Source organism: Gemmata palustris, from assembly GCF_017939745.1.
Classification (GTDB): domain Bacteria; phylum Planctomycetota; class Planctomycetia; order Gemmatales; family Gemmataceae; genus Gemmata; species Gemmata palustris.
The window spans coordinates 288,356-403,698 of sequence record NZ_JAGKQQ010000002.1 but is presented as its reverse complement, the minus strand read 5'-3'; the positions used below and the strand labels follow the sequence as shown (position 1 = coordinate 403,698).

Sequence of the window (115,343 nt, the reverse complement as noted above, 5' to 3'; positions counted from 1 at the left end):
TTGATGACATCCGGCGTCGGTTCGATGCCGACGTGGAGCGCTTCTCGAACCTCGAAACCGGTCAGTCGGCTACGGTCGACGCCCCCCTAGCAATGGCCCTCGTTGCTCGGGCCGCAGCCGCCGCGACCCCGCACGCCAAGCACGTTCTTGATGTCGGGTGCGGGGCCGGCAACTACACCCTCAAGCTCCTCGAATCTCTCCCCAATTTGGATGTGACGCTGATCGATCTGAGTCGCCCGATGCTCGATCGGGCGACCGAGCGGGTGGGCCGGTCCACCACCGGAACGGTCGCGGCAATTCAGGGCGACGTGCGGGAAGTCGAGTTGGGGGAGGGGAGGTTCGATATCGTGGTCGCGGCTGCGGTTCTGCACCACCTCCGTACCGACGAAGAATGGCGCGCGGTGTTTACTGCGTTCCACCGGGCGCTGCGGCCGGGCGGGTCGGTGTGGGTGTTCGATCTGGTCGAAAGTTCGATCCCGGCGATCCAGCAGCTCATGTGGGCGCGGTACGGTGAATACCTCGCGGGAATGAAGGACGCCGTCTACCGCGACCACGTGTTCGCCTACGTCGAGCAGGAAGACACTCCGCGCCCGCTGACCTTCCAGCTCGATCTGCTCCGAGAGGTCGGGTTCGGGCACGTCGATGTCTTGCACAAGAACGTTTGCTTCGCGGCATTCGGGGCCGTGAAGCCCGGCTGATTGCGCCCGATGTGCATTACGAGTTCGCCCAGTCCGCGTTCTGAAGGACGACCCGGTAGCCGTCCGGGTCGGCGAACGTTTTGCCCATTTTGTCCCAGTACGGGTTGAACGACTTCACCGGCGCGTGCCCGGCGCCCTCCAGTCGAGCGACCGCGCGGAGCCATTCGTCCCGATCGGGCAGGTAGAAGACGAGCAAGTTGTCTTCGGTCGGTGCCTTGCCCGCCGCGTGCCCCTTCTTGTGTGTGAACTCCAGATGGTACGCGGCCCCTTTGTGGCCGAGCATGATCCCATCAAACCCGTCGTGGTCGCGGAACGCACCGAGCACCTCGAACCCCAACCCGTCCCGATAAAACTGAACGACCGCCTCCAAATGATCTGTGGGGCGCGCGACTCGCAAATGAGCGGTCGCGATCGTTTTGATTGGACCCATCGGTTCAACTCACCCTTTCCTGTGGTGCGGGTGCATTTGAGGCCCGCGCGCCAAGTTCTAAATTGAAGGGGCCGAGTCGCGCCCGCCCGTTTGGAACTGGAACCCGAACTTGGAACTTCAGTCCCACGATCAGTTGTGTTCCTGGCTCGGACTGGCGCCCGGGGTGTGGCCGCCGGACCACTACACCCTGCTCGGGCTCGCGCTGGGAGCGGGAGATTTTACCGACATCGAATCCCGCGTACTCGATCGCATGGAGCAACTCCGCCGGTACCAACTCCTCCACCCCGACGCTGTAACGGGCGGCATGAACCGGCTCGCGCAGGCGCTCGTGTGCCTCACCGATCCGATCGCGCGCGCGGCCTATGATCGCGGGTTGGGGATCGCGCCCGCTCCGTTCGAGGTGGGCGAAGACGAACCGCTCGTTGCGCCGGAACTCGGAGCGCCGCGCCCGGCCGAGGTACCGTTCGAGCAGGGGTTGCGTCCGCCGGGCGAAGGCCCGAGCCGGGCTTATGAGGTGATCGAGCCGGACCCGCTGCCCTACGAGGTGGTACCGGACGAACCGACCGCGGAGGAGTTGCCGGAGCCAGAAGTTGTTCTCGATGCGCTGGTCGAAGCAGAACCGGTGTTGGCCCCGATCGCGATCTCGGCTCCGGCCCAGTACCTGAGCCAGCTCAAACCGCGCACGGTTTATCGGAGGCTCGCCGCGCTGCGCCGCGCGATCCGGGCGTGGGAAGAGCTCCGTTCCGTTATGGGCAACTCGACCGAAGCGCTCGCGACCCCGATCGCGGTGCTGCTGTTTCTCCGGGCCGTCGCCGGTGCCCGTGACGTCCTGCCTCGCGTCGCGTTCGTGTTAAACGAGCCGGGTGCGTCGGGCACGTTGGTCGCCGCGCTCGCGGCGTCTCCACACGCGCTTCACACCGTGCGCACATTGCTCCCGTCCCAGCGCCAGGCGGTCGCGCTCGATTGGCGCCGCGGGTATGATGCACTGCGGCGCGAGCGCGACCAACTGCGCGCCCTCGCGCTCGGGCGCCGGGCGCGGCGCCGGACGAATTCGGGGGCCGATTTTCTGCTCGCGTTCCGCCGCACGCCGGAACTGGCGCTCGTGGCGCTGGCGCTCGTGGCGCTCCTCGTCAGTCTGATTCGCCGCAACTCCTGACATCGTATTTGCTTGACGCGACTCGGTACGCTGTCTAGACTTAGGACAGTTCCCGGATGACGAAACGGGCCGACTCAACCGAGGGACCACGCTCGTGACCAAGAAAGAAATCGTCAAGACGATCTGTGACCGGGCTAACAAAGAAAAGCTCATTCCGAAGCACAGCCTCACGCAGCTCGCCACGAAAGAAATCGTGCAGTGGACCTTCGAGGCGATCATCGCCACGCTGGTCCGGGAGGGGCGCATCGAATTGCGCAACTTCGGCGTGTTTGAAGTGAAACAGCGCAGGCCGCGCAAAGCGCGGAACCCGCGCACGGGTGACCCCGTGAACGTCGAGGCTAAGAACGTGGTGACGTTCCAGCCGGGCAAAATGATGGAGGAACAGGTCAAGAAGTCCGTAAAAATTGCGGAAGTCAAGAAGAAGAAGCCGCGCAAGTCGAAGGCGGATAAGGCCGCGAAGAGCGCCGAGAAGGCGCCCGAACCGATCGCGGTCGGTCCCGCTCCTTCGACAAACGGCACCCCTCCGACGGAAACCGCGAGCGTGCCCGCGGTCGTCAGCGCCGCCGCGAAGTCCGTGGCCGAACCGGTTACTTCGGACGCGACCTGATTCGTGCTCCAAGTGTCTTGAAACAGAAACCGCCGGGGTGAAAACCCCGGCGGTTTCTGTTTCGTGAAAAGGCCAGGCCACAGGGCTTCCGCCCTGTGCTACGAACGCCGGCCCCTCCGGGGCGAAGACCAATACCTTCTAGCGCGGAGTGGTCGGCGTTTGTTACTTCATTTCTTTCTTGGCGCGGCGAAAACCAATGTCTTTCCGCCCCGGAGGGGCCGGCGTTCGTAGCACAGGGCGGAAGCCCTGTGGTCTGTGACTAACTGCGTGATTGCCGCTTGCGGTCGCCTTCCTTCAGGTACAGCTTCCGCATCCGCACCGCGGCCGGCGTGATTTCGACCAGTTCGTCGTCCTCGATGAACTCCAGCGCCATTTCCATCGAGAACACGGTCGGCGGTTTCAGCACGGCGGCCTTGTCGCTGCCGGACGCCCGCATGTTGGTCAGCGGTTTCGCCCGGGTCACGTTCACCACCATGTCGTTGTCGCGGCCGTGCTCGCCGACGATCTGCCCTTCGTACACGGCGTCCTGGGGGGCGACGAACAGGTTGCCCGACAGGTCCTCGGCCGAGTACGCGGTCACTTTGCCGGTGTCCTTCGAGATGAACACGCCGGTGGGGCGCCCGGCCTGCGCGCCCCGCACCGGCCGGTAGGCGAGGAAGTTATGGTGCATGATCGCGGTGCCCTGGGTGCCCGTCAGCATCCGCGTGCGGAGCCCGATCAGGGACCGGGCCGGGATGTGGAACTCGACCTGCGTGCTCCCGCGGTGGCTCTCCATCCGCTGGAACTCGCCCTGCCGCTCCAACACCAGCCGCATCACCGTGTTCTGGTGCTCGTTCGGTACCTCGACCACGAGGTGCTCGTAAGGTTCCTGCTTCTGACCGTCGATCTCCTTCACGATCACCTGGGGCTTGCCGACTGCGAGCTCGCCCCCCTCGCGGCGGATCGTCTCGAGCAGCACCCCGAGGTGCAACAGCCCGCGCCCGCTGACGATGAACTCGCTCTCGCGGGCGCCCGGCTTGACGCGCAGCGCGACGTTGTGCTGCAGCTCCTTTTGGAGCCGGTCGCGCAACTCGCGGCTCGTCAGCGGCTTCCCGTCCTGGCCCGCGAACGGCGAGTCGTTCACCCGGAACACCATGTCGAGCGTCGGCTCGTCGATGGTCAGCGGGGGCAGCGCGTGCGGCTTGTCGAGCTCGCAGATCGTGTCGCCGATGTCCGCGTCGTCGATGCCGACGATCGCGCACACGTCGCCGGCCTTGAGCTCCTCGACTTCCCGCTTCGCGAGCCGGTCGAACTCCAGGACCTGCACCACGGTGTCCGGGAACACGGTGCCGTCCTTCTGTTTGACGACGGACACCTTCTGGTTCTTGCGGATCTTCCCGGCGAAGATCTTCCCGATGGCGATCTTCCCGACGAACTCGCTGTACTGGAGCGCCATCACCTGCATCTGGAGCGGGGCGCTCTCGTCCACGTCGGGGGCCGGCACCTTTTCCAGGATCGCGTCGAACAGCGGGCTGAGGTCCTTCGGCTCGACGTCCAGGTCGGTGGTGGCGATACCGGCGCGGCCGCTCGCGTAGATGATCGGGAACACGGCGGTATCGTCGTCGGCCCCGAGCTCGATGAACAGATCGAACATGAGCGCGTGGACGTCCGCGATGCGGGCGTCCGGGCGGTCGATCTTGTTGATGATGACGATCGGGCGCAGCCCGGCGGCGAACGCCTTCTTGAGCACGAACCGGGTCTGCGGGAGCGGCCCCTCGGCCGCGTCCACGAGGACGAACGCGCCGTCGGCCATCTTCAGGATGCGCTCGACTTCGCCGCCAAAGTCGGCGTGGCCCGGCGTGTCGATCAGGTTGACCTTCACGTCGCCGATGCGGATGCCGCAGTTCTTGGCCAGGATCGTGATGCCGCGCTCGCGCTCCTGGTCGTTGGAGTCCATGATGAGCCCGTGCTGGCCCCCCACCAGCTTGTCCAGTTCCTCCGTGCGGAACTGACCGGACTGCCGGAGCATCTGGTCCACAAGGGTGGTTTTGCCGTGGTCGACGTGTGCGATCACGGCCACGTTCCGAATGTCGTTCCGCTTCATGGAGTCGTTGCGAGTTTCGAGTTTTGGGTTCGAGCGCCGAGCGAAGGGCCCGCGCCAACGGACCGGGTCCGGTTTTTGGAGCGGCGCCTTTATCTCGGTGCCCGCGACCCAGAACCAGGAACTTCCCTCTGGTCTGGTGGAGTCAAGCGCTTCCTGTAATGTAGAAGTTACGCGGGCCGCGCGGAAGGGCAGATGCCGTGTGGATTCAGTGAACGTCACCGCGCCGGCGTTGGAGAGGGGTAGCCGCGATGCTTTTATATCTAATTCGGCACGCCGAGGCAGTGGAACTCGGATCGCCCGGCGCGGCCCGCGATTTCGATCGCGCCCTGACGCCCCACGGCCACGCCCAAACCCTTGCGATCGCAGAAGCTTTCGCCCGGCGCCAGCTCGCCGTCGATGCGGTCGTCGCCAGCCCGCTCGTCCGCGCGCACCAGACCGCCGCGGGCCTGCTGAACGTGTGGCAACCCGGTACGCGCCCGGTCACCCACGACGCCCTCGGGCCGGAGCGATTAAAACCCGGCAAACTTTCCGAATTTCTGGCAGGTGTCCCCGGGGATCGCATCGCCGCGGTGGGTCACATGCCGGATCTGGGGGCCTACGCCGAATGGCTCCTCGGCGCGCCGGACGGCAGCATTCAGCTCGCGAAGGGGGCTGTGGTGTGCATCGAATTTAAGGGCGATCCCTCGAAGGCCGGCGGAAAGCTCCACTGGCTCGTCACGCCGGAATGGTTCTTGTGATTTCTGAAGGGGATTGGAAGGGAAGGGGCGAAAAGGCCACGAGCGGGCGCGGTTTTCCGGGGGCGCCGTTTGTTTTGTTCCGGGGTGCGACCGCGGATTGACCCCAGATGGCGCCCGTTTGTTCCCAGGGTGCGCTCGCTGTGCGATCGACCCTGGGCTGAGCAATCTAACCCCTTCGGGGTACAGAACACGCACAGGGAATGTGCCGGGAAGAATGGTGCCGACACCGGCGCGGGTGAACCCCGCCCACAAGGGCGGTGGGTGGCGACAAAATGCCGTTGGTCGTGCGCGCGTGCGGTGAGCCTACCCCGAAGGGGTTAGATTCCCCAGCCCAGGGTCGACCGCAACGCGGGCGCACCCTGGGAGCAAACAGAGGCGCTCACTTTCCTGCCGAAATCCACCTTCTCCACGCCAGATCGAGTGCGGGCATGTCTTTCTCTTTCCACCCGGCGGCGTCCAAGCCTTGCGTGACGGTCGGGGCCGCAACGTTCTCGCTCGGCTTCAGGCCGTCGAGGAACTTCGGGAACTTCGAGGCACCGGGGCCGTAGGCGAGGTACTCCGCGAAACTCGTCGCGAGCACTTCGCCGTTCGCGGACTTGGCGTCGCCCCAGATGTCGGCGAGCGTTGGCGGTTGGCCGCCCTTCGTTAACGCGGCTTTTGCTTGTGATTTGTACGCCGTGTAGCGCTTCGAGGTGGTACCCTCGGCCCGCATCGCGGTGACGCGGCCGAACCCGTCGCGCAGCCAGTCCGGGATCACCTGCGCGCCCGTGCCCTTCGCCTTCAGGTGCTCGCCCGAAACGCGCGCCGCGGTGCTCGTGTACAGGTCCGCGTCGGTCGGCTTGCCCGGCACTTCGGCCGGGTCGACGATGAACGGCACTTCGGCGCGGAGGTCCGCGAACGCGCCCTCGGGCGGTTGCTGGAACGCGCGCCGCATCAGGGCTTTGTACTCCGCGTTGTCGGGCACGAAGTACACCGTGAGTTTGCCCTTCCAGGAGGCTTCCTTTTCGTCGTACTTGAGCGTCTTGCGGGTTAGCGTCGTGGTCTTTTCGAGCACTTCGCCGAGGGTTTTCGCTTTCTCCTGGCTCAGCGATCCCACGATGATGAAGTTGCCGGTCTCCACGACCGTCGGTTTGTCGAGGCCGGCCTTCTTCAAGTTCGCGAGCGCGGTGTCTTTGGCCTGCTTCACCAGGGCCTTGTCTTTGTCCTTGTCCTGAGCCGGTGCGGAACTTGGCGCGGTGAGCGCGACCGTGAACGCAGTGACCAGTGCCGCACCGATTGCGGGCCGAACGCGGAGCAACATAGGCTGGGTCTCGAAGTACGGGGCCGGGTAGTGGAAGTGATTATAACCGAAGTGCGGGCGCGAATGCTCGCCGGAACCGTTGCTTCAAAAGCGGCCGTTGATACGCGCGCCTTTGAAGCAACGGGCCGTCCGAACGCGACTCACAAACCGAGTACGTCGTTCATCGTGTAGCGCCCGGCGGGGCGGTTCGCCATGTACTTCGCGGCCAACAGCGCGCCGCGGGCATAGCTATCGCGGTTGTGGCCCTTGTGGACCAGTTCCAACGTTTCGCCGATCGTGGTGAAGATGATCGTGTGTTCGCCCACGTTGTCGCCCCCGCGCACCGCGTGGACGCCGATCTCCTCGGGCTTGCGCTCCCCGATGATGCCCTCGCGCCCGTGAACGAACGAGCCGCCTTGCACTTCCTTGATGATCTCCGCGAACCGCATCGCGGTGCCGCTGGGCGAGTCCTTCTTGAACCGGTGGTGCCGTTCGACGATCTCCGGATCGAAGCCCTTGCCGTTGAGGGCTTCCGCGGTGAGTTTCACGAGCTTGAACAGCAAGTTAACGACGAGGCTCATGTTCGGCGCGAACAGCACGGCCGTCATGTGCGCGGCGGCCTCGATTTCGGCCTTTTGCGCATCGGTGTGACCGGTGGTGGCGACGACGATGGGGATCTGCCGGTCCACGCACACGGGGAGAACCGCCATCGTGCCGACGGGCGCGGAGAAATCGATGAGCGAATCCACCCGGAGCCCGAGCGGGATGTCGTAGCGGATCGGTACGCCGATCGCGCCGATGCCCGCGACCTCGCCCGCGTCTTTGCCCTGGAGCGCGTTCGTCGCCGAATCAATGGCCGCGACGACTTCTAGTTCCGGGTCATCTTTCGCCAGCGCCACGAGTCGCTGACCCATCCGCCCGCACGCCCCGTTGATCGCAATATGAGTCTTCATGTGTGCCTCGCGTCGAGCGGGCGGCACTTCATTCAGGAAGCCGCGCGCTCGTGGGGTCGTTGTACACCGCGCGACGGGCACCGGCCGTTCGAGTGGCACGGTTACTGACCGTAGGGCACGCTACCGTCGTAGTAGAGTTGATTCGCTTTATCCATGTGGCGCTTCGGGGCGTGTCGCGCGGCTCGGGTTTCGGGGTCCGCTGACCACATCGTGAAGTGATCGACCGTGCCGCGACAGGACGGTAGGTCGTCGTGCTCGAACACGAGTAACCCGCCCCCGACCTCGGTCAACTTCTTCCCGCCCACGTCCGGGTTGATCGCGTAGCAGATCTGAAACGATCCGCCAGATGTCGGGCTGCCGAAGTTTCGGTCGGCCGCGTCCGGGCAGCGGAAGACGCGGAGCGAGTTCTCGACGAACGGCGTGACCGAACCGGCGGGCGTGTACCCGGGAAGGGCGGCCGTTACGGTCGCGCCCGTGCGGTTGTCGTAGGGGCACCACCACGTTTCGGTCGCGCCAGTGTAAGTGTTGGCCGGGTTGCACGTGAGGCACCGCGGGTCTTTACCGTCCTTCCACGGCGCCGGGCACAGGCGCCCGAACGGGAGCGTTTTGTGGGCGTCGTGGTACATGTGAAGCCCGAGTCCGATTTGCCGGAGGTTGTTCCGGCACACGGTGTTGTTCGCCGCCGCGCGCACTTTCTGCACAGCCGGGAGCATCAGGCCGATGAGGATCGCGATGATGGCAATGACGACCAGCAATTCGATCAGCGAAGCCCCGCGGCGCATGGTACACCCGGCAATGTGGCCGACCGTGTCCCGGTCGGGGCCGGGGACGATCAGGCGTGGGATTCGATGGCCCGGACGATCGCGGCGAGGTCGTTCGGCACCTGCACGGCGCGGTTCGCGAACGCGACTTGCTTCACCCCGCGCTTGCCGAGCTTCGCGTCGAAGGTGGCTTTGTCCGCCGAGTGGTACGCGACCGTTTCGTCCGAGTCCTTCAGCACGTGTCCCGTCAAGACACAGACGACGGAGTCGGACGGCGAAATCACCTTTTCTTGAACAAGTTGCCGCAAACCCGCGACGCTCGCGGCGCTGGCCGGCTCGCACCCGAGTCCGCCGGCGCCGATCTTCGCCTTCGCGTCCAGGATCTCCGTGTCGGGGACCGCGCGCACCACGCCGTTGCAGCGATCGATCGCGCGCAGGGCTTTGGGTAGGTTCACCGGGCGGTTGATCTCGATCGCGCTCGCGAGCGTATCGGCCTTGCGGTTGTTCGCGTCGAGTCCGGCGTAGTAGTCGTCGATCTTCGACTGATCGAACTGCCCGCCGTTCCACCGCAGCCCGTTCTTCTCGTAGAGCTGGTAGAACGTGTCCGCCCCGGCCGCGTTGATGACGGCCAGACGCGGGACGCGGGAGATCAGCCCGAGGTCCACGAGTTCGCCGAACGCCTTCGCGAAGCTCGACACGTTACCGAGGTTCCCACCCGGCACCACGATCCAGTCCGGCACTTCCCAGTTCAGCGCTTCCAGTACGCGGAACATGATGGTTTTCTGCCCTTCCAGGCGGAAGGGGTTCACGCTGTTCACGAGGTAGATGCCGAGTTGCCGACTCACCTCCTGTACGCGGCGCAGCGCGTCATCGAAGTCGCCCTCGATCTGCACCGTGAGCGCGCCGTGCTCGAGCGCCTGCGACAGTTTCCCGTAACTGATCTTCCCGCTGCCAATGAAGATGACGCCGCGCATCAATTGCGTGGCCGCGCAATAGATGGCGAGGCTCGCGCTGGTGTTCCCGGTGCTGGCGCACGCGGCCCGCGTCGCGCCGGTCATGCGGGCGTGCGTGAACGCCGCGCTCATGCCGTTATCTTTGAAGCTGCCGCTCGGGTTCATGCCCTCATACTGAAGGAACAACCGCCCCGCGTTCAGCCCGGTGTAGGCGGCCACCGCGTCGGTGCGCTGGCACAGCGTCTGGCCCTCGCCGATGGTGACGATGGCTTCGTCCGGCGCGAACGGGAAGAGTTCGCGGAAGCGCCACACACCGGAGAAATCGAGCGGGTTCGTGCGGTTGGCCCACTTGCCCTCGAAGTGCTTGAGCGACTTGGGAACGGGGAGCTTGTTCCAGTCGTAAGCGACATCGAGCAGGCCGCCGCACTGCGGGCACCGAAATGAGGTGTCCGCGCGGTCGGCGGTGCCGCCACAGGTCGGGTTGATGCAGCGCTGGAAGACGGCGTCGGACATTCTGGGATCTCGTGGCTCGGGGCGCGTGTTTTGTAACACATTTGCGCCGACTCGGGGAGATTTCGAGACACTACGGTATAGGTTCTTATCAACACAACGCACAGCACAATTCTAAAGGATACCGCGCTGCGACGATTGTGGCGCGCCACAATCGTGAGGCCGTCACGCTCGGGCGCACGCGGCCCGATGCACGCGGGCGCGCGGCATGGTATATAGAGAGTGCCCATCCCGGAGCGAGCCAATGCCCGCGCACCTGCTCTCACTCGCCGACGGCCCGAGTATTCTTCTCGACAAGCCGATCCTGTTGTTCGGCCGGCACGAGGAGTGTGACGTCCAGTTGAACTCGAAGAAGGTGTCGCGCCGGCACTGCGTGCTCGCGCAGGTGAACGACTACCTCGTGATCCGCGACCTCGGCAGCACCAACGGCGTGCGCATCAACGGCGAGCGCGTCGCGGAGGGGAAACTGCGCCCCGGCGACGAGCTGCAAATCGGGAACTTCAAGTATCAGGTGTGCGGCGATTTGCTCGGCCGGTCGAAGGAGCACCCGTCGGCCGGGGATTACAAGAGTGTGCCGCCGGGACAGCCGGGCGCGGAAGAGATCCCGCCCGAGGAGAGCGGACCCGCGTCGGATTAGGGGCGCAGATTCTCAGTGGCGATCGCGAATTGTTCCCAGGGTCGCGGCGCAGACGCACACCCTGGGGGAACAGCTCTTCTCAATCACTCTCGGAACAGCACATCCACGCCCGCGGCGTCGGCGGGCACCGTTTCCTTCGCGGCCGGCTTGTCGCCCTGCTTCCAGGTGAACGTCGTCGGCAGTTGCGCGTGCAGGAACGTCTTCGCGGGAAGCGTTACCGTTTTGCCCTCAATCGTTAGCGCCAGGTCGCGCCCGGTGTGGTTGTAGAACCCGACCTTGCGCAGCCCGTTTGTGGCCGCGTTGCCGGAGGCCGGGAACACGGTTACCTTCGGATCGCGCGTGCCGCCCGTGAGCGGGCTGGACTTCGATTCTGACGGCTTGCCCTCGGGGAAGATCGGCGATTCGGGCGGTACCGTGAGTGGCGGCAACCCTTCCGGGGCCTTCGGTACGGGCAACGTGGACGGCGGAATCAGCGCGTCCGGGGCCGGCGCGGGGACCGGCACCGCGGGCGCACCACTGGGGAGCTCCAGTGGGGGCAGCTTCGGCTCCTTGTCGGGCTTTGGCAGCGTGGGGGCCAGCGGATCGTTCACTTTCGGTAGCTCGAGCGCCGGGAGCTTCGGTGCCTTGTCCTCTTTCGGCAAATCGAGCGACGGTACCTTGATCCCCGGCACGTCTTTCGGGAGGTCGAGCGAGGGCAACTTTGGGGTCTTGTCGTCCTTCGGCAAGTCGAGCGGCGGGAGCTTGAGTTCCCCCTCGTCTTTCGGGAGATCGAGCGCCGGCGGTTTCACACCCGCTGCGCCCGGTTTCGGATCCAGGGAAGGGAAATCGAGCGCCGGCTTCTTGGGTTCGGGTGTGGGCGCTTTCCGCGAATCCGGGTCCGTGCCGCGTGGAACTTCGATCAAACTGGGAGCCGGTGGTTTCGGGGCCGGTTCCGGTACGGCCGGCTTCGGCGTCATCGGCGGAAGCGGTTCGGGTGAACCGGTTCGCGGGGCTTCCGTGCCCCCAATCGGGCGCACGACCGGCTCGCTGCCCAGTCCCGATCCGGGCGGGTTCGTCTGCGTGGTCGGGCGCGGCGCGCTCGGCGGGTTGTTGGGGCGCGAGGGGGGAGCGGACTCGACACGCGGCGGGTGCAACGGAGCGGCCGCTGGTACGCAAGGTTGCACGTAAACGGGCTGGTAATACACCGGCGGGGTGTAGTAAATCGGGGTGTGGGTCGGGTAGTAGACCGGCTCGTAAACCGGCCCGCCCCAGCGCGGCCAGCACGCCGAAGCCCAGTCCGGGACCAGCACCAGCGCGAACAGAACGCACAAGCAGAGTTGACGCTTCACGGTGGATTCCTTTCCGTTGTCGCTGCTCCCCCACCGTCAAAATCGGGCGGGCACAATTTTGCGGCACTGTGGGGGAACACAAGTTGTAACTTTTTCAGTGGGAGCGATTCAACCCGACTTCTGAGGGACGCGAAATGCGGCAGTTCGGCACGTCGGTCGCGGTAACTCTCCTTCTGGCAAGCACATCTGCGGCCGAGCCGCCGAAAGCGGCCGAAGTGCTCGCACAGCGGTACGAACTCGGCCAGCGCCTCAAGCGATTCGAGCAGGAGTGGGAGAGGCACGAAAACCCGGCGGCCCGCAAGCGCGCACTCGCACACATTCAGAAGCTCACGGAGCAGTTCTTCGCCTTCCGGTTCGGCGACGCCGGGCACGCGCTCGATTTGGCCGGGTTCGCACTCACTTCGGACGAAGGGCCGAGCGCCACCCGTCAGTGGGCGTGGAGCCTCTACGCGGTGCCCGAACTGCGCGTCGTGGACGGCAAAGCCCAGGAGTTGACCGTCACGATTCACCAGCTTTACGTGCCGAAGGGTGATGTGCCGAAGAGCCCGGAAGTGCAACTCTGGTTCACCGACAAGCAGATCACCACGATCAAGCCCGACAAGTTCCCGCACACACTCAAGGTGCCGCTCCCGCCGCTCGGCGAGTTTGCGGGGCTGGACCGTAAGCTGTACTTCATGGTGGAAAGTGGGCGGGAGATTCGCCGCACCGCGATCGGCATCTCGCAGATCGCGGATCTCGACGCGCGTCTCGCCGCGCTCAAGAAGGCCGTCGCGTCATGGGACGCGGTTGACACGATCGAGAAAGCCACCGCACGCGACCGGGCGGAACTGTTGACGGAACTGGTCGGCGGCACGGTGCCCGAAACGGATCTGCCGGCTGCGGACCTGCTCAAGAACGCGGAAACGATGCTCGATGGGAAGCCCTTCTTCACGGCCGCGAAGTCGGGGCAGTTTTGGCTCTCAGTGCCGACGGATGCGAAGAAATCGGTCCCGACGCGGATCTTCGTTCCGAGAGGGCTGGACCCCAAGAAGCCCGCTCCGGTGGTGGTCGCGCTACACGGCGCCGGCGGGTCGGAGAACCTGTTCTTCGAGGGTTACGGCGCCGGGCAGATCGTGACCGAGTGCCGCAAACGCGGGTGGGTACTCGTCGCTACCCGCAGCGGACTGAATTTCGGTAGCGCGCCACCCGTACCGGCGGTTCTCGACCAACTCGCGAAGCGGTACGACCTCGACCCGAATCGCACGTTCGTGATCGGCCACTCGATGGGCGCGATGCAAACCATCGATTTGGTGCAGAAGTACCCCGGCCGGTTCGCGGCCGCCGCCGCGCTCGGTGGAGGTGGTGCCGTGAAGGACGTGAAGGCGTTTACGGAGCTGCCGCTCTTCATTGGCGTCGGCGAAAAAGACTTCGCGCTGACCGGCGCCCGCACTTTGAACAAGACGCTCACTGCGGGCGGCGCGAAGAGCTTCATTTACAAGGAATACCCCCACATCGAGCACATGGTGATTGTGCGCGAAGCGCTCGCGGACGTGTTCAAGGTGTTCGATGAGCGGGCGAAGTAAAGGCGTTCTCGAAGGCGCCGCCCGTATCTCACGGGCGGCGCGCCGGGATCAGACGAGTTCCTTGATCGGCTGGGCGCTTCCTTCGACGAGGTACTGCGGGCGGCCGGTGAGGTCCGCGAGTGTGGCCTTGTCCGCGTCGATGCCGAGGTTGTGGTAGAGCGTCGCGAACAGTTCGCCGAACGTAACCGGGCGCGACGCCGCTTCGCCCGCGATCTTGTCCGAGCTGCCGATGACCTGACCCGTTTTCATCCCCCCGCCGGCCAGCAGCGCGCAGTTCAGTTGTGGCCAGTGGTCGCGCCCGACTTGAGCGCTGATCTTCGGCGTGCGCCCGAACTCACCCATCACGACGACGGTGCAGTCCTTGTCCAGTCCGCGGTCGTGTAGATCCTCGATTAGCGCGCTCACGCACTTGTCGAACGGCGGGAAGTCTTCTTGTTCTCGGAGGAAGATCGAGTTGTTCGCCCGGCCCTCGGCGTTCAGCCCGCCGTGCCAGTCCCACTTGCTGTAGTTCAGCGTGACCACGCGGGCGCCGGCTTCGATGAGCCGCCGGGCCATGAGCAGGCTCTGCGGCACGCGGGGCGCGCCGTTCGCGTCCATGAAGACTTTCGGGTCCCCGGTGCCGTACCGCTCGATTACGCGGAGCGGTTCCTTCGAGAGGTCGAGCGCTTCCGCCATGCGGGACGAAGTGAGCAGCCCGAACGCCTGTTCGGTGAACGAGTCCATTGCCTTCAGCGCGCCGGACGAGTCCTTATCGCGGCGCATGTCGTCGAAGCGCTTGAGGAGCGTCTTGCGGTCCGCGAGTTGGTTCACGTTCACACCGCGGAGGACCATGTCATCGCGGGTCGGTCCCATCGCGCGGAACGGCGTGAGGGCCGGCCCGAGGAAGCCCGGCCCCGGCTCGTTGTACGGCCCGTGCGTGCAGGTGTAACACAGGCTCACGAACGGCGGTACCGCGGGGTCCGCCGGTCCCTGTAACTTCGCGACCGCGGAGCCGAACTGCGGCCACCCGCCGGCGGGCGTCGGCTTCTTCGGGTCGAACCCGTTGTAAACCTGAATGGCGTCGTGATCGGCTTGGTTGCCGACGAGCGAGCGCACGATCGCGAGCTTGTCCATGATCTTCGCGAGGTGCGGGAGCGCCTCGCAAATCTGGATGCCGTTCACATTGGTCGGGATGGGCTTCCACGGCCCCGCGATCTCCTTCGGCGCGTTCGGCTTCAGGTCGAACATGTCCTGGTGCGGCGGCCCGCCGACGAGGTAAATGAGGATCACTGACTTGTGCGGCGAGCGAACCCCGGCCGCGGCCTCCGCGCGGAGCAAGTTCGGGAGCGTGAGCCCGCCCAACCCCAGTGCGCCGATCTTCAGGAACCCGCGCCGCGGGATGCGGTGGGGCACGGGGGACGAGGGACGTGCGGACATGGTTCGGCTCGCGTTGGGTGGAGCGCGTGGCGGGTCGCAAACAGAAGGCGGGAGTGAAACACAGTCTCCACTAGCACGAACGGGGAGTCAACGGCTTTTCCACGCTTCACACAGAACCCGGGGTTGAAACCCCGGGCTATTCCCGGTGACCCCCATTCGGGGTCCAGGAGACAATGAACGTATCGCGTCTTTGCGGCCCCAACGGGGCCACCGGGAATAGCCCGGGGTTTCAACCCCGGGGTGTAGTTACAAGCGCGTTCGCGGCCCCGACCGTGCCCACCAGAACGCGGAGTTCTGGTGGGCACGGTCGGGGGTCGTACAACAGCAAACATGACAACACCTGCGATCATCTGGGACGTGGACGGCACGCTCGTCGATACCGCCGAGCAGCACTTCCGGGCGTGGAGTCGGCTCGCGTCCGAAATCGGCAAGCCGTTCACGCGCGCGGATTTCGCAGCGACGTTCGGGATGCGGAACCCGGAGATTCTGCGAAAACTGTTCTACCCCGACGCCGACGATCAACTGTGTCGCGACCTCGGCGAGCGCAAAGAAGACCTGTACCGCGCATCGGTGCGCGACGAGGGCACACAACTGCTCCCCGGCGTGGCCGCACTCGTGTCGGCGTTCGCGGACGCGGGGTGGCCGCAAGCCGTCGGTTCGTCCGCGCCGACCGGGAATCTCGACCTGTTGCTCGGGTTGACCGACACGCGCCGGTATTTCTCTGCGGTCGTCACGGGGGATGATGTGCGCCGCGGGAAACCGGACCCGGAAGTGTTCCTCACGGCCGCCGAAAAGCTGAACGCGGCCCCGAGCCGGTGTGTCGTATTCGAGGACGCGGTGGCCGGCGTGGAAGCCGCCAAAGCGGGCGGAATGAAGTGTGTCGCGGTCACGTTCGTCGGGCACCACCCGGCCGACAAACTACGCGCGGCGGGCGCGGACATCGTCGTCGCGTCGCTGGCCGAAGTGACCGTCGCGCAAGTTGCCGCGCTGGTCGGTTGAACGAACGGAGTTGCTGCCAAAACTCGAAACCGTGTCGCCACTTCGCGTACCAATTGCTTCAGAAGCGTCTCAGCTCGCCCCACAACCGAAGCGAATCCGTTCAACATTACGGGCGCCGGGCGCAACGGTGCCCCGATGCGATCCTTCGTGGGCGCCCGTAGCACAGGCCAACCCACCGGGGTGGAAAGCCGGGCGCCGGTGCGTAAGGTTGATGGCACCTTAAAGGAGGTGCGCTGTGGGTGCTTCGCCGTGGGTCGTTGAAGGGACGATGGAGAACTTCCAGCAAGTCGTCGTGGACGGGTCGCGCGAGCGCCCGGTCGTGATCGACTTCTGGGCGCCCTGGTGCGGACCGTGTCGGGCACTCGCGCCGCTGCTGGAAAAGCTGGCCGACGAGAAGGCCGGCGTGTTCATGCTCGTGAAGGTCAACACCGACGAGAACCCGGACATCGCCCAGATGTTTCAGGTCGAAGGCATCCCGGCCGTGTTCGCGGTGCGCGACGGCCAAATGGTCAACAGTTTCACCGGGCTGCTGCCGGAAGATCAACTGCGCGCGTTCATTGATGACTTGGGCACTGGAACATCCGAACCCAAAGAGCCGACGCCGTTGGAACAGGCGCTCGAACTGGAAGTACACGACCGAGGCGCAGCGGGCAATGCGTACCGCGCGATGCTCGCGACCGCGCCAGACGACCCGGCCGCCCGCGTCGGGCTGGCGCGCGTGCTGCTCGCGGCCCCGGGCAACGAGCCGCAAGCGATTCCGCTACTCACCGGGGTCGACTTTGGCGACTTCGCGACCGAGGCCCAGCGCTTAAAAGCAATCCTCCACCTGCGCGAAGTACCGCACGCCGACGCCGATCTCGCTGCGGCCCAATCTGCTCCCACGGCGGAAGCGAAGGTCGCACTCGCGCGAATCCTGGCGGCACGCGGCGACTACCCCGCCGCGATGGACGAACTGCTCGCCGCCGCGGACGACGACCGGCAACTCGGACGCACCGCGGTCCGCGATCTGATGCTGAAGGTGTTCGAGGTGATCGGCCCGCGCAGCCCGCAAGCCGACGACTACCGCAAGCGGCTCCAGAGCCGACTCTACTAAGATGTGCAGCCGCAGCGCTCGCACATACCGTCGGTAATCGAATTCGTGAAAGACACAAGCCCCGGCTCACACCGGGGCTTGTGCTGTTGATCGGGCTCCAGTCTACTTCTCGACCTGGGGTGTGGAAGGCTCACGGCACCGCCGACCCCTGGGGCCACCCGGGGTGGAATTAAACCGCGATTCGCGAGGTTGGCCCAGCAATTCCACCCCGGGTGGCCCCAGGGGTCGAAAGCGGTGCTGGAACAGCCTTCCTCGCGCGGAACGGCACGGTAACAGCTCGGCTGACGCAACATCAGCCTGGTGCAGGGCACCGAGCTAAACACGAGCACGATCAACGGAGGATGTTCTACCCGACGCGCGGAGCGCCCGCAAGCGCGGTAAGTGGTAACCGGTCTGTTGCGGCGCTGCGGGATTCGCAATAATGCCCTCACCGCCCGTAATTTTCCGAGAACGGACTCCCAATGCCGCCCGCACCGACGCCGACCGTCTGGACGATCAAAGCGCTCCTCGCGTGGACGACGGACTTCCTCAAGGCGAAGAACGTTGACGGCGCCAAGTTGGAAGCCGAGATCCTCCTCGCGCACGTCCTCAACTGCACGCGCATGGACCTGTTCGTGCGGTTCGACGACCAGCCCACGGACGCGGAGCGCAGCAAGTACCGCGAACTGATCCAGCGCCGGGTGGCCGGGTGGCCGGCCGCGTACCTCGTCGGCTCGCGCGAGTTTTACCTCCTCACGTTCGAGGTGGACCCGGCGGTACTGATCCCGCGCTCGGACACCGAGACCCTGGTCGGCGAAGCGTTCAAGCGCCTCAAACCCATGACCGCGCCCGCCGTACTCGACCTCGGTACCGGGTCCGGGTGCATCGCCGTGAGCCTCGCGCACCAGAAGAAGGACGCCCGCGTGACCGCGGTCGATGTCTCCCCGGACGCACTCGAAGTTGCGACGCGCAACGCTACCAAGCACGGTGTCGCGGACCGCGTCACGTTACTTCAAGGCGACCTGTTCGCGCCGCTCGCGCCGGGTAGCGCGTTCGATATGGTGGTGAGTAACCCGCCGTACATCGCGCAGTCCGAGTTCGCCGAACTGAGCGCCGAAGTCCGCGACCACGAACCGCGCCTCGCGCTCGACGGCGGACCGGACGGGCTCGCGTTCTACCGGCGCATCGCGGCCGGCATCGGCCCGTTCCTGAAGCCGAACGGCTCGCTTTTGTTGGAAATCGGCTGGAAACAAGAGGACGCGGTGCGGAGTATCCTGGCCGACCGGCCCGAACTGGAACTCGGCCCGACGCTGAAGGACATGGGCAAGAACCCGCGCGTCGTCACTGCGAAGAAGAAGTGAGGGGTGGGTAGTTACAAAAAAAGACAAAAGAGCCGCGGATCAACACAGAGAACACGGATCAGACAAGAAAAGCAAAGACCGATTGGCCACAAAAAGACACAAAGGGCACAAAAAAGAAGAAATCAGAAGGCAGAGGACAGAGACCAGAAGGCGCGGGAGCGGACGTGTGTGGCTTTTGTAGCCCGGATGGGGCGACCGATCGTAGCCAGGGGTGAAGCGAGCAACGCGAGCGCAACCCCTGGTAGACCAGCACAAGATGAGCCAGCCCCGTTAGGGCGGCGAGTCCTCTGATTGGCCTGTCGCCCCTAGCGGGGCTGGCTCATTTTTGCATTCGTTCGTTGGGGGATTGTGGGAGCCCGCCAGGAGTTGCGCTGTACCCCTGGCTACGATCGGTCGCCCCATCTGGGGCTTCAAAACGACGCTTCTGTCTTCTGATCTCGGACCTCTGCTCTCTGTCTTCTTTTTTGTGCCCTTTGTGCCTTTTTGTGGCCAATCCGTCTTCAATCTTACTTTTGAAGAATCAGTTTCCCGCGCCGGGTGATGCGCAGCCGGTAACGCACCCCGTCGAGGTCGATCCACACTTCGCGCTTACCCGCGAACAACTCGTCCGCCCGAATGGTCCGGTCCGATTCGGAGCCGTCCGGGGTTTCGTGGCGATCATCTTCTTCCAGTTCCGTGTCGCTCATGGCGGCGTCTTTCAATTGCGGTACTGAGACGCAATTTCAGCGTAACTATCCGCACAGAATTCGCAACCGCGAGCGATCCCGCAGTGATTCAGTGCGATCTTTTTTGCTTCGGATGTTGACAGTATCCGATCCGGCCGTAATGTAAAGTCATCTTGTTGAGAATTTGTCTCAATAAGATTTGCAGTGGGAATTGCCGTGGTCTCCACGGACGATTCCCGCCTCGAGCTTGCTCCGCCACCGCTCGGAACGCGCCCGGCCCTCCCTCTGCGCCGCGCTCACCGGCCCTCCGCAATGCAGCTCTTCTCAACCTCCCCTCCCGGAGCACACCGTGAGCCCGAACCGCATGCGCCGCGCGTTTACACTGATCGAGTTGCTGGTGGTGATCGCGATCATCGCGATCCTCATCGGGTTGCTACTTCCCGCGGTGCAGAAGGTCCGCGAGGCCGCCGCCCGGATGAAGTGCGCCAATAACCTGAAACAGGTCGGGCTCGCCGTTCACAACTACCACGGGGCGGTGGAGAAACTGCCCCCGTTCAGCTACGCCCCGAACGGGCACGACGAGGGCGGTTCGACGTCCAACGCCTTACCGCCCGAAGCCCCGTCCAAGCACCACAGCGGGTTCCTGTACCTGCTCCCGTACCTGGAGCAGGACAACATCGCCAAGCAGTACAACCCGGCCAAGGGAGCCACCGACAAGACGACTCCGCTCGTCGTCGGCGGGCCGACCAACTTTGAACTCACGAAGAACCCGATCCCGACGTACCTGTGCCCGTCGATGGCGAAGCCCGACGCGGTCGGATACGGCGCGTACTGCAGTTACGCCGCGTCCCGTGGAAACTTCCAGTACGCCACCGACGCCAGTGGGACCGTGGTCACTTCGCCGAAGCTCCGCTGGACCGCGGACGACGGCATGATGGCTTCCGCCTTCCAACCGCCCCCGGTGGGATCGCCGACGACCGTCCTGGGGACCGTGACGAAAATCAGTCTGGCGAGCGTAACGGACGGGCTGTCCAACACGCTCCTGGTGGGCGAGAAGCACTACCGGGTGCTCGGGAGCACGTGGGCGAGCGGGACGAGCAACTTCGACGGCTCGGACCTGACTGGCCGGCCGTACACCGGGAACACGAACTACGCGTTCCCGCACCCCGGGGCCGACACCAGCGACGGCGTCACGATGACTCCGATGAACACCCGGACCCTCGTCGGCAAGAGCGCCACGGTGAACGCCAAGGCGGGCACCGCGTCCGCGACCGCGGGCGGGTTGAGCACCAATGACGCGACCGCGTGGTACCGGAACACGGCGCTCTCGGCCTTTAACAGCCCACACACTGGCGGGTGCAATTTCGTGTTCGGGGACGGGTCGGTCAAGTTCGTCCGCGACTCCATCGACATGGCCACGTACCGCGCGCTCGGGAGCCGGAACGGTGGCGAAGTGATCGGTGGCGACTACTAAATTCGGGGAACCCAGGGAGACGACGATGAGCGTTGCTGAACCGACCGCGCAGTTGGCCCCGGCCCCCGCTCCGGTCCCGCGAGTGGCCCGACGCCCGATGCGCAAACGGGCCATGCACTTGGTGCGCCGGGGGCACCTGTATTTCGGGCTGTTCCTGCTGCCTTGGGTGATCCTGTACGGGGCCACCGGGTTCCTATTCAACCACCCCACGGCGTTCAGCGACGCGCCATTCGTCTCGTTCGGCGCGAGTGAGACGAACGGCACGCCGATGGAATCACTGCCCGCCCCGAGCGCGATCGCCGAACAGGTGGTCCAGGCGCTCAACGAGCGGGCAAAAGAGGGCAAACCGTACACGCTCGTGGAACCGGAGAAGGCGAAGTACACCCGCGACTTCGCGTTCGCCACGGTGAAAGTCGACGACCGGGAAGTGAGCGTACTCTTCGACGTGGTCAACTCCGGCGGTACCGTGCGCTCGCGGCCGGCCCCGGCCGTAACGAAGGTCGAAGAGAAGGCGCCCTTTGCGGTTACTGGGGCGAAGGGCGGCGCACCTAAAGGCGGCGCTCCCAAGGGTGGCGGGCGAGGAGAACGGGGCGCCCCGAAGGGGGCGGAGAAGACCGATGCCCCCACGCTCGCGGGGGCCACGACCGGACCGCTCGTGCTCCCGGAGCCGATGCACGAGCGCGTGAAGGCGGCCGTGCCCGTCGTTCTGGAACGTACCGGTTTTCAAGGCGGTGAAGTTAAGGTGAGCAGCGTACCGGATCTCAGCTTCCTGATGTCCGATGGCACAAAAACCTGGCGCGTGACCTACAACGCAATGGACGGCACCGTGGGCGGCGCGTCGACCGATTCGGCCACTCCGCCCGACGAACTCTCGACGCGCCGGTTCCTCACTCGCTTGCACCTCACGCACGGGTTCCCGGGGGGCCAGAACGCGAAGTGGTTCTGGGCGGTCATCGTCGATGCGATGGCCTTCGTTATGGTGTTCTGGGGCGTGTCCGGTATCTTCATGTGGTGGCAGCTCAAGGCGACGCGCCGGATCGGGGGCGTGGTTCTGCTGTTCAGTGTCGCGGTCGCCGCCGTACTCGGACTCGGAATGCACGACCTCCTTTCACCCCGCTAACGAAGCTCCCCGAGGAAACAATGCGAACGATTCTCGCGCTCCTGGTTTTAACGGCCGCGGGTACACCGGCGCCCGCGGCCGATGCGTGGCCGAGCTTCCGCGGCACGGGCGACGGTGCGGCTAAAGGTGATTACCCGACCAAGTGGTCGCCGAAGGACGGCGTCGCGTGGAAGATCGACCTGCCGGGGTACGGGCAGTCGTCACCGGTGGTGTGGGACGGAACCGTGTACCTCACCGCGGTGGAGGGCGCGCAGCGCGAAAAGGGTTTCGTCGTCGCCATTGACGCGAAGACCGGCAAGGAGAAGTGGCGCCACACGTTCGAGCCGACGCAGAAGGCGAAGTGGGGTTTCACCATTAGCCGCGCGGCCCCGACCCCGTGTGTCGACGCGGACGGCCTGTACTGCTTCTTCGAGGGCGGCAACCTGATCGCCCTTACGCACGCCGGCAAGGTGCGCTGGGAGCGGTCGCTGTCGAAGGAATATGGCGAGTTCCAGGGCGGTCACGGAGTCGGTAGCTCGCCGGCCCAGACTGCCGACGCACTCTACGTCCTGATCGACCACCGCGGGCCGTCGTACTTGCTCGCGGTCGATAAAGCGACCGGCAAGAACAAGTGGAAGACGGAACGCGAGCAGAAGGGCGCGTGGACCTCGCCCGTGATCGCCACGCGCGCCGGCAAGGAAGAAGTGATCGCTAGCAGCGCCGGTACCGTAATCGGCTACGCCGCCGATACGGGCAAGGAGTTGTGGAAGCTCGACAACGTAATCGGGAACACGCTCCCGTCGGCGTCGGTGGTCGGGGACCGCGTGCTGTTCGGTGGTGGTACCAGTCGCTCCAAGGACGACCCGCCCGCGGGTGCGAAGGGGAACGGGTGCCTGAAACTCGTCGCGAAGGACGGCAAGCCCGGGTTCGAGACCGCGTGGACCGCGAAGGTGGGGATCTCCAACTACGCCACCCCGCTCGGCTACGAGGGCGTCGCGTACTTCGTGAACCAGGTGGGCGTGGTGTACGGGCACGATCTCGCGAGCGGTAAGGAGTTGTTCTCCGAGCGCATCGACAGCGCGTGCTGGGCGTCGCCATTGGGCGCGGGCAAACACGTCTACTTCTTCGGCAAGGACGGCACAACCAGCGTGCTCAAGGCGGGCCAGGAGTTCGAGCTGGTTTCGTCGAACAAACTGTGGGAACCGAAGGCGAAGCCCGCCGCGGGCGCCCCGGACAAGAAGGACGCCCCGGCCGAGTACCTGGACCCCATTGTGTACGGGGTCGCGGCGGTCGACGGCGCGTTCTTCGTCCGCACCGGCACGCAGTTGTTCCGCGTCGGCAAGTAGCCCCTCCAGCCCCTCCGCCTGAAAGCTCTGACCCGCGGACCGGTATCTAGTGGTGTCACCGATGGACACGCGGTGGCACCACTGGACGTACCAATGCTCACCATTCGCAAGGGCACCGATCGCGGCGTAACGAAGTACGGCGGCTGGCTCGACAGCCGGCACACCTTCTCGTTCGGCGACTACCAGGACCGGATGCACCACCAGTTCCGCGCGCTGCGGGTCATTAACGACGACCGCGTCGCGCCGGGCGGCGGGTTCCCCACGCACCCGCACCGGGACATGGAGATCCTCACCTGCGTGCTCACCGGGGCGCTGGAACACGCCGACAGCATGGGCAACGGCGAGGTGATCCGGGCCGGCGAGTGGCAGGCGATGACGGCCGGCACGGGGATCACGCACAGCGAGTTCAACCCGTCCGACGAGGCGCCGGTTCACCTGCTGCAGATCTGGCTGCTCCCCGACAAGCGCGGGCACACGCCGGGCTACCAGCAGAAGGTGTTCACCGACGCGGACAAGGGCGGGAAGTGGGCGCTGATCGCGTCGCCCGCCGGGGAGAACGGGTCACTCGTCATCCACCAGGACGTGCGAGTGTACCAGACGAAGCTCGCGACGGGCGACACCGTCCGCCACGAACTGCGATCCGGGCGCGCCGCGTTCCTGCACGTGGCCACCGGCGCCGCGACCGTGAACGGCACGAAGCTCGTAGCCGGTGACGCGGTCGCAGTGGAAGACGAGACGGAACTGACCGTGACCGGCGACGGCGAAGTGCTGCTGTTCGATCTGGCGTAGAATTGGTCGAATCAATGCGCCGCGGATGAACGCAGATAACACGGATCAGATACGAAACCGTGTTTTAAGCCCCGGATGGGGCGACCGATCGTAGCCAGGGGTGAAGCGCTAGCGCAACCCCTGGCGGGCTTCCACGAACACCGACGAACGAATGCAAAGATGAGCCGGCCCCGTGAGGGGCGACAGCGCCTCGGATTGGCTGTCGCCCCTCACGGGGCCGGCTCATCTTGTGCTGGTCTACCAGGGGTTGCGCTGCGCTTCACCCCTGGCTACACTCGGTCGCCCCATCCGGGGCTACACAAACAACACACCCGTCCTTGAGCCTCCAGCCCGTGCGACGCACAACACCGCAATCGGCCTCAAAAGGACGCGCACTCACTTCACAACGGGCACGAACTTCACGCAGACGCACTTGTTCAGCTTCACTGTGGTGCCGGTCTCCTTGGCGCCGCCGGTCTTCGCATCAAGTTCCCACACGCCCACTTTCCCGCCGTCCTGACTGGCAATCAGCATCCACTTGCCCGACGGGTCGATGTTGAAGTTGCGCGGGATCTGGATGTCCCCCGTGATATGCCCGGCCGCGGTCAGCTTGTGGTCCTCGTTCACCTTGAACACCGCGATGCTGTTGTGCCCGCGGTTCGAGACGTACACGAACTTGCCGTCCGGCGAGAGGATGCACTCGGCGGTGGAGTTGCCCGGTGTCGGTTTCGGCAGCGTCGAGAGCGACTGCACCACCTTGCCCTCCTTGACCACGTTCACGGTCGAATCGAGTTCCCCGCACACGTAGGCGAAGGGGGAACCGGACACGAGGGCGATGTGGCGCGGGCCGCTCCCGGCGGGCGTAACGATGTCTTCCTTTTCGAGCTCGATCAGCCCCTTCGCCGGGTCGATCTGGAACGCCTTGACGCGGTCCAGACCGAGGTCCACCGTGACGAGATGGCCGCCAACGAACGCACAGCAGTGCGCGTGCGGTTCGCCCTGGCGCCCCTTGTCGACGCTGCTCCCCTTGTGCTGCACGAACCCGATCCGCTTGCCGAGTTTGCCGTCCTCACCCACCGCGAACACGCAGGTGCTCCCGCCGCCGTAGTTCGCGACCGCGGCGTAATCCCCGTTCGGGCTGACGACGACGTGGCACGGGCCGCTCCCGCCGCTCTTGTCCTCGTTCAGCTTCTTGAGCGCCCCGGTCCCGGTGTCGATTGCGAATGCGACGACCGGTCCGCCGTCCTTCCCGCCGCCCTCACCGACCGCGTAGAGGAACTTCTTGTTGGGGTGGATCGTCACGAAGGACGGGCTGCCCATTTCGGCCGCGAGTTCCGGCTCGGTCAGTTTGCCGGTCGCGTCGTTGAACCGGGACCGGTAGATGCCCTTGCTGTCCTTTTCACCTTTGCCCGTGTACACGCCGAAGTACACCCAGTGGTCGGCGGCCGACGCCACGGACCCGACCGCGAGGAACGCGGCCACGAGTGCGATGCGCGCGAGTGACATGGAGAGTCTCCTTGAGCCAGCGAGAAACCAGTTCCCCGACCGGGGAAGCGGGTTGATGATAATGGCCCGAGGTGCGATCGGGTACCGAAAACCGCGTACTCCACCTCATCGAAGTGGAGTACGCGGCTTTCGGTACCCGATCGCGATGGCGAAGATTGGCCGAGCCCGTTATCCGCGCTATCGGTGGTCATCCGCGGCCGATTTCCGGCTTCCCAGCTTCACCGGTTGCGGGAAGTTCGGTGCTCGTGGCGCGGGCGTGCCACACTTCCAAAAGCGCGACCGTTACCGCAAGGATCGCGGGGCCGAGGATCACGCCCGATGCGCCGAATAAGGCCAATCCGCCGAGGAACGCGATCAGCGCGGGGACCTCGTGCAGGTGCATCCGCTGGCCCGCCACCCGGACGTACACGAAGTTGTCCACCACGACCCAGGACGCGACCCCGAACGCCACCATCGCCACCGCGCCGCCCCAGTTCCCGCTCAGGGCGAGGTACGCTGCGGCCGGCATCCACACGATGTACGTGCCGAGGATCGGGACGAAACTGAGGACGAACGTCACCACGCCCCAGGTGACCGGAGCCGGTAACCCGACGGCACAGAACATCAGCCCGGTACCGATCCCATCAATGGCACTGGTGACGAGCGTGGCGTACAGGTTCGCGAAGACCGAATCGTTCGCGCCGTCGAAGAGGCGCTCCGCCTCCGGCTTGCGTAGCGGGAGAAGCCTGCGCACGGCCGCCAGCAGCTCGGTCCGATCGCGGAGCGCGTAGAAGAGAATGAACAGCGCGATCACGGCTTGAAACACTGCCATCAGAGATCCCTCTGCCAGTGCCAACCCGTTGCCCAGAGACGCGCGCACGATCCGTTGGGCTTCCGCATTCAGATCGATCTCCGCACGGTCCACCCACTCCAGAACGCCACTCATCCCGGGCACGGCCGCGACTCGGGCGCTCAGCGTTCCCTTCGCTTGGTCCTCGCGCACCTGGTCGGCCGCGGACGCGGCTTCGCGCGCGACCTGATTGGCGACGAAGACGCTCGGCAAGACGATAGCGGCCGTTACCACCACGGACGTGAGGAGCGCGGCCCCGGTGCGGTGGGCAAAGAGCCGCTTCCGAACCCAGGTGTGCAGCGGCCACGCGAGAACGGCCAGGGCGATCCCCCAGGTGATCGCGGGCAGGAGCGGGAGCGCCAGGACCACGCACAGCGCAACGAGAGCGACGGTGATCGCGGCCAGCGCGAACGGGCGGAACCGTTCCCCGGTGGCGAGCGGCCCTTCTTCGTGCGCGATGGGCGGGGCGGGATCGGGAAGACGTGTGGGAGGTGTTTCGGGCAGCCCGTTGCGGATCATGAATTCTCCTCGCATCGATTCGATGCAGACGGGGAGAATCAACGCAAATCGGGTGCCGCTCAGCGCGGCCACGGCCCCCAAAAACACGAGGCCCGGCCAATTGGCCGGGCCTCGCGTGGGAGCACAGAAAGAGTTAGTTCTTCCCGCCGCGGCCCTTCCAGGTCGCTTCGGTCAGTTCTTCCTTCTCGGTCTTGATGTCGAGCTTCACGCCGCCCTTGCCGCCCTTACCGGAGGCGCGCTTCTCGAAGTCTTCGTACTTGGCTTCCTTCGAGTTGCCGTCCTTGTCGGTCACGCTGAACTTGGCCTTGTCGGAGATCTTGTAGGTCTTCTCCTTGTCGCCTTCCTTGACCGTGATTTCCTTCTTGTCCTTATCGAACTTCACGACGGTCACTTCGACCGCGACCACGAGGCCGGCCATCGCGAACAGTGCGACGAGAGCCAACAGCATCTTACGCATGCAAGAACTCCGAGGGGGGTGTGAAACCGTTCCGGCGCGAGTCGCCGGGTGCGGCAGCGATTGGGCTTACCCTTCCGGGGCAATCGTAAGTATCCCAACACCGGACCGCAAGCAGCGGCCCGGCAATTCATAAGTTTCTCATCGACTTTCGCCTGTTCTCGCTGCGATTTTCGGCCCGCGCGGGCGTTGGCCGCCCGCAGTGACGTCACCGCGTAACTCGCTTTGCAGTTTCGCCGGGTGTGCCCTGTGAGCGGATCATCGGTCGCCGTTGAAGCGAACCGGGAAAACCAGTGGTTCGTGATCGACGTCGTCGCTGTGGCACCCGTGTGCGAATAGCGGGAGCGCGAGTGCCGCTGTGAGGAGCGCGAAGAGGGCGTAGCGCACAAGGGTGCGAGGGAAGTTTGGTGCTTGGGTGAAGTTTCGGTTATGTGCGCGTCGCCCGCGCTCCAAACCCGAGACACGAGCCACCAGAGACGAAACGCCAAACTCGGAGCGGGTCTTCACTTCTTGTCCTTCCCCTTCAGGTGGGTGTCGAGGAACGCGAGTGCGGTGTTGACGCTCTTCGTGAACGCGCGCCCGTTCCACCCGTGGCCCTCGGCGAACACGGTGACGAGCTCGGACGTCGCGCCGGCGTCCTGGAGTTTCTTGTGAAGCGTCTCCGAATGGACCACCGGCACGACGAGGTCGAACGTCCCGTGAAACATCAGGACCGGGGGCGCGGTCTTCGAGACGTAAGTGATCGGGGACGCCTTCTTGAAAACTTCTTTGTCGGTCTTCGCGCTCTTCCCGAACACCGGTACGAGGTACGCATCCCGGATCGACTCGGTGTTGTACAGCGACAGGTCCGTGGGGCCGAAGAAGTCCACCACGCACTGCACGCGCGAACTCTGTTCGGTGTTCCCGCCCGCGTCCCAGCCGTCTACCTTGTCCGCGAGCCCGAGCAAGAGCGCGAGGTGCCCGCCGGCCGAGAACCCGGCCGCGGCGAACTTGTCCGGGTCGATGCGGTAGGTCTTCGCGCCGGCGCGCAGGAACCGCACCGCGGCGCGCGCGTCCTGAATTTGGGCCGGGAACTGGTGCTTGGGCGCGAGCCGGTAGCCGACCGATGCGACCACGTACCCGCGCGCCGCGACCTCTTCGATCAGGCTCGGGCCGACCGTCCCGTCCTTACCCTTGTCGCCGACCGACAGGTCTTTCCGGCTCCCGCCGACCCACGCGCCGCCGTGCAGGAGCACGATGCACGGGTACGGCCCGCCCTCTTTGGGGGCCGAGACGTCGAGGTACAGGCGCTCCTTCTCGATGGTGTCGTACACCACGTTTTTCTCGGTGGTCACGGCCCGCGGCGCGGGGACCGACTTCGGCAGGGGAGGAGAGGGGACAACGGGCGGCTGGTCCGTGCCGGGTGCGGTCGCCAGCACCAGTAGCCCGACCGCAACTGCGAGAACGGGTCGCGTCATGGGGTCCTCCGCGTCGGTTCGAGTGCGACAATATTCTACGCGCCCGCTTCGCGATTCCGACGCGACATTAGAAACTGGCGTCCGGGTTCGGTGTAAGCTAGAATCTCAAAACCGGCGGGCCCGGCCCGCACAATGAGTACGACGCCATGTTCTGAGACGCGATAGATCGTCCCGGCGTGGCGCCGAATTACCCGTCGCCCGGCTCGATTCGCGCCATGAATTTGATCGTGAACTGCCCCGGTTGTGGGTTCCGCGGCCGTCTCCCCGACGGCCTGGGCGACCTGCAGACCGTGATCTGCCCGAGTTGCCAGACCGTTGTGTCGCTCGACGAGATCCGGGACCGCCCGGCCCCGTCCCCGGTTCAGGACGACTCGTTCCCGATCTGGGTCGACAGCGGCGCGGCCGCGCCTCCGGAACCCGGCGCCACGGTCCCGCCCCCGGCCCCGGTCGCCCCGCCCCCGCGCGAAGAGCCGATTTACACCGGCGACTATATGGCAGCGGAGGCCGAGCACTTCTCACAGTACGTCGCGGCCCGGCTCACCGAGCTCCACCAACGGCGCCACGAACTGACCGAAGCGGAGTCGCGCTTCGAGGTGGTGACGATGCAGCGCAAGCAGGAACTGCACCGGCAGCAAGGCGCGCTCGCCCGGGCCGCCGACGAACTCGCCCGCCGCGAAGCGGAAGTGGCCACGAAAGAGGCCGCGTTCCTCACGCGCGAAGCGGAGCAGGCGGCGCGCGAAGCAGAGCAGACGGCGCGCGAGGGGCGCGCGAGCCGGTCCGAGGCCCGCGCCGCGGATATTGACCGGCGCACGGCGGAACTGCGCGCGACCATCGACCAAATCGAATCGCGGCGGGCGGCGCTGGCCGAAGAGCGGATCGAACTGGACCGCCGGGCGGCCGAACTCGACCGGGCCGAACTCGCGATGCACCGGCGCACCGCCGAACTCGACGAGATGGACGAGCGCCTGCGCCTCGAGCAAGAGGAGTGGGAGCAGGCCCACGACCGCACGCCGAAGTAACTGGCGCTCTTGCCCACCTGTGAGCAACGACGAGGTGCTAGTGGAGCCCGAGAGCGCCGCCCCTCGGTGCGACTGTTCAAGAACACCGCGTTGAACTGGTGCTCGAATATTACGTGCCCGCAAGAACTCCCGTCCGTAGAACCCCTAACGAGCTTACGATCGAACCATCCACGAGAGTGATTTTCGTGCGATATTGAAATAATACCCGAAAAGTACCGCGCGGGCGCCTTGTGAACCACCTCATCGCGACCTAGATTCGCACAGTCCCCGTTTGCCACCGGAACCTCTAACGAACCACCACGGGGTGGGGCGTCGCCCGCTCTCCGCACTGACGAAAATAAATACGTTGTTCGCCAGATCGTCGGGCTTCAGAGCCGAGCACTTCCATTACACCGGCACCGGGTCGCGCCCAACTTCGGAGCCACGATCGTGAATCGAACGCCCCGCCCCCAATTCCCGCGCGCCGCGCGCCGGGGCTTCACGCTGATCGAGTTGCTCGTCGTCACCGCCATCATCGCGGTCCTGATCGGGCTGCTCCTCCCGGCCGTTCAGAAGGTTCGAGCCGCTGCCGCGCGGATCAAGTGCGGGAACCACCTGAAACAGATCGGCCTGGGCTCCCAGATGGCGCACGATACCCACCGGGCGCTGCCGCCGGGGTTGGGGTACTGGCCCGCGGACAGCAACTACGGTACGTACCACTTTCACCTGCTGCCGTTCATCGAAGAAGAGGCCCTGTACGAGCGGTCCTACGCCCTCGGGTGCCACTTCGCGGCCAACAACCAGGTCTATTCGCAACCGGTCAAGACGTACCTGTGCCCCTCGGACCCGAGCGTGCCCGCCGACGGGCGCGCCAGCGACCTGGCCGGGAACTTCTGGGGCGTCGCGAGCTACGCGGTGAACGTGCAGGTGGTGGCGCGGGTCAGCCCCGAGGGGCGGATCAACGCGCCCGACAACCGGGCGCTGCTCCTCGCGACGTTCCCGGACGGGGCGTCGAACACGATCCTGATGGCCGAAAAGTACGCGCAGTGCTTCAACGGGAGCTACCCGGCCGGGGGCAACTTGTGGGCCTACTACTTCACCGGTTCGGGGCTCCAGCCGTACCACCCGGGGTTCGGGGTCTCGTGGAACGGGTACAGCTACGGCCCGGCGTCGAAGTTCGTCGCCCAACCGCAGCCGTACAACGGCGGGTGCGACCCGACGATGGCCTCGTCGCCGCACCCGGGCGGCATCCAGACCGCGTTCGCGGACGGGAGCGTGCGGTTCCTCTCGTCCGGAATCACCCCTTACACTTGGTGGTACCTGTGTACCCCCGCCGGCGGCGAGGTCATCGCCCCCGATTCGTACTGACCCCGGAGGCCTCTCGTGCGCCGCCCCGTTCGTTCGTTCGTTGTCCCGTGGGGGGCCGTCGCCCTCGGGTGCCTGCTGGCGGCCGGGTGCGGGGCTAAAACCGCGACCGTTACCGGACACGTGACCTACAAGGGCAAACCGGTCACCGGCGGGTCGGTGGTCTTCTACTGCGCCGACAAGCAGATCGTCCGCGGGCTGATCGGGACCGACGGGAAGTACACGATCCCGAACGTCCCCACCGGAACCGGGACCGCGGTCGTCACGGTCCAGTCGCACATGAAGGTGCCCGAGGGGTTCCGCATGAAGCAACAGTTGCCGCCCTCGACCGGCGGCCCGGTCCCCCCGGCCGCCGACCCCACCGACGCCCCCAAGGTCGCGCTGCCGCCGCGGTACGCGCTGCCCGAAGAATCCGGACTCGCCGTGGTCGTCGACCGCGATCACGTGACCTATGACATCGATCTGAAACAATGATCAGTGAACGCGCAGCCACCGCCGCGAACGCGCCGACCGCGGGAACCGGGGAGCGGGACACGCCCCCCGAATCGCGCGCCTGGCGGTGCGCTCTCACCGCCGGCGGGTGGCTCCTCAGCGCCCTCGGTGCCCTGGGCCTGTTCGCCTGGGCACTGGGGGAGCAAGACTACCTCCAGATCGAACCGGGCCGGCCCCCGCTGCACTACAACGGCACGCTCGGGTTCGTGTTGTGGGGCGCGGGGTACCTGGCCCTGGTGCGGGGCCGGAACCGGGTCGCGCGCGGGTGCGCGGGCGGGCTGTTCCTGATCGGGGCGCTCGTGCTCCTCGCGTCCGTTCCGGGCGCGGGCCTCCCCCTCGACCGCTGGGCGTTCACCCCGTCGCGGTACGCGGTCCCGGCCGGACCGGGCGGGTCGGCCCCGAGCACCGGGGCCGGGTTCTGCCTCGCCGCGCTCGCGATCGGTCTCGGTACGCTGCGCGGGCGGGCGCTGCTCCAGGCGATCGGTGGCACCCTGATCGGCGCGGTACTGGTACTCGGCGCACCGGCCCTTCTGGTAACGGTCCGCGCGGGCGGGTTCGTGGTCCTCCCGTCGGGGCCGTCGGTACTGGGGATCGTCGGGGTCTGGGTCGGCGGGCTGGCGCTGCTCGCCTCCGGCGTCCGCAGGGGCACCCCGGCGGTCGTGCTCGGGCACGCGGTCCCGCTCGCGTTCGGGGGCGCCGGGGCCGCGCTCACCGTCGCGCTGTGGCTGGTCCTCGACGCGGAGCAGGACGAGCGCATGCACCGCCAGGTCCAGTTCGAGACCGCGCACATCCAGCGCCTCGTGATGGAGCGCGTCCCGACGGAAATGACCCTGCTCGTCGAACTGGCCGAGCGCTGGCCCGACGCGCCCGCGGACGGGCCGGTCCCGGAGCCGATGAAGTTGGACGCGGGCAACTACCTGGGGCAGATCCCCGGGTGCCTCGGGGTCGCGTGCCTCGACGCCCAGCGCCGGCTCGTCTGGATCGAGTCGGGCGCGCCGCACCCGGCGACGTTCGCGGACCTGGGCGGGGGCGAGGCGCTGGCCGGGGCCGTGGCGACCGGGCAGTTCGCGCTGGTCCGGCCCCCGCGCTCGTGCTGGCGCGGCCAGCGCGTGATGCTCCTGTTCGCGCCCGGCCGGGCGAAGGGGGCGGGCGGCGGGATGGTGAGCGCGATCTCCGTGCAGCAGTTCTACGCCAACGTCCTCAACGCCAATGCCGCGGCCGGCTACGGGGTGACCATCTCCGAGGGCGACGAGGAGGTCTTCACCCGCTACGGCGCGCAGCCGGGGGCCGGGGGCCGGTGGAGCCAGAGCCTCCCGATCACCTTCCGCGGGCGCGAGTGGCGCCTCACGGTGTGGCCCACGCCGGACGCGCTCGCCCGGGAGAACCTGGCGCTGCCCAAACTGGCGCTCCTGGTCGGGCTCCTCACGACCGGGCTCCTGGCGCTGGCCGCGCACCTCGCGCAAACGGCCCGGCGCCGCACGTTCGCGCTGGAGAACGAGGTGCGCGAGCGCCAGCTCGCGGAGCGCGCGATGCGCCAGAGCGAGGAGAAGTACCGGACCCTGATCGAGAACCTGGGCCAGGGGATCTTCCTCCAGGACCACGAGCACCGCTACGTCGCGGCCAACGCACAGTTCTGTAAGAGCGTCGGGCGCGCGGAGGCCGAAGTCATCGGGGCCACCGAACTCGACTTGTACGACCCCGACCCCGCGCGCGCGCACACCGAAGAGGTGCGGACCGTGCTCGCCGACGGCCGGAGCGTCGAGAGCGAGTCCGAGGTGCTCGTGGGCGAGCGCCGGACGTGCGTGCGCCGCGTCCTGACCCCGGTCCGCGACGCGACCGGGCGCACCACCGGCGTGCTCGGCATCTGCTGGGACGTGACCGAGCAGCGCAAGCTCGAGGCCCACGTCCACCAGGCCAGCAAGATGGACGCGATCGGCCAGTTGGCCGGCGGGATCGCGCACGACTTCAACAACCTGCTCACGGTCATCCTCGGTAACCTCGAGATGATGCTCGCGGACCTCGCGCCCGGGCACCCGGACCACGGGCTGGTGGTCTCCGCCCAGAGCGCCGCGGTGCGGGCCGCGGCCCTGACCCAGCGGCTCCTCGGGTTCTCGCGCCGGCACCAACTGGACTGGCGCCCCACCAACCTCAACGGGATCATCACCGAGGTCGTCGCGCTGCTCCAGCGCACCATCGACCCGCTCACCCGGATCGAGACGCACCTGGGGGCCGACCTGTGGGCGGTGCAGGCGGACCCGACGCAGCTCAACCAGGTGCTGATGAACCTGTGCATCAACGCCCGCGACGCGATCGGCGGCGCCGGGCGGATCGCCATCGAAACGTCGTGCGCCGCGGTCGCCGACGGGCCGGCCGCGAAGCGCGGCGACTTCGTGCGCCTGCGGGTGACCGACACCGGCGCCGGGATGGCTCCGGAGGTGAAGGCCCGCATCTACGAGCCGTTCTTCACCACCAAGGACGTGGGCAAGGGGACCGGGCTCGGGCTCGCGATGGTGTTCGCGATCGTGCGCCAGCACAAGGGCTGGATCGACTGCCATTCCGAAGTGGGCACGGGGACGCGGTTCGACATTTACCTCCCGCGGGGCGAGGCGGTGAAGGCGCACGCCCCCCCCGCGACCCCGGCCCCCTCGAACCGGGCCGGCAAGGAAACGGTGCTCGTCGTGGACGACGAGGAACTCATTCGCAAACTCGCCGTTATGACCCTCCAGAGCCGCGGGTACTGCGTGCTCCAGGCGGCCGACGGCCGGGAGGCGGTCGAACTGTACGCGAAGGAGCGGGACCGAATCGACCTCGTGCTGCTCGACCTGACCATGCCCGTACTTTCCGGGCACGAGGCGTTCCGGCAGCTCCTCGGGATGAACCCGCGCGTGAAAGTGCTCTTCGCCAGCGGGTACGCGGTCGAGCAGCTCTCCGACCTGGAAAAGGAGCGGATGGCCGGGTTCGTGAAGAAGCCGTACCGCCCGAACGAACTGGTCCTGGCCGTGGAGGACGCGCTCCCGCGGCGCGGCGGGTCGCGGCCGGACACGGCGCCGACCGAACCGGACGTGTGCGCTCAACCCGTCGGCGCCGTGGCCTGACCGCCCCGCGCATCGCCGAGCTGATAAGATGCGAGGGGGCGCGACCGCGGAGGGGGCATGAAACTGGAGCGCGTGATTTCCGGCGGGCAGACCGGGGCGGATCGCGCCGGTTTGGTGGCGGCGCGGGCCGCCGGGATCGCGACCGGGGGGTGGATGCCGAAGGGGTTTCGCGCGCTGGACGGCGCGCGCCCGGAGTTCGCCGGTCTCTACGGTGTGCGCGAGCACGCGAGCGACCGGTACCCGCCTCGCACGGCACTCAACGTGAAGGAATCGGACGCCACGCTCCGGTTCGCGACCGACTGGGATTCGCCCGGCGAAAAACTCACCCGAGAATTGTGCGAGCGCTACGGGCGCCCGCACTTCGCGGTCGCCCCGGATGCTTCGATCGCGCCTGCGGACGTGGTCGATTGGCTCGCGCGAAACAACGTCCGCGTGCTGAACGTGGCCGGGAACTCCGAGCGCACTGCGCCCGGCATCGAAGCGTTCGTGACCGCATTTCTCGCCGAAGTTTTCCGGCTGCTTCGCGCCCCGGACTGAGTGCCCGTTCGAGAACCAACCGGGCGCGGTGGCACCGGGCCGCTTCCGCGCTGCACCTCTGTGCGAACGCGGGACCGGCCCGGCGCCACCGCGCGTCGCTCAGTCCCGCTTCGGGATCGGCATCGCGATGATATCGTCGAACAGCGCGGGGGCGTTCATCGCCGGGCGCGACCCGTGCTGGTCCTCGGTCACCTTCACCGTCATCGCAACGAGTACCCGCTTGACGGCGACCAGGGCGGGGTCGTCCGGCCCGTCGAACTGACCGACCGTAACGAGGCTCGCGCTGCGGGTGTGTAACACGAACGCTTCGAGGTTGAGCGGCTGCCCGCCGCGCCCGTCGACCCCGGCCGGCCCCTTCATGGAGCGCAGCGCCTTCGCCATCGATTCGGCCTGCTCCGCCCCGGCCGCGAGCACGTCCGTGCCCTTGCTGAACCCCATTTTCCGCATCACGCTCGGGTCGGAGTTCTTGTTCACGATCTCCACCGGCGAGGTGAACGACTTCACCGCGAGCGTCCACCCCTTCGTCGCCTTCAGCAGGTTGTACGGCTGCCCCTCGTTGAGTTTCACGATGAACGGGTCGAGCTTTCTCGGCCCCTGCGGGCCGGCGGCCCGCGGAACCGACGGGTTGGGTACTACGAACGCCGTCGCGTAGGGGTTGATGGCCGCGGACTCGGCCACCTGTTTGCCCTCAACGGTACTCAGGATCAGCCCCTTATCGAGCAGCACTTCGTTTTTCGGGGTCGGCCACGTCTTCAGTTTCACGAGCGCCTTCAGTGCGTCCGCTTCGGTCTGGAACCCGCCGACCAGCACGCCGATCTGGTCGCGGTGGTTGTGCGTCATGATGTGGAGCTTGTTGTCCGGGGCCAGGAACTCCATGTTTTGGACCTGGCTCTTCTGCTGAAAGACCTTGAGCTGTTCGGCGTAGATCGCGGCCTTCTGTCGGGCGGCCGCGATCTGCCGCATCTCGGCCTTCCGCTCTTCCGAAACGTACTCGAACAGCCACGCCCCCACCTTGTACTGCTCGCGGATTTCGCCGGCCAAGCCCTCGGCGAGTTCGCGCGCGCTCAGCCCCTTGTCTTCGACCGCGTCCTTCGAGCCCTTCGCGGGCCGCACGTAGCTCTTCACCATGATGAAGAACGCCCCGTGCTCCGGCTTGATGCGCCACTCGTGATTGGGCTCGAGCGCGGTCTTGATTTCCAGGTTCGTCGGGAGCGGCTCCGGGCGCGGGATCGTGTTGTACGTGGCCGGTTGGACCCCGCTCGTCGGGGGCACGTAGGCACCGCCGGCCGGGACCACGGGTGCGGGCGCGAACGGGCTGCGGCCGGGTTGCGGGGCGGCGCTCCCGGGTCCGACCGGCGATAGACCGGGCGGAAGGGTCGCGGGCTGCGCCCTGGGTGCAGCGGCCGGTAACCCCGCCGGTGCCCCGACGGGGCGCTCCGACGCGAACTGCGCCGTCCCCGCGCTCCCCGTGAACAACGCCAGACCGACCCCCAACAGCGCCTTCTTGCGCATGGACTTCCCCCGTGCGTGTGGACCGGTGCGAACTGTTTTGCGTTTGTGTGTGGGGAAATACCGTTGCGCCGCGGCGGACGCCAGAGGAAAACCGCCGAAATCTCTCAAGTATTGGGGTACGGCAACGAATGCAGTACACCCGCTCCGTGCCGGTCACGGGCTGGCCGGACACTTCCCGACACACCGCGGCGACCACGGGGCGGGGGACAGTTCCACCAACCCGGCAAGGTGCGTAGAATTGGGAACGCTCCCTTACCGCTCGCGAGGTCGCCAATGCGCCGAACCCTATGCGCTCTGTTGCTGCTCACGCTGTTCGCGCCGACCGCGCTGGGCCAGCCGAAGACCGAACCCGCGCCGCAAACGGTGGACGCGGGCTCGTCGGTGTACCAGAAAGTGGTGCGCTCGACGGTGTGGGTCCACTCCGATCGGGGCGGCGGTAAGCTCGCGACCGGTACCGGGTCGCTCGTGGATAAGGGGCGGCGGCTCGTCCTCACCAACTACCACGTGGTGGGCGACGTGAAGGCCGCGACCGTGTACTTCCCGGAATTCGAGGGGCGCGAGGGGAAGAAGACGATCTCGGAGCGGAAGTATTACACCGACCGGGCCGGTAAGCTCGGTATTACGGGCGAGGTGCTCGAACTGGACAAGCAGGCCGATCTCGCGCTGATCCGCATCGACCGCGTTCCGGACGGGGCAACGGAGCTGCCGCTCGCGCCCGAGAGCCCGGACCCGGGTCAGTCGGTCCACTCCATCGGCAACCCGGGCAAGAGTGGCGCGCTGTGGGTGTACACGCCGGGCAAGGTGCGCCAGGTGTACAGCAAGAAGTGGAAGGTGAAGCTCGACGAGCGGACCACGGTGTCCTTCGAGGCAAAGGTGATCGAGACCGATTCGCCCACCAATCCGGGCGACAGCGGCGGACCGCTCGTGAACGATAAGGGCGAACTGGTCGGGGTCACGCAGGGCGGTGCGCTCGATGCGCAATCGATCAGCATCTTCGTCGATCTCTCCGAAGTGAAGCGGCTCGTGAACCGGCGCTCGGTTCAGTTGCTCCGCGCGGGCGCGGCCCCGGCCACTCAGCCCAAAGATCCGCCCAAAGCGCCACGCGAGAAGGCACTCGAGAGCAAGGACGACGGCAAGTTCTTCGGTGAGACCGCGTGGAAGCGAGTCGCGCCCACCGCGGAGAAGTTGCTCAAGGAGAAGAACACCGATTTCGTCGTCGAGACGTTCATGACCCCGCCGAAGGGCGACGCGGACAAAATCGCCGCGCTGAAACCGGCCGAGCGCGAGAAGTTCTTCAAGGAGATGGTGGACGCGCGGGCCAAGGAACTCAAACTGCACGGCGTGTACGTCCTGGTGAGCAAGAAGCCCGCAACCCTGTACATCGAAGTCTCGAAGGATCTCCCGGCCGACCTCGGACCCAAGCTCAAGTCCGCGCTGCTCGCGAGTTTCAAGGAGAACAAGTTCGATGAGGGCCTTGCGAAAGTGATCGACATGACCCTCGAAGCGAAGGGATTGGGGGAGAAAAAGTGACCGCGAGTGCCGGACCGCACGGGTTGATGCTGTGCGACGACCTGATTTTCTTCAGCCGCGTATCGGGCGCCGCACGCGCGGCCGGGTTGACCGTGCGCATGGTCCGCACGCAGACCGATCTTCTCGTCGCGGCTCGCTCTGCCGCGCCCGGTGGGATCATTCTGGACGTTCACAACCCGGGCCTCGATCTCCCGGGGCTGCTAGCGGAACTGAAAACGGTGTGCGAGGTCGTGCCGCGTGTGACCGCTTACGGGTCGCACGTCGAGGCGGATGTGCTGCGTGCCGCCCGACAAGCCGGGTGCGATCGCGTGCTCCCGCGGAGTCAGTTCGTGAAGGATTTGGAGGCGAAGATCGGGGCGTGGTTGGGCTCGTGAGGCGGATCGTAGCCCCACGAACTGGGATTGATGCAAGCGGGTGGCTCGATCGAGAGCCACCCGTCGCCATTTCTTTTGAGCGTTTGCCACGCCCCGTTCGCGGGGTTCTCATGACCGCGTCCCCACGGGCCTCCCCGGACGCAGCGGCACTTTCGTCTTTTCTCCGGATTTGCGCGACGCGCGGCCGCCCGGGGTGCAGATAACAGAGTGACCGATCTGAGGGCACCAGCGCATGTCGCTCCCCATCCTAACGAACTTCGTTCGCCGCCTCTCCGCCCGCGACGAGGCGGACGGGGATTTGGTGCGCCGGTACACGGCCGAGCGGAGCGAAGCGGCGTTCGAGGAGCTGGCGCGGCGGTACGGGCCGGCCGTGTTCGGGGTGTGCCGGCGGGCGCTCGGCGACCACCACCTGGCCGAGGACGCGTTCCAGGCGGTGTTCGTGGTGCTCGCCCGCAAGGCGCACACCGTCCGCCCGCCGGGGGCGGTCGGCGGGTGGCTGTTCGGGGTGGCCCGGAAGGCGGCGGCGGAGGCGGCAGCCATGCGGCGACGGAAGCACCGCGAATTGCTCCCCGGCTCGCTCCCGGACCGCTCGGCTCCGGGTGCCGAACCCGATGACACCGCCGCGGCGGTAGACGCCGAAGTCGCCGCGCTGCCGCCGGCCCTCCGCGCGGCGGTGCTGCTGTGCGAGATCGAGGGGCTACCGCGGGCCGAGGCCGCGGCACGGTTGGGGATCGCCGAGGGGACGCTCAGCAGCCGGCTGGCGAAGGCCCGGAAGGTGCTGGCCGAGCGGTTGCGGCGGCGCGGGCTGGCCCCGGCGGTCGGCGGGGTGGCGGCCGTCCCGGTCGCCCTGGCGGGGGCCGCGTCGGCCCGGGCCGACGGACGCGCGTCCGGGACGGTTCTGGAACTCGCGAACGGGGTACTGCGAACAATGCTTGCTTCGAACTTGCGTCTCGTGCCTGTGGCGGTTCTGGCTCTGACCGTCGCGGTGGTCGGGTGGGCGGGCGACTCCGACCTGCCGGCTGCGGCGCGGGTCGGGCCGCCCGCGGTCGCGGTACGGGCAGCCGCCCCGGTGCCGGCGCGGAAGGTCGAGTGGGTCGAGGAGTTCGCCCTGGAGCACACGTCCGCGGTGTCGGCGGTCGCGTTCGGGGAGAAGGCACTCGCGACCTTCGAAGTCGAGTGCGCCCAGCCCCGTGCGCGGGTGTGGAACGCGATCGACGGGAAGCCGTTACCGCTGGAAGTTCGGGGCGCGTGGTTCCCGAAATCCCCCGCCCGCGCACTGCGGTTTACCAAGGGCGACGAACACCTGCTCATGACCTTCCCGGAGACGTTCTTCGATCAGCCGTCCGGCGGAACGGTTCGGTACCGGCGGATCCCGGAAGCGTTGGTCGGTGACACCATGAGTGGATTCGACGCCGTAGCCTTCTCGGCTGACCTGACCACGTTCGTGAATCGGAAATTGCCGATGCCCAATCAGCCGGTCCGAAAGGATCAGCTCCACCTGCACGGGAATCCGTGGACCGACCAGAAGAACCACCTCAACCACCGGGCGGTGTTCGAGTACCCGGGCGGCGCCGCGGTGCTGCACGCCGACCTGTCCGCGGACGGGAAGCGGCTCGCGGTCGCGGGGGACGACGCGGCCGTCCGCGTGTTCGATGCGGCCACGCTGAAGGAGTTGCACGCGATCAAGTTGAAGAAGGAGGCGACCGTAACCGGGGTGCGACTGACCGACGACGGCGGGCGGTTGGCGGTGGTCGGCGCGGGTGGGTTCGCCCGGGTGTACGACTGCGCCGGGGCCGAGCTGTGCGCGCTGAAGGGCCACGACGGTACTGTCGTCGCGGTGGCGTTCTCATCCGACGGCAAGCGGGTGGCGACGGCGTGCGGCCGCGTGGTGCGGGTGTTCGACGCCACAGCTGGGAAGCCGAATGGCGAGGTCGCCGGGCACGCCGACAAGGTGACCGCGCTGGCGTTCGGGCCGGCCGGCCGGCGGCTGATCTCCGGGTCGGTGGACAAGACGGCGAAGGTGTGGAAGCTGAGCGACTGACGGCCCCCACTTCCGCCGGCGCCTGCCGCGTCGCCATCACCGGGGGCGAAGCGGATCACCGCGTCGCCCATCGCGACGGTCGAGGTGGACGTGCTGCGCGCCGACCGGCACGCGGGGTGCGATCGCGTGCTTCCGCGGAGCCAGTTCGTGAAGGATTTGGAGGCGAAGATCGGGGCGTGGTTGGGCTCGTGAGGCGGATCGTAGCCCCACGAACTGGGATTGATGCAAGCGGGTGGCTCGATCGAGAGCCACTCGCCGTCATTTCCTTACCCCTCGAAGTCCTTCGCGAACGCGGCCGGGCTCAGCTCCGCGCCGGTCGCGAACTTGGTCAGTTCCTTCCACGTCTTCGTGCGGCCCGGCTCGAACACCTTCTCCTTCATAAACGCGCCCACCTTCTTCTCGCCGATGTAGATGGTTGTCTTGGGGTCCGCGTTGAACACGGCTTTCGAGAGCGCGTGGTGGACCTGCGAGGCGAACAACTGGCCCATCATGTAGTTGTGGTAGTACACCGGGGCGCTGCAAATGTGGATCTTGCTCGCGTAGTCCGGGGCGTTGCGGTCCTTCGGCTTCTTCACCTGCTGGTACTGCTCCACCAGATCCCACCAGAGCTTGTTGAGGTTCTGCTTGGGGTCTTCGTACATGGCCTTCTCGAACCGCAGCATCACTTGGCACCACCGGCTGAAGATGAGCAGTTGGTTCCGCTGCACCTTCTTGGCGGCTTCATCGAACTCGGCCGGCGCTTCGACTTTCGCGCCCATCTTTTCGAGCCACGGGCGCGACTTGCTGAACCGCTCGAACTGCATCGCGACGCCCTCGGTCGTGAGGATGTGCGCTTCGGCCCGGAGCAGGTACGGCACCGTCTGGGGGATGTTCTTCGACGAGTACACCGAGTGCCCCAGTTCGTGGAGCATCGTGCCCATCCAGTATTCATTGGGCACGATGTTCGCGAGCACGCGCACGTCGCCCTCGCGGTCGATGTCGGTGCAGAAGGCGTGCGGCGACTTGCCCTTCTTCTCGTACAGGTCGCTCCGCGCGATCACGTCATCAATGGGGAGCCCGATGCCCGCGTAGAAGTCGCGGCACAGCTTGAGCAGATCGGCCTTCGTGTACGGCGCGTCGAGGTTCGCATCAAAGACCGCGGGGGATTCTTGAAAGAACGGATCGAAGTAGTGCCACGCTTGCAGGTCCGCGACCCCGACCTTGAGCTTCTTCGCGAGCCGCTCGTCGATTTCCGCCTTCGACTTCGTGAACGGCTCCTTCGTGAGCTTGTCGAGGTCGTCGAACAGCTTGATGAGTTCGGGGCCGTCCTGTTCGTTGAGCGTGAGTTGCAGCGCGTGGAAGTTCTTGAACCCGAGCTGCGTGGCGGCCTCGTTGCGGAGCTTCACCAGTTCGGCCAAGTCCGCTTCGACCGCGGCCCCGACGCCCTTGCTCGCTTCCCACACCTTCTGCCGCAGTGCCGAATCGGTGGACTCCTTGAGCGTGCTGCGCACCTTGCTGTCCGGGATCTCCTGCCCGTCCACTTTCGCGCGGAACACGTTGAACGCCTGTTCGACGGCGTTCGCCTTCGAGGTGATCTTCTTGAGCAGTTCCGGCGCGACCTGCTTTTCGAGGTACTGCAGGTACAGCAGTTGGATCTGGCGCGCGACCAGTGCGTCCTTGATGGCGCCCTTATCGGCCGCGGCTTTCAGCGCCTTCACGCGGTCGAACATCTTCTTGTCGGATAGCGCCGCGTCGATCTTGTTCTGCGCCTCTTCCTTCTTCTGGAAGTCCTCGTCCTTGCCGGTGGTGTTCGCGGTCCACCACGCGATCCCGCTCGCGACCTCCAGGGGCTGCAACTTCGTGACGTGGGCCTTGATAACGGCCGCGGCTTCGTCGTTGCCGTCCGCGCCCGAGAGCGCGTCGGGGATCAGTGTAGCGGCCACGGTAGCGCCTCCGGTGAGCAGGAACGTGCGACGGTCGTGCATGGTGGTGTTTAGGTTTGAGGTTGAGCGAAGAAGAACCGCAGATCACGCAGAGAACGCCGATCAAATACTGCGAGGCATTGGATCATGGTGCGGGCGAACGGCGCGGCGTCAACCCGCCGATGGTTTTCGGCCAGTGCCGGCGGGCTGACGCCGCGCCGTTCGCTGCTTTTTGCATTGATCTGCGTTCTCTGCGTGATCCGCGGTTCTTCTTCTTCCGGCATTTGACTCAAGTCGAGTAGACCCATTTTCCGAGCCAGAGCGCGGGGGGCAACAACAAAAGCACGAGCAACCCGGGCAAGCCGATGAACATCGTCGCGAGCACCGCGTCGAGAAACACGAGCCCGAGCACGCACCGCTTCACGGCCGCTTGCACGTTGCGCGAGCCCGGGTCGGCGATCGCACGCGAGATGGGCAGGCCCACCAGGAACCCGAACCCGACCAACAGGTACGGGAACGCGAACGTGCCCAAACTGCTCCCGAGTTTCACCCGGAGCAGCAGCGCGAGTAAGAGCGCCAGCCCGATGACACCGGCCGCGAGCGCGAGGTCGCGCTGCCGGCTCTTGCCCTCTTCGGTGCGGGCGAACCACGTCACGCCCACGATGTACACGCCCACGACGCCCGCGAGGTGGATGCGCTTTTCCATCTCGAGCACGTCATCGGGAACGAGCGACAGCGCGAACAGCACGTTCAGGAACCGGCACGCGGCCATCGCGATCGGGCCGAAGGGCGTGCGCTTCGCCCCACCGTCGTAAATGAGCACCGCCGCGATCAGGCCCAGTGCGAACACCAGCGGCTCGTGGGTCCATTCGGCTTGCGCCACGAACCCGGCTGTCCCAGCGAGTGCGATCCCGGCCGCGAACAGCAGCACGCCGAGCACGACCGCAGTTCCCCGACTCACGCGCCCCGACGGGAGCGGTCGGAACGCGCGATTCTTCTTGTCCTCGGCGAAATCGAAGAAGTCGTTCCAGACCATACCCGCGAGGTACAGGCACCCCGACGCGAGTGCGAGGATGAGGTACGCGCCCCAAAACTGGGCCGGCGCCGAAGGGAGCAGTGCCGCGCCCACGCACGCGCCGAGCGCGATATCGGCGAACGCGGTGAACACGTTCGGGATGCGGAGGAGCTGAGCAAAGGCGAGCAGTCGGTCGCGGTTCATGAAAGTGGTATATCGACCGTATACGCCGCCGGACTGTAGGCGGTCGTGTTCGCGCCGAGGTTGGCCAGTTCTTCCACGGTGTTCGCGTACCGGATGTCGCGAATCGTTTCGGCGAGCAGGCGCCCGTGCGCTTCGAGCTTGTGGTTCTCGTCGAGGCCGATGAGGATCACGCTCACCGCGAACCCCTGTCTGCGCAGCGTACCGAGGGCGATGGCCGTTTCGACCGGCACTCGTGGGAGTACGGCAATCACCGTCGCGTCGCGCGGCATGCGCGCGGCCATCTCGAGTGCGAGTTGCGCGAAGGTGAAGGCGTCCGTGAATTCGAGCCGCGCGAGTGCCTCGCGGATCTGCTGGAACTGATCGAACCCGCGCCGCGTGTCCACCACGACCGGTCGCATACGGTTGCTCTCGTCGTTCATCTCGAACCGGTCGCGGGCCTCGTCGCGTGTCGCGTGTCCCTCGACTTGGGCCTCGGGCGATTCCGCCGCGAGCGATTCTTCGCGAATGCGGTCGGCGGCGTCGCGCCCGTTGCTCGCGAACCCGACCTGCACGTTCAGTACGGACACCGCGTAGGCAATGCTCACGGCGGTGGTGACTGCGAGTTCCGAGCGGTGCGGTTCGCCGCGCTTGTGGTAGCCGTCCTGGTGGAAGTCCACGAGGATCGTTGCGCCGGCGAGCGTCGTGGGCTCGTAAATGCGGCAGTGGAGTTGGCCCGTGCGCGCCGTCACCTTCCAGTGAACGCGCTGGAGTGGGTCGCCCATGACGTATTGCCGCACGCCCGCGGTCCGCGTCGGGTCTTCAAAGAGCCGGTTCTGGAGTCGCACTTCCCCAATTGGCCGCTCCGACGCGAAGTTGTATTTGGGTAGGTCCACGACCTTGGGGTACACCATCACGTAAATCGGCTTCCCGATCACGCGGTGGCGCCGGTGCAGCCCGAACACGTCGCCCGTTTCGAGCAGTGTCGGCCCGAGCGGGTAGTACCCGCGCAGCGCGAACGTGACCTTGTACTTGATCGTCTTCGTTTGCTTTCCGCGAAGGGTCACGACGTGAACGCGCTTGCCTTTGACCGTGATGCGCGGGGTGCGCGCCTTCACCGCGAAGTCCGGCAGCAGATCCTCGACCAGCACCCACGCGATCGGAATCGCCCCGGTGTTCGTGAGCGTCACGGTGACTTCGGTCGTTTCGCCCACTTCGCGCGGGGCCGAATCGCACGCGCGCGTCGCGCTGAGGTCGCGCACCCATCTGCGCGCTAAATAACGCGACAGCAGGTACACGCCGAGCAGCACGTACCCCGCGAACGCGACCAACCCCGCCTGGAGCGCGATCGCGGCGCCGATGAGTGCGACGATTACGAGAAACCAACGCACGGGAGCCTTTCCTGGGACCGCGGGCGTCTCGCCCGCTCGGGCTGGGTACACGAACGTCACAAACGAATCACAGACCCGGGAAGGTGCGGGCGGGACGCTCCAAGGCCGTTGAATTCTCGCGGTTGCGTCACTCCACCCGCTCGTTAACACTCGCGGTTCGCCTGAGCCTTTTGGCGAACCGCGAGTGTTAACGAGCGGGTGGGTGCCCGTACCTGTTCACTTCCACACATTAAACAGCCCTGCGGGACGCCCGCGGTCCCAGGAAGGTCAATCGTCGAAGTAATCTTGCTGGGTCGCTTTCATCTTGTCGGTGATGGGTACCTTCGCGTCATCAACCAAGTCTTTTACTACGGCCGCTGCGGTCCGCTTGCGGAGCCGGCTTTCGGGCTTCAGGATCAGCCGGTGTGCGAGAACCGGCTGTGCCATGCGCTTCACATCGTCGGGGAGCGCGAAGTCGCGCCCGGTGACCGCGGCGAGTGCCTGGGCCGTGCGGAACAGCGCGATTGATGCACGCGGGCTACCACCCAGGAGCACGTCCTCGTTGTCGCGGCTCGCGTGGACCACTTCGAGGATGTACCGCTTCACCTTGTCGTCCACGTGAACGCCGCGAACCGCTTCCTGGCACGCGATCACGTCCTCGGCTGTCACGACCGTCTTCAGGTCGTCGATGGGGTGGCCCATTTGCAAGCGCGAGAGCATCTTGCCCTCTTCTTCCATGCTCGGGTAACCGAGACTCAGCCGAATCAGGAAGCGGTCGAGTTGGGCCTCCGGGAGCGGGAACGTGCCCTCCTGGTCCACCGGGTTCTGCGTCGCGATCACGAGGAACGGCGGCTTCAGCACGTAGGTCTGGCCGTCCACGCTCACCCGGCGCTCGCCCATCGCCTCGAGCAGCGCGGCCTGGGTGCGCGGGGTCGCGCGGTTGATTTCGTCGGCCAGGAGCGTTTGCGCGAACACCGGTCCGGCGCGGAACTCGAACTCGGCCGTTTTCTGGTTGAACACGCTCACGCCGGTCACGTCGGTGGGGAGCAGGTCCGGCGTACACTGGAGGCGCTTGAAGGTGCAGCCGACGCTCCGCGCGAGCGCCCGGGCCAGCATCGTCTTCGCGACGCCGGGCACGTCTTCGAGCAGAATGTGCCCCTCCGAGAAGTACGCCGCGACCGCGAGCGTGAGCTGCGGGCGCTTGCCGATGATGACCTTCTCGATGTTGGCAATGATGCGGTTGGCGATGCCCGCCACGTCGGTAGACATAAGGCTTTCCGAAATAGATGCGGGTCCGAGTGTTCAGCTTACGCCCAGAATCGAGCCACCCAACCCCCTTCCTCAAAAAGGGCGGGCACCCACGAAAGACGCCGCTCGCGGTAACTGATTCCGGTTTCGCGGCGCTGGGGGCGCACGATTTCTCGCGGGTCGGGTGGGCGCGGCCCGGGTTGTGCCCGGCGCGCGGGTAAACTGCAGCGAGATTCGGGCGGGAGTTGTTCGGCGTATCGAAGTGAGAGTGGAGCGCGATGCCCTTACACCTGACCGAAGCCCAACTGAACGAGCCGGTGACCACGTACATGCGCGCCGACTTCGCCACGCTGGACCCGGAGTGGACCGTGGGCGAGGCTCTGGCGCACATGCGCAAGTACCCGCCGCCCGGCCGGATCATCTACTTTTACGTCGTCGATTCCGCGCTCCGGCTCGTCGGCGTCGTCCCCACGCGCCGGCTCCTGCTGGCCGCCCTCGAGACGCGCGTCAAGGATGTCATGATCGCGTCCGTGATCGCGATCCCGTCTTCGGCCACGCTCCTCGATGCGTGCGAGTTCTTCACCATGCACCGGCTGCTCGCGTTCCCGGTGGTGGACGAAATGCGCCGGCTGATCGGCGTCATCGACATCGAGGCCTACGCGGAAGAGCTGGCCGAAACCGGTGATTCCAACCCGGCCCCGGTCGCCCCCGGCCCGCGCGACGACGTGTTCCAGTTAATCGGTGTGCGCCTCACGCGGTCGCAACAGGCGCGCCCGTTGGTCGCGTTCCGCGGGCGGTTCCCGTGGCTGCTGTGTAACGTCGCGGGCGGCACGCTCGCGGCCGTTCTCGTGGAAATCTACCACGCCGAGTTGAACTGGCAGCACGCGGTCCTCGCGCTCTTCATCCCGGTCGTGCTCGCGCTCGCGGAGAGCGTCGCGATTCAGTCCGTCACGCTCGCGCTCGAAGCGTTCCGCGAGGCCGGCCCCTCCTGGCGCGAGCTCTTCCGCCGGCTGCGCCCCGAAGCGCTGACCGGACTGCTGCTCGGTCTCGCCACGGGCCTTCTGGTGGGGGTGATTGCCGCCATCTGGCAGAACCTCGCGGTGCTGTTTCTGATCGTGCTGGGTGGAATCGGGATCGGAGTCACGTGTGCTGCGGTCGCGGGAATGGCGGTGCCGCACGTCCTCCGGCTACTGAAGCGCGACCCGCAAGTCGCCGCAGGACCGATCGCCCTGACCTGCGCGGACGTGGCCGCGTTGCTCGCGTACTTCAACCTCGCTCGTTTGCTCACGTAACCCAGTCCCCCGGACTTGAATCAAACCCGTGCGATTCGTGTGGTTTGGTTCACGAACGGTTCCGGCCGCGCCGATAACACAAGCGATACCGGCGGTTGCCGGGGAGCGTTTCGTGCGGGGGAGCGGTTATGACAGCGGCGCGTCGGTGCAAGCTCTTGTTCGTCGTCGCCGGACTCGCAATGGTCGCCACCGGCTGCATGCACGGGTCGCACGCGGGCTACTTCGGAACGCCCCCGATGCCCAATGACGCGAACGCGCACATCCAGGTGCCGCCGGAAGACGCCGTTCCGCGTGAAATGAAGAAGATCACGCTCCCGCCCTACGTCATCGAAGCGCCGGACCAACTGCTCATCGAAGTCGTGCAGCGGACCAAGGTGCCGGACTTTGATCCGGTAAGCGGCAAAGTGATCACTGGCATTGACGGGAAGGACCGCATGAAGGACGTGACCATCCCGCTCACGGTCCAGCCGGTCTCGGGGCCGTTCCAGGTTCGGCTCGACGGGTCCGTCGGCCTCGGGTTCTGGGGCGCGGTGCCGGTCGCGGGTCTGACGCTCGATCAAGCGGCCGAAGCGATCCGCACGCACCTCGCTCAGCAATTCACGCTGAGCAAGTTCGAGACGCAGCCGGAGAGCATCATCGTGATCGTGGACGTGATCGCGTACAACAGCAAACGGTATTACATCATTGTCGACGGCGGAGGTCAGGGCGCCGGGGAGCAGGTCGTGTCGTTCCCCATCACCGGCAGCGAAACCGTGCTGGACGCGATTTCCAATATCGGGGGCCTGTCCGACGTGTCTAGCCGCCGGAACATCTGGATCGCACGCCGCACGCCGCACGCCGGGCAGCCGTGGCAGATTCTACCCGTGGACTGGGTCGGGATGAGTCAACACGGCATCACGTACACGAACTACCAGGTGATGCCGGGGGACCGCATCTACGTGAAGGCCCAGCGCCTCGTGACCATCGACCGCACGCTCGCACGCCTCATCGCGCCCGTCGAGCGGGTGTTCGGGATCACGCTCCTCGGGTCGAGCACTGTGAACCAGATCGCCGGGCGCGGCAACGGGTTCGGGAACAACAACTGATCTGACGCGGATTTCGGAACGCGAAATGCGGCGATGTGAAGGTTAGGCTGTAGGTGGGCACTCAACACGGAGGATTCACGACATGACGCGCTTCTTGTTGATGGTGGTTGCGGTCCTCGGCACCGCCGGGGCCGCGACAGCCCAGTACCCGACGCAACAGTACCAACAGCAACAGCAGTACCCGCCGGGGGGTGTGATGCCGAACATCTACAACCCGCAGAACCAGCCGCTCAGCCCGTACTTGAATTTGTTGCGGGGCGGCAACCCGGGCGTGAACTACTACTACGGCGTGCGCCCGGGAACCGTGGGCGGGATGATGAACCAGGGCTCGGGGGCGCCGTTTACGGCGCCGGGCGGGAACCGGACGCTGTTCTTCCCGCAACTGGCGAACGCTGCGGACCCGTTGCAGCCGTATGAGGTCGGCCCCGGCTCCGTGCTCCCCCCGGCCGGGCACGCGGTCGTGTTCGGGAACACGCTGGGTTACTTCCCGTCGCCGTTCGGCAACCGCGGTGGTACCCGGTCCGGGCTGGCCGGAGTCGGGACGTCGCGCCCGCCGGCGCCGGCGCAAAAGAAATGAGTTCCGAGTGCCGGGTTCTCGCGCAAGAACGGATTCTTAACGCGGTCCCCGGCACGTTCTCCGCAGCACTATCGAAGCTCTCAAGGACGAGGCCATGCGGACATTTGTGGGCGTGATCGCGGTGCTGGGGTTGGCCGTCACGGTGGCGGTGGCGCAACCACCGCGCGAGCGCGGCGCGACCTTCCGACCACCCGAAGCGCTGAAACCCGGTGAGGCTCCGGTCGCGCGGGGCGCTGCGGACGATTTCCCGCCGTCGTCGTTCCCGACTACACCGGTAACGCGGTCGGGTACGGGAACCGGCTCCGGGCGCCCGGGCGTGGCCGGCCCCGCGTGGCTCTCCGGGCCAGGAACGGACCCGGGCGTCGTTCCCGCGGCCGGGAGTTTGACGCGCGGCCGCGGGGACGTGCGCCAGCTCACGCCACAACCGAAGGACGATCCGGCACTTTCGTCGAAGGGCTTTGAAAGGCCGAAAGGCTCTTCGGCCCCCCAACAGCAACAACCCGAACCGACGGCCTCGACCCCGTTCCGCGGGACGAGCGCGAGTGGATCGCCGGTGTTCGCCGGGCCGCCCGCGTACCGCTGGTACGGGTGGGGGACTGTGACCCCGGGCGCGAACCCGTTCGCCCCGACGGGCCAGTACCCGAAGGCGTCCGCGAACTGGTACTCGATTACCGGTGCGACGCCCGGCGCGTTCCCCGTGCCCGTGATGAACCCGCTCCGCACGCCGCCCGGCACGGAACCGCCGAGCTACGGCACGAGCCGCGCCGCGGCCCCTCCGCAATCCGTCGTACCGGTCGCAACGCAGTCGCAGCCGCAACTGCAACCACAATTACCGCCGGCCCCGCAATTCCAGCCGCGGCTGCAACCGCAGACGCCGCAACCGAACACGCCGGGCGCGGATCGCCCCGAGCCGCCGAAGTTCAACCCGACGGGCGAATCGAAGTTCTCGCCCGGCCCGGACGTTGGCAGCCCGCCCAGCCCGCCCGCGCCCGTTCAGAAGCCGTCCGTACCGGTGAACATCCCGCGAATCACCGCGCCGCCGATCGTACCTCCGGTCGCGATCGCGCCGCCCGTTGTTCCCGAGCCGACCGCGGTCGCGGTCAAGGAACCGGCCCCGATCCCGTTCCCGCCCGCAATGAAGCCGGAACCGGCCGCTGAACTGCCGCCGGTTGGTCCGCGGATCTCGGCCCCGTCCATTCTCCCGGCGATGGAACCCACGAAGCCGGTCGCGACCCCGCAGCCCCCCCCCGGCGCGCTCCCGATCTCTGTGACGGAAGAGCCCAAGCCGGAAGAACCCGCGCGCGTCGAAGTCAAGGACGTGAAGCCGCCGGAAGCGCCGAAGCGCGAGGAGTACCACTGGCAGACGGCCCCCGCGTCCACACAACCCGCGCCCGGAACGTGGGCACCGGCGAGCAGCACGCCACCCGCGCCGGCCGCAGCCCCGGCTCCGCCCGCGAACGATGTGCCGGCGTGGAAGTCGGGTGCGGCGAACGCCAAGCTCATCGTGGCCCGGGCACAAATGAACGACAACACCCCGGACCCGATCGCGACTCTCATTCGCGAGGTGTGCCAGGGGCGGGCCACTTTTGTGGAGGTCCGCTGGACCGGTACGAAGAAGCTGATCGTGAGTTTCGAGGTGCGGACCGCGCCCGAGGCCCAAAAACTCGTCACCGACATCAGCCGCCAAAAGGAACTGGCCCCGTACCAGATCGACTTCTGCGCCATCGTGAAGTGAAAATGCGAACGCCCCGTGTGAGCCGGAAGTTTGGCGAACGGCCGGTGTAAGCCGGCCGGTGTGGAACGTGACGCTCTGTGACCCTCGGGATTTGCCCGAAGGTCACAGAGCGTTCCTTGTTTCATCGGCTCGCGTGTTGCGGCTTCGCGTTCCCGGCCGGCCGCGCGCCTCTTAGAATCTCCGCATGCCTCTCACCAAGCTAGCCGGCGGAACCGTCTACGATCCCGCGAACGGCGTTTACGGCGAAGTTCGCGACCTGTGGATCGCCGACGGGAAGATCGTCGATCCGCCCGCCGACGCAGCGCTCCCCGCGCGCACGTTCGACCTTTCGGGCCTCGTCGTGATGCCCGGCGGCGTGGACATGCACGCGCACATTGCCGGTCCGAAGGTGAACGTCGCGCGCAAGCTCCGGCCCGAGGACCGGCGCGACAACCCGCCCTTCTTCCGCACCGATCTCCTGCGATCGGGCACACGCGGCAGCACGCCGACCACGTTCACGACCGGCTACCTCTACGCGGGCCTCGGCTACACGACCGTGTTCGACGCCGCGATCCCCCCACTGGGCGCGCGCCACACCCACGAAGAGTTCCACGACACCCCGGTCATCGACAAAGGGTTCTTCGTCCTCGTCGGCAACAACCACTACCTGATGGACCAGCTCGGGCGCGGCGAATCCGAGCGCGTGCGGGCGTTCTGCGGGTGGCTCCTCAACGCGACCCGCGGGTACGCACTGAAAGTGGTGAACCCCGGCGGCGTCGAAGTGTGGAAGCAGGGCCGCAGCGGAATGGCGGGGCTCGACGACGTCGTTCCCGGGTTCGGGGTGTCGCCGCGCGCGATTGTCGCTGCGGTCGCGCGCACCGCGGACGAGTTGAAGTTGCCGCACCCGGCACACATTCACTGCAACCAACTCGGGATGCCGGGCAACTGGCAGACGACGCTCGACACCATGAAGGCCGTGGACGGCCACCGCGCGCACTTCACGCACATTCAGTTCCACAGCTACGGTGGCGGTCCCGACGACCAGGGGACGTTCTGTTCCAAGGTGCCCGCGCTCGCGGAGTGGGTGAACGACCACCCGAACCTGACCGTCGATGTGGGCCAAGTGATGTTCGGCGACACGACTTCAATGACCGGCGACGGACCGCTCGGCCACTTCCTGCACAAAGTGACGGGCCGGAAGTGGTTCAACGGGGAGACCGAGTGCGAGGGCGGGTGCGGGATCGTGCCCATCGAGTACAAGGAAAAGAGCTTCGTTCACGCGCTCCAGTGGGCCATCGGGCTCGAATGGTACCTGCTCGTGAACGACCCGTGGCGGGTGGCGATGAGCACCGACCACCCGAACGGCGGGTCGTTCCTCGCGTACCCGGAAATTTGTGCGCTGCTCTTGAGCCGCGACTACCGGCGCGAGGTGCTGAAGCGCCTGCCCGAGCGCCTGCGCACGGTCTGCACGCTCCCGGACCTCGAGCGCGAGTACACGCTCTCGGAGATCGCGATCGTGACACGCGCCGGCCCCGCGCGGATGCTGGGCCTACCGCATAAAGGGCACCTCGGACCCGGCGCCGATGCGGACGTCACTGTGTACACCCCGGGCAGCGACTTCAAGCTAATGTTCGAGCTGCCGCGGTACGTGTTCAAGGCGGGGGAACTGGTGGTCGAACAGGGCGAAATCCGCGTCGTCCCTTTTGGCCCGTCGCTCGCGGTCCGGCCGGCGTTCGACGAGGCCGCAATCCCGCACATCCGCGAGTGGTTCGAGGGTGCGTACTCGCTCGCGTTCGACAACTACGCGGTCGGCCCGGAGTACGCTTCGCACGGCGAAATTGTCGTGCCGTGCCGGGAGTGAACGCCGTGCGAATCGGCATCGTCACCGATATTCACGATCAGGTGAAGATCCTCGCGGAAGTGCTTGCGATACTGCGCGCCGAAGCCGTTGACGCGATCGTCACGCTCGGCGACAACACGGACCTGTTCGGGAAGTGGAACAAGGCCGATGGGGTCGCGGATTTGTTGCGCGGGGCCGGCGCGGTCGGTGTGTGGGGCAACCACGATTTCGGTTTGTGCCGCAACGTACCGGAAGAAACCCAGTTCCGGTTCCTGCGCAAGACCCTCGATTACTTCGCGACGCTCCAACCGCGTCTCGAACTCGGTGGCTGTCACTTCAGTCACATCGAGCCGTTTCTCGACCCCGAACGAACGGATGACTTGTGGACGTTCGAGGGGCGCCCGGAAGACGAGGAACGCACGGCCAAGAGTTTCGCGGCGGTCCCGCATCGCGCCGCGATCCTGGGGCACTTTCACCGGTGGCTCGCGCTCTCGGATACAGGCCGCGTCGCGTGGGACGGCGCTGTCCCGCTGCACTTCGAGCCGGACAAACGGTATCTTGTGTTAGTGGCCCCGCTGTTCAGGGGGGCGTTCGCGGTCCTGGACACCGACCGCGGGATCATCGAACCGCGCAACCTGCCCCGGCGCGAGGAACCGACATAATGAAGCTGATTCTCGCGATCATTCAGCCCTCGAAGCTCGACGCCGTCAAGGAAGCGCTGAATAAGGTGGAGGTGTTCCGGCTCACGATCGTGGACGTACTCGGGTTCGGCCGACAGAAGGGCCACACGGAGGTGTACCGCGGTCACGAACTGACGGTGAACATGCTGCGGAAGGTCCAGTTACAGATCGCGGTGAACGAGGACTTCGTGGAACCGACCGTGAACGCGATCATGGACGCGGCTCGCACCGGACCGGAGGGGCGCATCGGCGACGGCAAGATTTTTATTCTACCACTGGAAGATTGCATTCGCATCCGAACCGGCGAGCGCGGTCCCGAAGCAATATGAGCGCACTCGTGTGATGCGGGACCGAATTTTTCGTCTCTCGCCCGACGAAAAAGCTCCCGAGATACTCGGCGAAGCGCACCGCCCCAATCGGGTGCCGAGTGTGTTTCAAGAACTGTATTTTAATGTAGCACACACATCGAATCTGCGGGCGAACCGCCGCCATTACAAATTCGTCAGCGCGCTCCGCGCGCGGCGCATCTCCTGATCCGGCTCGAACACGTCTACAAACGCGAAGAGCCAATTTTGTTGGCAAAACCGCGTTAAGCGGCCCGCGCAAAATTTGACTTCACCCGGCCCGCGTTCTGAAGTTAGGAGCGCACTGTGGGCTCGCCATAACAGGTGTGTTTACAGATTAGCTCGTTAACCCACTTTAACACTAACCGCCTCTCCGCACCGGGCACCGATTGACTGCGCGATCCGCGGCGCAGGGTATCTGGTCATTATCAGGCAAATATTTGTGGGTTGCCTCGATAAGAGAAGAGGTCGTTTGAGACGCGGCAAGAAACACTGAGATAGGGGCGCGGCGAATGGTCAGTGACGAACCGATTCACGTGACTGTTGACCCGGAGACGGGTACGTCGAACCTCGTTCTCAAGGGGCGCATCACCGTCGAATGTGCCCGCACGTTCCACACGGTCGCTCGCGACCTGGTGGCCGGCACAACTAACGTCCGGGTGTCCTGCGAAGGGGCGGAGTTCTTCGACGTGTCCGCCATCCAAATCTTCTTGGCACTCGGCCGGGAGCTCATGAAGCAGCGCCGGCGGTGCGACATCGTTGGCGTCACCGGACCCCTGGCGGCGGACTTCCGCCTCGTGGGGCTGGGCGGCGCTCCGGCGTAGTTTTGTTTTTAAACAGACCGCACTTGTCCAAGTCCAGTGTCGGACCGGGTTGCGAACTCGGGAAGGGGAACCGATGACGAAGACCGTCCTGATCGTGGACGACTCGCCCACGATGCGGCAAATGGTGGGCGACACGCTCCGCGGCGCCGGGTACGCGGTGGTCGAAGGGATCAACGGCGAGGACGCCCTGCGCAAGGTCGCCAACCGGACCGTCCAATTAGTGATTACTGATTTTAACATGCCGATCATGGGCGGGATCGTCCTGATCGAGCGCCTGCGCGCGAAGCCCGAGTTCCGGTTCACACCGATCCTGGTGCTGACCACGGAAACCGAGATGGCGCGCAAGAACCAGGGGCGCGCCGCGGGCGCGACCGGCTGGGTGACCAAACCCTTCGACCCGACGCGACTCGTCCAGGTCGTGAAACGACTCGTGCCCTGACCATTCACCTTCTCCCGGCGCCCGTACCCACAGCGCGCCCCGGACCAGAAGCGGAGCGGAAATGCGGATCGACCCTACAGCATACCGAAAAACGTTCTTCGACGAGGCGATCGACCACCTCGCGGCCCTCGAGGGCGCCCTCCTCCGGCTGGAGAAGGGCGCCGATTCCACCGCGGTGGACGAGGCGTTCCGGGCGGCCCACTCCGTCAAGGGCGGCGCGGACGCGGTCGGGTTCCCGCACATCGCGAAATTCACGCACTCCGTCGAGGGGTTCCTCGAGCGGTTCCGCGCCGGCGGGCAGATCCCGCGCCGGGGCCTGGACCTCTTGCTCGAGGCGACGGACGTGCTCGCCCGACTGGTGAGCGCGGCCCGCCACGACGAGCCGCCGCCCGAGGGCACCGAAGAACTGGTCGCCCGGCTCGCGGCCGAGGCCGCAGCCGAGACCGAGACCGCGCCCGAGGCCACAAGTGCCGGGGCGGGGGCGCGCGCGTCGAAATCGTGGTGGGAATCCCCGAAAGAACTGGACCTCCTCAAACCGGAACCGGCGGAACCCCGCGTGGCTGCATACACCGTCACCGTTACGCCCCACCCCGAAGCGCTCCGCTCGGGCCTCGACCCGCTCCCGCTGCTCCGCGAGCTGGCCCAACTCGGCACCCTCGGGCGCGTCGAGCTCAACCTCTCCGAGCTCCCGGCGCTCGCCGACCTGGACCCGGAGCGGTGCTACCTCTCCTGGAAGGTCCACCTCGAAACCGCACAACCGCTCAGCGCGCTCGCCGACGTGTTTGCGTTTTCCCCGGACATGATTTCGGCGACCGTTGCGCCCGCGGCCCCGGCCCCCGTGCCGGCATCGGCCGCGGCGCCCCCTCCGGCACCGGCGGCCCCACCGCCCCCCGCACCCGAGCGCCCGGCACCGACGCCCCCGCCACCGTCTCAACACTCGGCCCCGATGCCGCCCCGGATCGAGAACCCCGGGGCCTCACTGTTCGGGTCGTTCGAGCGCCGGCTCCCGGTGCCCGACCCCGTGCGGTTCGCCTCGTTCCTCGCGAAGCGCGGCGCGATCACGGCGGACCAGGGCCTCGACGCGCTCGTCCGCCAGCGCGACGGGCGCCCGACGACCGCCGCCGTCGCGGTGCAAACCGGGCACATGACGGTCGAACAGTTGAAGAACATGGTGGAGTGGATGGGGCCGGACGAGGGGTTCGGCGAGGCCGCGGTCCGGCTCGAGTACCTGACCGCCGACGACCTCGGGCGCATCCTCCTGCGGCAGGAGCAAACCGCCCCGCCCCTGAGCGAGTGCCTGACCGCGAGCGGCGCACTGAGCGGGGACGCACTGGCGCGCGAGCTCGCGGCGTACCACACGCAGGCCGCGACCACCCCGACCCCCGCGGCGAGCTTCAGCGAGCTGCCCCCGGTGGAGATGCCGCGCACGCCCGGGGAATCGCTCCTCGACGAGAACGGCGCGATGATCGGCGACTTCTGCGCCGAGGCCAGCGAGCACCTGGAGACCGCCGACCGGCACCTGCTGACGATCGACGGCGACCCGACCAACGCGTCCGCGCTCAACGCCGTGTACCGCGGGTTCCACACGATCAAGGGCGTGTCCAGCATGCTCGGCCTGAGCGCCGTTCAAATGCTGGCCCACGAAGCCGAGAACCTGCTGAACCTGGCCCGCGAGGGCAAAGTGGTGCTGCAGGGCAAGCCGATGGACCTGGTGTTCGCCAGTACCGACGGGCTCAAGCGCCAGGTGCAGTTCATTCGCCAGTGGGCGATCGAGCGGGGCAAACTCACAGAGGACCCGGCCCTGCCGAAGCTCCTCTCCGAGTTGCGGGCCTCGGTGGGCGGACAGCCGGCCGCGTCGGCACACGCCCCGCGCTCCGTAGCCCCGGCGCCCCCGGCCCCGGCCGCAGCGGCCCCGACGGCCCCGGCCCCCGCGCCGAAGGCCACCGACGCCCACCCCGAACCCGCCGAACGCGCCCCGGCCCCGGCGCCCGCGCCAAAAGCCGACGCCCACCCCGAGCCCGCCGCCCGCCGCGCCCCGGACAAGGAAACGGTGCGCGTGGACAAGGACCGGCTCGACAAGCTCATCAACACCATCGGCGAACTGGTCATCGCCCAGTCGATGGCCCAGCAGGAGTTCGACGAGCTCAACGCCGGGGAGGGCGTGCTCTCGCTCGCGCTCCCCGAACTGTCGAAGATCTCCCGCGACCTCCAGGAGCTGAGCCTGTCGCTGCGGATGGTCCCGATGCAGGGCACGTTCCAGAAGATGGCCCGGCTGGTCCGCGACCTGTCGCGGAAGATGGACAAGCCGGTCGAGCTCGAGCTGCACGGCGAGGAGACCGAACTCGACAAGACGGTGGTGGACCAGCTCGGCGACCCGCTCATGCACATGGTCCGCAACGCGATCGACCACGGGCTCGAGGACACGACCGAGCGGGCCGCGGCCGGCAAGCCGACCGCGGGGCGCGTCACCCTCCGCGCGTACCACCAGGGCGGGAGCGTGTTCATCGAGCTGACCGACGACGGCAAGGGCCTGGACCGCGAGCGCATCCTGCGCAAGGCGGTGGAAAAGGGCATCATCGCCGAGGGCCAGCGCCTCATGGACTCCGAGATCTACGCGCTGATCTTCGAGGCCGGGTTCTCGACCGCGAAGGCCGTGACCGACGTGTCCGGGCGCGGCGTCGGGATGGACGTGGTCCGGCGGAACGTCGAGGCGCTCCAGGGGAACATCCTGATCCGCACCCAGTTGGGCCACGGGACCACGTTCACCATCCGCCTGCCGCTCACGCTGGCGATCATGGACGGGCTGGTGGTCGGGCTCGGGGGCGAGGTGTACGTGCTCCCGCTCCTGTCGGTCGTCGAGTCGTTCCGCCCGCGCCCGACCGACGTCCACCGGGTCGCCGGGCGCGGCGAGGCGGTCACGGTCCGCGGCGAGGTGGTCCCGCTCCTGCGCCTCCACGAGATCCTCGGGCGCCCGAGCGAGATCACCGACCCGTGCCGCGGGCTGGTCGTGCTGGTCGAGGACCAGGGCAAGAAGCACGCGGTCCTGGTGGACGAGCTGCTCGGCCAGATGCAGGCGGTGGTCAAGAGCCTCGACGCGAACTACCGGCGCGTCGAGGGGCTCGCGGGTGCGACCATCCTCGGCGACGGGCGCGTGGCCATGATCCTCGACATCCACGGGCTCGCTCAGTTGCACACCCAGTTCGGCAGGGGCGCGCCGGAACCGGCCCTCGCCTCCGTCGGTTCCGACAACTTCTTTGGAGCATGAGCATGAACGCACCCGACAAGAGCGACCTGACCGGCTCCCCCGACGGGAGCCAGTTCCTGACCTTCCTGCTGCAGGACGAAGAGTACGGGCTGGAGATCCTGCGGGTCCAGGAGATCAAGGGGTACTCGAAGATCACCCCGTTGCCCAACACGCCGCGCGAGATCAAGGGCGTCATGAACCTGCGCGGGACCGTGGTCCCGATCATCGACCTGCGCACCCGGTTCGGGCTCCGCGAGGCCGAGTACACGCCGTTCACCGTCATTATCGTGGTCACCGTGGGCGCCAAGATCGTCGGGCTCGTCGTGGACGCGGTGTCCGACGTGCTCAACGTCGAGGCCAAAGAAATGGTCCCGACACCCGACCTCGGCGCGGGCGTGGACACCTCGTTCCTCACCGGCATCGCCCGCACCGGCGAGCGCCTCGTGTCCCTCCTCAACGTCGATCGGCTGGTCGGGAACACCCCCGGCCCGGCCCTCACCGCATAACCCCAACCGAATTCTCCCGCTTCACCAGCATTGAGAGACGCGCCCATGAACTGGTTACGCAACCGCCAAACGATGACCAAGTTGCTGTTTGGCTTCTCGGTCCTCTCGGCCCTGATGGCCGGTATGGGGTACATGGCGCTCTCCAGCATGGGAACGCTCCAGGACAACACGGAAACGCTCTACGAGAAGCACCTCAAGGGGATGCACGCGGTCGACGAGACCTGCACCTCGGTCGCGCTCTCGGGGCGGGGCGTGCGGATGACGATCCTGTCACCGACCCCGGACGAGCGCAGGAAGAACGCGGACCAAACGCGCCAGTACCTCAAAGACGTCCAGGCCAACATGGACAACGTGGAAAAAACGCTCGTCACCCCCGAGGCGAAGCAGAAGCTGGCGGAGGTCAAGCCCCTTCTCGCGCCGTGGATCGAGCGCCTGGGCCGGGCCAACACCCTGGCCGAGGCCGGGCGCGACAAAGAGGCCCTCGAGGTGCTCCAAAGTTCGGTCGCGGGGGCCGGTCAACTCGTCGCGGGCATGGCGGCTCTGAGGGACGCAAAATTCAAGGTCAGTCAGCAATCGTTCGAGAGCGCGACGGAAACGTACCGCGCGGCGCGGAGCACGACGATCGGCATGGTCATCGGGGGCATCGCGGGCGGGCTGGTTTTGGGGTACGTGATCGCCCAACTCATTACCAGCCCATTGACCCGCTGCGTGGCCGTTCTGGAAGGGGTGGCGAAAGGCGACCTGGCTCAGCGGGCGGAGATCGATACCCGGGACGAAATCGGGCGCCTCGCGGCGGCGCTGAACACGGCAATCGGCAACATGCAGACCAACGTCACGGCCATGGCCCGAACCCAATCGATGCTCGACTCGGCCCCGATCAACGTGATGTTCGCGGACCGGGAGTTCAAGATCCGCTACGCCAACAACGCGACGCTCAAGACACTTAAAGCCGTGGAGCACCTGATCCCCATTAAGGCGGACCAGCTCATCGGCCAGTCCATCGACATCTTCCACAAGCGCCCGGAGCACCAACGGCGCCTCCTGGGCGACCCGAAGAACCTGCCCCACTCGGCCAACATCCCCCTCGGGCCGGAAACGCTGGAACTGAACATCAACCCGGTGCTCGATCAGAACCGGACCTACATCGGGGCGATGGTCACCTGGTCGATCGTCACCGAGCGCCTCGCCCTCGAGAAGAAGGTCAAGGACGGCGCCGAACGCGACGCGGCTCAGGCGGCCGAACTGCAGCACAAGATCGCGGCCATCACCGCCTCGGTGGGCGCACTGGCGGCGGGGGACTTCACGCAACAAGTACCCGACCTGGGCACCGACAATGTCGGTCAGATGGCGGGTTCGCTGAACAAGGCGATCGTCTCGGTTCGGACCGCGCTCGAGGGCGTGCGGGAGGTGTCGGAGCAACTGGCGGACGCCTCGGGTCAACTGTCGGCGGCGAGCGACGAGATCTCGACGGGCGCTCAGGAGCAGGCCTCGAGCCTCGAAGAGACGGCCAGTACCTTGGAAGAGATCACGGCGACGGTGAAGCAGAACTCGGACAGCGCGCAGCAGGCGCGCCAGTTGGCGAGCAGCTCGAAGGAAGTGGCGGAGAAGGGCGGTGAGGTAGTCGGCAACGCGGTCGACGCAATGGGCGAGATCAACCAGTCGTCGAAGAAGATCGCGGACATTATTACGACGATTGATGAGATCGCGTTCCAGACGAACCTGCTGGCGCTGAACGCGGCGGTGGAGGCGGCTCGTGCGGGCGAGCAGGGTCGGGGTTTCGCGGTGGTGGCTTCGGAGGTCCGCAATTTGGCCCAGCGGAGTGCAAGCGCCGCGAAGGAGATCAAGTCCCTCATCCAAGACTCGGTGAAGAAGGTGGACGCGGGCACGGAGCTGGTGAACCGCTCGGGTTCGACGCTGGGTGAGATCGTGACGAGCGTGAAGCGGGTGACGGACATCATCACGGAGATCGCGGCGGCGAGCAAGGAGCAGTCGACGGGCATCGATCAGGTGAACAAGGCGGTGTCGCAGATGGACACGGTGACGCAGCGCAATGCGTCCCAGACCGAAGAAATGTCGGCGACGGCCCAGACGCTGACGGACCAGGCGGCCCAGTTGCGCGACCTCGTGGCCCGGTTCAAGCTCACACAGGGCGAAGGGCACGCCGTTCCGAAGTCGGCCCGGGACCGCGCCCCGGCGCCCAAGTCCCCGGCGCCCAAGCCCCGGCCCGCGGTCGCCCGCGCACTAAAGAACGGGCACACCCACGAGCTCGACCGGCTCGGTGGTGGGGATGGGGCCGGCGGGTTCACCGAGTTCTAAATGCTACCAACGCGAGCCGCCGGTGCGACAGGGCGCATAACGCGGTTCGCTGCACAAACATAGCAAGCGATGCGAGATAGAATGCCTAATCAAAGTGCTTTGCCACGGGTCCGCAACCTGGGAAGAGCGACGAAAGTGCTCGCCCCCGTGGTGCTCGTCGTGTGTGCGACTACGGCCGTGGTCGTCTACCAGACGTGGCAGGGCACCCGGGACGAAACTATCACGAACAGTATCGCGAACGCGCGGAACAACATCGAGCAGTTCAAAGCGCTCCGGTCTTACTACACGAATAACGTGGTCCAGAAGGTCAGCGCCGGGTCCAAGCTCCGCGTGTCCTACGACCACAAGGATAAGGCCGATACGATTCCGCTTCCCGCCACTTTCATCCACGATATGGGAGCGGAACTTTCCCAGCGAGAGAGCGGTTTAAAGCTGCGCCTGTACAGCGCGCACCCGTTCCCCAACCGGAACGGTCGCGTCCTCGATCCGTTCGGTAAGGACGCCCTGGCGCACTTCAACGCGAACCCGCAAGCCGAGACGTTCACCCGGGTCGAGCAGGTGAACGGCGAAGAAACGGTCCGGGTCGCGATCCCCGATCGCATGACCAGCCAGGCGTGTGTGACCTGCCACAATCAGCACCCGGAGAGCCCCAAAAAGGACTGGCAACTCGGTGAGGTGCGGGGCGTCCTGGAAACGGACGTTCCGATCGGGAAGCAACTGGCTCATTCGGCCCAGCTCTCCAAGCAGATTAGCGGCGTCGTTATCGGTGGCAGTCTGGTAATTTTGGGGGTGATTGTGTTCTGTCTGTGGGGCGTCCGCCAGGGGTTGGCACGCACCGCACTCGTCCTGGACGCGGTCCGCGCCGGGGACCTGTCGAAGCGCGTCGAAATCACGAGCGGCGACGAAGTCGGGCGGCTCGCGGCGGCGCTGAACACGGCGATCGGCAACATGCAGACCAACGTCACGGACATGGCCCGGGTACAAGCCATGCTCGACTCGGCCCCGATCAACGTGATGTTCGCGGACCGGGAGTTCAAGATCCGGTACGCCAACGGATCGACACTGAAAACCCTCAAGACCGTGGAGCACCTGTTGCCCATCAAGGCGGACCAGCTCATCGGCCAGTCCATCGACATCTTTCACAAGCGCCCGGAGCACCCGCGGCGCTTGGTAGGTGACCCGAAGAACCTGCCCCACAAGGCGAACATCCTCCTCGGAGCGGAAACCCTGGAACTGAACCTTAGCCCGGTGTTCGACCAGAACCGGACCTACATCGGGGCGATGGTCACCTGGGCCGTCATCACCGAGCGCCTGGCTCTCGAGAAGAAACTCAACGATAGTGCCGAGCACGACGCGGCGCAAGCGGCCGAACTGCACCAGAAGATCACCACCATCACCACCTCGGTGGGCGCGATGGCGGCCGGGGATTTCACGCAACAAGTACCGGACCTCGGGACGGACGTGGTCGGTCAGATGGCGGGTTCGCTGAACAAGGCGATCGTCTCGGTTCGGACCGCGCTCGAGGGCGTGCGGGAGGTGTCGGAGCAGTTGGCGGATGCGTCGAACCAACTGTCGGCGGCGAGCGACGAGATCTCGACGGGCGCTCAGGAGCAGGCCTCGAGCCTCGAAGAGACGGCCAGTACCTTGCAGCAGATCACGAGTACGGTGAAGCAGAACTCGGACAGCGCGCAGCAGGCGCGCCAGTTGGCGAGCAGCTCGAAGGAAGTGGCGGAGAAGGGCGGTCAGGTGGTGGGCAGCGCGGTGGGCGCGATGAGCGAGATCAATCAGTCGTCGAAGAAGATCGCGGACATTATTACGACGATTGATGAGATCGCGTTCCAGACGAACCTGCTGGCGCTGAACGCGGCGGTGGAGGCGGCTCGTGCGGGCGAGCAGGGTCGGGGTTTCGCGGTGGTGGCTTCGGAGGTCCGCAATTTGGCACAGCGTAGCGCGACGGCGGCGAAGGAGATCAAGGGGTTAATCGAGGACTCGGTGAAGAAGGTGGACGCGGGCACGGAGCTGGTGAACCGCTCGGGTTCGACGCTGGGTGAGATCGTGACGAGCGTGAAGCGCGTGACGGACATCATCACGGAGATCGCGGCGGCGAGCAAGGAGCAGTCGACGGGTATCGATCAGGTGAACAAGGCGGTGTCGCAGATGGACACGGTGACGCAGCGCAACGCGGCCCAGACCGAGGAGATGTCGGCGACGGCCCAGACGCTGACGAGCCAAGCGGATCAGTTGCGCGACCTGGTGGCCCGATTCAAACTCACACAAGGTGAGGGAACTCCCGCGCCCCACAAGCTCGCGCCCAAGTCGGCCCGGAGCAAGGGGGCGCCTGCCAAGCCCCGACCCGCGGTCACGCGCGCGATGAAGAACGGCCACACCAACGGCAACGGGCACAAGCACGAGCTCGACCGGCTCGGTGGCAACGACGGGTTCACCGAGTTCTAATCGGCAATTGCGAGCGTATCAACGATTCGAGCGGCGGGGTAAGAAACCCCCGCCGCTCGCCGTGTTTACATCCTGTGTTGCGCCGCGCTTACCACTTCAGGCTGTACTGAGCGTAAAAGAGCTCGACGTTGTTCGGGTTCCCGGTCCGCTTCCAGAACGTGCCGCCGAAGAACTTCGAGTACCCGATCATGAAGTCCTGGTGCGCCGTCAAATGGAAGAGAGCGAGTAGGTCGAGTTCCTCGCCCACGGCGTTCCCCGACCGCCCGGTCCGGTCCTGTCGGATCGCTTGCCCGCGCGCGTTGTAGAGGGCGTCGCGGGTCGAATCCAGGTTGAAGGAGTGGTACTGCATCGACAGGTTCATCCACGGTTGCGGGGTGACGCTGACCTGGAGGTTCAGGTCGTGAATGTTCTGCCGAGCCACCAAGTCAAGATAACCAAAGTAGTTGTGCCCCTGGGGGAACAACTGATTGAAGGTGCGGTTGCTCCCCGCCCGCCCGGTCGGATCCTTGTCACCGGAGGCGTAATCGTAGTACACCCACACGTGCGGGGTCCACGGCACCTCGGTGAACCGCCAGCCCAGGCCGGCCACCATCATTTTCGCCAAGTTGTGCCGCGTCCCGCGCTCGCCGAACTGCACCGCCCCTTCAAAGTCGTAGAGGAAGTGCTTGTCCACGTCCCCGGTGTACCGGCTCCCGAACGTGTGGATATCCCCGTTATTGGTCGTGGTGTTCCCCTGCGCCAGTCCGAGGTAGTACAGGTCGAAGAACGTCCCGGCTTTCGGGCGGTACGTGGTCCACAGCCCGAAGAGGTTCCGGTTGTTGTCCACCGAGTCGAACTTGTCCAGATTTTGAACCACCGGCTGGACCCAGAACGCATCGACGCTCCACTGCTCGGTCGACCAGAACGCCTTCGCCCCCTGGAACGTGCGCCGCGTGTTCGCCCAGTCGGGCGGGGAGATGAGCCGCTGCGAGCCGTAGAGCAGTTCCTGGCGGCCGACCCGAACCGACAGAGGACCCCCGAACGGGTCACCGACTTTCGCCTCGACGAACGCGTTCTGGAGTTCCGGCCCGCTGGCGTCGTTCGGGTTCGGGGGCAGGCTGTTACCGAAGATCTCGGTGTCCATGAAATCCACGAACACCCGGAACTGGTCCTTGTACCACAGGTCGCCGTAGGCCCGGACCCGGAAGTTGTTGTAGAAATTGTTCGTCCCGCTGCCCCGGCTGCTGAGCTCGTTCATGTACCGGTCGCGCACCTCACCGCCGGTGGAGAACAGCCAGTTGCCCTCCGGGCCGAAGTGTAGGCGCTTGTAGCAGTCGGACCATTCGTGCTGGGTGTTCTTGGGGTCCTCCAGGTACCGATAGTCGTAGTCGAAGTACGGGGTCGAGTTCAGGCTGAACTGACCGCGCGGGAACTTCGGCGGCGCGTCCCGGTAGTTCCCCTGCACGGCGTCGCACAGCGAATAGTACCCCGGGCCGGACTGCGGCACCGACCACCACCCGGTCGGCGGGCGCTTGGCGACGACCGGAACCTTTTTCCAGTCCACTTTCTTCTCTTCTGACGCTTTGCTCGCCGGGTTCGCCGAGCCCCCGGGGGCGTCTGCTTTTGGCGTGCCGGGGGCGGCACCGGCGGGCGGCGCGCCCATCGGGTCCAGCCCCCCGGCACTCGGATCGGCTGGCAGTTCCCCGGGTAACGGCGGTCCGATGCGTTGCTGCTCCGGGGGCAACGGCCCCCCGATGGGTTGCTCCGCATTGGCGCGCGCGAATGTTAAAAGGGCACACCCGAGAATAATTGCCCCGATCCGTCGCGATGGAGAGCGGGGGGCGAGCGCGTCAAAAAATGGAAGCGTGGGCATATTGGAAACACCTTTGCGAGTGCTGAACATCTCAAATCACATGTACATGGTCGTTTTCTTCCGATCGTTCCCCGGATCGAATTCGTGGACCGACTTTTAGGAGCCCGAACCTCGATCGTCCGCAGCTTTAAACGAAAACTGAGAACCGAGCATAATTCGGATTCTTCCGCGCGAAGATAAAAACCGGAACGAGGATTAAAATCGGCACGCCGCGTCTCCCGCTCTAGACTTTTTTGCGCAGGGGTGCAGGGTTACCCAGAAACGGCACGTTCTCCAAAGTTTCGGTGACCGTTGAGCAATTATTGCGAAACTCGTGCGATAAATATCTTGATTGGCTGGAATTCCCAGCTCGATTGAGCCCGGCCGAGCGAGGATCTGATGTTGCGGTTCGTTTCCCGAGTGAACATCGGCCCCCGACTGATCGCGGGGTTCCTGATCGTTACCATCGCCTGTTTTATGGTCGGGCTGCGCGGGCTGGCGGCCAACGCCGAGACGAACGCGGCCCTCGACAACACCTCCGGGAACCTGCTCCCGTCCGTCATCAACCTGGACACGATCCGGACCGCAGCGGTCGCGGCGCAGCGGTCCGAGCGCACGCTGGTCCTGGCCCTTTTGCGCAAAGACGCGAAGCGGTGCCAGGACCTGTACGGCCGGATCGACGAGGGGTGGCACGACATCGACAAGGGCATGGCCGCGTACATGGCGCTACCGATGGAAGACGAAGAGGCGAAACTCTACCAGGAGCTCGTTGCCGCGCTCGCGGCGTGGAAGGTCGACAGCGATACGATCGTGCGCCACGCGAAGGCGGGCGACGCGAAAGCGGCCGAGGAAGCGTGCTTGCGCGAGTGGGCCAGTTCCGCCGGGAAGCTGAACAGCACGCTGACCCAGATGATGAACGTTCAACAAAAGATGGCCGAGCGCGAGCGGACGACGTCCCGCGAGCGCTACGTCGCGCTGCGGGCGGAAATGTGGACCGTGCTGGGCGTGGTGACGGTCGCGGCCATCGGGCTCGGGTTCCTGCTGTCCGCGTCGGTCACGCGCCCGCTCGGCGACACGGTTCGGGTGCTGGAAACGGTGGCCCACGGGGACCTCACCCCGACGGCCGAGGTGACGACGCGGGACGAGGTGGGGCGCATGGCGGTGGCCCTGAACACCGCGATCGGCTCCCTGCGTGCGGCCGAGGTCCACAAGCGCGAGCAGGCCGAGAAGGAGTTCCGCGAGACCGCGGCGCGCGAGCACGAAAAAGCCGAGCAGCTCCGGCGCGAAACCGAAAAAGAGCACGAGGAAGCGGCCCGGCGCGAGCAGGCCGCGGAGGAACTGCGCCGCAAGGTGGACCAGATGCTCGTCGGCGTCAACGCGCTGGCCGCCGGTGACTTCACCCAGCAAGTACCCGACCTGGGCACCGACGCGGTGGGCCAGATGGCCCGCTCACTGAACAAGGCGATCCTCTCGGTGCGGACCGCACTCGAGGGCGTGCGCGAGGTGTCGGTGCAGTTGGCGGATGCGTCGGGTCAGTTGTCGAGCGCGACCGAGGAGATCTCGATGGGCGCCCAGGACCAGGCGAGCAGTTTGGAGGAGACGGCGAGCAGTTTGGAAGAGATCACGGCGACGGTGAAGCAGAACTCGGACAGCGCGCAGCAGGCGCGTCAGTTGGCGAGCAGCTCGAAGGAAGTGGCGGAGAAGGGCGGGTCGGTGGTGGGCAACGCGGTCGAAGCCATGAGTGAGATCAACGGCGCCTCGAAGAAGATCGCGGACATTATTACGACGATTGATGAGATCGCGTTCCAGACGAACCTGCTGGCCCTGAACGCGGCGGTGGAGGCGGCTCGTGCGGGCGAACAGGGTCGTGGTTTCGCGGTGGTGGCTTCGGAGGTTCGTAACCTGGCCCAGCGTAGCGCGACGGCGGCGAAGGAGATCAAGGGTCTGATCGAGGACTCGGTGAAGAAGGTGGACGCGGGTACGGAGCTGGTGAACCGCTCGGGTTCGACGCTGGGCGAGATCGTGACGAGCGTGAAGCGCGTGACGGACATCATCACGGAGATCGCGTCGGCGAGCAAGGAGCAGTCGACGGGCATCGACCAGGTGAACAAAGCGGTGTCGCAGATGGACACGGTGACGCAGCGCAACGCGGCCCAGACCGAGGAACTGTCGGCGACCGCTCAGACCCTCACCGATCAGGCGGGTCAGCTCCGCGACCTGGTGGCCCGGTTCAAGCTCAGCGACGAACACGCTGTACCGAAATCGACCCGGAGCCGCGGTTCGGCTCCCAAATCTCGTCCGGTGAGCGCGCGCGCGGCGGTCGATTCTAGCGACGACGGGTTTACGGATTTTTGATCGCAGTTCTCCCGGCCGCGCGCCCCGATCGGGGAACCCGCGGTCGGCTCTTGTGGCGCGAACGACGGTTCATCTTCCCTTTCGATTGTGAGTACGCCCGTGGCTCAACGACACGACTCCGACGGCCCCGCGAACGGCCCCGCGATCCGCGACGACGAGTTCGCGGCGCTCCGCAAGTACCTCTACGATGAAGCGGGGATCTCCCTGAGCGACGGGAAGCGGGACATGGTGTGCTCCCGGCTCGCGAAGCGCCTGCGGCACCTCGGGCTGAGCTCCTACGGCGAGTACCTGCGGCGCGTCCAGGCGGGCGACCCGCCCACCGAGCGCCAGGAGTTCATCAACTGCCTGACGACCAACAAGACCGACTTCTTCCGCGAGCCGCACCACTTCGACTTCCTCCGCGACACGGTGATCCCGCAGATCCGCGCGACCGGGCGCAAGCGCCTGCGGCTCTGGTGCGCGGCGAGCTCGACCGGCGAGGAGCCGTACACGCTGGCCATGACCCTGCGCGAGCACTGCCCGGCCTCCGAGGGCTGGGACGTGCGCATCCTCGCGTCGGACATCGACACCACCGTCCTCGCGCACGCGGAGCGCGGCGTGTACGACGCGGACCGGGCCGGGGACATCCCGCCCGAGTTCCTGCGGAAGTACTTCCTCCGCGGCACCGGCGCGAAGGCCGGCAAGATCTCGGCCCGCCCCGAGCTGCGCGAGCTGCTCACGTTCCGCCAGATCAACTTGATCAAGGAGCCGTGGCCGATCCGCGCCCAGTTCGACGTGATCTTCTGCCGCAACGTGGTGATCTACTTCGACCGCGACACCCAGCACAAGCTCCTGACGCGGTTCGCCGCCCAACTCGACCCCAACGGGTTCCTGTTCCTGGGCCACTCCGAGAACATCCACTGGCTGGCCGACACGTTCGCGCCGCTCGGGTCCACCGTGTACAAGATCCGCGGCTCGACCGACACGCCCCCGCCGCGGGGCGCGCTGCCCCGGACCGCCGCGCGCCCCGCGGCCCCGGCCCCGGTCCCCGCGGTCCCGGCCGCCGCGGCCCCGGCGGGTAAGGAAGAAGAGCACAACATCATCCTGGGCGACGTCCAGGCGACGCGCGGCCCGGCCGTCATCAAGACGCTGCTCGGCTCGTGCGTGGCCGCGTGCCTCTACGACCCCGAAACGGGCGTCGGCGGGATGAACCACTTCTCGCTCCCGGGCTCGTCGGACGAGGGCACGAGCGCCCGGTACGGCGCGCACGCGATGGAGCTGCTGGTCACCGCGATCATGAAGAAGGGCGGGGACCGGAACCGGCTCCGCGCGAAGGTGTTCGGGGGCGGGAAGGTGCTCGACGTGGCCTCCGAGCACCTGAACGTGGGCGCGCGGAACGCCGAGTTCGTGCTCAAGTACCTGGAGGCCGAGGGCATCCCGGTGGTCGGGCAGTCGCTCGGCGGCAACCGCGGGCGCCTGGTCCGGTTCCGCCCGCACACCGGGCAGGCGCTGGCGAAGCACCTCGCCGGGCGCGAGCAGACCCAGGTGGTGGAGAGCGAGACGAAGTTCGGGCGCGAGCTCGACCAGCGGGCCGAGGCCCCACCGGCGGACGACGGGATCACCCTCTTTTAAAAGCAAGGTGGCGCTGTGGCAAGGACAAAAGTGCTCGTGGTCGACGACTCGGCCCTCATGCGGCAACTGCTCACCGACATCCTGCGCACCGACCCCGACCTCGAGGTCGTGGGCTCGGCCGGGGACCCGTATGCCGCGTGGGACAAGATCAAACAGGTCTCCCCCGACGTGCTGACCCTCGACGTGGAAATGCCGCGCATGGACGGCCTCACGTTCCTGGAGCGCATCATGGGGCACCGGCCGATCCCGGTGGTCATGGTGTCGTCGCTCACCGAGCGCAACTGCGACACCACGTTCCGGGCCCTCGAGCTGGGCGCGGTGGACTTCGTCACCAAACCGAAGCTCGACGTCGCGACCAAGACCGTCGCGCTGGCGAGCGAGCTGGTCGCGAAGGTGAAGGCCGCGAGCCGGGCGCGGGTGCGCCCCGGCGCCCCGCGCCCGGCCGCGAACCCGGCGGTGCGCCCCGCGGCCGGCGGGGGCGGGCTCCGGACCACGCACAAGGTGATCGCGATCGGGGCCTCGACCGGCGGGTGCGAGGCGATCGCGAACGTGCTCGGCGCGCTGCCCGCGGACGCGCCCGGCATCGTGGCCGTGATCCACATGCCCGAGGGGTTCACCAAGTCCTTCGCGGCGCGGCTCGACAAGAGCTGCGCGGTCCGCGTGTCCGAGGCCCGGGACGGGGACCGGGTCGTTCCCGGGCACGCCCTGATCGCGCCGGGGGGCCTCCACCTGGAGGTGGCCCGGAGCGGGGCCATGACGACGGTCCGGGTGCGCCCGGGGGATCCGGTGAACCGGCACCGCCCGTCGGTGGACGTGATGTTCCACTCGTGCGCCCGCGAACTCGGCCCCAACGTGACCGGGGCCATCCTGACGGGGATGGGCGACGACGGCGCCCGCGGGCTGGTCGCCATGCGCCGCGCCGGGGCGCGCACCTACGCCCAGGACGAGGCCACCTGTGTCGTGTTCGGGATGCCCAAAGAGGCCATCGCGATGGGCGGGGCCGACGAGGTGCTCCCGCTCCACCGGATCCCGGACCAACTGCTCCGCAGCGCGGCCATGATTAGCTGACGCGGCCCCACAAAAAGCGGTCCGGCGCGCCCCCGGGCGGCCCGCCCGGGGACCCGAAAACGGGTTCCGAAAAACTTGGGAACCGAGGCAAAAACCGAGGAACCCGTTCGATGATAGACGGAGGGTTTGAAGTGCCCACTCGCACGGCCCTTCGCGCGACCCCTGTAGCTCTTGGACCCGAGCCCACGCAACGAGGAGAAACTCATGTCGACGTTACGCGCCCTGGTGGTTGACGACTCCCGCATCATGCGGAACATGGTGATGAACGCGCTCAAGCAGTCCCGCTTGGCCACGTTCGAGTTCACCGAAGCGGTGGACGGGGCCGACGCCCTGACCAAGTTCGACCCCACGAAGTTCGACATGTGCTTCGTGGACTGGAACATGCCCAACATGAACGGGGTCGAGTTCGTCAAGAAGGCCCGGGCCGGCGGGACCGCGTTCCACATCCCGATGGTCATGGTGACCAGCGAACAGACGATGGCGAAGATCGAAGAGGCCCTCAACCAGGCCGGCGCCGACTCCTTCATCTGCAAGCCGTTCACGCCCGACGACATGCGCGTCAAGCTCGAGAAGCTCGTGAACAAGGTGCTGAAAACCAAAACGCCGGCGGAGCAGCAGTCCGCCGGGTTCTTCGGGGGCCTGTTTAGCTAAGCCCGCGCCCGCGCCCGCCGCGGGCTTTTCTGCCTCAACCCGGAGACGACTACATGGCACAGATTCTCGCTCCCACAATTGCGTTCCCGCCCGCCGTGAGTAAAGCCGTCGAAGAGGCCGCGACCGCGTTCTTCAAGACGTCGTGCAACATGACGCACGTTCCCAACGGGAAGGTTGATGAGGACGCCCCGAGCGCGGGCATCATGAGCACCATTTCGTTCATGGGCGACCCGCCGTGGGCCTTCGCACTGGCGTTCCCGGAGGAGTCGGCGGTGACGGTCGCGAAAGTGTTCGCCGGGTTCGAGATCGAGTTCGAGAGCCCCGACATGGGCGACCTGGTCGGCGAGATCGCCAACGTGATCGCCGGCGACATCAGCGCCCGCCTCGCGAAAAAGGGGATCAAGGCCGTGATGTCGCTGCCCACGGTGGTGCGCGGGGGCAGCGTCTCGCTGCTCGTGCCCTCCGGGGTCTCCACGACCCGGCTCGTGTTCTCGGGGCCGGGCGGCTCGTGCTGGTTCAACCTCGTGGGCACCCGCACCGACGGCCTCAACTTCCGGCGCCCCGGCGCCTGATCGAACGGGGCCGCGAACGAACTCTGTGATCGAAGACCCTCGACAACCCCAAGTGCGCGCCCCCGGGCGCGACCCGCCGGAGATCGTGACCACGAGCGGGCACCGCGCGATGGTCTCGGGAACGAGATCGGACCGCGGTGCGAGCGCCTACCCATCTGCCGAGCCGCGATACTTCGCCTCACCCGCCGGGACCGGCGGTACGCGGCCAGATTCACCGAGCACCGGAACCGGTGCGCGCCTCCCGACCCATCTGAACGCGCCCGCGCTAACACCTGCTAACATTTTTGGCCCCGAACGCTCCCGCGCAGCGCGAGTAACGCGCCCGTTACAGGGCTTCGGATTTTGGCGTTCGCCCCTCAGCCCGGGCGTCGCCCGGTGGCAGTCACCGCGAAAAGCGTGAAACGGGAACACGAGTACGACGTTTTCATGGCACCGGTTCCTTCCCTTCTGGAGCTGACGGCCATGCTGCGCGCACTCGCGATTGCTCTGGTGGTAGCGCTTGCCCCGAGCGCTGCGCTCGCGGAAGAACCCAAGCCAAAAGCGGCGGCCAACCCCACCGAACAGCTTCAAGGCACGTGGTTGTTCGATGAGGCGATGCACAAGAAGCGCAGCGAACTCGGGCGCGTGTGGGACTCGGTCGTCACGGTGAAGGGGGATGCGTTCACGCTCTCGCAGTTGATGGGTTGTAAGGCCGATCTGAAGGGGGCGCTGGTCTTCGACCCCGCGGACCCGAAGGCCGTAGACCTGAAGATCGCGGCCCTCGATCTCTCCGAATTGCTCCCGGACTACAAACTCTCCGCGGGCACGCTCCCGGCGATTTACAAACTCGATGGCGACCGACTCACGCTCTGTTTCCCCCGCGATTATAGGGGGAAGCGGCCGACCGCGTTCGCGTCGTCGGCCGAAACGTTCCTTGCCACACTCCGTCGCGCCCCGGTCGGATTCAAAGAGTTCCCGAAAGAATTGGTGCTGACCGTAACCCGACCGGACGGGACGCCCGCCGCGGGCGCGACGGTCGGCGGGTTCATGTACCAGCGCAACACCCCGGAACAGAAAAACGCGGCGCCGGTGTGGGAGTATTCCAACCCGGTTAAAACGGGGGCCGATGGCTCGATCACGATCAAAGCCGAGACCGTTCAAGGCGCACAGTTGGTTGTCCGCGATGCCGCGAACGGGACGATGGCGTTCGTGCCCGTGTCGCCGGCCAAGCGCGCGAACGGACAGTTCCGCGCGGCGCTCGCACGCGAGTGCAAAATTACCGGTACGCTCACCTGTGCCGAGTTGACAAAAGCCGGCCAACCGATCGGCCCGACGAACGTGTACCTGATGGCCGGTGGCACGCCGGTCGCGAGTTGGGGGTCGAAGGACGGCAAGTTCGAGTTCGTGGCCCCGCCGGGAAAGTACGTCCTGAACCCTTACGGGTCCGAGGTCGGGAGCGAATTCGTAGACGTCACCGTACCCGCGGATCGCACCGAACTCGCGCTCGATCCGATTCCGCTTTCGGCCCGCGCGTTCGCGCTCCTCAAGGGGCGCCCCGCGCCGGAACTGGAAGGCGTGGTGGCCTGGAGCGGTGAAAAGGTGACGTTCGCCGATCTGAAGGGCAAGTACGTCCTCCTGGAGTTCTGGGGCTACTGGTGCGGCCCGTGCGTCGGGTCGATGCCGGTGCTGATCGAGTTGCACGAGAAGTTCGCGGGCAAGGGGCTGGCGATCGTCGGCGTTCACATGGACATTGATGGCGAAGTGGACACGGTCGCCAAACTGGACGCGAGGCTCGCCGGGTACGTGAAGGACGAATGGAAGGGGAAGAAGATCCCGTTCCCCAACGCCCTGGTACCCGGAACGCGGGTCGGCACGGGCGACGACGAGAAGCGGGGCGGACCGATCGCGCAGTACGGCATTCAGAGCTACCCGACATGCCTTTTGATCGACCGCGAGGGCAAGGTCGTTGGCAAGTTCGGCGCTCGCGACATCAAACAAGCCAGCGCGGAAATCGAAAAGCTACTCAACCCGAAGAAGTAGCCCACCAGCGCAGCGCCGATAATGTGCCGGCCAGGGTCGTTGAGTTCTGGTAATTGCGTTTGCTCCACCCGCTCGTTAACACTCGCGGTTCGCCAAGAGATTCCCGGCGAACCGCGAGTGTTAACGAGCGGGTGGTACTTCCGCACACGAAAAGGCCCTGCGCGGCTGGCCAGATGAACTTGCGGCGCAGGTGCCCCGCCGTATAGCTTCCGCGGTCGTTCCATTCGTGACGCGGAGGTGTGCGATGGCTCTACGATCATGGGCGCTGGTAGCGGCGGTGGGTGGGCTCTTCGTCGGATCGGGGCGCGCTTCAGCAGATGATGCGCCGGCGCCGGACCTGAAGCCGCTCTCCGAAGCGGTCCGCAAGGTGGTCGAGAAGCACTACCCGAAGTGCAAAGTCACTCTGAAAGATCAGGCCATTTCCTTCGAGTTCAATACCCGCAAGTTCATGATCCACGAGCCACTACTGACCGGTGAGTGGCAGGATGCGTTCGAGGAAGTGGGGCCGCAAAAGGGCGGAGTCATGGGCGGTATCGTGCTGTGCTCCGGTAAGTACGGTGGCCAAGCGGCTGTACCACAGGCATTCGACAAGCGGTACTTCGTAACGCTCGTCCTTGCGCCTTACTCCAAGAAACTGGACGCTCACCTGTACACTCACATCAAGTACCCACCCGGAGCCCCCAAGGAGTTCGTCAAGGAGTTGAATGAACTCATCGACAACTTCGAGAAGCACGTTCCGGCGAAGGGCAAGTAGCCGCACATCCGCGAAGAAGAAGTCGAACAGGATCAGCCGCTCTGGGCGAACGGCCGGTGTGAGCCGGCCGGTGGAGTGCCCCAATCTGTCTGCTCACAACACGGCCAGGGAAGCAAATACAACTAGCCGGCTCACGCCGGCCGTTCGCCTGCTGTCACTTCACGTCCATCAGCACCCCGCCGGCGCGGGCCGAAGCGAGGCACGTGTCCATCACCGTCTGCGTCTTCAGCGCGACGTCGGGCCACATCGGGTCGACCTTACCCGACAGCACCAGCCCGCTGAACGTGCGGACCATGTTCGTTTCCTGGGCGTCCGGCGCGCCGTCACTGTACTCGGTCACCGCGAACCGGCGCGGGTGGCTCTCCCAGTGGTAGCTCGTGCCCTTCACGTTGAACACCGGGCGGTCGGCCACGAACTCGGCTTCGCACCCGTAGTAGGGCAGCACGAAGTCGCGCACCGCGATGCTGCCCTTCGTGCCACTCACGTGTGCCCACTGCTGCAGTTCGGTGTTGAACGAGCAATAGAAGGACGCCGAGACACCGTTATCCCAAAACAGTTCGCCGGAGAACTCCAGCGGCACCGTGGCACCGGCGGGGCCGTGTTCGGTGAGCATCCGGCCGCTCACCTTCGTGGGGAGTTGGTACTTCATCACGAACAGCGAGAAGCGGATGTTGTACCAGCCGAGGTCGCCAAGCGCGCCGAGCGGTTCGAGTGCGTTGCTGACGCGGATGTTACCCTTCAGGAAGTCGTCACCGGCCGCGAAGCTGAATTGAGTCGCGATGCGCCGGAGTTCCCCCACCGTTTCGCCGTCGTCGATCGTCGAGCGCAGCAGCGGCAGGCGCTTGCCGTGCATGAACATCACGCCGTCCATGAACTGCACTTTGCTCGCGTTGCAGGCGTCGATCATCGCCCGCAGTTCGCCCGCGTCCGGGCCGCACGGCTTCTCGCACAGGACGTGCTTCCCGGCGTTCGCGGCCTTCACCACCCACTCGCGCCGAATTCCGGTCGGGAGCGGGATGTAGACCGCGTCCACGTCCGCGCGCTTCAGCAGTTCGTCATAAGTACACGCGGTCGGCACGGTCGCGAAGGGGCACTCGGCCTGGTTCGCGTCGAGCCACTCTTTCGCGCGCGACGGTTCGCGGCTCGCCACCGCGGTGAGAGTCGCGTTCTCCGCGAACCGGATCGCCTTCCAGTTCTTGCGCGCGATGTTCGCCGCGCCCATGATGCCCCACCGACAAATAGACGACGCCATGTGCCAAACTCCGAATTGCGGTTACCGTAGTGAACAATCTACTGAGAAGGGCGTAGGCTTGGGGCCTACTTGCGGCTAGAGTGCGCGGGGGAAGTGACCCTTCGAGCTTGTGCGGAGCGGAAATGATTTTCCGCGGAAATCCGCAGCGCGTCCTCGAAATCGCTTGTGATCCTGTGTTCACTATGATATAATTCTGCGAGTAGCCGCGTGATGAGTGGAGCGGTGTGTGGTTGTAAGTTGGTGTCGCGCTACTGCAACACCCCATAAAGAAGCTCGGGGACCGCCAAAAATGGAGACATGTTAGCCTTTGTGGGTAACAGACGCAGACTTAGAACGCGCCTGATATTGTCTAAAGCCCAGAAATACCAGCAGTTGGCGCGTGCCGTGTCCGATCACTGACCCCACAGCCCCAAAATGTTAGCAATTGTTAGCCGACGGGTGTGCGATTACTGTAGCCTGCGTCCGGGTATCGAGATCATCGTTCCAACAATGCCCGTTTGTGAGGGGCGTCATGAGCGACGCGCGCGATTACTTGGCCGAGCACGATGCCCTCACGCGGCGCTTCTTCCTTCAGCGCGGGGCCACACTCGCGGTGGGTTCCGCGGTCGCGACGAACGCACGCGCGGCCGATCCGCTCCCCGCGGAACTCGCACCGATACTGGAGAAGCTCGAAAGTTACTTCACCGCGCCGTCCAAGTTTGAGGACGTTTCACGCGGGCGCCCGATTCCGCACACGCTGCCGCTCGACAAAAAGAAGGAAGTGGGGCTCACGCGCGAAACTTGGAGCCTCGAAATCATCGCCGACCCGGAGAACCCGGCCAAGCTCGGCAAGCAGTTCACGAAGAAGGACAATACCGCGCTCGACTTCGCCGCGCTCGTGAAACTCGGCGAGAAGCACGCGGTGCGGTTCCCCAAGATCATGACGTGCTTGAACCTCGGGTGCCCGCTCGGGATGGGCATCTGGGAGGGCGTTCCGCTGCGCACACTGGTGTGGCTCACGCAACCGAAAGAGAACCTGCGCCGCGTGTTCTACTACGGCTACCACAACGACGACCCGAAGCAGCAGTTCCGCAGTTCGCTCCCCGTTGGTCGCGTCCTCGAAGACTACGACGACCTGCCACCTGTCATCGCGTGCTACAAGCTCAACGGCGCGTGGCTCACCCCCGAGCGCGGCGCCCCGGTGCGGATTGTGGTACCCGAGCACTACGGCTACAAGTCGGTGAAGTGGCTCACGCACCTTGTGTTGAGCAACCTGTACCACGCGAACGACACCTACGGCACGCAGAACAACGACGTCGATAGTCCGATGAAGACGTTCGCCGCGACGCTGCACGTTCCCGCCAACGCGAAGGCGAACGCGCCACTGCCGATTACGGGTTACGCTCAGGCCGGCATTTCCGGGCTCTCGAAAGTTCAGGTGTGGGTGGCGCCGGTGGGGAAGGGGTGGAGCGCGGACGACCCGTACTTCACCACCGCGCCGTGGAGTGATGCGACTGTTCTTGCACCACCGAAGACGTGGGGCGGCGACCTACCCAACGACGCGATCCCGAAAGACACGATCGGTTTCGACGCGGCCGGCAAACCGAAGGCGTGGCCGATGCGCCTCGCGAAATCGCACTGGGCCGCACTGTTGCCGGGCTTACCCGCGGGAGAGTACACGCTCCGTTGCCGCACCATTGATGTGAAAGGCCAAGCACAGCCGATGCCGCGCCCGTTCAAGAAATCCGGTCGCTGCGACATCGAAGCCGTGAACTTCAGCGTTATCGCGTGAGTGGTCGTTGCGCGATTGGCGCGGGCGGCACTTCTCCTCGCCGCGCTTCGCCGTACCATTCACCGGGACGCCCGCTTTCTACCCCGCGCGTGACTTGCGGTGAACGATTCCCGTCCGTGGTGGCTGTGGCCGAACGTGCTGTCGCTCGACGCGCCCGCGGTCGCGGTTACGTGGCAAGTGTTCCTCGCGTCCGTCGCCGGGATCGCGGTGCCGCTCGCGGCGTCGGTCGTGTTGGCGCTGGTCGTTTGGGGCGCGTACCTCATCGATCGCGGACTCGATGCCCATCGGGGCGCGGACGGTTCGGACCGGCACCGCGCTGCGGGCCGGAACCCGATCGCGTGGATGCTGGGTGCGGTCGCGGCGCTGATTTCCGCGTTCGTAGTGGCGTTCACGGTTCTTCCGCGTGCGCACTTGACGGTGGGGTTCGTTGTTCTTGGCGCGACCATCGGCTATTTCGCCGCGGTCCACCTCAGTGGCGCCAAGAAGATACTCGGACGCGGGTTGAAAGAAGCATCGGTCGGTGTCGTGTTCGCCGCGGGGGTGGCGATTCCGCTCATTGCCGATGCAGAACCTTATGTGAACTGGCTGCCGGGCGTGGTCGCGTTTGCCGGATTGTGTTGGCTCAACTGTGCCCTCATTAGCCGGTGGGAAGACGGCGCGGATCGCGGGCACCCGTTGTGGCTCGCGGTCCTCGTTGGTGGACTCGCGGCCGGTGTTGCGCTCGGTGCGCCGATGCCGGTAGCGGTCGCAATTATTGCCAGCACTGTGGCGCTCGCGGTACTTCACTTACTGCGAGCACGATTCTCCGACCGGGCGAAGCGCGTACTGGTCGATGCCGTCCTGCTCACACCGATTCTCGTGGCGGTGGGACTGTGACCCCGCGCCCGTCGTTCGACCGGCTCGCGCCGGTCTACCGGACCCTCGAACGGCTCACGTTCGGCGGGCTGCTGCACTGGTGCCGAACGGCTCACCTGGACCACCTCCGCGGGTGCCGCCGGGCACTGATTTTGGGCGACGGCGACGGTCGGTTCCTCGCCGATCTCTTGCGCGCGAACCCGAACGTTGATGTGGACAGCCTCGATATCAGCCCGGGAATGATCGCGCTCGCGCGCCGCAGAATCGCGACGATTCCGGGGGCTGCGGCCCGTGTGCGATTCGTGGCGGCCGACGCCCGCACGGACGCGCTCCCCGCGATCGGGTACGATCTCGTCGTCACCAACTTCGTTCTCGATTGCTTCCGCCGGGCGGAACTCGCTGCTGTGGTGCGTCGCGTTGCGGCTTCGTGTGCAGCCGACGCGGTGTGGATCGACGGTGACTTCCGCGTTCCGCGAACGGGGTGGGCGCGACCCGTTGCGCGCCTGGCGCTCGCCGGGATGTACGCCTTTTTTCGGCTGGCCACGCGGCTACCCGCGGGCGCGCTCATCGATCCGGCCCCGCTCCTCGCCGCCGAGGGCTTCGGGTGCGTGAGTGAGGTGGAGCGGTTGAGCGGGTTCCTCTCCGCGCGCCTGTGGACCCGCGGTGGGCCGGTACCCGCTTTCGATCTTCCCCGGGTTCTCGCTTAATGTACACTTACTCGTGTCCCTCTCCCGATTTACATCACAAGGGGTGTCATCGTGCGTAAACTGTTCGCTCTTGCCGCGATCGCGGGGCTGGTTGCTCCCGTTTCGGGACAGGACACGAAGCCGAAGGCCGATCCGCCGAAGAAGCCGGAAGCGGTGCTCAAGGTCGGTGACAAGGCCCCGACGATCAAGGCCACCAAGTGGCTCCAGGGCGCCGAGGTGAAGGAGTTCGCCGCGGGCAAGACTTACGTGATGGAGTTCTGGGCCACGTGGTGCGGGCCGTGCATCGTCATGATGCCGCACATGGGCGAACTGCAAACGCAGTACAAGGACAAGGGCGTCACGTTCATCGGATTCAGCGCGAAGGACGCCAACAACCCGCTCGAAAAGGTGCAGGCGCTCGTCGAGAAGCGCGGCCCGAAGTTGGGCTACACCTTTGCCTTCGCGGATAACCGCGAGACCTACGATGCGTGGATGACGGCCGCCGGGCAGAGCGGCATCCCGTGCTGCTTCGTCGTCGACAAGGCCGGCAAGATCGCGTACATCGGGCACCCGATGTACTTGGACGTGGTTCTGCCGAAGGTCGTCGCCGGCACGTGGGCCGCGGCCGATCTCGAGGGCATCAAGGCCATCGAGGAGGATGTCAACGCGGTGTTCAAGGCGACCGGCGATAAAGACCCCGAGGCGTTCCTCAAGGCGCTAGGCGCGTTCGAGAAGAAGCACCCGGCGCTGTCCGCGATCCCGTACTTCCACAGCGCGCGACTCGGCTCGCTGGTGAAGTCGAAGAAGACCGAAGACGTGAAGAAGGTCTCCGAGGAGCTGATCGCGAAGGCGATCAAGGCCGACGACACCGGGCTGGTCAACACCGTGACCCGCACGCTGGTGCTATTCCCGGACGCGACCGCCAACAAGGATCTGCACCCGACCGCGCTGAAGGCGGCCGAGGCCGGACTGAAACTGGCCGGCGATAAAGATCCGGTCGCGCTGTTCTTCCTGGCCGAAGCCCATTTCCTCAACGGCGATAAGGCGAAGGCGAAGGATTTCGGTGCGAAAGCCGTGGCCAGCGCTGACGGGCCGTTGAAGCAAGACATCGAAACGCGCGTCAAGCGGTACGATGAAGAGAAGAAGGAAGAAAAAAAGGATAAGTAAAGAGAAGAAGAATAGGTAAGTTGTTGCGCAGTACCCCGTTGCGTGCTATAAACAACGGGGTTACTATTTACTCAGTTCTTGAGGAGCGCACATGGCCAGGCTCCGACCCGTTTGCGTACTCCTTCCCACTCTTCTGGCCTTTGTGCCGGCTTGTGCCAAGCAATCTCCCACGACAGCGTCAGCACCAATCTCGACGTCGGGGTTCGTCATTCCCCCGTCGTCGGGTCCGATGACGTTCGTTGAAATCGCCACCGATACCGCCCCCGCGCCGCGGGCCGTTCTACCGGCCGCGGAACCCATCGACGCGGGCGCCCCGAACGCGCTCAATGTACTCGCAATTGCCGGCGCGAACGAGGCGTGGACGTTCCAGCACCCGAGCGGCCGGCGCGAGCGCAACGAGCTCCACTTGCCCGTCGGCCGAGCGGTAAAGTTCTCCCTCGCGCGCGAAGGGGAAGAGGGCTTATCCGTTGGGGGAAACCAACTCGCAATACCGGCGTTCCCGTTCACGGTCGGGGACGGCCGCGACAAGACCGCCGCAATCAAGCCGATGCGCGCGGGTGCCTTCGGGCTGTGGAACTCGCGCGAGCGCATCGGCACCGCGTTCGTGACGGCCGCGGCCGAGTACGAGCGGTTCGCGAAGGACGGGGCCGCGAGCCCAGTCGTTCCAGTTCCAGTTCCCGCTCCCGTTGACGGAACGCTCGCTCTCAAGGGGCGGCAGCTTTTCCTGAAGTTTCAGTGCGTGAACTGCCATAGTGCAACGGCGACGGCCAAAGCGCCGCTACTCGAAGGTCTGTATGAAACGAAAGTGGCGATCAAGGGCGGCGGGACGCAACTCGTGGATGAAACGTACATCGTCGAGTCGATCCGCAAGCCGCGCGCGAAGGTGGTGGAGGGCTGGGACGCGGTCATGCCCGCTTACGATGCGGAACTGTTGAGCGACGCGGATCTGAACGCAATGGTCGCGTACATTAAATCGTTGAAGCGCGGTACGCAGCCGAAGGAACCGCCGGTTCCAGTTCCGGCGCCCGTGCCGGTCGGCTCGCCGGCCGATCCGCGCCGGGGGCCAGAAGAAGTAGTCGGCCGGCGCGAGTCGGCGGGCGAGAACGGCATTCGCCGGGCGCCCAAGTGACGGGTCGCGCACATCGAATTATTTAGCCATTTGCGCCGCGGATCGGTCCGCGGCGCGAACGTGTTCCGCACCTGATGGCTCACGCCTTTCGCGCAGTAATCACGTCCTTACCGACCCACGGGCGGAGCGCTTCGGGGATCACCACCGAGCCGTCGGCCTGCTGGTAGTTCTCCAGAATCGCGACCAGTGCCCGCGTACACGCGACGGCGGTGCCGTTCAGCGTGTGAACGAAGCGCGTGCCCTTGAAGCCCTTCCCCTTGTACCGGATGTTCAGTCGGCGCGCCTGGAAGTCAGTGCAGTTCGACGTGCTGGTGATCTCGCCGTAAGCCCCGCCCTCGCCGCGCCCCGGCATCCACGCTTCGAGGTCGTACTTGCGGTACGCCGGTCCGCCGAGGTCGCCGGTTGCGGTGTCGATCACGTGGAACGCCAGCCCCAAACCGTTGAAGATCTGCTCTTCGAGTGCGCGGATCTCTTGGTGGATCGCGTCGCTGTTCTCAGGTGTGCAGAACGCGAACATTTCCACCTTCGTGAACTGGTGGACGCGGTACAGTCCGCGGGTGTCGCGCCCGGCAGCCCCGGCCTCGGTGCGGAAGCAGTGCGACAGCCCGACGTAGCGCTTCGGCAACTCGGACTCGTCGAAGACCTTGCCCATGTGCATCCCGCCGAGCGTGATCTCGGCCGTCCCCACGAGGCACAGGTCCGTATCAGCGACGGTGTAGACTTGGCGCGTTTCCGGGTTCGGGTCGCGCGGCATGAAGCCGATGCCTTCCAGCACGGCGACGCGCGCGAGGTCCGGGGTGATGACGGGCGTGTACCCGGCCTTCACCGCGGTCTGCATCGCGTACTGCACGAGAGCGATTTCGAGTAGCGCGGCTTCGTTCTTGAGGAAGTAGAACTTCTGCCCCGCGACGATGGTTCCGGCTTCAAAATCGGCGAGGTCGAGTGATTCGCAGAGCGCGACGTGATCTTTGGCTTTGAAGTCGAACGTGCGCGGTTCGCCGGATTGGGTGACGACTTTGTTCGCGGCCTCGCCCCCGATCGGTGCATCCGGGTGCGTCATGTTCGGGATCTGGTACAGGTTCAGCAGCAGGTCGCCTTCGATGATCTTCAACTCGTCGTCGATGACGCCCACTTCCTTATCGATGGCTGCAGCCTGGTCCTTGAGGGCTTGCTTCGCTTCGGGCGTCTTGGCGTGAACGAACTGTGCGCTAATTGCGTTTTTCTTCGCCGCCGTTTCGCCGCGCTTCTGGGCGAGTTCCTTGCGCTTCGTCTCGAACGCGACCACGCGGTCAACGGGAACCTCGGACACGCCGCGGTTCTTACAGTTGGCTTTGACCGCGTCGGCGTTATCGCGAATGAATCCGGCGTCGAGCATGGTAGGGTTCCGTAAGGTGGGCGCGGCCCACCAGAAACGAAAAACGGTGGACCGTGCCCACCTTACAAGATATGCGGGGATCGCTCCGGGTTCACCAGATGGGCGCTTGGCCGAGCATCCGGCGAATCATCGCGATCTGCCCGCAGTGGATCATCTCGTGCAGCGGGGCGTAGCGCAGTGCCGCGATCCGCGTGTGGAACAGCGGGTGCGGTTTCAGCGGCGGCAAATCGAGGTCCGCGTCCGGGTAGCCCGCCAACTCTTCCAGCACGCGGGCATGAACGCGATCGTAGACGGCGCGGATCTCTTCAGCGGTGTAGCCGGTCACGGCTGCGGGCAGTGATTCCCGACTGAATACCTTGAGAAACCCGTCGGGGATCAGCACCTCATCGCCTGTCGTGCGCACGCGGAGCCGCTCGAGGCAGAGCCGGTACTCGGACGACGCCGTGTGCCCGACCTGCCACGCCATGTGCGAAACGCCACCGGGCGGGACCGTGAACCAGTCCGCGAGCGGAACCGTATCGACGCGCTCGCGCGTGTAGCGCCGGGCGAAATCGATCTGTTCGAGCGCTTCTGACAGACGAGACATGGCTCGGAATCCTGCGAGCGCCCCGGCGAAACGCGATCGGGGCGAATTCCTTCGTGAATGAACCCCGCCCGCAAGAGCGGTGGGTTAGTCTGGCCACGACCCGCCGCCCTTGCGGGCGGGGTTCACTGGATCATCACGCGCGCTGTTCGAGCGGGACGTACTTCACGTCCGTCTTGCCGATGGAAATCTGTTCCGGGCGGAAGATGCGGTTGCCGACGAGCTGTTCCGTCCAGTGCGCGAGCCACCCCGCGACGCGGGCGATGGCGAAGATCGGCGTGAACACGTCGGTCGGGATGCCGAGCGCCTGGTACACCACGCCGGAGTAGTAGTCCACGTTCGGGTAGATGCCCTTCGGCCCGTAGATGCCGGCGCAGATGCGCTCCAGTTCGAGGGCCGTTTCGTAGGCCTTCGGCCGGCTCGTTTCGGCGAACACGTGCTCCGCGATCTCCTGCAGCACGGTCGCGCGGGCGTCCTTCACCTTGTACACCCGGTGCCCGAGCCCCATCACCTTGTACTTCGGGTCCACGGCGCGCTTGGCCTCGATCCACGGCTTCGCTTTTTCGGGGCCGCCGATCTCCTCGAACTGCCGCAATGCCTCCTCGTTCGCGCCGCCGTGGAGCGGGCCGGACAGCGACCCGATCGCGGACGCGATCGTCTGGTACGGCGTCGCCAGGGTGGACCCGGTGACGCGCGCGGTGAACGTGCTCGCGTTCATCTGGTGCTCGGCGTGCAGGATCAGGCACGCATCGAGCACCTTGCGGGTGGCGGGCGACGGCTCCTTGCCGAAGAGCATGTAGTAGAAGTTGCCGGCGTGGTCGAGGTCGCTCCGCGGGTCGATGATTTCTTCGCCCCGGCGCGTGCGGGCGAACGCCGCGACGAGCGTCGGCATGGCCGCGATCAGCCGGCACGACGCTTCCCAGTTCTTGGCCGGGTCGCCCACGGTGTGCGACGGGTAGAACATGCCCAGCGCGGCGACGGTCGCGTGCAGCGCGTCCATCGGGTGCCCGTCGGCCGGCATGCACTTGATGAGGTCTTTGAGTCGGAAGTGAATGGCCCGGCGCTGGCGCAGGTCGTGATCGAACTCGGCGAGTTGCTTTTGCGTGGGCAGATCGCCCTTGATGAGCAACCACGAGACTTCCTCGAAGCTGCTCTCCTTCGCGAGCACCTCGACCGGGATGCCGCGGTACTCCAGCACCGCTTTCTTGCCGTCGAGGAAACTGACCGCGGATTTCGCGGCCGGAACGTCCTCAAGGCCCGGTTTGTATTCGACTTCGGTGCTCATGACGGTCTCGATTGGCGGCGGGTGGGATGCGTACTGGAAATGTATGGCGGGCGGGGGTCAGGGGTCAGGGGCGAGGGCGGATGGAAAAAGTCGGGCCGATCCGAGGGTTTTCCCCCGATCGGCCCGATCTCCCATCTCTCGTACCTTACTTCTTCGGGGTAATTTTGATGTTGCGGAACGCGACGGGGCCGTGGTCGCCCTGGAACATCAGCGGGCCGGTTGCGTGTTCTTTACCGGTCAAACCGCCGGGCGTCTGCTGCTTCATCTCGACGTTTTCGTGAAGGACCGTGCCGTTGAGCGTGACTTTGACGAACTTCGCGTTCGCGGTCTTCTTGTCGCCCTCGAACTTGGGCGCCTGGAACTCGATGACGAACTTCTGCCACTCGCCCGGCTTCTTGCTCACGTTCTTCTTCGGCGCTGCCGCACTATAGAGCGCGCCCAAATCGCCCTGCGTGAGTTTGTCGTCCGGCTTGCCGTAGCTGTCGAGCACCTGCACCTCGTACTCGCCCATCAGGTAGATGCCCGAGTTCGACCCCTTCGGCACCATGAACTCGAGTTCGAGCGTGAGGTCGCCGAACTTCGCTTCGGTGTAAATGTCGCAGCCGCCCTTCATGTTTACCAGCACTGTGTCTTTGGTGACCGTGTTGGACACACCTGTGTGAGCGAGTTGCGACGGGTTCTTCGGGTCGAGGTCCACAGCACCGAGCGCGAGCGCCTCCCACTTGTTGCTCTTTTCGTCCTTGAGTTTCCAGCCCTTCAAATCCTTACCGTTAAACGGTTCGATGGGCTTGGGGTCGGCCGCGCGCGAACCCGGGAGCAGCGCCAGTACGACCGCGAGGGCGGTTACGAACGAACGGACCATGAGGCACCTTGCGAGAAAGGCGGATGAGGCGGGAGGAGACGTGAGGGAGATGGTACACCAGCGCGCGGAAACGGACCAGGGGTTGAAACCCCTGGCTATTACCGGTGACCCCTTCGGGGTCAGCAAGAAAACGTCACGTGCGTTGTCTTCGGACCCCAACGGGGTCACCGGTAATAGCCAGGGGTTTCAACCCCTGGTGTTTGTTGGGCTTGGCATTTCGCCAAGCATCATCCCGCCCGGCGGACCGGGAGCGGGTACTCCAGGATTTCCTGGAGCAGTTCCAGCTTGCTCGGGCGGGCGAGCAGCGGGACCAAGTTCGGCAGCGCGTAGTAGTCCCCGTTGAACTGGTAGGCGTCCACCGCGATCCCCGCCTTCTTGCACTCGTCTTCCAGTTGCGTGGTCGCCCCCGAAACTTTCACGAAGCAAATAGTGGGATCGGTCTTCAGTTCCTCGCGGTACTTCAACAGCGCTGGCACGAACCGCGGCTCCGCGTTCTCGCCCTCGTCCGTGACGACGACGATCTGCTCGACCCGCTGCTTCTTCCGGCGCAGCTGGTCGATGCCCACCCCGACCGAGGTGTTACCCCCCGCCGTGATGCCCGTCAGTGCCCGCTCCCACGCGGACAGTTCCGGCCCGGCCGATTCGACCGGGTACGCGATCGAGTCGAAGGCGTACACGAACAGCTCCTTGTCCGCGACCGCCGCCAACAGCGACCCGAGCCGCTTACCGATCTCGATGGCCTGGCTCATCGAACCGGACTTGTCGATCAGCAGCGCCGTCGGCCGCGCGATCCGCCCGCGCGCCTTCACCTGCGAGTCCGCGACCGCTTCGAGCTTCTGCCGAACCGCCGCGCTCACGGGGACCGACTCCAGCGCTTTCTCGGCCTTGAACGCGCTGACCCGGGTCGCCGTCTTCGCGGACTCCAGCTTCGACTCGATGAGTGCCTTCACGCCGGTGTCCTCGAACGCGCCGCGCTTGCGGAGCATGTCGAGGTTGTTGATGACCTCCTGCGGTGACATCCGGCCCACGAGCGCCGTCAGCACCTTCGGGTTGACCGCCTTCACCAGCCCGATCGCCACCCGGAACGGGATGTTGTGGATCGCGATGAGTTTGGCCTGCTCGTCCGCGGTCTCGGCCTTCGCCAGATCCTTCAGGCCCGCGAGCTTCGACCCCTCCGGCGGGCGCTCGTCGAACAACACGGCCTGCGCACGCGGACCCGGCTTGACGTGCAGAAGCGCGTAGAGCCGCTTCAGCGTCTTGCGCGCGGTGATCGCGGTGGAATCGAACCAGTCGGCGTCCGCCTCCCGCTCGCGCAGGTAGCGCACGACCTCCGTCTTCAGCGACCGCGGCACGTTGCGGAACAGCCCGAAGGTGTCCGTGAGCGTAACCGTTCCGCCTTCGGCGAGCTTCGGCTTGCCCGGCTTCTTGCCGCGCGACGCCTTCCGGTCGATCTTCGGGCGGAACGCGGTCGCCGGCACGTCGTCTGGCTTGCGGTCCACTTCGATCGCGACGTCTTCCTTGCGACCGTGGATGAAGTCGATGACGCGGCCGACCTGGTACGGCGGCAGCTCACGCAGCATCGCCAGACCGGTGTCGCGGTGGCCCGGGAAGTCGCTCAACGCGAGCGTGACGATGAACATTTCCTTGTGGTCGCGCACGTCGCCGTGGTCCGCGTACCACGCCGCGAGGCGCACGTAGAACCGCGGGTCCTGCTTCACGAGTTCCGCGTGCAGCGGGTGAACCAAGCCCAACCGCCGGTGCGGGCAGGTGAGGAGGCTGTTCAGCATCGACAGCCGCAAATCCGCCTCGGTCTTCGTCATCGTCATGTGAGAGCCTCCTTCTAACTCGCTGCGTGTCAACGAAAACGGCCGCTGACGCGGCCGTAAGAGATCCACCCGTACAAGTTCCACCGGCGAGTCCCGTGAGGGACACTTTGCTCCTCGCGGAGCGGCTGCCTTCGACCACTCGGCCACTCCACCGTCAGAGGTGGAGGTGGGATTCGAACCCACGAATCGGTTGCCCGATTGCCGGTTCAAGACCGGAAAAGTGTGTACGCCGTTTGAGATCGGATACGGGTTGGTTTCAGTGATCGAAAAATATCGTCCGTACAAGTTCGGGAAGCGGTTCAACTTTTTATTCAGTGCGTTTGCCATTTCGCCACATCGCCCGTGCCCGGGCGACGGCGGGACTCGAACCCGCATACGCTTTCGCGTGCTGAAACTTAGGGTTTGTACGCTTTCCTTGTGGGGTACGGACAATCTCTGAAGTAATCACAAAATAAGCCCGCACGAGTTCGTGAAGCGGTGAAAACTTGATCCGAAGCTCCACCCACTGAGCTACCTCACGCTTTTGAGGGCGTGGGGGCAGGAGTCGAACCTGCGACCGTCGGGTTAACTGTTTGTACGCTTCCACAGTGGGGTACGGGCTGTACCCGAATAAGTGCAAGTGAACACCGCGATCGCGCCGCACGAGTTGTGCGAGCAATTGGCACTGAGCGCTCTACCACTGAGCTACCCGCCCGTAAGTGGACGGAACAGGAGTCGAACCTGTGACCTCTCCCTGAGCAAGGGATTGTGTTTGTAAGCTCGTCGCGTTGGGTGCGACCCGCTCGTGGCGTTCGGGATAATGGACAGGGAAGGGCGGGGGAGGTTCGCGAAATTCTTGGCGGTGGCGTTTCGTCGCGGTGGAAGTCAATCGGCTTGCGACGTGCCGTTCGCAAAATCAACTGAGCGACGGTGCCTCAGTCGCTCTCAATGTAAACGATCGAGCTTTCGGTCAGCCGCGCGCAAATGAATTCCTGAATAGTCCAGGCACAAGCCAAACACTCCTCAATCGTCGAGCCCGTGACGTGTTGTGCGAGGTCCGACTCGCTCACGGTCGTAAATGCCCGAGCAATATCTTCTGCATCCACGGATTGAAGGGGGACAACGCCCGCTCCGAGATTTGCCCAACCGGTTAACGTGTTCCACTCGGATGCCACGCGCGGGACGGATTCTCCGCCGCTTTCCCGCCACGCACGATCAAGAACTGCGTGGAATAGCGGGGAGATGTAACAGTCACTCACCGCGAGTCGGTCCACCCAAAAACCGTTCGTGGGTGGACCGTAGAAGATCACGCCGGAGTAATCACCGTAGTGGTAGCCGTGAGCGAACGTGGTGACTTCGGCCATGCGCGTTCCTATGCGTCGCCGAGGTATTCCGGTACCTTCGTGCGCAGGTGCTCGATTTCCTGGTGCGTTTCGCCGAGGTAGGCGAGCAGGCGCAGGTCATCTTTCGTTACCGCGCCGCCGCTGAACAGCCACGACCGCACGCGGAACAGTTTGTAGAGCTTCACCAGTTTGCGGTCGCTGATGAAGATCTTGTCCTCGCGCACGAGCGTCTTCACGAGGCGCTGGAACTCCTTGAACACGTCCGCCGGGAAGAACCGGTGCCGGTCGTTCTCCTCCTCCCCGCGCCCGTCGCCGGTCTTGCGCGAGAACAGGTGCGTCATGTACCGGTTCGCCTTCAGGAAGTCGTCGAGCGTCGCGTGTCCCTCGACCCACGGCTTCTGGTTCAGCCCCTTGTACGCTTCGCCCTGCAGACCCGCGTCAATGAGTTCGGAGAAGTATTCCTCCTGCACGCTGCGGCTCTGCACTTTCAGCACGAAGCGGTCCTTGAGGGCCGCGAGTTCGCCCTGTTCGGGGATCTCGTTGGTCGCCGCGAACATGATCCGCAGCGGCACCGGTTCGGGCTTGCCCTCCTGGTAGAACTTCCGCTCGTTGATGATCGTGAGCAGGATGTTCAGGATGGCGGAGTTCGACTTGAAGATTTCGTCGAGGAACACGAGCTTCGCGGTGGGCAGCTTGCCGTCCTTGCGGCGGATGTACTTCCCGTCGCGCAGTTCCTTGATGTCGATGGCGCCGATGATTTCGCTCGGCTCGGTGAACCGCGTGAGCATGTACTCGAAGTAGTCGCCCTGCTCGATGCCGAGCGCGTCCTTGAACTTCACCACGATGTCGGACTTCGCGGTCCCCGGCGGGCCGATGAGCAGGAGCGGCTCCTGCGCGACACCGGCCACGCACATCAGGTCGATGATCTCTTGCTTGTTCACGAAGAACCGGCCGAGCGACTCGCGGAACCGGTTGATCCGCTTGCGGATCGTTTCGGCTTCGGCTTGCAGGTCGCCCAGCGAGAGTTCTTCGGGGTTCACGGACGGAGCTTTTGTGGCAGGCGGCATAACGGGGTCGGCTTCCTGAAATAAATGAGGTGAATTAACAGTGCCCGCGGGCACTGGCTCGGTTCGCACGGGTTCGTGATTCTAGTGGAATGATAAGTGGTTTCGCGCGCGGTGGGAAGCTCGGAGGGCGGCGCGATTCGGGTTGACGGTTTCGGCCCCAGGGTTTATCGACTTCGGTTCCGAGCGCAGTTGCAACAATGGGGCCGTGCCGATGGTGCCAAGTCTGAACCCGATCGCCGTGCGGGTGCCCGCCGGGGCGACGGATTCGTTCGCGGGGAAACTTACCGACCGCGCCTGTAAACGGATCGCGCTCGGCTTGATCCTCGCGTCGGTCGTGTTCCACCTCGTGTACCTGGCCTTCAACTGTCCGCTCGATCTATCGCCCGACGAGGCCCACTACTGGCAGTGGTCGCGCCACCTCGCGTGGAGCTACTACAGCAAGGGGCCGCTGGTCGCGTGGCTGATCCGGGCTTCGTGTGAACTGTTCGGCCCCGCGAGTGAGGCGCTCACCGGGTCTCTGATGCTCGCCGTGCGCCTGCCCGCGATCGCGTGTCACGCGGCGCTCCTCGCGGGGTGGTACGTCCTGACTGCTTCGACGCTCAAGAGCCACCGCGCCGCACTCGCTACGGTCGCACTCGCAATGACGCTCCCGCCCGTGATCGCGGGCGCGGTGCTAATGACCATCGACCCGCCGTTCCTGGCGTGCTGGTGCTGGGCCGCGATCGGCGTATGGAAGGGGTTGGAGAGGGGGGAACTTACCCCCCCCGCCCCCCTCCCTGAAGGGAAGGGGGAGAAGGAATTATCGACTGACGTAGCCGCACGCACAGAGAAATCGCGCGCCTGCTCCCCCTTCCCTTCAGGGAGGGGGGCCGGGGGGGTAGGTTTCCCCCTCCCCTGGTGGTTGCTCGCCGCGGTCTGTTCGGCACTCGGGGTGCTCGCGAAGTACCCGATGGTACTGCTCCCGTGCGGGGTGTTCGGTTACTTGTTGTTCACGCGGCGCGACGAGTTGAAGCACCCCGGTTTTTGGGTGTTCGCGCTCGGGTCCGCTGCGGGGTTGGTACCGGTCCTGTTGTGGAACTGGGCGAACGACTGGGTGACGTTCCGGCACGTCGGCACGCAAGCCGCGGGGACCGGCGGGAGCGGCATCCGCTGGTTCGGTCCACTCACGTTCGCGGTCGGTCAAGCGGGTTTCTTAATTGGCGTGTGGTTCACAGTGTGGGTCGCGGCCGCGTGGCGCGCCCGGCGCGCGGCGGACCCGGCGGTCGCGTTCCTGTGGTGGACGTCGGTGCCGGTGTGGTGCGTGTTCGCCGTCGCGAGCTTCAAAGCGTCCGGGCAGATCAACTGGCCCGCCGCCGCTTACGTCACCGGGTTCGTGCTGTGCGTCGCGTGGGTGCGCGACCAGCTCGGGGGGCGGAATCACAAGTTCGTTGCGCGCTTCGTGAGTGGTGGGGTCGCGGTCGGCCTCGCGCTCTCGACCCTCGTGCATTACCCGGGGCTGATGCGCTCCGCGCTCGCTTCGGCTGCGGGGCCGCCGACGGAAAAAGACCCGACGCCGATCCGCAAACTCGACCCGACCGCGCGCCTCCGCGGGTGGAAAACGCTCGCACGCGAGGTGGACACGATCCGCGCGCGCATTCAGGCGGAAACGGGCGAGGAGCCGCTCGTGGCCGGCACCGTGTGGAACGTGCCCGGGGCACTCGGGGTGTACTGCACGGGGCACCCGGAGACGTACTCGTTCGGGCTGGCAATGGCCGACCGGCACAGTCAGTACGACGTGTGGCACCCGAACCCGCTGGCCGACGCGCAAGCCTTCCGCGGGCGCACGTTCGTGTTCGTGGGGGACGGACTCCCCGCCGACGCCGGGGTCTTCGGGCGGGTGGAACTACCAACTTTAGTAGTTCACCGCGAAGAGGGCGTTCCGGTGGCGGTCTGGTGGGTGTGGGTCGGGCACGATTTTCGGGGTTTTCCCGATAAACCGCTCTGGCCCGGGCGCCCACGCTATTAACCCGCGCACGCGGATAACAATAAAGCGGTGATTGCCGTGGGCACTGTGGGAAACTGGGTTGTTTCGTGCGGATCTTGCACCCTGACGTGGAAACGAACGGGACACCTGACGGACTACGAACGCCAGGCACTCGAATCCCGGCCGTGTCCGATGTGCGGGGCGTATACCCTCAGTTGCTCCGAACCGCGTCCCAACCCGACCCGGCGCAAGAAACGGGATGCCGTCCTGTTGCGCCGGGCCGCTTGAATCACTTTTTGGTTTCGCGAACGGTTCGCGCTCCTGGCTCTTCTCTTCGTCAGGTTCAACAGTTCCGCTGTGTCGCCGCACGGTACGAGGAACACGAGATCACGTACCGCGGGCCACTCCACCTGACACGCGGGTTCATCCGACCCGGCAACAGAACACCCGTCCGCACGCCTTAATTCTCCCGGGTCTCGTCCCGCGCCCCCGATTCTGCGTGCGGCGCAGCGCCCCCAATCTCCGGCAGGAACTCCATCCCGCCGGTGGCGACGTCGTACAGCACCCCGACGACCGCGATCCGCCCCTGCTTCACGAGCTCGGCCAGCGTCGCACTCTGGTCGAGTAGTTCCGCGGCCGCCCGGAGCACGTTCCGCCGGGCCACCGCGTCGACGAACGCCCGCTTCTCGGCCGGCGCCAGGCGCTCGACGCCCCGACAGGTGTGCGGGTCGATCGACCGCTGGATGTCGGTGATGACGTGGTCCAGGTGCTGGCACCCGGTGGCTTCGGCGGCGGTCTGAGCCGAACAGATGAGGTCCACGGCCGCGCCCACCGCCCCGCACCGCGTGTGCCCCATCACCACGACCAGTTTCGCCCCGGCCACCGCGCACCCGTACTCGATGCTCCCCAGAACCTTCCGACTGGTCACGTTACCGGCGACGCGGACGCTGAACACGTCGCCCACCCCCAGGTCGAAAATCAGCTCGGCGGGGGTGCGCGAGTCGATGCAACTGAGGACCACGGCGAGCGGGTGCTGCCCGGCGGCGGTCGCCTCCACCTGGCGCCCCAGGTCCCGGGTCAGCCGGCGCCCGGTGTGGAACCGCTCGTGCCCGTCCTTGAGGATCTGCACCACCTGTGCGGGGGTCACCGCGGTCTGCAACTCGCGGGTCGAATAGTCGACGTACTGGGTCTGGTCGGCGAGCCGGTAGCGGCTGCGGAACCCGACCCGGCTGACCGACACGCCCCGGGCCGGCCCCGTTTGCTCGGCGAAGTCGCGGAGCAGTTCGAGGACGTCCGGGTCGATGTAATCGGTGCCGGTCGCGTCCAGCAGGACCTGCCCGCCGGCCGGCACCGCGTCGAGGACGTCCGCCAGCGCCGAGCGGTTCAGGAAGCTCACCTGGTTCGCCAGTTCGACGCGGACCACGTCGCCGCTCAGGTGCCGCTCCACGATGACGCGGATCGGGCGCCGCGCGTTGCTCCACAGGATGAAGGCGGCGCTGACGCCCAGCCCGATCACGACGCCGACGAGCAGGTCGGTGAGGACGATGGCGACCACCGTTGTCGCGAACGGGAGGAACTGTGCCCGGCCCTCCGCCCACATCTGGCGCACGAGTGCCGGGCTCGCGAGCTTGATCCCGGTGACCAGCAGGATCGCCGCCAGGCACGACAGCGGGATCAGGTTCAACCACGCCCCCAGGAGCGCGACGCTGCCCAGGAGCAGAACCCCGTGGACCACCGTCGCCAGCTTCGTGCGCCCGCCGGCATGGATGTTGACCGAGCTGCGGACGATGACCGAGGTGACCGGCAGCCCGCCGAACAGCCCGCACACCACGTTCCCGGCGCCCTGGGCGATCAGTTCCCGGTTCGGCGGCGAGGCCCGCCGGCGCGGGTCGAGCTTGTCCACCGCTTCCAGGTTCAGGAGCGTTTCCAGTGACGCGACGGCGGCCAGCGTGAGGGCGGCCATGTAAACAGCCGGGCGCGCCAACTGCGAGAGGTCCGGGAACTGGAGGAACCCGAAGAACTCGGCGGCGCTGCCCGCCACCGGCACCTGAACGAGGTGGCTCGATTCGATCACCCACGAGCCGCCCAGTTCGCGGAACACGAGGCTCAGACCCACACCGAGGAGGACCACGATCAGCGGCGCGGGCACCGGCGATTTCTTGAGCACCTTCCACCGGCCCCAAATCACCAACAGGGCGATTGAAAGAAGGCCGATGACGGCCGCCCCGGGGTGCAGGTCGCTGACGATCTCGGCCAGTTCGGAGAACGTGCTCTGCTGGTCCGGCTGCTGGAACGCCATGTCCCCTTCCGGGTCCGCGTCGTGGCCCACGACGTGCGGGATCTGCTTCAGAATGAGGATGACGCCGATCGCGGCCAGCAGGCCCTTGATGACGCTCGACGGGAAGAACGCGGCGATGAACCCGCCGCGGGCGATTCCCAGAACGACCTGGATCAGCCCCGCGAGAACCAGGGCCATCAGGAACGCCGGGAACGACCCCAGCCCGGCGATCTGCGCCGCGACCACGGCGGTCAGTCCGGCGGCCGGGCCGCTCACGCTCGTGTTCGACCCGCTCAACAGGCCGACCAGAATCCCGCCGACGACGCCCGCCACCACGCCCGCAAAGAGCGGCGCGTTGGACGCCAGCGCGACCCCCAGACACAGGGGGAGCGCGACCAGGAACACGACCAACCCGGCCGCCAGGTCGCGCGGCAATGTGGCCCCGCCCGAGGAGAGCGGCGGGGCGCCCGTCGGCTCGTTCGTCGATGTCATACGCGGTTCCCTGGAGAGTATCGGTGCTTAGAACGTTTTACAGTGCCCGCGTGCCCGGGCCGTCACGATCCGCTCCGGCGGGTGTGCCCGGATCGGCGGCCGAGGCGCAGGCGGGGCGTCGGTCGGTCGTGTTCGTCTTCGATCTGTCCCACGATCTGCTCTAACACGTCTTCCATTGTAATGAGGCCGAGAACCTTACCGGCGCCGTCCCGCACCACGGCCAGCGGCCGGCGCTCCTTGCGGAACAGTTCCAGCGCGTCGGCCACGGTACCGTCCGGCTCCAGGAACAGCGGCGGGTACAGCGCGTCCTCGAGCACTACCAGCCCCTTGAGGCTGAACAGGTAAAACAGGTCCTTCGTGTTCACCACCCCGATCACCCGGTCCAGGTCACCGTCGTACACCGGCATCCGCGTGTGCGCGCCCGCCCGCACCACGTCCAGCACCCGTTCGGGCGGGGTGCCGAGGGCCAGCGCCACCATCTTCTCGCGCGGCACCATGCAGTCGCGCACGCGCCGCCCGGACAGGGTGAACACCTTGCGCACGAACTCGGCCTGCTGCGCCGACAGCGCGCCCGCCTCGCGCGTCTCCTCGATCAGCAGCGCCAGTTCCTCGACCGAGTGAACGTTCCCCTCCGACCCAGCCGGCGCGTGCCCGCACCACCGGAGGATCAGGTTCCCGGTGCCGTTGAGCAGGGCGACGAACGGGCGCGTGAGCCGGACGAACAGGTTCAGCGGCGCGGCCACCCACAGCGAGGTCCGGTCGGGCGCCTGCAGCGCGAGCGTCTTCGGGATCAGTTCCCCGAACACGACGTGCATGAACGTAATGAGCGCGAAGGCCGCGGTGAACGCGATCGCGTGGGCGCCCACCGCGGCCCACGCGCCGGGCAGGACCGCGCCGGCGAGCGGCTCGACCACGCGGGCGAGGGCCGGCTCCCCGACCCACCCGAGCGCGATGCTCGCCAGGGTGATGCCGAGTTGGGTGGCCGCGATGGTGCGGTCCAGGTGGGCGACCGCGTCGAGCGCGGCCCGCGCCCCGACGGTCCCCTGGCGGACCAGTTCCTCGACGCGGGTCCGGCGCACCGCGACGAGCGCGAACTCGGCGGCGACGAAGAACCCGTTGAGCGCGACCAGCGCGGGAACGGCGAGCAACCCGGCGGCGGTCCACGCCCAGTGGACGTCGACCGGCGCGCCGGCGGCGGAAAAGATCATGACTCGTCCTCTTCGGGTCGTGGAACCCCGACCGGGAACGTGCCCGGTGCCTGGGGAGCGAACGAAGAAGCGGGCCGGCTAACAGCGGAGGTGGAACGGGGCCGGACTCGGGCCGGCAGAAGCCGCGCGAGCGGGCGCGTGGGTGATCGGACCGGACAAAGCCGACTGGTACAAAGCGAGGGGCACACCGGTTCCCGGCGCGACCCGGACGGTTCGGGCGGCCCAAACCATTTTCGGTTCGTGCCCGCCCGCCTCACCGTCCGGCGCCGATTCACGCGCCGGGGTGCTCGATTCCCCGAAGGTGATCGGGGGAGGCGACACGAGACCGAATACCAAGAGACATGCCAAAACCGCCGCGACGCGGGCGTACCGCGGCGGGTGGGTGCGACGTGTGATCGTGCGCGGGCCGGTCTCCATGCTCTTAGTATACGGGGATTCGCTTCGGTCGCGTGTTCGGCAGTAGAATCGTGAGTGGAACCGCGATCGAAGGACCGCCACCGGAGCCGCACAGTGGACGATTTCATCGAGACCTACGACGGCGCCCTGGACGATGCGCTTTGCGAAGCGATCATCGCGGCGTTCGAGCGCAGCGGGCGCAAGGCGCGCGGGCGCACCGGCTACGGCGTCGATCTGGCCAAGAAGGACAGCTACGATCTGAACATCACTACCGATCCCGAGTGGGCCGCGCTCCATGCTCAGGTGCTCGACGCGACGCTCCGGCACCTCGTGCGCTACGTGCTGAAGTACCAGACCATGCTGGTCGGGGCGATCTCGGCCGCGGTCCCGGACCCGGTGACCGGGCGGCCCGCCGATCTGGTCGCCGGCCAGTTGACCGAACTCCAGGCCGGCCAACTGATGATGACGCTCTACCGGCCCGGCAACATCCTCGTTCAAAAGTACCTGAAGGGCGTCGGCGGCTACCACCACTGGCACTCGGAAATCTACCCGCGCAACGCCTCCTGCGAAACGCTCCACCGCGTCCTGCTGTTCATGTTTTACCTGAACACCGTCACGGAGGGCGGCGAGACCGCGTTCTTCCATCAGGGCCGCAGCATCACCCCCGAGCGCGGCCGGATGGTGATCGCCCCGGCCGGGTTCACGCACACGCACAAGGGGTGCGTCCCGCGGTCGGAGGACAAGTTGATTCTGACGTCGTGGGTGATGTTCAACCGGGCCGAATCGCTCTACGGCTGAGTGGTACCGCGGCGCTACTGATTCCGGTGACGGGGCGATCGGGGCCGCGGCGGGAGTTCTGACTTCGACTTGTTGCGTTGAAACCTTGCGAACGGCGCGGCGTAAGCCAGCCGGTAGTGGCTAAAACCACCGGCGGGCTTACGCCGCGCCGTTCGCTTGCGCCATGATTTCAACACCGCAATTTCGACGCAGCAGGTGGTTACGGACGAGGTGTTGGTGCCGGGGCCGCGGGCGCTTCTGGTTTTCTCGGTCACGGTTGGGGGCCGTGACTCGTGGCGTTCACAACGGGTTTCGGTCCGCGCGGAAAGGGCTGGCGATCATCAATTCCGCGAGCCGCGGGTCTTCAGGTCTAGGGAGCCGCTCGCGTGCCTCATGAAAAACGCAAGGATCGTGCTCACGCAAATGGTGGCCGCGAGGAGGCCGGCCAGCCACGCCCACCGCTGGCCGCCTTCGTGAGATATCGTGACCAGCAAGGTGGCCAGCGCGAGGGCCAGGCACGCGCAGGCGAGAACGCCGATAATCAGGACTTTCCAGGCCGCCATTGTTTTTCCTAGTGAGCCGTCGAGCGCGGGCGGCGGAAAACCGCCTGCTCATATACTCTAAAGATTTTGAAAATTTTAATCTAATCTATTCCCGCCCCGGCGTTCGGAATTGTCCCGGTGCGCCCGGCGCACGCGGACCCCGCTTTTCGGCAGCGCTTCGCCCAGTTTGCCTCCGGCACGAGCCGTTCACCACCTTCACACGGTTCTCGAACGATCAAATCACTTCTTGTCCCGCGGGCCAATCGCGCGGCTCTTTCGGGCGCGGCGAAAGCTCGGAACGGCACCTCGACTGGATTCGAGGGTCCGCTGGATCTATAGGCGCGGTCCACACCGGAGTCGCCCGGAGGCACGTCGAATGGCAGAGCGACGGTGGCTGGCAATCCTGGTCGTTTGCACCGCCCCGGTAGTCCGGGGAGCGGACGAGGTCGGGGCCGACCGACAGGTGGTCGTGAAGCGCGCGGGGGTTACGTTCGGGTTCGTGGAGGATGGGAAGTGGGTCAGTGCGGGTGAGGTCACCGAGGTCGTCGTGACCGTTCAGGAGCGCCGGGGCGATTGGGCGCTGATCCGCTCCGGGGGCAAGCGCGGGTGGGTACACACACGAGAAGTGGTACCCCTAACGGACGCGGTGGCGTTCTTCACCGGGCTGATCGAGGCCCAACCGCGCACCGGCGCGCACTACCTCCGGCGCGCGGCGGCGTGGGCCGAACAGGGTGAGCACGCGAAGGCCGACCGGGACTGGACCGAGGCGATCCGGCTGATCCCCAAAGACCCGGCGGCCCACTACGGCCGGGCCGTCACCCGGCACTTGAGCAAAGAGTACACTGGCGCGCTCGAGGACTACGGGTCGGTCATCCGCCTCGACCCGAACCACGCGGGCGCGTTCGCGGGGCGGGCGTGGCTCCGGGCCACCTGTTCGGAGGAGAAGCACCGGGACGGGGCCGAGGCAGTCCGCGACGCGCGCCGGGCGTGCGAACTGACCGAGTGGGGCGACCCGAACTGCATCGACAACCTGGCCGCGGCCCTCGCCGAGAGCGGCCGGTTCGACGAGGCCGTGCGCTGGCAATCGAAGGCGCTGGAGTTCCCAACGTTTGCGGGCCGGAGCCGGGAGAACGCTCTGGCGCGGGTGAAGCTCTACAAGAGCGGCAAGCCGTACCGCACCGAGGGGCGGGAGTAGCTCGTAACGTCCCGGCGCGGGCGCCGGTCGTTACGGGCGCGCGGACCGAAGTGAACTCCGGCGCGTTGACAGTGACCGGGATCTGGAGGGCGGGCCGGTCGGGTTCGCGGAGCCGATCTTGTTCCGCGTCCCGGGCCACGCACTTGTAGAACAACCAGCGCCCAACTACTCGCGTGCGACCATGTCTCCTTCACCCCTTCACCCGCTTGCCCCTTCACTTCCACTCTTTGCAGGGCGCCTGGCGCCTTCGCCCACGGGGGCGCAGCACGTCGGGAACGCGCGCACGTACCTGGTCGCGTGGTTGTCGGCGCGAGCGCGGGGCGGGGCGGTCAAACTTCGTATCGAGGACATTGATTCCCCTCGCATCAAGTCGGGCGCGGCCGAACAAGCGATGCACGACCTGCACTGGCTCGGACTGGATTGGGACGGCGAACCGGCGGTCCAAACGGAGCGGTTGTCGCACTACGAAGCCGCGCTGGAAGTGCTCAAACAGAACGAGTTGGTTTACCCCTGTACCTGCACGCGGTCGGACATCGCTTCCGCTGCGAGCGCGCCGCACGCCGGGGAAGAGGTGACGTACCCGGGGACGTGTGCGCATCGTTGCGTCGCGGACGCGCTGAAGTTGCGTGAAGAGGGCCGGCCGTTCGCGTGGCGCTTCCGCGTGACGGAGAATTTGCCGTTTACGGACCGGTTCGCCGGCGAGCAGCACATCGATCTGAAGCACGCGGGCGGGGACTTCGTGGTGTGGAAGAATGGGGGCGGACCGGCGTACCAACTCGCTGTGGTGGTTGATGATGCGGCGATGGGCGTCACGGAAGTGGTTCGCGGCGACGATCTCATCCCGTCCACCCCGCGACAACTGCTCCTCTATCGCGCACTTGACTTAGCGCCACCCGCTTTTGCCCACATACCGCTTGTGGTGGGCGAAGACGGGCGGCGCTTGGCCAAAAGGCACGGCGACACGCGACTCTCCGCGCTCCGCGCCGCGGGCGTGAAGCCGGAGGCGCTCGTGGGGTTGCTCGCGTGGTCGTGCGGCTGGCTCGATCGACCGGAGCCGGTTGCGTCGCGCGAACTGCTCCCACGCTTCCGACTGGAGAGCATTCCGGCGAAGCCGTTCGTGTTGACCGCTGAACTGCTCCGCCAAATCGGGTTCGTCGTTACTTGATGAGCAGAGCGTCGCGTGCGAGGGCGTCCAGAGTGGGGCCGAGGGTAGCCGTGAGCGCGGTTCGGAGTTCGTCCGCGTCGGCGATCGGCTGACCGGCGCGCTGAACGGTGAGTTCTCCCGCGACTGCCAGTGCCGCCAGCGATCCCACCAAAGCGTCCCGGTCGCGTGTGCCATCGAGTAGCGGAACGAGCCGAAAGGCGATGTCGGAGAGCTTCACCGTTTCGTGGCGCCGATTCGTCACCGAAGCTTGACCACCCGCAGCGCGCACGCGAGCGTGAACCAGCGCGACCGGGTTTTCGCCCGGCGTGCGCGCGAACGAGACGGGCGCTGCGTGCAGTTCGAGCAGGTCGGAAGAGATGTAAGCGTTCAGTAGCCCGAGCGCGAGCGTCTGCATGTCGTCGTTGGTCGCGATCCGGCCGAGTTTCGCGCCCGCGTGCTGGAGCAGTTCCACGAACGGGATCGTTCCCGGCCACGCTTCAATCAGTGTTAGCATCGCGGCTTTGAACACGGCCCCGCTCGCGGAGATCACCATCCCGCTGCGGCTCTGGAACTGCGCGGCAGCGTTCGTGGTGAGATTGACCGCGCGCCCGCTCACCTTCGCGTTGCACGCGACGTGAAGGCCGTACACGCGCTCGGGCACAATGGCCCAGTTCGGGACCGCTTCGGATCGCACCAGGAGCGTTTCGCGGAAGGTCCGGTTGCGCACGAAGTCGAGGTACTGCTCCGTTTGAATCTGGTCCGTGGCGAGAACCGCGAGCGTCTTTTGCACTTCGGGTCCGAAGTTGCCCGTTACCATTGTGTTGATGCGCGATTCGCCCAGGTAGCGCAACCCGTGCGCTTCGGCCCGCGCCATGAACTGGTGGAAGTAGACCGGCTCGTTGAACTCTTCGAGCTGCTCGTGGTAGAGGTAGTGGTCGGACTGGTGGCGCAGGAGGTCGAGTTCCGATCGCAGCAGCACGCCATACGCGCCGGCGTCCTTTTCGGTCGATTGCGCGAGGAAATCGAGCAGCGCCCGCGCCTGGCCGATTCGTTGATCCGGGCCATCAAACCGGAAAGCGTGGTAGCGCATCATGTCGCGGATCATGCCGCGCATGTGCCAGCCGGGGTACGTGTTGTACGAGATGTACGCGATCCCCGTGGGCGTGAGGTGCGCTGCGCACACGTCGAAGATTTTCTGCTGCACCGCGGGCGGAACCCACGAGAACACGCCGTGGCACAGGATGTAGTCGAAGTGGCCGTAGGTCTCATCAATGTCATCGATGCTCGCGTGCCGGAGGCTCACGTTCGTGAGGCCGGATTTCCGTAGCGCCAGTTCGCCGTCGGCGATTTGCCGCCCCGAGAGATCGACCCCCACGAACCACGAGTCCGGGAACGCTTCCGCCATCGGGATCAGGTTCCCACCCGCGGCGCACCCGAGTTCGAGCACGCGGCACTTCGCGACGTCCGGGGGCGTCAGGCCGAACAGCGTGGCGATCGTCGCGAGGCGCGACGGGTGCGTCTGCGGGTACGCGAAGCTGTCGTAGGGCACATCGTCGTAGCTGTTGCTGGCGGGAGTTTCGTTCATGGTGAATTTACTGTCCGTGATTGGCGCGCGAGTGGCAAGAAGGTTGGTGCTGGTCGCGGGGCGGTTCGACCGGTATCATCGGACGTTATCACGCCACAACCTAACCCCCCAATTCCTTCCGCATGAACGAGGGGAAGGGGAGTTCAGTCTTAAACCCTCCTTGAGAAAAGGAGGGGGGAGGGGTCAAATGTCGTCGCGCCGTCCCACCTGGATTTTCGCGCTGATCGGGTTCGCGTTCGGTGTCGCGCTGGTGACGTCCACCGGCACGCGCACCGCGACGGCGCAGCCGAAGGCCCCCGCAATCGTGCCCGCGCCGCAAGCCCCCACGCTCACGACGCCGACGACCCTCGGCGCGAAGCCCGGCGACGAGGTCGAACTCACACTGACCGGCACGAACCTCGCCGACGCGACGGGCGTGGTCCTGAGTTGCCCGGGTAAGATCACGATCCCCGCGGACAACAAGAACGGCACCGACGCCGGGAAACTCCGCGTGAAAGTCACCGTCGATCCGAAGTGCGCAATCGGGCTGCACACGGTACGAGTGGCGACCAAGCACGGCGTCTCGAACGCGCGGCCGTTTATTGTGGATACGCTCCCGCTCGTCGCTTCGACGAACGCGAACCGCGCGAAGGACACCGCCCAGGTGGTCACCGTGCCGTGCGTGGCGAGCGGCGTGGTCGCGGCCGAAGCGTCCGAGTTCTACAAGGTGAAGGTGAGCGCCGGGCAGAAACTCGCGTTCGAGGTGCTGGCCCGCCGGATCGGTTCGCCGCTCGACCCCATCGTCGTTCTGCACGACGCGAAGACGAAGCGCGAACTCATCGACCTGTACGCGGACGACACGCCCGGGATGCAGGGCGATTGCCGCCTCGCCCACACCTTCAAGGAATCCGGCGAGGTGCTGGTCGAGGTGCGCGACACGACCCACCGCGGCGGCGGAGATTTCTTCTACCGGCTGCGGATCGGCGATTTCCCTGGGGCGACCACCGCGTACCCGCTCGCGGCCGAACGCGGCAAGTCCGCGAGCATCGGGTTCTCGGGGCCGGATGCCATTACCGCCGTCAGTGTGACCGCCCCGAAAGACGCGGGCGTTGCGGCGTTCTATGCCGTGCCGACGGCCGGGAAGGATTCGGGCTGGCCGGTGCCCGTGTTGTTGACCGATTACCCGCAAGCGACCGAGCAGGAACCGAACGACGAACCATCGAAGGCGAACAAACTGCCGATACCGGGCGGGGTGTCCGCGCGCTTCGACAAGGCGAAGGACGCGGACCACTTCGCCATCACGGGCAAGAAGGGGCAGAAGCTCGTCATTTCTGTGTCCACGTTTGAGGTGAACTCGCCGACTGAGGTACTGGTTCGCGTGCTCGATGCGAAGGGCGCGGAGGTCGCGAAGAGCAACCCGGCCGCCCCCGTAAACCGGCTCGAATTCACCCCGGCCGCCGACGGCGAATACGTCCTCGCGTGCGAGCACCAGAATTTCCTGCACGGGCCGAACGAGGTGTACTACCTCTCCGTCGTCCCGTTCGGGCCGGACTTCAACGTCGCGCTGACGTTCGACCGCACCGAGGTGCCGGTCGGCGGGTCCACCGGCGTTTTTGCCACGGTCACGCGACTGAACGGCTTTGCGGGCGCCGTGGAGCTATCGATCGAGGGCGATTCGGCCCTGAGTGGTAAGGTGACGCTTCCCGCGAACCAGACGATCGTGTTCGTACCCCTTCAGGCGAAAGACGGGGCGAAGGCGGGCGCGTACCCGTTCCGCGTCAAGGCGACCGCCACGACAGGCGAAACGACCGTCACCCGCTACGGCACACTTCTGGACGCGGTGCGAGCGAACCTCGGCGGGATGCCGAACCCGCCCGCGGAACTTCTCAATCAGTGCGCGGTCGGGGTGATCGAGAAACCGCCGTTCGCGCTCAAGGTGACGTTCGACCCGACTTCTCTCGAGAAGGGCAAGCCGGGCAAGCTCTTGCTCGAAGCGACGCGCGGGGAGGGCGCTGGCGAAGACATCGTGATCGCGCCGCTGTTCCTCCCGCCGACCGTGGTGCCCGCCGTGAAGCCGATCGCGAAGGGCCAAACGAAGGGCGAAATCGGCCTGACCGTGCAGCCGGCAGCGCCCGTCGGGCCGACGCAAGTCGTGTTCCGCGCGACCACGAAGGTCGGCGGTAAGGACCACGCCTTCACGGTGGTCGCGACGGTCGATGTGATCGAGGCGAAGAAGGTGGAACCCAAGAAAGAAGAACCCAAAAAGGACGTGCCGAAGAAAGATGTGAAAAAGGAAGAGCCCAAGAAGGACGCGCCGAAGAAGGAAGAGCCAAAGAAAGACAAGAAGTAAGAGCACAAGTCGTTGATAGCACAGGGCTTCCGCCCTGTGCTACGTCAGACGGCCTCTCCGGGGCGAATACCAAAACTGTCAATGCCTTTCACGCCGCGGAGCGGCCGGCGTTCGTAGCACAGGGCGGGAGCCCTGTGCGCTACCTCCACGCCGCAAGCAGTCGCGTGTGGTCCGAGAGGTCGTCGAAGATCAGATCGGGCTGGCAATCGGCAAGCTCTTCGACCGGGTGCCAGCCGGTCGCGACGGCCACCGCGTTCGCGCCGATCGCTCGCGCGCAACTCACGTCCAAAGGCGTGTCGCCGATCACCCACACGTCGGCCGGGTTCACGTCCGTGCCCAAGTGCTCGCGCACGCTCACCAGTGCCGAGCGGGCTACATCATCGCGTTCGTAGTGCAGGTCGCCGAACCCGCCGCACGCGAAGTGCTCCCACAACTGGAAGTACCCGAGTTTGTGTTGCGCGCCCGCGCGCACGTTCCCGGTGAGCAACCCGAGCACGATGTCCGACTTGCCCCCAATCGCCGCGAGCAGTTCGGGAATGCCGGGGCACACTTCGCCGCCCCGTGTCTGTAAGCTGCCCGGCAGTCGCGCGAGGTACTCGTCGCGGAGCCTGTGTTGGTTTTCGAGTGTGGGGCTGATGCCGTGAACTTCGAGGAGGTCGCGCGTGATGGCGACGTCCGTGCGGCCGCTGTACTTCACCTCGTCTCGCAGTTCGGTCACCCCGAACGCCGAAACGAGGGCGGATTCCATCGCCGATTTACCGGCCCCGCCCGTGCGCACAAGCGTGCCATCGATGTCGAAGAGAATGATTGGCATGTAGTGATTTTAGTTAGATAGAATGGGTTGCCGGGTGTTGTGTGCTCCTCACGTCCCCGGAAGTTTGTCGTACCCCGTATCCCCACCGGCTGATACTGCAAAGATCTACGGCGCCGGCCACACGCTTAGCAGGGGCGAAAAGCCAGCTTATGATGCGAAGGGCTGCCCCTTTGCCCATCCACACATTAAACGGCCGGTGGGTCAAGGAATCGTTGGGGTTGTGCGTTCGAGCCCCTCACGGCATGATCCCGGCCGGTTCGCCCCATTTCTCGGACAAGGAGCGCGTGCATGTCAGGTCGGACGGTCCCGCGATTCGTCCCGGTCGGGTTGCTCGCCGTAGCACTCGCCGCCCCCGCCGTGGCTCAAGAGGGAGGGTTTCAACTCTCTCGGAATTCCGATCCCGTCCCGACTCAAACGCCCCGCGCCGTTGCGCCGATGCCGCGGGCAAAAGGCAGCCCTCCGCCTTACCGCTTGTACGGCGTTCGTACCGGAGCTGCGTCAAAGCCCGAGACGTGGAACCCGACACCCGCACAACCGCAAACGGATGGCCCGCGCTTCGGTAGCTACCTGACTATCCAAGAAAATGAATTTCAGGTGCCGCTCAACAGCGACAACATCCTCCCGCCACCCGCGAACAACACGCCCGGTTTCTACTGTGGCGGTGAATTCGCGATGGGGAGCGGTCGCGCCGCCACCGAGCGGGGGCGCGTTTCGTCGGCACAACCGGCGGTGCTCGTGATCGGTACGCGAGGGCTCGAGCGCGTCGGGCCGGGCGCCGATCTGCACGGCGCATCAGTGGTTGTGAAATGCAAACAAGCCACCACCGGCACTCTTGTCTTCGGAAGTGAAATCGTAGGCTCCTGCGCGAGTCTTCACGACGCGCCGCCGCTCCCGCCGTGCGAATCGATCACGTGGACGTTCCCGCTCCAGAACGTTGTGCAGTACCAGTTCGAGGCGAAAGCTGCTGATACCGTCACGCTCGCGAGCACGAAAGCGAACCCGCCCGTGAACGCGCTGAACGGGACGTGGTACCGCGAACAGCCCGGGATGGTGATCTCCGCGACCTTCACGCACGACGAGTTGAAGCTGTGCATGGTGCAAGCCGCGGACGGGGACACCGCGACGTTTACGGTTACCGCACATTACACACTGACGAAAGACGGGCTCGTGTACGGGGCCGTCACCGGCACCGACGCGGACACGAAGCGCGACCCGGGCAAGCCGAGTAACGTGCCGCTCAGCATGGACTTGGCCGAACTCGCGATGACACTGCAGGCGTTCGTGGATGCCCCGTTCTCGTTCCGCACGAAGATGACTTCGGCGGGGCTGATGGTGAGCGGCCTGAAGTGTGGCCCGCTCCTGGATAAGAGCGAAGCGAATCCGTTCGGCGGGATGTTTAAGTTCGCGAAAGACGGCCGCGTACCGGCGCCGGTACCGCTGAACACAAACACGAGCAAAGCTGACGTGTCTTTAGGTGCGGTAGTTGGCACCGCGTTAGGCACCGCGGTGGGAGCGACAATTGGTAATACAGGTGCGGCCGACAAACTGATCCCGGTCCCACAAGCCGGAACGAGTCCGGCGGATTGCCCGCGCATCGGAATCGACTTCAACTTCAATCCGCCCGTGATGAACCCGCCGAAGCCGAGTTGTGACGCCTGCATGCCTCCGCCCGCGCGTCTGATGATGGCGCCTCCCCCAGCGGGCACCGCGCCGCGGACCGCGTGTGAACCCGCCGTGCCCGACACGATGAAGTCGCTGGTGTCGGAAGCGTTCGGCCAACTGCTCCAGAAGAGCGGCCAGGGCGGGATGACGCTGCCCAGCCCGCGGTACCTGGAGCACTACCCGCAATACTTTGCGCCGGACCCGGCGTTCCCGCTCCCGCGCGAACTGGCGATGCAAGAAGACCTCGACGGCGCGGTGCGGCGCACGGGGGCAACTGTTCCCGCCCGACCGATGGCGTCCGCGGAGCCGCTCGCCAAACCGGGCGTCGTGGGGACGTGGTACCGCGACGTGGCCGGGAAGCAGTGTGTGGTGAAGGTTTCCCCGGACCACCTGACCCTCAGCGTGAGCGAAGCGCACGAGGAGGACGGCAAGGTCTCGGTCGCCAGCCTCGTCATCACCGCCGATTACCACATGACGCGCGACGGCGTGACCGCGGTGGGGCTCATCACCAGCGTCGATGTCAACTTTGAAGGCGAGTTCCCGCAAGAAGACTCGAAGCCGTTCTTCGAGATGCTCGGTGAACTGCAAAAGGCCCTGGAAGACAAGCCGTTCGCCCTGACGTTCCGCCCCTACGGGGATTCGCTCGTGGTCGGTAACGTGCGCATGCCGACGGTATCGGACCGGATGGACGTGCAGCCGGCCGGGTACATGGCCGGGCGCTACAAGAACGCCGGCAACAAGCTCCCGAAGCCGAAAGTGGTCAAAGTAACCGAACAGAACCGGCAACCCGCGCCGGGCTTACCGGGTGCGCCGCTGCCGCCCAGTTCCGCGTACCCGCAACCGTACAGCGAACCGCAGCCCGGTGGCGGATACCCGCAACCGTACAGCGTCCCGACTGCGCCCGCGCCGACCGGCGACCTGCTCCCGCCGCAGTCTCTTCCCGCCCCGCGCATCGTTCCGTCGGGTGGTTCGTGGACCGCGCCGCAACCGACCGCTCCCGTTCCGCAAATGCAGCCGCCGACTCCGCCCGGATCGGTGAGGGAAGTGGTTCCGACGATGAGTGAACCGGTGAAGCCGGTCACGAGTCAAAAAAAAGTGACGCCGTCGAGCGATCTAGTTGTCCTCATGCGGCAATTGCTGAACCAATCAGAAGATCTTCGGGTCATTAATAACGAGTGGCGCCGGTTCTGGTTCAACGACCAACCTAGTAAGCTGACCCCCGAGCGAACTAGCGGTAGCATCTATTGATGCTGGTATAAATGAGTCCAACGCACCCGGGGCCGACGAAGTATGACTTCGTCGGCCCGGCCCGTTTCTGCTCGCGCGTGAAGGTTGCGTGAGGTCACCTCGGACTCGTTGCCACCACTCGGCATTAAAACGCATACTAATCTATCACGGACCCCAACCCCGGAGGAACGGACATGCTGCGCTGGTTCAAACGTCGGCTCGCACAGGCCGATTCGCAGACCACCGTGCCGGCCCTCCCACCGGTAGATGAGGTAATCGAGATCCCGCACGACAAGATCGCGGCACGTGCGGCGGAAATCTGGGACCGGAAGGGCCGACCGCACGGTCAGGACGTACAGAACTGGATGGAAGCCGAGGTGGAACTGCGGGCCGAGTTCGCCACGAACCTTTCTCCCGAACCGCTGCCGCGAAAGTCCCGATGACACTGGCGTTCCGTCACCGTCCTGTACCCGATTCTCCCCTCGCGCGCTGGGACGCCCGCTGGAAACTCGCGGCCGCGCTGATCGCCGTCAGCGGCATCGCGGCCCTCGATCACCTCACATCGGCGGCGGTTGCGCTCGCGCTCGGCCTCTTCTTGCTGGTGCTCGCACGATTGCCCGGCGGGTGGGTTCGTTCGCGACTGTTCCTCTTCGGGTTCTCGGCACTGCCGTTTCTGCTCGTGCTGCCGTTTACTCTGGACGGCGAAGGCTGGGACATCGGCCCCGCGCGAATCTCCGCACGCGGACTCATCGCGGGCTCGGCGGTGTTGTGCCGCAGCCTCGCAATCGGGTGCTTCGCGCTACTGTTGGTGGGAACGGCGCCGCTCCACCACACGCTCGCCGCGGCGCACAAACTCCGAATGCCCGGCCTACTCGTGCAACTCACGCTGCTCGCGTACCGCTATGCCTTCCTGCTGGCCGAAGAGATGCGCCGGCTCCGCGTCGCGATGCGCACGCGGGGGTTTCAGATGCGGGCCACGCGGCACGGCTACCGCGCACTCGGCCACGCGACCGGCGCGCTCCTCGTTCGCGGCTCCGAACGCGCCGACCACGTCGCCGCCGCGATGCGCTGCCGCGGGTTCGATGGCGCATTTCATACACTTTCGCGGTTTCGTACTACGCCCGCCGATATCATTTCCTTCGTGGTCCTCACGGCGGCCATTGTCGCCCTTGTGCTCTGGGACCGCGTGGTCCTGGGTTGAGATGCCGAGCCGAAATGATTTGTATTCTTGTGTCCACTAGCGTATGATTTAGCGTGTTGCGCTGCCGAGACCGTGCTAACAGCACAGCGAAAGCCCGGCGAAACGCTTTGGGCGAACGGCCGGTGTAAGCCGGCCGGTGAGAACAACGACCTACCCCGAGCGCCGGGTGCCTGTGGAGCCTTCACCGGCCGGCTGACACCGGCCGTTCGCCCGAGATACCGGTGGGTAAACGAGCCGCGACCGCAAGGGAGCGGTGCTGGGGCTCTCGGCGTTGGGTGCGGTCTCAGAGAATCGGTGACGCCTCCCGCTCCCTTGCGGTCGCGGCTCGTTAAAGCCGAGGCGACACGTAGCTCCGAAGCTGACACCAGCCGTTCGCCTGAAAGCGCCGGCAGACTCACGCTGGGCCCATTAACAGTGCGGCGGCGTGGACGTTTTTGCTTGTGGAAGTGACTAATCGGGGTTCGATGTTAGCCGAATGTTAGCCATTGTTGGTAACTGCCACCGGCTCTCAAGGGACGCGACATCGCCGAATGCCAAGCAATACTAGCAATCGGTGCGTACCACAACCAGGCGGCGGTCCCAACAGCCAAAAATGTTAGCAATTGTTAGCCGGGTTCGGGGGGCACTGAGATCATTGTTTCAACAAAACAACCGTCCGGGACAGTCTTGACTCACGCGGCACTGAGCGCCCGGAAGTTATCTCACCGTTTCGCAGACGGGCGAGTTGCACTCGATGACGTATCCTTCGCGGTGGAACCGGGCGAATGTGTTGCGATCGTCGGGCCGAACGGTGCGGGCAAAACGACGCTATTCCTGCGACTGTGCGGCGTCCTGCCCGGGAAGCCGGGGCAGATCGCGGTGAGTGGGCTCGACCCCGCCGTACCCGAGCACCGGAAGAAACTGCCCGAAGTGGTCGGCGTGGTGTTCCAGAACCCGGACGACCAGCTCTTCAGCCCCACGGTCGCAGAGGACGTCGCATTCGGCCCGCTGAACATGGGGGCCACGGCCGCGGAAGCCAGCGCTCGTGTTACTGAAGCGCTTTCTGCGGTGGGGATGACCGATGCGGCCGAGCGCGTGCCGTTTCAGTTATCGGGCGGCCAGAAGCGTAGGGCCGCACTCGCGGGCGCGCTCGCAATGCACCCTTCGGTGTTGCTCCTCGACGAACCGAGTATGTTTCTCGACCCGCGCGGTCGGCGCGAACTGATCGCAGTCATACGCGGGCTGCCCGGGACGAAGCTCATCGCGACACACGACCTCGATTTGGTGCTGGATTCGTGTCCGCGTGTGCTGGTGCTCGATGCGGGACAACTCGCCGCCGATGGCCCTGCCGAGCAGCTCCTCGCTGACTCTAACTTGATGGAGAGACACGGGTTAGAGATCCCGTATCGGTTGCGTTAGGGGCTGTGTTGGTGACCCCGCCCGCAAGGGCGGCGGGTGATGGGCCATAAGGACACTCAAGCCGCCGCTTGTTGTGAGCACCCGCCGCCCTTGCGGGCGGGGTTCACCAAGAAGGACAGGATTTCGGGAATTCGGACACTACTTTTCGCATCATATACTGAACGGAACGTCGGTTACGTCACCTACACCACGATTCACCCTCATGCCTTCCACCCTGCTCGCCGAGCCGCCGCTAAACCCGGTCCACGAAGTCTTTCACGTGGACCGCATCCTGAAGCCCGACGAAATCACACTGCCCCGCAAACACAAGATCATTGCCGTACTTCCGGCTTACAACGCCGAAAAGACCCTCGCCGCCACCATCGCGGACTTCCCTGCGGGGAGCGTGGACGAAATCCTCCTCGTCGATGATGGCAGCAAAGACAACACCGTTGCCATCGCGCGCGAGATGGGGCTGACGGTCATCGTTCACCAGAAGAATACTGGGTACGGCGGCAATCAGAAGACGTGCTACCGCTACTGCTTAGAGCAGGGCGCCGACATCGTGGTGATGATCCACCCGGACTACCAGTACGATGCGCGGGTGATTCCACACGCCTGTGGGATGATCGAACTCGGGATCTGCGACGTGATTCTGGGCAACCGGGTGCGGAGCCGCGCCGAAGCGCTGAAGTGCGGGATGCCGTGGTGGAAGTACGTGAGCAACCGTGGGCTGACCGCGTTCGAGAACCTGATGCTCGGTCAGAACCTCGGTGAGTTCCACAGTGGGTTCCGCGTGTACCGCCGGAACGTGTTGGAAACGCTCCCGTTCGAGCGGAACAGCGACGACTTCGTGTTCGACACGGAGTTCCTGGTGCAAGCGGTCCACTTCGGGTTCCGGTTGGGCGATATCCCGGTTCCCGTGCGGTACTTCGACGAGGCCAGCCAGATCAACTTCCGCCGCAGCACGAAGTACGGCATCCAGACGCTCACTACCGTGAATAAATACTGGATGAACAAGCTGAAACTCTGGAAAAGCCCGCTGTTCAAGCCGAAGGGGTAACGGGCGCTGGAAAGTGGTTCACACGTGGGCGAGCCACGGCTTCGGGAGCGGTTCGAGGTCCGGTTCAACGAACTTGACCTTCGCCTCTTCCGAGAACAGTTGGGCCGGCGAGTAGTGGGCCAGCAGCGCGGAGAGGTTGCGGTCGAAGAGGTCGGGGTTGCGCTTGCGGAAGCTGGCGAACTTTTCCCCGGGTTCCGCCCGCATCGCAATGACCCGGATGAACGCCGTCGTGATGGTTTCGTGGAAGCCGATCGGCTTGGATTCGGCTGCGGGTTCCGTGCTCGCATCGTCCGGCCGGGTCGCGCCACACGGCCGGGACTCTTGGGCGATGAACGCGGCGTTCAGTTTCTTGATGCCGGACCGCACCTTGTTCCGGGCGGTTCGGTACGTCTCATTTCGCGTCACGTACAGCCACGCCATGCGAACGTGAGCCTCGTGCGTCCACTCTTCACGGGTGATCGTGCGCTTTTCAAACTTGGTTAGGAATTCGCTGTCGGTCATCGGCGGTTCCTCCAGATGGGGTGGTTGGATAGACCTGATTGTTGGGTGGAAGGTTCGCCAACAATCACTCTTTCACACCGATATACCCCACCAAATCACGGGTCACCATCTCCGTTGCGTAACAAAAGAACAGGTGAACTAATGCGTTTCCGATTGGCCGCGCCGGGCGCAAGTGTTCAACCCGGCAACGGTTCCAGGTCGGGCTTCAGGAACTCGGTTCTCGCGGGAAGGGAATAAAGTCGTTCGGGTGAGTAGTGCCGCAGAAGTGCGAGAAGTGTGCGGTCGAAGAGATCGGGATTGCGAGCACGGAACGTGGCGAAGTCTTCACCGGGCTTTACGCGAGACGCAATCACAGTCACGAACGCGACGGTGACCGTTTCGTGGTAGCCATCTAACCCGCGTGGGTCTTTGGGCTTGGGCGGCCGATTCGGGTTCTCCAGTTGGTCGCGGTGAATGAACGTTGCATTCAGTTTCTGGATGCCGCTGCGCACATAGTCGAACGCAACGGCTTTGGTTTCGACGCGCATTAAGTACAGCCACGCCATGCGGATGTGGGCTTCGTGCGTCCAGTCGGTCCGCACGAGGCGGCATTCCTCGAACGCAGCCAGGAATTCGTCGTCGGTCACGAGGGGAACCTCCACGGGAATTGTGGAGGGACATTGCGTGCCGCGGAGTGGTTCGCCTACGTGATCTCCACGCCCACCGCGCCGTCCCGCACGTCGCCGATCTTCCACGCGGAGATGCCGTCCGTCGCCAACTGCTTCACGATGCCGTCGGCCGCGTTCGGGTCCGCAATCACGACGAAGCCGATGCCCATGTTGAACACGCGGAACATCTCAGCGTCGGCAACGTTGCCGCACTTCTGGAGCCATGTGAATACGGGCGCCGCGGGCCACGAACTGCGGTTCACATGCACGTGCTTATCCGGCGGAAGAATGCGGCCGACGTTGTCCGGCAACCCACCGCCCGTGATGTTCGCCAGACCGTGAATCATGTTCGCGTGCGCGTCGAGCAACCGGCGGATGGGTTTCACGTAGAGGCGCGTGGGGGTGAGCAGTTCTTCACCCACGGTCTTACCCAATTCCGGCACGCGGTCAGTCACTTTCAGACCCGCGGCCTCGAACACGACCTTGCGCACGAGACTGTAGCCGTTCGAGTGGATGCCGCTTGATGCGAGGCCGATTACGGCGTCCCCGGCACGAATCGCCCGGCCGTCAATGATCTTGTCGCGCTCGACCACGCCCGCGGCGAACCCGGCGAGGTCGAAATCGCCCGGTTGGTAAAAGTCCGGCAGGATCGCGGTTTCACCGCCGACGAGCGCGCACCCCGATTCGAGGCACCCGTCCGCAATTCCCTTCACGAGTAGCGAGGTGAGGTCGGGATCGTCCTTCGGCATGGCCAAATAGTCGAGGAACGTGAGCGGCTCACCGCCGGTGCAGATGAGGTCGTTCACCGACATTGCGACCAAGTCGATGCCCACGGTGTCGAACTTCCCCACCATGCACGCGACTTTGAGCTTACTACCGACGCCATCGGTACATGTAATCAGCACCGGGTTCGTGTACTTGCCCGCGGCCGAGAGGTCGAAGAGGCTCGCGAACCCGCCCACACCCTTTCCGCCCTTGCGTGGCGGGAACGGCGGCGGGATCACGCCCGGGCGCTGCGCGCGCCCGATGTGCGCTTGAATGCCGGAAATGGTCTGCTCGTACTTGTCGAGATCCAGCCCGGCCTTCTTGTAATCCCACTGTTCGGACATCGAAAACCCCTTCGCGCTCGTTTCGCTCGCCCGTTGTTTGCTGGGCGAAACGGAAGCCGGTGGCTGTGTACCGCAATTAATCCCGTTCCCCTGTATGTCTTAGGGAAGAAACTGCGGAGCGGGTCTTTCCCCAAGACCCGGCATTGACCCACTTCTCATAATCCCGCTATAGTCCTCGCCCGCGGCGGGTTCGAGCGAGTTCCCCGTCCGCGTCAATGCGCAACCAAGGACGGTTGGTAATGTCTCTGTCGCTGCTCGCATCGAACACACCACCAACCGTGGAACCGGTGTACCAATCCGGGTTCGCGTACTTTCGTTGGCTCCACGACCTGCTGCCGGCCCCGTTCTTCCACACGCAGGCGTTCCTCGCGTTCTTCGCGCTCGTGCTGCTCGTGTACTGGAGCATCCCGCGGCGCTACGCAATGACGCGGGTCTGGGTGCTCGTGGTCGCGAGCTTCCACTTCTATGCCGCGTGGAGCTACGAACTCGCGTTCCTGGTCACCGGGACGACGTTCGCGGACTACCTGTTCGGCCGGATCATGGGTTCGTCCGAGCGACCGCGGTTCCGCAAGTTGATTCTGTACACCAGCATCGGGATGAACCTCGGCATCCTGTGTTACTTCAAGTACCGCGGGTTCTTCCTGAACGAACTGTTCGACGGGATGCGAAACCTCGGCATGGAGCCGGGCTACGAGAAGCTGAATCCGGTCGCGATCTTCATCCCGTTCGGGATCTCGTTCTACACGTTTGAAGCGATCAGCTACGCGGTCGACGTGTACAAGCGGAAGATCGCGCCGGAAAAGAGCCTGCCGCGGTTCCTGCTGTTCATCCTGTTCTTCCCGCACTTGGTTGCGGGGCCGATCGTCCGGGCCGGCGACTTCCTCACACAGACCCGGCGCCCGAAGCGGTGGAACTGGGTCCGCGTGCAGGTCGGGGTTCAGCTTTTCCTGGTCGGCGCGTTCAAGAAAATGGCGATCGCGGACCGAATGGCGATGTTCTGCGACCCGGTGTTCAAAGACCCGGAAGCGTACAACTCGGTCGCGGTGTGGTTCGCGGTGTTGGCCTACGCCATCCGCATCTACTGCGATTTCTCCGGCTACTCCGACATGGCCGTCGGCGCCGCGCACCTGCTCGGCTACAAGCTCATCAACAACTTCAACATGCCGTACCTGGCCACCAACGTGTCCGATTTCTGGCGCCGGTGGCACATCTCGCTCTCGACGTGGTTGCGCGACTACGTGTTCATCCCGCTCGGCGGGAGCCGCGGGTCGCGCTGGCTGAACTACCGCAACTTGCTCATCACGATGACCGTGGGCGGGTTGTGGCACGGCGCGGCGTGGGGGTACATTCTGTGGGGGTTCGCCCACGGCGCAATGCTGGTTGGGCACAAACAGTTTAAAGACTTCTGCGCGAACAAACCGCGGCTCACGGCTTTCCTGGAGACCGCGTTCGGCACGGGACTGCGGATCTTCTTCACGTTCCTGTGCGTGGGCCTGTGTTGGGTGCTGTTCCAGCCCGAGTTGAGTAAAGCGCTCGCGATCTTCGAGAAACTGTTCCACATCCAGCGCGGGCTGAAATTGGACATGAACAACCGCAGCCTGTGGTATACGGTCGTGTTCCTGTTCGCGTGCCAGTGGCTCGTGCGGTCGGGCGCGTGGGCGAAGATCTACCCGCGCCTGCCGGCCCCGGTACTAGGTGTGGGCTACGCGGTGTGCCTCTGTGCCGCACTCGTGCTGGCGCCCGACAACGGCACCACATTCATCTACTTCCAGTTCTGAATTTCGGGTATCCACTTCGGTGGCGGCGGGCTACACGAGCCCGCCTCACCGAACAGGCACGTTTACCCGCGCTGTACCGGATGGCGGCTCGCGACGTGAAGTTGAATACGCTCACCTTCGGTTGGCTCAAACCACTTCTCGCGAAGCGGCCCCGGATGGCCCCGGCGCGCGGACCAGCGCGGCGCCGTGCCCTCGTTGCGGTCGCCGCGGGTTTTTTGGTGTTCGTCGCGATCCAGGCGACGCTGTCGGGCACGTCTGCCGTCACGCACTTGGTCGCTGACCCGGTGTACGGCGACAAGGTGCGCCGGCTCCAGCGCCTCGAACGCACTGCGCCGCCCAAAACGCCGCGCGTGATCCTGCTCGGCACCTCGCGCACCGGCTA

General features: G+C 65.8%; 94 protein-coding genes (2 of these 94 running past the window's edge). 58 read left to right on the top strand and 36 right to left on the bottom strand.

Annotated features, from left to right (window positions below):
* Positions 1–698, top strand: the 3' portion of a protein-coding gene (locus J8F10_RS36100; RefSeq protein ID WP_246524769.1) for a class I SAM-dependent methyltransferase. 13 nt of this gene lie to the left of the window's left edge; only the last 698 of its 711 coding nucleotides appear in the window; the start codon falls outside the window, past its left edge; the stop codon is at positions 696–698.
* Positions 699–714: 16 nt separating this feature from the next.
* Here J8F10_RS36100 and J8F10_RS36095 read toward each other — a convergent pair whose 3' ends face one another.
* Positions 715–1,128, bottom strand: a complete 414-nt coding sequence (locus J8F10_RS36095) for a VOC family protein (RefSeq protein WP_210662956.1) — start codon at positions 1,126–1,128, stop codon at positions 715–717.
* 109 nt (positions 1,129–1,237) lie between these two features.
* Here J8F10_RS36095 and J8F10_RS36090 point away from each other — a divergent pair, with 109 nt between their 5' ends.
* A complete protein-coding gene (locus J8F10_RS36090; protein ID WP_210662954.1) occupies positions 1,238–2,284 on the top strand; it encodes a hypothetical protein in 1,047 nt (348 codons plus the stop codon).
* A gap of 94 nt (positions 2,285–2,378) precedes the next feature.
* Complete coding sequence (locus tag J8F10_RS36085) at positions 2,379–2,891, top strand: HU family DNA-binding protein (protein ID WP_210662952.1); 513 nt, start codon at positions 2,379–2,381, stop codon at positions 2,889–2,891.
* A gap of 259 nt (positions 2,892–3,150) precedes the next feature.
* Here J8F10_RS36085 and typA read toward each other — a convergent pair whose 3' ends face one another.
* Positions 3,151–4,974, bottom strand: coding sequence for a translational GTPase TypA (gene typA / locus J8F10_RS36080; RefSeq protein WP_210662950.1), 1,824 nt, complete (start codon positions 4,972–4,974; stop codon positions 3,151–3,153).
* 248 nt (positions 4,975–5,222) lie between these two features.
* Between typA and J8F10_RS36075 the strand changes: the two genes are divergently transcribed.
* On the top strand, positions 5,223–5,711 hold the full coding sequence (locus J8F10_RS36075; protein WP_210662948.1) for a SixA phosphatase family protein: 489 nt from the start codon (positions 5,223–5,225) through the stop codon (positions 5,709–5,711).
* 379 nt (positions 5,712–6,090) lie between these two features.
* Here J8F10_RS36075 and J8F10_RS36070 read toward each other — a convergent pair whose 3' ends face one another.
* The 4 genes from J8F10_RS36070 to thrC form a co-directional block, all read right to left on the bottom strand.
* Positions 6,091–7,011: a hypothetical protein gene (locus J8F10_RS36070; protein ID WP_210662946.1), complete on the bottom strand. Its 921-nt coding sequence runs from the start codon at positions 7,009–7,011 to the stop codon at positions 6,091–6,093.
* Positions 7,012–7,151: 140 nt separating this feature from the next.
* Positions 7,152–7,943, bottom strand: a complete 792-nt coding sequence (gene dapB / locus J8F10_RS36065) for a 4-hydroxy-tetrahydrodipicolinate reductase (protein ID WP_210662944.1) — start codon at positions 7,941–7,943, stop codon at positions 7,152–7,154.
* 101 nt (positions 7,944–8,044) lie between these two features.
* On the bottom strand, positions 8,045–8,725 hold the full coding sequence (locus J8F10_RS36060; RefSeq protein WP_210662941.1) for a DUF1559 family PulG-like putative transporter: 681 nt from the start codon (positions 8,723–8,725) through the stop codon (positions 8,045–8,047).
* Positions 8,726–8,775: 50 nt separating this feature from the next.
* Positions 8,776–10,170 carry a threonine synthase gene (gene thrC, locus J8F10_RS36055; RefSeq protein ID WP_210662939.1) on the bottom strand — a complete coding sequence of 465 codons (1,395 nt, stop codon included), beginning with the start codon at positions 10,168–10,170 and terminating at the stop codon, positions 8,776–8,778.
* Between the two features lie 241 nt (positions 10,171–10,411).
* Between thrC and J8F10_RS36050 the strand changes: the two genes are divergently transcribed.
* Positions 10,412–10,804: an FHA domain-containing protein gene (locus J8F10_RS36050; RefSeq protein ID WP_210662937.1), complete on the top strand. Its 393-nt coding sequence runs from the start codon at positions 10,412–10,414 to the stop codon at positions 10,802–10,804.
* A gap of 83 nt (positions 10,805–10,887) precedes the next feature.
* Here the strand turns inward: J8F10_RS36050 and J8F10_RS36045 are convergent, their stop codons facing one another.
* Positions 10,888–12,132, bottom strand: a complete 1,245-nt coding sequence (locus tag J8F10_RS36045) for a hypothetical protein (RefSeq protein WP_210662935.1) — start codon at positions 12,130–12,132, stop codon at positions 10,888–10,890.
* 134 nt (positions 12,133–12,266) lie between these two features.
* On the opposite strand from J8F10_RS36045, the gene J8F10_RS36040 reads away from it, so the two are divergent.
* Positions 12,267–13,694 (top strand): hypothetical protein, encoded by a 1,428-nt coding sequence (locus tag J8F10_RS36040; RefSeq protein ID WP_210662932.1) that lies wholly within the window; start codon positions 12,267–12,269, stop codon positions 13,692–13,694.
* A 48-nt stretch (positions 13,695–13,742) separates the two neighbouring features.
* On the opposite strand, the gene J8F10_RS36035 is transcribed toward J8F10_RS36040, so the two are convergent.
* Positions 13,743–15,110, bottom strand: a complete 1,368-nt coding sequence (locus J8F10_RS36035; protein WP_210662930.1) for a DUF1501 domain-containing protein — start codon at positions 15,108–15,110, stop codon at positions 13,743–13,745.
* 330 nt (positions 15,111–15,440) lie between these two features.
* Here J8F10_RS36035 and J8F10_RS36030 point away from each other — a divergent pair, with 330 nt between their 5' ends.
* The 3 genes from J8F10_RS36030 (at position 15,441) to prmC (ending at position 18,542) form a co-directional block, all read left to right on the top strand.
* Positions 15,441–16,109 carry an HAD family hydrolase gene (locus tag J8F10_RS36030; RefSeq protein ID WP_210662928.1) on the top strand — a complete coding sequence of 223 codons (669 nt, stop codon included), beginning with the start codon at positions 15,441–15,443 and terminating at the stop codon, positions 16,107–16,109.
* Positions 16,110–16,344: 235 nt separating this feature from the next.
* Positions 16,345–17,202, top strand: a complete 858-nt coding sequence (gene trxA, locus J8F10_RS36025) for a thioredoxin (RefSeq protein WP_210662926.1) — start codon at positions 16,345–16,347, stop codon at positions 17,200–17,202.
* Positions 17,203–17,663: 461 nt separating this feature from the next.
* On the top strand, positions 17,664–18,542 hold the full coding sequence (gene prmC, locus J8F10_RS36020; RefSeq protein ID WP_210662924.1) for a peptide chain release factor N(5)-glutamine methyltransferase: 879 nt from the start codon (positions 17,664–17,666) through the stop codon (positions 18,540–18,542).
* A 506-nt stretch (positions 18,543–19,048) separates the two neighbouring features.
* Here prmC and hemP read toward each other — a convergent pair.
* A complete protein-coding gene (gene hemP, locus J8F10_RS36015; RefSeq protein ID WP_210662922.1) occupies positions 19,049–19,228 on the bottom strand; it encodes a hemin uptake protein HemP in 180 nt (59 codons plus the stop codon).
* A gap of 328 nt (positions 19,229–19,556) precedes the next feature.
* On the opposite strand from hemP, the gene J8F10_RS36010 reads away from it, so the two are divergent.
* From J8F10_RS36010 to J8F10_RS35995, 4 genes are all read left to right on the top strand, one after another.
* The gene (locus J8F10_RS36010; RefSeq protein ID WP_210662920.1) at positions 19,557–20,681 is read left to right on the top strand and encodes a DUF1559 domain-containing protein; all 1,125 of its coding nucleotides are present in this window, start codon (positions 19,557–19,559) and stop codon (positions 20,679–20,681) included.
* A 25-nt stretch (positions 20,682–20,706) separates the two neighbouring features.
* Complete coding sequence (locus J8F10_RS36005; RefSeq protein ID WP_210662918.1) at positions 20,707–21,801, top strand: hypothetical protein; 1,095 nt, start codon at positions 20,707–20,709, stop codon at positions 21,799–21,801.
* A 20-nt stretch (positions 21,802–21,821) separates the two neighbouring features.
* Positions 21,822–23,126 (top strand): outer membrane protein assembly factor BamB family protein, encoded by a 1,305-nt coding sequence (locus tag J8F10_RS36000; RefSeq protein WP_210662916.1) that lies wholly within the window; start codon positions 21,822–21,824, stop codon positions 23,124–23,126.
* A gap of 93 nt (positions 23,127–23,219) precedes the next feature.
* On the top strand, positions 23,220–23,915 hold the full coding sequence (locus J8F10_RS35995) for a pirin family protein (RefSeq protein ID WP_210662914.1): 696 nt from the start codon (positions 23,220–23,222) through the stop codon (positions 23,913–23,915).
* 375 nt (positions 23,916–24,290) lie between these two features.
* Here the strand turns inward: J8F10_RS35995 and J8F10_RS35990 are convergent, their stop codons facing one another.
* The 4 genes from J8F10_RS35990 to J8F10_RS35975 form a co-directional block, all read right to left on the bottom strand.
* Positions 24,291–25,400 carry a lactonase family protein gene (locus J8F10_RS35990; RefSeq protein WP_210662911.1) on the bottom strand — a complete coding sequence of 370 codons (1,110 nt, stop codon included), beginning with the start codon at positions 25,398–25,400 and terminating at the stop codon, positions 24,291–24,293.
* Positions 25,401–25,587: 187 nt separating this feature from the next.
* Positions 25,588–26,748, bottom strand: coding sequence for an AI-2E family transporter (locus J8F10_RS35985; protein ID WP_210662909.1), 1,161 nt, complete (start codon positions 26,746–26,748; stop codon positions 25,588–25,590).
* 133 nt (positions 26,749–26,881) lie between these two features.
* Positions 26,882–27,205 carry a hypothetical protein gene (locus tag J8F10_RS35980; RefSeq protein WP_210662907.1) on the bottom strand — a complete coding sequence of 108 codons (324 nt, stop codon included), beginning with the start codon at positions 27,203–27,205 and terminating at the stop codon, positions 26,882–26,884.
* Positions 27,206–27,705: 500 nt separating this feature from the next.
* Positions 27,706–28,659: an alpha/beta hydrolase gene (locus J8F10_RS35975; RefSeq protein ID WP_210662905.1), complete on the bottom strand. Its 954-nt coding sequence runs from the start codon at positions 28,657–28,659 to the stop codon at positions 27,706–27,708.
* 215 nt (positions 28,660–28,874) lie between these two features.
* Here J8F10_RS35975 and J8F10_RS35970 point away from each other — a divergent pair, with 215 nt between their 5' ends.
* From J8F10_RS35970 to J8F10_RS35950, 5 genes are all read left to right on the top strand, one after another.
* Positions 28,875–29,678 carry a hypothetical protein gene (locus J8F10_RS35970; RefSeq protein ID WP_210662903.1) on the top strand — a complete coding sequence of 268 codons (804 nt, stop codon included), beginning with the start codon at positions 28,875–28,877 and terminating at the stop codon, positions 29,676–29,678.
* 429 nt (positions 29,679–30,107) lie between these two features.
* The gene (locus tag J8F10_RS35965; protein WP_210662900.1) at positions 30,108–31,025 is read left to right on the top strand and encodes a DUF1559 family PulG-like putative transporter; all 918 of its coding nucleotides are present in this window, start codon (positions 30,108–30,110) and stop codon (positions 31,023–31,025) included.
* Positions 31,026–31,040: 15 nt separating this feature from the next.
* Positions 31,041–31,496: a hypothetical protein gene (locus J8F10_RS35960; RefSeq protein ID WP_210662898.1), complete on the top strand. Its 456-nt coding sequence runs from the start codon at positions 31,041–31,043 to the stop codon at positions 31,494–31,496.
* Complete coding sequence (locus J8F10_RS35955; protein WP_210662897.1) at positions 31,493–34,609, top strand: ATP-binding protein; 3,117 nt, start codon at positions 31,493–31,495, stop codon at positions 34,607–34,609. Before J8F10_RS35960 ends, J8F10_RS35955 begins: the two co-directional genes overlap by 4 nt.
* A 57-nt stretch (positions 34,610–34,666) precedes the next feature.
* Entirely contained in the window at positions 34,667–35,146 is a 480-nt protein-coding gene (locus J8F10_RS35950) for a putative molybdenum carrier protein (RefSeq protein ID WP_210662895.1), read from the top strand.
* A 99-nt stretch (positions 35,147–35,245) separates the two neighbouring features.
* Here J8F10_RS35950 and J8F10_RS35945 read toward each other — a convergent pair whose 3' ends face one another.
* Positions 35,246–36,658: a hypothetical protein gene (locus J8F10_RS35945; protein ID WP_210662893.1), complete on the bottom strand. Its 1,413-nt coding sequence runs from the start codon at positions 36,656–36,658 to the stop codon at positions 35,246–35,248.
* A gap of 273 nt (positions 36,659–36,931) precedes the next feature.
* On the opposite strand from J8F10_RS35945, the gene J8F10_RS35940 reads away from it, so the two are divergent.
* The 3 genes from J8F10_RS35940 to J8F10_RS35930 all read left to right on the top strand — a co-directional run bounded on the left by J8F10_RS35940 (position 36,932) and on the right by J8F10_RS35930 (position 40,603).
* Positions 36,932–38,188, top strand: coding sequence for a S1 family peptidase (locus J8F10_RS35940; RefSeq protein WP_210662890.1), 1,257 nt, complete (start codon positions 36,932–36,934; stop codon positions 38,186–38,188).
* The gene (locus tag J8F10_RS35935) at positions 38,185–38,562 is read left to right on the top strand and encodes a hypothetical protein (RefSeq protein ID WP_210662888.1); all 378 of its coding nucleotides are present in this window, start codon (positions 38,185–38,187) and stop codon (positions 38,560–38,562) included. Before J8F10_RS35940 ends, J8F10_RS35935 begins: the two co-directional genes overlap by 4 nt.
* Before the next feature lie 232 nt (positions 38,563–38,794).
* Positions 38,795–40,603: a sigma-70 family RNA polymerase sigma factor gene (locus J8F10_RS35930; RefSeq protein ID WP_210662886.1), complete on the top strand. Its 1,809-nt coding sequence runs from the start codon at positions 38,795–38,797 to the stop codon at positions 40,601–40,603.
* Positions 40,604–40,869: 266 nt separating this feature from the next.
* On the opposite strand, the gene J8F10_RS35925 is transcribed toward J8F10_RS35930, so the two are convergent.
* From J8F10_RS35925 to J8F10_RS35905, 5 genes are all read right to left on the bottom strand, one after another.
* Positions 40,870–42,567: a M2 family metallopeptidase gene (locus J8F10_RS35925; RefSeq protein ID WP_210662884.1), complete on the bottom strand. Its 1,698-nt coding sequence runs from the start codon at positions 42,565–42,567 to the stop codon at positions 40,870–40,872.
* Between the two features lie 8 nt (positions 42,568–42,575).
* Complete coding sequence (locus tag J8F10_RS35920; protein WP_210662882.1) at positions 42,576–42,788, bottom strand: hypothetical protein; 213 nt, start codon at positions 42,786–42,788, stop codon at positions 42,576–42,578.
* Between the two features lie 5 nt (positions 42,789–42,793).
* Positions 42,794–43,723 carry a UbiA family prenyltransferase gene (locus J8F10_RS35915; RefSeq protein WP_210662879.1) on the bottom strand — a complete coding sequence of 310 codons (930 nt, stop codon included), beginning with the start codon at positions 43,721–43,723 and terminating at the stop codon, positions 42,794–42,796.
* Positions 43,720–45,090, bottom strand: coding sequence for a DUF58 domain-containing protein (locus tag J8F10_RS35910; RefSeq protein ID WP_210662877.1), 1,371 nt, complete (start codon positions 45,088–45,090; stop codon positions 43,720–43,722). The genes J8F10_RS35915 and J8F10_RS35910 overlap by 4 nt, the downstream gene beginning before the upstream one ends.
* Positions 45,091–45,357: 267 nt before the next feature.
* Positions 45,358–46,338, bottom strand: coding sequence for an AAA family ATPase (locus tag J8F10_RS35905; protein WP_210662875.1), 981 nt, complete (start codon positions 46,336–46,338; stop codon positions 45,358–45,360).
* Positions 46,339–46,595: 257 nt separating this feature from the next.
* Here J8F10_RS35905 and J8F10_RS35900 point away from each other — a divergent pair, with 257 nt between their 5' ends.
* From J8F10_RS35900 to J8F10_RS35840, 13 genes are all read left to right on the top strand, one after another.
* Positions 46,596–47,609 (top strand): magnesium transporter, encoded by a 1,014-nt coding sequence (locus J8F10_RS35900; RefSeq protein ID WP_210662873.1) that lies wholly within the window; start codon positions 46,596–46,598, stop codon positions 47,607–47,609.
* A 128-nt stretch (positions 47,610–47,737) separates the two neighbouring features.
* A complete protein-coding gene (locus J8F10_RS35895; RefSeq protein ID WP_210662872.1) occupies positions 47,738–48,694 on the top strand; it encodes a polysaccharide biosynthesis/export family protein in 957 nt (318 codons plus the stop codon).
* An 82-nt stretch (positions 48,695–48,776) separates the two neighbouring features.
* Positions 48,777–49,271 carry a hypothetical protein gene (locus J8F10_RS35890; protein WP_210662869.1) on the top strand — a complete coding sequence of 165 codons (495 nt, stop codon included), beginning with the start codon at positions 48,777–48,779 and terminating at the stop codon, positions 49,269–49,271.
* 94 nt (positions 49,272–49,365) lie between these two features.
* A complete protein-coding gene (locus J8F10_RS35885) occupies positions 49,366–51,006 on the top strand; it encodes a hypothetical protein (protein ID WP_210662867.1) in 1,641 nt (546 codons plus the stop codon).
* A gap of 184 nt (positions 51,007–51,190) precedes the next feature.
* Positions 51,191–52,846 (top strand): formylmethanofuran dehydrogenase subunit A, encoded by a 1,656-nt coding sequence (locus tag J8F10_RS35880; RefSeq protein WP_210662865.1) that lies wholly within the window; start codon positions 51,191–51,193, stop codon positions 52,844–52,846.
* Between the two features lie 5 nt (positions 52,847–52,851).
* The gene (locus J8F10_RS35875; RefSeq protein WP_210662863.1) at positions 52,852–53,487 is read left to right on the top strand and encodes a metallophosphoesterase family protein; all 636 of its coding nucleotides are present in this window, start codon (positions 52,852–52,854) and stop codon (positions 53,485–53,487) included.
* Complete coding sequence (locus J8F10_RS35870) at positions 53,487–53,834, top strand: P-II family nitrogen regulator (RefSeq protein ID WP_010050902.1); 348 nt, start codon at positions 53,487–53,489, stop codon at positions 53,832–53,834. The genes J8F10_RS35875 and J8F10_RS35870 overlap by 1 nt, the downstream gene beginning before the upstream one ends.
* Positions 53,835–54,361: 527 nt before the next feature.
* The gene (locus tag J8F10_RS35865) at positions 54,362–54,673 is read left to right on the top strand and encodes an STAS domain-containing protein (protein WP_210662861.1); all 312 of its coding nucleotides are present in this window, start codon (positions 54,362–54,364) and stop codon (positions 54,671–54,673) included.
* A 73-nt stretch (positions 54,674–54,746) separates the two neighbouring features.
* A complete protein-coding gene (locus tag J8F10_RS35860) occupies positions 54,747–55,112 on the top strand; it encodes a response regulator (protein WP_210662859.1) in 366 nt (121 codons plus the stop codon).
* 61 nt (positions 55,113–55,173) lie between these two features.
* Positions 55,174–58,377 carry a chemotaxis protein CheA gene (locus J8F10_RS35855; RefSeq protein ID WP_210662858.1) on the top strand — a complete coding sequence of 1,068 codons (3,204 nt, stop codon included), beginning with the start codon at positions 55,174–55,176 and terminating at the stop codon, positions 58,375–58,377.
* A gap of 2 nt (positions 58,378–58,379) precedes the next feature.
* Positions 58,380–58,862, top strand: coding sequence for a chemotaxis protein CheW (locus J8F10_RS35850; protein WP_210662856.1), 483 nt, complete (start codon positions 58,380–58,382; stop codon positions 58,860–58,862).
* A 45-nt stretch (positions 58,863–58,907) separates the two neighbouring features.
* Complete coding sequence (locus J8F10_RS35845) at positions 58,908–61,178, top strand: methyl-accepting chemotaxis protein (RefSeq protein ID WP_210662854.1); 2,271 nt, start codon at positions 58,908–58,910, stop codon at positions 61,176–61,178.
* Between the two features lie 135 nt (positions 61,179–61,313).
* Entirely contained in the window at positions 61,314–63,632 is a 2,319-nt protein-coding gene (locus J8F10_RS35840; protein WP_210662852.1) for a methyl-accepting chemotaxis protein, read from the top strand.
* A gap of 88 nt (positions 63,633–63,720) precedes the next feature.
* Here J8F10_RS35840 and J8F10_RS35835 read toward each other — a convergent pair whose 3' ends face one another.
* Positions 63,721–65,274: an alginate export family protein gene (locus J8F10_RS35835; RefSeq protein ID WP_210662850.1), complete on the bottom strand. Its 1,554-nt coding sequence runs from the start codon at positions 65,272–65,274 to the stop codon at positions 63,721–63,723.
* A 588-nt stretch (positions 65,275–65,862) separates the two neighbouring features.
* Between J8F10_RS35835 and J8F10_RS35830 the strand changes: the two genes are divergently transcribed.
* The 7 genes from J8F10_RS35830 to J8F10_RS35800 all read left to right on the top strand — a co-directional run bounded on the left by J8F10_RS35830 (position 65,863) and on the right by J8F10_RS35800 (position 74,493).
* Positions 65,863–67,818 (top strand): methyl-accepting chemotaxis protein, encoded by a 1,956-nt coding sequence (locus J8F10_RS35830; RefSeq protein WP_210662848.1) that lies wholly within the window; start codon positions 65,863–65,865, stop codon positions 67,816–67,818.
* A 99-nt stretch (positions 67,819–67,917) separates the two neighbouring features.
* On the top strand, positions 67,918–69,429 hold the full coding sequence (locus J8F10_RS40495; protein ID WP_210662846.1) for a CheR family methyltransferase: 1,512 nt from the start codon (positions 67,918–67,920) through the stop codon (positions 69,427–69,429).
* A 15-nt stretch (positions 69,430–69,444) separates the two neighbouring features.
* Positions 69,445–70,497 carry a protein-glutamate methylesterase/protein-glutamine glutaminase gene (locus J8F10_RS35820; protein ID WP_210662844.1) on the top strand — a complete coding sequence of 351 codons (1,053 nt, stop codon included), beginning with the start codon at positions 69,445–69,447 and terminating at the stop codon, positions 70,495–70,497.
* A 204-nt stretch (positions 70,498–70,701) separates the two neighbouring features.
* A complete protein-coding gene (locus J8F10_RS35815) occupies positions 70,702–71,148 on the top strand; it encodes a response regulator (RefSeq protein WP_210662842.1) in 447 nt (148 codons plus the stop codon).
* Between the two features lie 53 nt (positions 71,149–71,201).
* A complete protein-coding gene (locus tag J8F10_RS35810) occupies positions 71,202–71,720 on the top strand; it encodes a chemotaxis protein CheX (protein ID WP_210662840.1) in 519 nt (172 codons plus the stop codon).
* Positions 71,721–72,182: 462 nt separating this feature from the next.
* Entirely contained in the window at positions 72,183–73,739 is a 1,557-nt protein-coding gene (locus J8F10_RS35805) for a redoxin domain-containing protein (protein WP_210662838.1), read from the top strand.
* 244 nt (positions 73,740–73,983) lie between these two features.
* Positions 73,984–74,493, top strand: coding sequence for a hypothetical protein (locus J8F10_RS35800; protein WP_210662836.1), 510 nt, complete (start codon positions 73,984–73,986; stop codon positions 74,491–74,493).
* A gap of 154 nt (positions 74,494–74,647) precedes the next feature.
* Here J8F10_RS35800 and J8F10_RS35795 read toward each other — a convergent pair whose 3' ends face one another.
* Positions 74,648–75,745 (bottom strand): Gfo/Idh/MocA family protein, encoded by a 1,098-nt coding sequence (locus tag J8F10_RS35795; RefSeq protein ID WP_210662833.1) that lies wholly within the window; start codon positions 75,743–75,745, stop codon positions 74,648–74,650.
* Between the two features lie 511 nt (positions 75,746–76,256).
* Between J8F10_RS35795 and J8F10_RS35790 the strand changes: the two genes are divergently transcribed.
* The 5 genes from J8F10_RS35790 (at position 76,257) to J8F10_RS35770 (ending at position 81,353) form a co-directional block, all read left to right on the top strand.
* Positions 76,257–77,516, top strand: coding sequence for a molybdopterin-dependent oxidoreductase (locus J8F10_RS35790; RefSeq protein ID WP_210662831.1), 1,260 nt, complete (start codon positions 76,257–76,259; stop codon positions 77,514–77,516).
* A 99-nt stretch (positions 77,517–77,615) separates the two neighbouring features.
* Positions 77,616–78,392 carry a hypothetical protein gene (locus J8F10_RS35785; protein WP_210662829.1) on the top strand — a complete coding sequence of 259 codons (777 nt, stop codon included), beginning with the start codon at positions 77,616–77,618 and terminating at the stop codon, positions 78,390–78,392.
* Entirely contained in the window at positions 78,389–79,078 is a 690-nt protein-coding gene (locus J8F10_RS35780) for a class I SAM-dependent methyltransferase (RefSeq protein ID WP_210662827.1), read from the top strand. Before J8F10_RS35785 ends, J8F10_RS35780 begins: the two co-directional genes overlap by 4 nt.
* 51 nt (positions 79,079–79,129) lie before the next feature.
* Complete coding sequence (locus tag J8F10_RS35775) at positions 79,130–80,224, top strand: TlpA disulfide reductase family protein (protein ID WP_210662825.1); 1,095 nt, start codon at positions 79,130–79,132, stop codon at positions 80,222–80,224.
* Between the two features lie 229 nt (positions 80,225–80,453).
* Entirely contained in the window at positions 80,454–81,353 is a 900-nt protein-coding gene (locus J8F10_RS35770; protein ID WP_210662823.1) for a c-type cytochrome, read from the top strand.
* A gap of 79 nt (positions 81,354–81,432) precedes the next feature.
* Here J8F10_RS35770 and serS read toward each other — a convergent pair whose 3' ends face one another.
* From serS to J8F10_RS35735, 7 genes are all read right to left on the bottom strand, one after another.
* Entirely contained in the window at positions 81,433–82,728 is a 1,296-nt protein-coding gene (serS, locus tag J8F10_RS35765; protein WP_210662821.1) for a serine--tRNA ligase, read from the bottom strand.
* Positions 82,729–82,819: 91 nt separating this feature from the next.
* A complete protein-coding gene (locus J8F10_RS35760; protein ID WP_210662819.1) occupies positions 82,820–83,314 on the bottom strand; it encodes a DinB family protein in 495 nt (164 codons plus the stop codon).
* Between the two features lie 133 nt (positions 83,315–83,447).
* A complete protein-coding gene (locus tag J8F10_RS35755; RefSeq protein ID WP_210662817.1) occupies positions 83,448–84,596 on the bottom strand; it encodes a citrate synthase in 1,149 nt (382 codons plus the stop codon).
* 145 nt (positions 84,597–84,741) lie between these two features.
* Positions 84,742–85,458: a 3-keto-disaccharide hydrolase gene (locus J8F10_RS35750; RefSeq protein ID WP_210662815.1), complete on the bottom strand. Its 717-nt coding sequence runs from the start codon at positions 85,456–85,458 to the stop codon at positions 84,742–84,744.
* 227 nt (positions 85,459–85,685) lie between these two features.
* Complete coding sequence (locus J8F10_RS35745) at positions 85,686–87,284, bottom strand: hypothetical protein (protein ID WP_246524767.1); 1,599 nt, start codon at positions 87,282–87,284, stop codon at positions 85,686–85,688.
* 914 nt (positions 87,285–88,198) lie between these two features.
* Entirely contained in the window at positions 88,199–88,627 is a 429-nt protein-coding gene (locus J8F10_RS35740) for a hypothetical protein (protein ID WP_210662813.1), read from the bottom strand.
* Positions 88,628–88,635: 8 nt separating this feature from the next.
* Positions 88,636–89,673, bottom strand: a complete 1,038-nt coding sequence (locus tag J8F10_RS35735) for an AAA family ATPase (RefSeq protein ID WP_210662811.1) — start codon at positions 89,671–89,673, stop codon at positions 88,636–88,638.
* A 211-nt stretch (positions 89,674–89,884) separates the two neighbouring features.
* Here J8F10_RS35735 and J8F10_RS35730 point away from each other — a divergent pair, with 211 nt between their 5' ends.
* The gene (locus J8F10_RS35730; protein WP_210662809.1) at positions 89,885–91,678 is read left to right on the top strand and encodes an ArnT family glycosyltransferase; all 1,794 of its coding nucleotides are present in this window, start codon (positions 89,885–89,887) and stop codon (positions 91,676–91,678) included.
* A gap of 418 nt (positions 91,679–92,096) precedes the next feature.
* Here the strand turns inward: J8F10_RS35730 and J8F10_RS35725 are convergent, their stop codons facing one another.
* Positions 92,097–94,406, bottom strand: a complete 2,310-nt coding sequence (locus J8F10_RS35725) for a bifunctional SulP family inorganic anion transporter/carbonic anhydrase (RefSeq protein WP_210662807.1) — start codon at positions 94,404–94,406, stop codon at positions 92,097–92,099.
* 62 nt (positions 94,407–94,468) lie between these two features.
* Positions 94,469–95,614 (bottom strand): hemolysin family protein, encoded by a 1,146-nt coding sequence (locus J8F10_RS35720; protein WP_210662805.1) that lies wholly within the window; start codon positions 95,612–95,614, stop codon positions 94,469–94,471.
* Between the two features lie 510 nt (positions 95,615–96,124).
* Between J8F10_RS35720 and J8F10_RS40490 the strand changes: the two genes are divergently transcribed.
* Entirely contained in the window at positions 96,125–96,808 is a 684-nt protein-coding gene (locus J8F10_RS40490) for a 2OG-Fe(II) oxygenase (protein ID WP_210662803.1), read from the top strand.
* Positions 96,809–97,128: 320 nt separating this feature from the next.
* Here the strand turns inward: J8F10_RS40490 and J8F10_RS35710 are convergent, their stop codons facing one another.
* Positions 97,129–97,350 (bottom strand): hypothetical protein, encoded by a 222-nt coding sequence (locus J8F10_RS35710; protein ID WP_210662802.1) that lies wholly within the window; start codon positions 97,348–97,350, stop codon positions 97,129–97,131.
* Positions 97,351–97,705: 355 nt separating this feature from the next.
* Between J8F10_RS35710 and J8F10_RS35705 the strand changes: the two genes are divergently transcribed.
* Entirely contained in the window at positions 97,706–98,524 is an 819-nt protein-coding gene (locus tag J8F10_RS35705) for a tetratricopeptide repeat protein (RefSeq protein WP_210662800.1), read from the top strand.
* 181 nt (positions 98,525–98,705) lie between these two features.
* Positions 98,706–99,689 (top strand): tRNA glutamyl-Q(34) synthetase GluQRS, encoded by a 984-nt coding sequence (gene gluQRS / locus J8F10_RS35700; protein ID WP_210662798.1) that lies wholly within the window; start codon positions 98,706–98,708, stop codon positions 99,687–99,689.
* On the opposite strand, the gene J8F10_RS35695 is transcribed toward gluQRS, so the two are convergent.
* Positions 99,682–101,253, bottom strand: coding sequence for a methyltransferase regulatory domain-containing protein (locus J8F10_RS35695; RefSeq protein WP_210662796.1), 1,572 nt, complete (start codon positions 101,251–101,253; stop codon positions 99,682–99,684). The two genes, gluQRS and J8F10_RS35695, sit on opposite strands and share 8 nt — an antisense overlap.
* Positions 101,254–101,440: 187 nt before the next feature.
* Here J8F10_RS35695 and J8F10_RS35690 point away from each other — a divergent pair, with 187 nt between their 5' ends.
* Positions 101,441–103,582 (top strand): hypothetical protein, encoded by a 2,142-nt coding sequence (locus J8F10_RS35690; protein WP_210662794.1) that lies wholly within the window; start codon positions 101,441–101,443, stop codon positions 103,580–103,582.
* Between the two features lie 139 nt (positions 103,583–103,721).
* Here the strand turns inward: J8F10_RS35690 and J8F10_RS35685 are convergent, their stop codons facing one another.
* Positions 103,722–104,396: an HAD family hydrolase gene (locus J8F10_RS35685; RefSeq protein WP_210662792.1), complete on the bottom strand. Its 675-nt coding sequence runs from the start codon at positions 104,394–104,396 to the stop codon at positions 103,722–103,724.
* A gap of 594 nt (positions 104,397–104,990) precedes the next feature.
* Here J8F10_RS35685 and J8F10_RS35680 point away from each other — a divergent pair.
* From J8F10_RS35680 to J8F10_RS35660, 5 genes are all read left to right on the top strand, one after another.
* Complete coding sequence (locus J8F10_RS35680; RefSeq protein ID WP_210662790.1) at positions 104,991–107,306, top strand: hypothetical protein; 2,316 nt, start codon at positions 104,991–104,993, stop codon at positions 107,304–107,306.
* A 173-nt stretch (positions 107,307–107,479) separates the two neighbouring features.
* Entirely contained in the window at positions 107,480–107,728 is a 249-nt protein-coding gene (locus J8F10_RS35675) for a DUF2934 domain-containing protein (protein ID WP_210662788.1), read from the top strand.
* The gene (gene cbiQ / locus J8F10_RS35670) at positions 107,725–108,486 is read left to right on the top strand and encodes a cobalt ECF transporter T component CbiQ (RefSeq protein ID WP_210662786.1); all 762 of its coding nucleotides are present in this window, start codon (positions 107,725–107,727) and stop codon (positions 108,484–108,486) included. The genes J8F10_RS35675 and cbiQ overlap by 4 nt, the downstream gene beginning before the upstream one ends.
* A 666-nt stretch (positions 108,487–109,152) precedes the next feature.
* On the top strand, positions 109,153–109,884 hold the full coding sequence (locus tag J8F10_RS35665) for an energy-coupling factor ABC transporter ATP-binding protein (RefSeq protein WP_246524766.1): 732 nt from the start codon (positions 109,153–109,155) through the stop codon (positions 109,882–109,884).
* 202 nt (positions 109,885–110,086) lie between these two features.
* On the top strand, positions 110,087–110,926 hold the full coding sequence (locus J8F10_RS35660; RefSeq protein ID WP_210662784.1) for a glycosyltransferase family 2 protein: 840 nt from the start codon (positions 110,087–110,089) through the stop codon (positions 110,924–110,926).
* 18 nt (positions 110,927–110,944) lie between these two features.
* On the opposite strand, the gene J8F10_RS35655 is transcribed toward J8F10_RS35660, so the two are convergent.
* The 3 genes from J8F10_RS35655 to purM form a co-directional block, all read right to left on the bottom strand.
* Positions 110,945–111,427 (bottom strand): hypothetical protein, encoded by a 483-nt coding sequence (locus tag J8F10_RS35655; RefSeq protein WP_210662782.1) that lies wholly within the window; start codon positions 111,425–111,427, stop codon positions 110,945–110,947.
* Positions 111,428–111,603: 176 nt separating this feature from the next.
* The gene (locus J8F10_RS35650; RefSeq protein WP_210662780.1) at positions 111,604–112,053 is read right to left on the bottom strand and encodes a hypothetical protein; all 450 of its coding nucleotides are present in this window, start codon (positions 112,051–112,053) and stop codon (positions 111,604–111,606) included.
* 56 nt (positions 112,054–112,109) lie between these two features.
* Positions 112,110–113,183, bottom strand: a complete 1,074-nt coding sequence (gene purM, locus J8F10_RS35645) for a phosphoribosylformylglycinamidine cyclo-ligase (protein WP_210662778.1) — start codon at positions 113,181–113,183, stop codon at positions 112,110–112,112.
* A 239-nt stretch (positions 113,184–113,422) separates the two neighbouring features.
* On the opposite strand from purM, the gene J8F10_RS35640 reads away from it, so the two are divergent.
* Complete coding sequence (locus tag J8F10_RS35640) at positions 113,423–114,961, top strand: MBOAT family O-acyltransferase (RefSeq protein WP_210662776.1); 1,539 nt, start codon at positions 113,423–113,425, stop codon at positions 114,959–114,961.
* A gap of 80 nt (positions 114,962–115,041) precedes the next feature.
* Positions 115,042–115,343: the 5' portion of a hypothetical protein gene (locus J8F10_RS35635; protein WP_210662774.1), read on the top strand. The gene runs 847 nt beyond the window's last position; the window shows 302 of its 1,149 coding nt (coding positions 1–302); the start codon lies at positions 115,042–115,044; its stop codon lies off the right edge, out of view.

Bases quoted from the DNA above. Each gene is read 5' to 3' on its own strand.
- J8F10_RS36060 (WP_210662941.1), bottom strand. From the start codon at position 8,725: ATGCGCCGCGGGGCTTCGCTGATCGAATTGCTGGTCGTCATTGCCATC.
- J8F10_RS36005 (WP_210662918.1), top strand. From the start codon at position 20,707: ATGAGCGTTGCTGAACCGACCGCGCAGTTGGCCCCGGCCCCCGCTCCG.
- prmC (WP_210662924.1), top strand. From the start codon at position 17,664: ATGCCGCCCGCACCGACGCCGACCGTCTGGACGATCAAAGCGCTCCTC.
- J8F10_RS35985 (WP_210662909.1), bottom strand. From the start codon at position 26,748: ATGATCCGCAACGGGCTGCCCGAAACACCTCCCACACGTCTTCCCGAT.
- serS (WP_210662821.1), bottom strand. From the start codon at position 82,728: ATGCTCGACGCCGGATTCATTCGCGATAACGCCGACGCGGTCAAAGCC.
- J8F10_RS36070 (WP_210662946.1), bottom strand. From the start codon at position 7,011: ATGTTGCTCCGCGTTCGGCCCGCAATCGGTGCGGCACTGGTCACTGCG.
- J8F10_RS35685 (WP_210662792.1), bottom strand. From the start codon at position 104,396: ATGCCAATCATTCTCTTCGACATCGATGGCACGCTTGTGCGCACGGGC.
- J8F10_RS36030 (WP_210662928.1), top strand. From the start codon at position 15,441: ATGACAACACCTGCGATCATCTGGGACGTGGACGGCACGCTCGTCGAT.
- hemP (WP_210662922.1), bottom strand. From the start codon at position 19,228: ATGAGCGACACGGAACTGGAAGAAGATGATCGCCACGAAACCCCGGAC.
- J8F10_RS35890 (WP_210662869.1), top strand. From the start codon at position 48,777: ATGACGCGCTTCTTGTTGATGGTGGTTGCGGTCCTCGGCACCGCCGGG.
- thrC (WP_210662939.1), bottom strand. From the start codon at position 10,170: ATGTCCGACGCCGTCTTCCAGCGCTGCATCAACCCGACCTGTGGCGGC.
- J8F10_RS35870 (WP_010050902.1), top strand. From the start codon at position 53,487: ATGAAGCTGATTCTCGCGATCATTCAGCCCTCGAAGCTCGACGCCGTC.
- J8F10_RS35640 (WP_210662776.1), top strand. From the start codon at position 113,423: ATGTCTCTGTCGCTGCTCGCATCGAACACACCACCAACCGTGGAACCG.
- J8F10_RS35930 (WP_210662886.1), top strand. From the start codon at position 38,795: ATGTCGCTCCCCATCCTAACGAACTTCGTTCGCCGCCTCTCCGCCCGC.
- J8F10_RS35790 (WP_210662831.1), top strand. From the start codon at position 76,257: ATGAGCGACGCGCGCGATTACTTGGCCGAGCACGATGCCCTCACGCGG.
- J8F10_RS35705 (WP_210662800.1), top strand. From the start codon at position 97,706: ATGGCAGAGCGACGGTGGCTGGCAATCCTGGTCGTTTGCACCGCCCCG.
- J8F10_RS36075 (WP_210662948.1), top strand. From the start codon at position 5,223: ATGCTTTTATATCTAATTCGGCACGCCGAGGCAGTGGAACTCGGATCG.
- J8F10_RS35725 (WP_210662807.1), bottom strand. From the start codon at position 94,406: ATGACATCGACGAACGAGCCGACGGGCGCCCCGCCGCTCTCCTCGGGC.
- cbiQ (WP_210662786.1), top strand. From the start codon at position 107,725: ATGACACTGGCGTTCCGTCACCGTCCTGTACCCGATTCTCCCCTCGCG.
- J8F10_RS35975 (WP_210662905.1), bottom strand. From the start codon at position 28,659: ATGACGCGACCCGTTCTCGCAGTTGCGGTCGGGCTACTGGTGCTGGCG.
- J8F10_RS35760 (WP_210662819.1), bottom strand. From the start codon at position 83,314: ATGTCTCGTCTGTCAGAAGCGCTCGAACAGATCGATTTCGCCCGGCGC.
- J8F10_RS36095 (WP_210662956.1), bottom strand. From the start codon at position 1,128: ATGGGTCCAATCAAAACGATCGCGACCGCTCATTTGCGAGTCGCGCGC.
- J8F10_RS35885 (WP_210662867.1), top strand. From the start codon at position 49,366: ATGCGGACATTTGTGGGCGTGATCGCGGTGCTGGGGTTGGCCGTCACG.
- J8F10_RS35695 (WP_210662796.1), bottom strand. From the start codon at position 101,253: ATGAACGAAACTCCCGCCAGCAACAGCTACGACGATGTGCCCTACGAC.
- J8F10_RS35995 (WP_210662914.1), top strand. From the start codon at position 23,220: ATGCTCACCATTCGCAAGGGCACCGATCGCGGCGTAACGAAGTACGGC.
- J8F10_RS35970 (WP_210662903.1), top strand. From the start codon at position 28,875: ATGAATTTGATCGTGAACTGCCCCGGTTGTGGGTTCCGCGGCCGTCTC.
- J8F10_RS36050 (WP_210662937.1), top strand. From the start codon at position 10,412: ATGCCCGCGCACCTGCTCTCACTCGCCGACGGCCCGAGTATTCTTCTC.
- J8F10_RS35955 (WP_210662897.1), top strand. From the start codon at position 31,493: ATGATCAGTGAACGCGCAGCCACCGCCGCGAACGCGCCGACCGCGGGA.
- J8F10_RS35710 (WP_210662802.1), bottom strand. From the start codon at position 97,350: ATGGCGGCCTGGAAAGTCCTGATTATCGGCGTTCTCGCCTGCGCGTGC.
- J8F10_RS35920 (WP_210662882.1), bottom strand. From the start codon at position 42,788: ATGCCGGAAGAAGAAGAACCGCGGATCACGCAGAGAACGCAGATCAAT.
- J8F10_RS35895 (WP_210662872.1), top strand. From the start codon at position 47,738: ATGACAGCGGCGCGTCGGTGCAAGCTCTTGTTCGTCGTCGCCGGACTC.
- J8F10_RS35675 (WP_210662788.1), top strand. From the start codon at position 107,480: ATGCTGCGCTGGTTCAAACGTCGGCTCGCACAGGCCGATTCGCAGACC.
- J8F10_RS35925 (WP_210662884.1), bottom strand. From the start codon at position 42,567: ATGCACGACCGTCGCACGTTCCTGCTCACCGGAGGCGCTACCGTGGCC.
- J8F10_RS35980 (WP_210662907.1), bottom strand. From the start codon at position 27,205: ATGCGTAAGATGCTGTTGGCTCTCGTCGCACTGTTCGCGATGGCCGGC.
- purM (WP_210662778.1), bottom strand. From the start codon at position 113,183: ATGTCCGAACAGTGGGATTACAAGAAGGCCGGGCTGGATCTCGACAAG.
- J8F10_RS35810 (WP_210662840.1), top strand. From the start codon at position 71,202: ATGGCACAGATTCTCGCTCCCACAATTGCGTTCCCGCCCGCCGTGAGT.
- J8F10_RS35740 (WP_210662813.1), bottom strand. From the start codon at position 88,627: ATGGCCGAAGTCACCACGTTCGCTCACGGCTACCACTACGGTGATTAC.
- J8F10_RS35835 (WP_210662850.1), bottom strand. From the start codon at position 65,274: ATGGGCGCGCCGCCCGCCGGTGCCGCCCCCGGCACGCCAAAAGCAGAC.
- J8F10_RS35745 (WP_246524767.1), bottom strand. From the start codon at position 87,284: ATGACGATGACGAAGACCGAGGCGGATTTGCGGCTGTCGATGCTGAAC.
- J8F10_RS35660 (WP_210662784.1), top strand. From the start codon at position 110,087: ATGCCTTCCACCCTGCTCGCCGAGCCGCCGCTAAACCCGGTCCACGAA.
- J8F10_RS35945 (WP_210662893.1), bottom strand. From the start codon at position 36,658: ATGCGCAAGAAGGCGCTGTTGGGGGTCGGTCTGGCGTTGTTCACGGGG.
- J8F10_RS35730 (WP_210662809.1), top strand. From the start codon at position 89,885: ATGGTGCCAAGTCTGAACCCGATCGCCGTGCGGGTGCCCGCCGGGGCG.
- J8F10_RS35735 (WP_210662811.1), bottom strand. From the start codon at position 89,673: ATGCCGCCTGCCACAAAAGCTCCGTCCGTGAACCCCGAAGAACTCTCG.
- typA (WP_210662950.1), bottom strand. From the start codon at position 4,974: ATGAAGCGGAACGACATTCGGAACGTGGCCGTGATCGCACACGTCGAC.
- gluQRS (WP_210662798.1), top strand. From the start codon at position 98,706: ATGTCTCCTTCACCCCTTCACCCGCTTGCCCCTTCACTTCCACTCTTT.
- J8F10_RS36000 (WP_210662916.1), top strand. From the start codon at position 21,822: ATGCGAACGATTCTCGCGCTCCTGGTTTTAACGGCCGCGGGTACACCG.
- J8F10_RS35850 (WP_210662856.1), top strand. From the start codon at position 58,380: ATGAACGCACCCGACAAGAGCGACCTGACCGGCTCCCCCGACGGGAGC.
- J8F10_RS36035 (WP_210662930.1), bottom strand. From the start codon at position 15,110: ATGTCCGCACGTCCCTCGTCCCCCGTGCCCCACCGCATCCCGCGGCGC.
- J8F10_RS35750 (WP_210662815.1), bottom strand. From the start codon at position 85,458: ATGGTCCGTTCGTTCGTAACCGCCCTCGCGGTCGTACTGGCGCTGCTC.
- J8F10_RS35690 (WP_210662794.1), top strand. From the start codon at position 101,441: ATGTCGTCGCGCCGTCCCACCTGGATTTTCGCGCTGATCGGGTTCGCG.
- J8F10_RS35795 (WP_210662833.1), bottom strand. From the start codon at position 75,745: ATGGCGTCGTCTATTTGTCGGTGGGGCATCATGGGCGCGGCGAACATC.
- J8F10_RS35845 (WP_210662854.1), top strand. From the start codon at position 58,908: ATGAACTGGTTACGCAACCGCCAAACGATGACCAAGTTGCTGTTTGGC.
- J8F10_RS35815 (WP_210662842.1), top strand. From the start codon at position 70,702: ATGTCGACGTTACGCGCCCTGGTGGTTGACGACTCCCGCATCATGCGG.
- J8F10_RS35990 (WP_210662911.1), bottom strand. From the start codon at position 25,400: ATGTCACTCGCGCGCATCGCACTCGTGGCCGCGTTCCTCGCGGTCGGG.
- J8F10_RS36040 (WP_210662932.1), top strand. From the start codon at position 12,267: ATGCGGCAGTTCGGCACGTCGGTCGCGGTAACTCTCCTTCTGGCAAGC.
- J8F10_RS35770 (WP_210662823.1), top strand. From the start codon at position 80,454: ATGACGTTCGTTGAAATCGCCACCGATACCGCCCCCGCGCCGCGGGCC.
- J8F10_RS35755 (WP_210662817.1), bottom strand. From the start codon at position 84,596: ATGAGCACCGAAGTCGAATACAAACCGGGCCTTGAGGACGTTCCGGCC.
- J8F10_RS35655 (WP_210662782.1), bottom strand. From the start codon at position 111,427: ATGACCGACAGCGAATTCCTAACCAAGTTTGAAAAGCGCACGATCACC.
- J8F10_RS35950 (WP_210662895.1), top strand. From the start codon at position 34,667: ATGAAACTGGAGCGCGTGATTTCCGGCGGGCAGACCGGGGCGGATCGC.
- J8F10_RS35855 (WP_210662858.1), top strand. From the start codon at position 55,174: ATGCGGATCGACCCTACAGCATACCGAAAAACGTTCTTCGACGAGGCG.
- J8F10_RS35915 (WP_210662879.1), bottom strand. From the start codon at position 43,723: ATGAACCGCGACCGACTGCTCGCCTTTGCTCAGCTCCTCCGCATCCCG.
- J8F10_RS35830 (WP_210662848.1), top strand. From the start codon at position 65,863: ATGTTGCGGTTCGTTTCCCGAGTGAACATCGGCCCCCGACTGATCGCG.
- J8F10_RS35940 (WP_210662890.1), top strand. From the start codon at position 36,932: ATGCGCCGAACCCTATGCGCTCTGTTGCTGCTCACGCTGTTCGCGCCG.
- dapB (WP_210662944.1), bottom strand. From the start codon at position 7,943: ATGAAGACTCATATTGCGATCAACGGGGCGTGCGGGCGGATGGGTCAG.
- J8F10_RS35800 (WP_210662836.1), top strand. From the start codon at position 73,984: ATGGCTCTACGATCATGGGCGCTGGTAGCGGCGGTGGGTGGGCTCTTC.
- J8F10_RS35880 (WP_210662865.1), top strand. From the start codon at position 51,191: ATGCCTCTCACCAAGCTAGCCGGCGGAACCGTCTACGATCCCGCGAAC.
- J8F10_RS35905 (WP_210662875.1), bottom strand. From the start codon at position 46,338: ATGTCTACCGACGTGGCGGGCATCGCCAACCGCATCATTGCCAACATC.
- J8F10_RS35900 (WP_210662873.1), top strand. From the start codon at position 46,596: ATGCCCTTACACCTGACCGAAGCCCAACTGAACGAGCCGGTGACCACG.
- J8F10_RS35865 (WP_210662861.1), top strand. From the start codon at position 54,362: ATGGTCAGTGACGAACCGATTCACGTGACTGTTGACCCGGAGACGGGT.
- J8F10_RS35720 (WP_210662805.1), bottom strand. From the start codon at position 95,614: ATGATCTTTTCCGCCGCCGGCGCGCCGGTCGACGTCCACTGGGCGTGG.
- J8F10_RS35860 (WP_210662859.1), top strand. From the start codon at position 54,747: ATGACGAAGACCGTCCTGATCGTGGACGACTCGCCCACGATGCGGCAA.
- J8F10_RS35805 (WP_210662838.1), top strand. From the start codon at position 72,183: ATGCTGCGCGCACTCGCGATTGCTCTGGTGGTAGCGCTTGCCCCGAGC.